Source organism: Ruminococcus sp. 1001136sp1, from assembly GCF_039841815.1.
GTDB classification, from domain to species: domain Bacteria; phylum Bacillota; class Clostridia; order Lachnospirales; family Lachnospiraceae; genus Blautia_A; species Blautia_A faecis.
On record NZ_JBDPGY010000008.1, the window covers coordinates 57,672 to 173,014 of the forward strand.

Sequence of the window (115,343 nt, forward strand, 5' to 3'; positions counted from 1 at the left end):
AAGAGCTTTCAATATACAATCTTATTAACCTGCCAGGTGAAGGATTCCAATGAGGAATACCCAGCCAAGTCCATAATATGTCACAACAGCAACAAGGTCGTTGACGGTGGTGATCAATGGGCCAGAGGCTACGGCGGGGTCTACACCTGCTTTTTTGAAAAACAGTGGGATACAGGTACCTACGGCACTGGAGATCAGCATTGCAAGGAGCAGGGCAACTCCGATGCAGCCGGATACGGCGTATGCAAATACCAAAGTCTTTCCTTTAAATAAGTAAATGTAAAGTCCAATGAGTACAAAGGACAATATACCAAGCAACGCACCATTGCAAAGACCAATCCGCATTTCTTTAAATACAAGTTCCAGCTTCTGCTTGCCGGTGAGGGACTCATCCATCAGGACACGGATGGTAACAGCCAGGGACTGCGTACCGACGTTTCCGGCCATATCCAATATAAGGGACTGGAAGGCCATGATGATGGGAAGCTGGGTAACTACGTTCTCAAAGACACCAACTACAGAGGATACAACCATTCCAAGACCAAGAAGAACGATCAGCCATGGCATACGTTTCTTCATACTCTCTTTCAGCGGTTCCTTCAGATCTTCCTCTGCGGTAAGACCTGCCAGCATGGCGTAATCCTCTCCCATTTCATCATCAACCAGGTCGATGATATTGGAAGATGTGATAACACCTAAAAGGCGGTTGTCATTATCCAGCACGGGGATGGAATCCTCGGAATACGCTTTCAGTTCTTCGATACAGTCGTCAATATCCTCTTCGGCATATACATATGGGTAAGAGGTTGCCACCAGATCTTCCAGGGATTTATCCTGTCTTGCAATGATCAGGTCTTTCAGATCAATGGCTCCGTAAAATTTCTGTGACTCGGTTACCACAAAGATTGTGGAAATATTATCGTTCTTAGCAGCCTGCTCTACAAGGCTGTTCATAGCCTGCTTCACAGTCAGGTTCTCACGAATGATAATGCAGTTAGTCGTCATACGGCTACCGATTTCATCCTCATCAAAGGAAGCGATCATCTCAATATCGTGGCGGACATCATCATCCATTAATTCGAACAGCAATTTCTTTTTGGCTTTATCAATCTTATGAAGAACCTCTACAAGGGCATCAGTCTCCATGCGTGAAAGAATGGCTGCACCTTTTTTTACATCCATTTCTTTCACATATTCTGCTGCATTATCTGAGTCCGTATACTCAAAAATATCGGACAGCATATCCAGTTCCAGAATACGGTACAGTTTGCAGCGTTCCTGAACAGTCAGCCTCGGCATTGCATCTGCAATGTCATTGGCATGAAAATCTCCCAGCTTATCGCTCATAGCTGCCGGAGAGGTATTACTTCTTACTACAGCCAGAATATCCTGGGTGTAGTCCTGCACTCTTTTCTCCATCCTACTTTCTCCAATCTGACAATAAGACAGTTCACCATTTCTAGGTGTTTATCTTATGTATTTTTGACGGACTTATACAAAGTCCATTTTTACGGACAGTAAAATCCGTATTTAAACAGAATATAAGCGTATAGCTTTTCTGTTCTTTGAGCGTGTTTGAAAAAGGTTTTCTGCAAGATGTACGTCACAATTTGTGGGAGATTTTACCAGAATGAGGGCACCATAGTGGGCTACGGCAACCGAATTCGGGTAAAATATACTGCAAAATGGAGCGCAGATTGCGGAAATGCTTTTTCAAACAGGTTCTAGGGAATATTGGATTCTTCTGAAGAACTCATAGGATAGAAAAAAGAAATGAAACAGTGTTCTTAAGCGCAATGCGCCTTTTACATGAAAAGAAGAACAGAATGTGCGCGATGCTCATCTGTCATTTCGTTTTTCCATCCTATGCAACTACTTCGCCCATGAGAATCGCAACTATCCATTCTGTTCACCTGCCTTTGTTCTTAGATTTTGTGGGAATATATTTTATTCCCACAGGTCATTCTAACTGCTTTTATACAAAAAATCAATTCCTATTTTGCTATTTACCTGATTTTTCACCTGATTTTTCAAGTTTCTTTCTATTTCTTTATATAGCTGTCATTTTTCTGTGGGCAAATAGAAAAAGAGAGACGGCAAAAGCCGTCTCAAAAGAATCAACACGCTATAAATTACAGTAACTGGCGCAATGGTCTTATTATAATTCTTAATACTCCATAGAACAGCTTTTTCTGCCAGTTCAGCACTTTCGTTTCGTACTGTGCTCCTTCGGTCTCCTGTCCGTTTGACAGAACTTCTTTACTTTTTTCTATGTAAGTACCTTCCGTGAACTGAATCTGCTGATTCAGTTCTTTGCTGTCGATAACAAGCATTAATTCCGTATCCAGATAAGTACTTCTCATGTCCAGGTTATAGGATCCGACGACAGAAAGTCGGTCATCAAGCAGAACAGCTTTTGTGTGAACTGGAACCTCGTTCATCAGCTCATATACATCGGCACCGATATTCAGAATTTTCTTTTTCTGATTCAGGTAGTCGGTGCAGCCCCAGGGATTGGAGCCTTTCTCTACTGCGTTAAGAATGATCTTTAACTGGGCATGGGACGCGATTTCATTTAAAGTGTCGTACATGTATCCGTTGCAAATTACATATGGGGTCTGGATCGTTACATTGTCTGCATTCTGCGCCAGATAGCAGATTGTCTGAAGTACCAGAGGCGTTTTTGGACCTGCATGGGTTCCGTTGTTGACAAGCGTAATTTTATTCGCCGGAATGGTATCCTCCTGCCAGGAGCTGTAATCTTCAATATCGGTGTATTTTTCTTTCAGGGAAGCGTAACGCATTTCTAAAGACTGGTACTGTTTTTCGTACTTTGAAAGTTTTTCCTGTGTCTCGTCTGTAATTTCATTTTCAACATTCGGTATTCCATTCACAATATTTGAGTTTTTTGAATTGCTTTCTGCACCCTCACTGTCATCCGATGCTTCTTCTGACACAGAAATATCTGAACTATTCTTTTTTCTTCCACCCTTTATTTGCACGCAGTCCTCATTCCATATCTGCCGGAAATACGTTTCCAGTTCCTGCAGAGATTCTCCCTCGCCCTTTGTGATATCCCACACCAGAATATCCCTGTCCACATTGATATCCGTAGTATAATCTCCAAGGAAAATATCATTGCTGTTGCGTCCACCCAGTAGATACATTTTGTCATCCACGATCACATATTTATCGTGCATACGGTAATTCAGCTTAAATAAGCCTGCTGGAGTCACCGGATTGTAAACACCAATAACTACATTCTCCCTCGCTGCCAACGCCTGAAAGTCTTTACTTCCATTCAAGAAAAGCTGCTGGTAAATACCATCGATCAACAGTTTGATTTCCACACCTCTTTTGGCAGCTTGATCCAATGCTGCAAGAAGATCTGTTCCGCTTTCATCTGCCCGCAGATCAAAGGTTGCCAATACAATACTCTTCTTCGCCGCTCCAATCATCCGCAGACGCCACAAAAGTGCCTCTTCATTATCATCAATACAGCGGATCCGTTCGCCCCCTGACGTATCGGAAGTAAATTCTGTCTGTTTCAGCGTTTCCGTAAATTTTTCATCTGGCTTCCTGCAATACAGCGGTGCAAAAACATTTACCAGTACTACAATAAGTAAAAACCATAAAAATATATTCCGTATTCGTTTTAGATTTTTCTTTATCGTTATACACCCTTTCTAAAATCAACATTCCCACAAATATTTTTTTAAATCTACACAACCATTTTCTTTCAGAGTAACTCCTTCCTCTTTCAGCAGCCACTCCTGCTCTGTCCACCCCGGTGCCAGCCTCCCCATATGGTTCACCACCCGATGGCAGGGAAACTTCCCATAGTTCTCTGCATGTGACAACACTCCCGCCACCAATCTGGAATTCTTCTCCCGCCCGATCAGCTTCGCGATCTGTCCATAGGTTGCCACTCTCCCCGCCGGAATTTCCTCCACCACGGAAAGAATCTCATAGGCAAGATCATCGTTTAATTTGGAGATATTTTCTTTGCGCTTGTTTGTTTTCAGTAAATCTGAAAAGGGATCATCAATCATAACTTTTGTCACCTACTTTTATTCACTTCTATTTTGCCATGTAGTATTTCGTTTGGTGGCCCCCTTTTTTTGCTCCAGCACTATGCTGATGAGCTTTGACAATAGAAGCGTCAATTGACAGTTCTGTTAATTCGGCTTCTAAGCTCAAAACACGAAAAATATTATCAAGGGTGCCGTCTTCAATCCATTTACGGAAATGGGAATAAACAGTTTGCCAGGAACCATAACGTTCTGGAAGGTCTCGCCATGGAGCTCCGCTACGAGCAATCCAAACAATTCCATTCAGAATTGTCCGGCTGCACTTTTGGGGGCGTCCCTGTTTTCCGGAATTTTCAGGCGGCAGTAATGGAGCTATACAGTTCCATTCTTCATCAGTTAATTCGTATCGTCTCAACATAATTAACACCCCTTTTTCTTTATTCTAACATGAAAATGGGTATTAGAATATATGTTTTGTGCAACTTTTATTTTTCAAACAGGCTCTAGCGTAGGCGTAATCGACAGGGAAAATTATGTTGTACTCATTTGGACAATTTGAATATAAGACTCCCTCGTAAATCAAAATGCCATCACACCGACTACTCCAAGTGTGATGGCATATGCCTTCTTTCTGTATTTTCCTACTTGATTTACGGATGGGTAATTGAATGTTCCCGCCGGGGTATCACAGATACTGGCTAAACTCTATCTTTTCCTTATTCGGTCCCTTAATTGTGAAAAATCTGACTCCGTTTTCCCAGAATGGTAAAAAATGGATCGTATCCCTGGTGATATTTAAACCAGCATGGTTGATCAGTTCATATACTTTTTCGATGTCTTTTACATCAATTGCAACGTGATCTATAGCGCCTGATTCCATTTTAGCAGCTTTATTCTCATATGTCTCAATTACCAGATTATTCAGCTTGAGGAATGCAACTTTCTCATTTGCTTCCTCGTTGACAGTTTGCAAAGCGACCTCAAATCCAAGCCTTCTATAAAATTCAACGGTTGTTTCTATATCATTTGTAGGAATTCCCACATGCTGAATTCCATTTAACTGCTTCCTTAACATTATTTCTCCTTCTTTTTTTCTCATATAACAGCCCGGCTTCAGCCAGTTTTTCTAAAATCCGCCTCTTTTCCTCTTCCGTCTCAACTGGAATCTGCAATTCTCCATATGCAAAATCCGGCAGGCTTAAGACTCCAAGCATGGATTTCGCGTCCACAATATAGCGTCCATAACAAAGATCCACATCGCAGGAAATTGATTCTGCAATACTGACCAATTTACTTGCATTCTGCATAGTTCCCAATGTTACTTTTATTTTCATCGCTTTCACGCTCCTACGCAAACAGACTAATCACAATAGCACAGACCAGACCTGTAATTCCAATAATGGTTTCCATCATGGTCCAGGATTTCAAAGTCGTTTTCTCATCAATCTCAAGAAGGGAACTGACCAGCCAGAAGCCTGAATCATTTACATGACTGAAAGCAGTTGCTCCTCCGTTGATGGCACAGACCATGGCAGCCAGATAAAGTGGTGACAGTCCTGCTACTCCAGGCATAGCGGCCATGATTCCAGCTGCCATTGTCATGGCTACCACAGCAGCTCCAACAGACGAGCGGATCAGTGCTGCAATGAGAAAAGCAATCAATACTAACGGAAGTCCGCTTTTTTCAAGGGCTGGTCCAATAATATTTCCCATTCCGCAGTCCTGAAGCACCCAGCGGACAATTCCGCCGCCAGTAATTACCAGTAGGATTTGTCCTGTAGGGCGCAGGGAACGATCCAGAATTTTCTTTAACTGCTCTCCATCATATCCCTGTTTTTTTCCAAGGAAGTACATGGCACACAACACAGCAATGATCAGCGCTACAAATGGAGTTCCCAGAAATTCCAGCACTGGTCTCGCCGGAGCAATACCGGGAATATAAGTTGAAAGTGTGTTACACAAAATTAGTACCAATGGTACAAGGATAATACATAACACTGTAGAAAACTTCGGAAGATTTCCTTCTTCGGCTTCCCGAACTTCCTGAATATTTGAAGGAAGTCCTGCATCAATTTTACTTCCGATAAATTTTGACCATAAAATACCGGCAAAAATCAGTGACAAAATTCCAACAGGCACACCTACTGCGATCATAATGCCAAGATCCACGTTCAGCATATTTGCCACCAGGACAGAGCCTGCTGATGGCGGAATAAATGCAAAGCCTGTGGCAAGTCCAGCCAGAAGAGGGATCACATAATATAAAGTAGATTTCTTTGTCTTTTTTGCAAGTCCGAATGCCAGTGGAATGAGAATCACCACGCCAGCCTCAAAGAATACGGTTGTACCAACTACCAGCCCTGTGATTCCCAATGCAATTCCAGATTTTTTCTCACCGAATTTATTGATCAAAGTCTGGGCAACACATTGTGCACCTCCTGATACTTCCAGAATTCCTCCAAACAAAGAGCCAAGTCCAATTAGCAGGACAATTCCCTGCAAGGTATCACCCGCACCTTTTTCCACTGTACTTACCAGGGTTGGAACCGGCATTCCGGCTCCAAGCCCAATAACCAATGCTGAAATCAGCAGTGATAAAATCGGATGAATCTTAAATTTAATGATAAGAAGCAGAAGCAATATAATTCCTGTCCCTGCCGCGATCAGCAGTCTGGCTGACTCTGCCACAAATACCGGTTCTGTCATTTTGTATTTCCTCCCCAAATTTCTCATTCAATAGTCTACAATTAAACAGATAACAACACCCGCATTTTTGCTATCCTATATTCGGGACTTATCAGCATAGTGCATCCCAGATAAATTTGTTACGCTGTAACATATTTATGAATTGTAGCTCTCACAGCTCCCGGCCCTGCGATCATTTCCCTGAACATGTTCTCAATCTTCTCTCCCACACCAGCTTTGTAAAGATCTGTGAAAAACAGGCGCTCGTTAGAAAGGATCGGTTTCAGCTGATTCTTAAAAGTCTCAGGCTTTCCAATAACAATATCCTTTAACTGTTCCTGAAGTTCCTCATTCATCGGATCTGGTGCCAGTTCATATTTATTCCCTGCATCATCCACTGCCAGCATATATCTTAACCAGCCAGCGATTCCAAGAGGAATTGCTGTGAGCTTAGATGCATTCCCGAATCTCTTCACATATGCCTTTACAGTCTCTCCAAAACGGATTCCAACCATCTGGGATACATCCACAGCAAGACGAAGGTTGGTATCGCCAAGGTATTCATTTGGGAAACGATCGTTAAAAAGCTCATCCACAAATGCCTGTGGGGAAAGGATTCCAGGATCAGCAACTACCGGAAGACCCTCACCATAGGCTACCATACGTGCCATTTTCATCATGTCTTCATTTGTATTCAGCATATGGGCAAAAAGGTCATATCCAAGAACCACGCCAAGAGGACCAGTTGCAGAATGAACCGGATTCAGACATACCGTTACTTTCATTCTCTCAGAAAGATTTACTGTATTTCTGTCTGCCATGTATACGCCGAAGCCTTTTTCCAGAGCAGGACGTCCATTGGGGAAGCTGTCCTCGATTACAAGATACTGTGGTTTCTCAGCATTTACAAATGGTGCAATATATGTTTTCTTGCTTGTGATAACAGGCTGCATGCTTTCTACGCCAAGCTTCTCAAGGTCAGCTGCAATCTGCTCACTGGGACGAGGTGTGATCTTATCGATCATGGTCCATGGGAAAGCAACCACTTTCTCATCACTTACATAGCTTATAAATCCATCATCTACAAATCCGGCTTTCTTCCATTCTTCTGTCATAGTCAGCACAGACTCACGAAGCTTCGCACCATTCTGGGAGCAATTGTCCATGGATACAAGAGCGATCGGATATTCGCCTGCTTTATATCTCTCGTAGAGCATTGCCACCAGAACTGCCATGGCACCTGTGGCCTTATCCGGACCATTCTGGATATCAGCCTGTACAAATGGGAACCAGGTTCCGTCAGCTTTATGTAATGCATATCCTTTTTCCGTGATGGTAAAGGATACCATCTGAAGGGATTTACTGGTAAAAATTTCTTTCAGACGGTTCCACTGAGCCAGTTCTGAAGACTGAGCCTTTACAGCTTCTGCCAGAGCGCCCAAAACCTTATATTCACGGGTTCCGTCTCCATGAAGGATTACATTTAATCCAAGATTGTCATATGGTTCATAAATCTTATCCACTACATCATAGTCAAAGGTCTCCACACAGGTAATTCCTCTGTCCAGAATTTCGTCTTCCAGAAGTCCGTCTGCAATACCACCGATAAATACACGGAAAATATTGCCGATTCCAAAATGTACCCATACTGGAGCTTCTTTCGCTTTGGCAGATATTTTCTCCACATCATAACCTGGAAGCTGAATTCCTGCATTTTCCCATGCTTCATGCTCTTTGATTCCGTTTAATGTTAATTTCATGTTCTGTTCCTCCCTGATTTTTCGTCTTATACAGATCTGATTTCCACTCAAAATCTGTTATCTCTTTATCATTCCTTCTTGTTTTGACTTATGTGTATGTCTTAACTGTAAGTTCAGTATATATCTTTCCTGTTAAAAAATCTATTGGCAGAAAGTATAATTTTTAAATTCTGATTTTGTATGATTCTACCAATTTATTAATAACGGATTACTGGTTGCTCTGTTACTGTTGCTTTTTCCCAAGCTCTATACTAGAATACAGTTAAATCTTAATATTATCTGGTACATTAAAGATGAAATAACATAACCAGGAGACTATCATGAGTGAAAAAGGATTAACTACCATTGCTTTAAAAAAGATAAACCGTTCCAAAATTTACCAATACATTTACCGGAACAAACTGACCTCCAAGCTACAGATTGTCCAGGATCTGCAGATGGGTCTGTCTACTGTCAGCCAGAATTTAAATCTTCTGGAAAATGAAGGGCTGATCGAGAAAAATGGTTACTTTGATTCCACCGGAGGACGAAAGGCCAATGCCATTCAGATTGTTTCGGATTTCAGAATTTCCATTGGTGTTGGAATATTAAAAAATATGTTTCATATCACCGCCATTGATCTGTACGGAAACACGGTCTATACGGATACAATTCCGCTTACCTACTCAAACACAGCTGCGTATTACCAGCAGATCACTGACAAAGTCAAGGACTTTATTGAAAAAAACCAGTATCCGGAAGACAAAATTCTTGGTGTTTCCATTGCTACCCAGGGAATCACCTCCCCGGACAATACCACTGTTATTTACGGAAACATTATGAACAACACCGGTATGCGTCTGAAGGATTTTTCCAGGCATCTGCCCTATCCCTGCCATCTGGAGCATGACTCCAAATCAGCTGCTTTTCTGGAATTATGGAATCATCCGGAGCTTGACAGTGCTGTTGTTTTTTTATTGAATCGAAATCTTGGCGGTGCCATTATCACCAATCACCAGATTCACCAGGGATGTTCTATGCACAGCGGAACAATCGAGCATATATGCGTCAACCCTGACGGACCGCTTTGCTACTGCGGAAACCGGGGCTGTCTGGAAACCTATTGCTCTGCCAACTCCTTGGAACAGGCCAGCGGCATGACTATAAAGGAATTTTTTCCTCTTTTAAGAGAAAAAAAATCCCCCCAGCTTATACAAATCTGGGAGGATTATCTGAAACATCTGGCTTTTGCAATGAAAAACCTGAATCTGGTTATTGATGCACCCATCATTATCAGTGGATATCTGGCACCTTATTTTACGGAAGATGACACGGATTATCTGCTGCGGCAGATCAATTCCATGACTCCATTTGAGCTGAAAGAAGAACAGATTCTCGTGGGCACACATGGGCAGTATACACCTGCGATCGGGGCTGCACTTTTTTATGTGAAGGAATTTATCCAGTCAGTTTGACACTAAAAAAGCTACTGTTCACTCTGTGACCAGCAACACGCTTCGGGATGCACAGAAATCATGCATTCGCATGATTTCGCGCCGAGGTTCTCGTTTTTTCTGTGAGCTTTGCTTACAAAAAACACCTCGCAGAATGTTACCAATAAACAGTAACCTAAAAAATCAATGCAAAATATGTAATTACACATTTTTCTTGACAAAAGTTTTCGCTCTTATTATAATTACCGTTGTTAATTAACAGTGGTAATTATTTTTTTGTAAGGAGAAATAACTATGGACATTGAACTTATCAAACGTATGATGGATGCCTGTTATCAGGGCAAGCGAATCCGAGATATGCTGCCGCCTCTGCCAGATGGAGTTGCATCTTCTTTTATTCAATATCTGGATATCATTGAAAAACTGGAAAAACAGGGTATTCGAGTGAAGATATCCGATGTAAGTGACGCTCTTTCCCTCCCACGTCCCGGTGTAACCCGTACAGTGAAGGACATGGAAGCCAAAGGCTATGTGAAAAAGCTTGCATCTGCAGAGGACGGCCGGATTACCTATCTGACTGTTACAGAAGCCGGAAAAGCCCTTTCAGAGAAGTACAACAAACAGTACTTTACTATTCTATCCGGTTATGTAGACAGTATTCCAGAGGAGGACATTCTATGTACCATCCGGACCATGGAGAAATTTTATAAGATTATGTGTGAAAGGAGAATTGACCTTGACAAATGAAAAAAATGATTTTACACAGGGAAGCATTCTGAAAAAGCTTGCCCTTTTTATGCTGCCGATTCTTGGTGCCCTTATACTGCAGGCAGCATATGGTGCAGTAGACCTTCTGGTAGTTGGACGCTTCGGCTCTACATCCGGGCTGTCTGCTGTTTCTACCGGCAGTCAGGTATTGAACCTTGTGACTTTTGTGGTAACACAGTTTGCTATGGGAATCACAGTCCTCATAGCCCGCTATCTTGGCGAAAAAAAGCCGGAACGGATTGGCTCTGTTATTGGCGGTGCTGCAGTTGTTTTTGCTGTCATTTCTGCCATACTTTTTATTGTAATGATTGCTTTCGCCCACCCTATTTCCGTGCTTATGCAGGCTCCTGAGGAGGCTGTTTCACTTACCACAAGCTATGTAAGAATCTGTGGAAGCGGTATTTTCTTCATTGTTGCCTATAACCTGCTTTCTGCTATTTTCCGCGGGCTTGGTGACAGTAAATCGCCGCTTTTATTCGTTCTGGTAGCCTGTATTGTAAATATTTTCGGAGATTTATTTCTGGTTGCAGGGCTTCATCTGGATGCCGCCGGCGCAGCTCTCGCAACCGTTTTCGCACAGGCGGTCAGTGTAGTATGTGCGATCGTCATCCTGCTGAAAAAGAAGCTGCCCTTTTCCATCCAAAAATCCGACTTCCGTTTTAATTCCCAATGTAAACGTTTTCTGGGAATCGGACTGCCTCTGGCTCTCCAGGAATTTCTTACCCAGATGTCCTTCCTGGCACTTTGTGCATTTGTAAACAGATTAGGGCTGGAAGCCTCCTCCGGATATGGGGTTGCCTGCAAAATTGTAAACTTTGCCATGCTGATTCCAAGCGCACTGATGCAGTCCATGGCATCCTTCGTTTCCCAGAATGTAGGAGCGGGAAAGCCGAAGCGTGCAAAGCAGTCCATGTTCACCGGAATCGGAGTCGGACTGCTATTCGGATGTCTGGTTTTTGTTCTGATTCTATTGAAGGGTGATGTACTTGCCAGCCTGTTCTCAACTGATGCCGCAGTTATCCAGAAAGGCTTTGAGTATCTGAAGGGCTTCGCGCCTGAAACAATTTTAACAGCAATTATGTTTAGTATGGTTGGTTATTTTAACGGAAATAACCAGACCTTATGGGTTATGTTTCAGGGATTGTTCCAGACACTTCTGGTGCGTCTTCCAATGTCATATTATATGAGCATTCAGCCTGCTGCCAGCCTGACAAAAATCGGTCTGGCAGCACCTGCCTCCACACTGGTAGGCATTTTGCTTAATGTAATTTTCTTTCTGTACTTCAACAAAAAAATCAATAACAGGCAATAAGTAAAAAAACAGTCCCCTACGCAGTCTGTAAAATGTACTGCGTTGGGGACTTATTTTATGACGGGATTATTCTTATTATGCCCGTTCTGCTTTCTTTTCAGTTTCCGGTTTTTCCAAAAGCTTCTTAATACCCTGGATTGCAACCAGCACACCCAGTATTAACAGTAATACTGCAAATATCAGCTGTAAAGAATTTCCAAAATCCAGACCTGTTGTTACAAATGCTTTGGAAAGCTTTACAATTGTCATTCCAAGTGCGGTAAAGGTAACTGCCATCATAAATACCATTGGTACCCAAAGCATCCAGCCCTGACGCTTGGTTTTCTTTAAGAATACTGCGCAGGCTACCAGTGCCAGTACAGATAACAGCTGGTTTGCAGAACCGAACAACGGCCAGATTTCCGCATATCCAACCTTTGTAAGCAGGTAAGCAAGTACAAGTGTAATGATGGTTGCAAAGTATTTGTTTGTTACTACTTTCTGGAATGGACTCATATTTTTCTCATCTGTGTCAGAATCAAGGAAAAATTCCTGGAAAGACAGACGTCCTACTCTGGCTACAGAGTCAAGTGATGTAAGCGCAAATGCGGATACTGCAAGGTTGATCAGAGTGAACACAAGGGAGTGAGGCAAACCGATCACAGAAAGGAAGTTTGCAATCGCACCTGCGAAAATCTGTGGCTGGGTGGTAAGTCCCTGTGCTGCTGCCTCGCCCTGTCCAAAGGATGCAACTGCAATCAATGCGATGATTGCAAGCATACTTTCCATAAGCATTGCACCAAAGGAAACCGGCAACATGTTCTTTTCATTTTTGATCTGCTTGGAAGCAGTACCGGAAGATACCAGAGAGTGAAAACCGGAAACTGCACCACAGGCAATTGTTACAAATAAGATTGGGAACATGTACTGTCCATCTACGTTAAAGCTTGTAAACGCCTGAAGGTTACATGCCGGGTTTGCTGCAAATACACCGATAACAGCGCCCACGATCATGAAGATCAGAAGATAACTGTTCAGATAATCACGTGGCTGAAGCAGCGCCCATACAGGAGCTACACTGGCAATCAGAATATATACAAAGATAATAATGTGCCATGTTCCAAGGCTTACATACATCGGGAACTGCAGTCCCAGCACAATTGCTGCAACCAACAGCACAATTGCAAAAGCAGTATTTACCCATTTATTGAACTTTGTGTATTTCAGGAAAAATCCAAGTCCAACTGCTTCAAAAATGAATAACATGGAAGTTGTTGCAACAGCTCCGTTTGCCACTACCTTTGTCACTTCTCCTGCATCATTTGTGGCAAATCCGTTAAAGGTTCCGGCTACAACATCTGCGAATGCTGCAACAACCAGAATACAGAACAGCCAGCAGAATAAAAGGAATAATTTTTTTCCAAGTTTTCCAATGTACGCTTCAATAATGTATCCAATTGTACGTCCTTTGTTCTTTACAGAGGCATACATAGATGCAAAGTCCTGAACTGCTCCAAAGAACACACCACCGATCAGGATCCAAAGAAGTACCGGAAGCCATCCAAAAATGGCAGCCTGGATTGGTCCATTGATCGGGCCGGCACCGGCAATAGATGCGAACTGATGTCCAAATACTACATTGGTATCAGCCGGTACATAATCAACTCCATCCTCCATTTCGTAAGCCGGAGTTTTTGCTTTCGGGTCAATTCCCCATTTGTTCTGGAGGTAACGGCCATACAGAAGATAGGCGCCGCCCAGAACTACGATAGCGATTACCATCATCATAATTCCACTCATAATCTTTCTCCTCGTCTTTCATTTGTAGTCAAGTGGTTAATATATATAAAAAACGCCCTTGCTATCCAATGGATAACAAAGGCGGAATTTCCGTGGTACCACTTTGCATTATCGTATCTATTACTAAACACGACCACTCACTGCTGTCTGTATAAACAGCTTCTTCTGTAACGTGAAGACTACGTCCCGGCTTACTGAAATTAGTTATTATTTTTTCAGCGGGATGCTCCCAGGTGATACCACAAAATACCTTCTGCCGCCTCTCACCAGTCTGCGGCTCTCTGTGTTCCGGTTATCTTTTGTAATTTGTCCTGTTCAATGCATTTCTCTTTATCTAACTAAAGTTTTACTACTTTTTTTAGAAAATTACAATACATTTTTTGTATATATTATACGATTTTATCAATCTATTTTTGTACATTTTCACTGACCGGTATCAGTATCTTCAGATCAAACCAATTCTCCTTTGTGTCAATGGAAACAGCGCCATCATATTTATTTACCGTATAGCGGATACTTTTCAGCCCATAACCATGAAATTCTTTGTCCCGCTTCGTTGTAATAAACGCTCCGCCCTGATAATTCAGTTCGGTATCATAATAATTTTCAAACCGGAGAAGCAGAAAGTTTTTCTGTTTTGAGACACTGACGTGTATTAATCTTTTTTCTTTATCCGGAATCTTCAATTCACATTCAATGGCATTATCCAATGCATTTCCAAAAATACTGCAGATATCCATAACCTCCATAAAATCCAGCAGGGTTCCATCTGCAACGCAGGTAAAGGTTATGTTATTCTTTGCGCAATAAAGACTCTTGGTAGTCAGCACAGTATCTAGCACTTTATTTCCTGTTTTGTTCTGACTTTCATATTTCTTTATATCTGCTTCCATTTTATCCAGAAATTCTTCTCTTTTCCCAGGATCAGTTTCACTTCTTAACACAGCGATCTGATGCTTCAGATCATGATACTTATAATTGATCAGCTCAATGCTTTCCCTTGACTGCTTGTATTGGGCATACTGATTCTGAAGCACATTCTGCACTGCCTCCAGCTCTTTTCTTACCCGAAGCTCACAGCACTGTATCAAATGTGCATATAAAATTGCAATTCCTGCAACATCTACCATAGTACGGATATTCCCCATTTCAAAAGAATATCTGCCTGTAAATGGCGTGTTCACATTCACATAACTCATATTGCTGACAGCAAATACAGCAATACTGATCAGGAGTCCGGAAAAATATTCCCTTCTGGTGATTTCCATCTGTCCATCCTTTGGCAGATGAACATGGAGAATTTTGTATAATATCACTACAAGCACACCATAGATCAGAAGAATTGCCATTCCCTGCTGCCACCAGGAAATCCATGCTTCTTTCCCTGTATAACACAGGATCTGCCACCCGGCAGAAGCCATAAATTCAGCTGCTACAAAAGCAATCATTCCAAAATATGCCGCATCTGTCAGCCTGATCTCACAGCAGCAAAAAACAAAAGCAACCATCAGAAAAACCGCAAATATCATACAGGGGATCCAAAAAATCAGTCTTACCCCACCGGTAGAAATCAGAAATACGCTCTGTATTCCAAATGCACCTGCCACAAGACAGCCTGTTACAGCCGGTGAAAATCTTTTTTTGAAAGGCAAAATAAAAATCAGACAAGCCATCCACTCTGCAAGTGCCGTATAAAGTCTTGGAATATCGGGCAGATAATATTCTGTCATTTTATCACCTCTCCCCAATATCTGGTCAGGGCTTCCATGAATACCTTTCTTCGTGCACGGCTCAATGTCAGATTTTCTCCCTTCACCAAAGCACATCCATCCTGGATCCTTTCCACATGCTGGAGGTTGATCAGATATCCCTTATTTCCACGGCAGAAATTCATCTCCGCAAGCTTTTCCTCCATCTCCTTCATTTTCCCTGTTGTTTCATAGTTTCCCAGTATGGTATGGAGTATCAGAGTATGTCCCTGACTTTCAATATAATAAATATTTGCAACATTAATCCTGACCATGCCGCCTTTCATATTCACCATGATGATCTTCGTTTCCCGCTTTTTCATCCGGCTGATGGCACGGTTAAGCCGCTGGGAAAATGCGAAATAGGACACCGGCTTCAGTACATAATCCAGCGCATCCACTGCATATCCTCTGATCGCATATTGTGCCATATTGGTAATGAAAATGATCACAACCTCTGTGTCAATTTTGCGGATTTCTTCAGCTGCAGACATTCCGTCCATGAATTTCATTTCCACATCCATCAGAATAATATCGTACTGGGATTTATATTTATTTACAATCTGATCGCCGTCTGAATAGACTGTAATGTCAAACATCTCTTTGTTCTCTTCTTCATATTGATGCAGAAACTGCTGAAGCTGCTTTGCATACATTTCTTCGTCTTCCACAATTGCAATGCTGATCATGCCAGTCCTCCTTTTTCCTGTTATTACGCCTCCTTTCATAATAAATAATTTTCCCTTACTCTGCAAGACAAAAATCACATAAAAAAATCCCCCTTTTTTCTCTGAAACTTTTACAGATTCCTTGCTCTGCTTTTTCCAGATTTAAAAGGGGGACTTATGTCTCCAGATTACTGTTTAATTATTCGTTTACAGCCTGTTTTTTCTTTTTTCTCCAGCGTACAATTACAATTGTATCAACTACAATAAGAATAACTGCAAGAATCACATCAATCATTACAAACAGTTTTGTCATATTGGTCATTCCGGTTGCCGGATTTCCATCTGCATAATATCCACTGTTTGCTACTGTATAAAGGATATTTTTGCAAGCCTGACGCATTGCAAGAACTGCTGTTGCGCTCTCGTCTGTCAGTTTGTTGGACTCTGCACTGTTAAATCCAAGCATCAGATCATTTCCGTTTCTGATACAATGATCAGTGATCATGTAACCATAGGAACCGTCATAATCGGTTTCTACCATTCCAACGAATCCCCATTCTCCACGAAGCACGTTGTTCAAAAGCTCGTTGTTTGCACAGCTTGGTACTGTACCGATCCAGTTGAAGGAGGACATAACTGCCATTGCTTTTCCTTCAAAGCCCTTTGTTGCAAGCTCGAATGCTTTCAGATATCCTTCACGAATTGTCTGCTCGGAAGCAAATGTGAGAAGGAAAGAGCATCTGTTTGTTTCCTGATCATTTAATGCAAAATGCTTCATGTATGGATAAACACCCTTGGTGGCTGCTCCATTCATTTCATTTGCTGCCATGTATCCGGACAACAGACTGTCTTCTGAATAATATTCGAAGTTACGTCCTGCAAATGCTGTACGGTGGATGTTCATAGCCGGGCCGTACCATCCGTAGTTATCAGCATCTACATATTCCTGTCCCATAGAAACGCCGATTTCATTTGCAAGTTCTTTGTTCCAGGTCTGAGCCATAAGAACTTCAGATGGATAAGCAGTTCCAAATGCCTTTGTGATGAAGTTGTTTAATCCGGCAGGTCCGTCACAGTCAGATGTGGCAATTTTACCTACTGATTTGATTTCTGCGGTCTGCCATCCACCAACATTGATCAGAGTAGCCATATCTTCGAAGCTGAGCTGGTCTAACAGCTTATCCCAGTCTGCATCGTCATAATCTTTTCCGGTAAGGTCAGCAAGCTGAAGTCCGTTGTCTGCTCCCATTGCCGGCATTTCATCAGAATCATTGTTATATTTGGTTCCATCGTAAATGCCAAATACATTCTCTTCTACGGCTGCCCTTGTCTCGTCGCTCATTACATAAGCATCCTCTTCCGGCACACCGCATGCTTTGTCATAATTTGCAAAACCGTCCTCACGAGAAAGCTGCTCAAAGTCGCCTCTCGCATAATCCTCAAACTGGTTTGTTGCAACAGTTTTGTCGGAAGAGCGACCATCTTTGCTGTAATCAATATCTTCATCAACGGTGAACTTCTCTTCACTAAGAACTGTATGAGAGTCTGAACGAAGAGAAATTGTGTATTCGCCAGCCTCTAAGATATAACCGCCTCCGGAGATCTTAATACCTTCAGAATCATAGGAAGCCATATCTTCTTTGTTGATGGTAAAGGATTTTGTCTGGGATTCTCCTGGCTCAATAGAATCTGTTTTCTCGAAAGCGATCAGGTTTGCTGCTGCTTTCTCGATTCCACCGTTTGTGTAAGGTGCTGTGTAATAAATTTCCACAACATCTTTTCCTGCAACAGAGCCAGTGTTCTCTACCGTTACATCAAAGGTGACAGTATCTCCGTTATCCTTGAAATTCTCAATCTGTTTGTCAAAGGTTGTGTAGCTGAGTCCATATCCAAATGGATACTGTACCATATCCTCATACTTGATAAGACCCTCTTCAGCTGCTGTTTCATAGAATTTATATCCTACATAGATTCCCTCTGCATAGTTTACAAATCCCATGCTTCCTTCGTAAGCCGGATCATTTGCTGCGATCTGCTCTTTCAGATCTTCTACGTTTGTATAAGCATTCAGGCCCATATTATTGTAGTATGGAGTCTCTGTCAGATTCTTTACAAAGGTATCTACTGTTTTTCCAGATGGGTTTACAGAACCATTGATGATCTCGCCCAGTGCTTCGAAGCCAGTTGCACCTGCTCCAGGAGCAAAGATAACCGCACCGATCTGCTCATATTTGTCAACCCAGTCCAGTTCCATTGCATTATTTGCGTTTACAACTACAATAACATTGTCAAACTGGGAGCATACTGTATCCAGCATATCTTCCTCTGTATTGGAAAGCTCAAGATAGCTTTCTCCCTCGTCGAAGTCATCATAGTCTCCATTGTTTGTGTAACTTCCTTTTACATATCCGTAATTGTCTGGGGAAACAGATACTTCTTCTGCTTTCTTTGCATAGCTTCCATCAATTACAGATTTCATGTCGGTTGGAAGGTCTGCACCCTCTCCGCCGGAACGTCCAATTACAACTACAGCTGTGTCAGAATACTCTTTTGCTTCGTCCATCAGGCTGTCTGTGTAATACTCCTTAGTCGGCTCAGGCAGTGTCCAGTCCTGCTGCGCCATGGCAATTGTAGGACGGTCAGCTCTGTAGTCAGTATACATCTTGGTAAGAGACTCGTTTGTCTCATATCCGGCATCCTTTAAGGACTGCAGGATACCGATTGCTGTGGAGGAATCAGAAGATCCTGATCCTGTTCCGCCAAACAGCGGGTTTGTAGAATCCCAGCCGAATACATTCAGTTTCTTTGTATCTGAGGAAAGAGGTAAAATACCATCGTTTTTCAGTAACACCATTCCTTCTTCAGCAACCTTCTGAATGGTTGCACGGCTCTGGTCTGTAGTCTCTTGTGCAAGTACTACTTTCTTTGCGTTTAAAACACTTGATACGTTGTTGTACATCGGTCCGTAGCAGATTACATTTACAAGCACTGCAACAATTGCAATAAATGCAATGGCAGCCTGCCAGCGGATCACATGACGGAATCCCTTTTTGGCTTTATGAGCCACAACCATTACTACGATCATCACAACAAGTAAAGCAAGGATTGCGATAACGTAGCCGATCAGCTTCTCAATATAGGATGTAAGGTCAGCCTGACTTACACCGAGACTGCTGAAAACCGGGCTCAGTAAATTTACTAAAAATCCTGTCATAATCATTTCCTCCCTTTGTTATTTTCAGGAGTATTCTATCAGATTTCAGCAGATTCTGTTGTATTTTACATAAACGGTTCTTTTTTTACATAAACGGTTCTTTTTTTTACATAAACGGTAGTTTTTATGGCATTCGTTTTATTAATCCATTCGGAAACACTTGGTGTAAAAGTCAATAATCCGACCTGCTTTTTAAAATGTTCAGATTGGGACACTTTAAATTGCTACATCTTGTACATTAATTATCCTATTCTGGCAGGCTACTTTCCAAACAGAGCCGTCCCGAGGATGTCAAGTCATTGCTACAAAAAATATGCGGCTTTTTTACCACGAAAATGGCTTAAAACCGCATATTTCTGTATAGAGGACGTTATATAATTGTCACAAAGTAAGTGGGGAGGATGTTACGTCATTGCTATAATTTTATCCTTCCATTTTCTTCTTATTATCTTCTGATCTCAACAAATCATATATTGTTTTTTCACTTTTTCGCACTTTAGATAATCTCTTATATTCATGAAGACTTTTTTCCAGCACTGATATATCAGAAAAATACTCCTTGACAAACGAAACACTTTTGACGTTTTTCATTTTTAAAATAGATTTACAATATTCACTTGGCGACATACCCTTTTTCTTCTCAAAATCCTGATATTTTCCTTCATTACAAATTATCAACATTTCAATTTCTGGTGCTGTAATTACATTCACAACCTCTACTTTATGCTGATATGCTTTACTTATTTTGAAATTTTCTCTTCTTGAATCAAGTATTCTATATACTGTTATCTTACCTGAAAAATCCTTTTTCAAATATCGCGTTTCAAAATCCTTTCCTTTTCTTGTCTTAAGGATTTCGCCCTCAAGTAAATCATCTCTTGAAAAAATCAGTTTATTTTGATCCAATAATAAATCCAATATTGCAGTTTCAGCTCCTCCTTCACAAATACAGGCAGTATACTTAGTCATTCTCTTCTTCATCCTCCTCTATTTTTACACTAGAAAGGACTTTCTTCAATGCCATATATGCCTCATATACTGGTACAGTACCTTCTAAATATCCGCTTTCATATGCTTCGCTCTTCTTAATATCGTTGCGTTTCAAAATAAGTGAAAGATTTTCAGCATAAATTCCTCCTCGGTTTCTGACAATGTAAATACAATCATTTCTTTCATACTCATCCAATAGCTCTGAATAATGAGTAGAATAAATTAGAGTAGCACCATTTTTATTTACATTTGGATTCATAAAAAATCGAACTAATGTAGTTACAATTTCTTCATTAAAATGATTTTCAAGTTCATCAACAATTAAGTATCCACCTTCCACAAAACAAAGAAGTGCATTCATAAAAACATTTATTCCCTTAATAGTACCTGATGAAAGATATTTTTCTATCTCACTCGGTCTATTGAGTATGATTTCTTCTGACCCATAAAATTTCAAACGAATATCAGCAGATTTTTTTTCTACATTACATTTAAAATACTCAATACTAGGATCTAAAAAAGTTAACAATTCTTTCGGAAATCTTCCAAGAATATTTAACATATTATGATTTGTCCACATTAACATGTCTCTTACCGGAAAATTGGATTGTTTTTCTTTATTTATCGCAATCATCACACTTACATCATTTAACAAAAATTGTTCTTTTTCATTTCTTTCAATTCTTATATTCGAGTCATTAAAATCAAATATATTTTTTTTTGTTTTTACTTTATTAGCATCTTTTTCCCAAAGTCTTTCTTCCGTAATAATTAATTTTTCTTCATTGTCAACCTGGTTTATTTTTTTTGCTATAATTGTTTCAAGCTTATAGATACTATTATCATTATAAAAAAAGCTAATGATTTTAACCTTTTCGCCTTCTGATAAATCATTTAAAATCTCTTTAGATTTAATATTATTCAAAGCTTCATTATTAAGCAAATTTATAACAAAGGAAATTGCTTTCAATATCGTTGTTTTTCCAGAAGCATTCAAACCTATAAATGAAATTGCCTGATTTGTATAAATGCTAGTTTTACTGTTAGAAAAGACATGGAACAGTTTTTCTTTATCATCCTCTGCCACTCTCTGTTTAGTAATAAAATCAATATCTATATCTCCTTTAAAACGTGGCATATTCTGTATAAATATTTTTAACAGTCTCATTTTTTCACCCTCTTATTCTCGGTATATTTGTTATTACATTTAATATTATGCCATAACGCTCAAAAATATTCAATATTAAAAACGTAATGTTCGTTTTTATTTCCATTTCACCTCCACTCTCCCATCATCATACACGTATATTCCCTGCACATATTCTTCCAGCATCTCTCGTGTCAGCTTTTCATAGCCCAAATACTTCAACATCTGTTCCACCGGAACATTCTTTTTCATCAAGATTTCCTTCTCACCATTTATCAGTTCTTCCAGTTCCTGTACACGTTTCTGCAATCGTTCTCTTTCTTCTTCCAACTGCTTCTTGGCTTCCATGAACTGTTTCTGATTCATCTGTTCCTCGTGATACTTCTCATAATTCTGGCGATTCTGAATCTTTATCTGCTCCTGACGTTTTTCACAATCTGCATTTTCCGTCTTATAGGCTTCTATGCTGTCCTCATGCTGTTTTCTCATAGATTGCTGCATTTGTTCCTGACTGATATTCTGACGTAAATATGTCTTTATTTCTGCCAGTACAATATGCTCCAGCATTTTGTTATCAGCTTTCCCGGCAAAACACCCTGTATCGTATTTTCCTTTACTGTACGCACAGCTATAAAGGATATGACCATGAACCGGACTGCTTGAAGTCAGGCTTCTGCGACAATTCCCGCATTTTACATAACCACCTAATAGTGTTGTTTCCCTGTTAAATTTGCTTTTCTTGGTGTATCTGATCTGCAGGGACTGTGCTTTCTCAAAGACGTCTTTTGATACAATCGGCTCATGGTGATTTTCCATCACTTTCCACTGATTTCTCGGCACTGGTACTTCTTTCCCTGTCCCTGGTTCTGGAATCTTTGTCTTTCCATAGACCATACAGCCTATATAAGTCTTATCATCCACAATCTTCCGTATCATATCACTCGTCCACTGCAATCCTCTTGATGCAGCTTTCTTGCTATCTGATTTCTGTCGTCTGCTCATAGACTGCAAGGGAGTCAGTACACCCTCTTCATTGAATAACTTACAAATCTCCATCTTGGAATATCGCTGATTGGTCAGTTCAAATACTCTGCGGATCACTTCCGCTTCGCCCTCTACAATGACCAGTTCTTTCTTATTTTCAGGATTAATTCGATACCCATACGGTGCAGAACCACAGCAATACTCGCCTTTTCCACGTCTGGTGCTGACTGCCGCTTTTACCTTTACGGACTGGTCTTTCACATAAAAGTCTGCTATCAGTCCTTTAAACTGTACTTCGATGTCTGAACTCTTTCCTTTATAATCTTTAGAATCATATCGGTCTGAGATAGAAATGAATCGTACTCCCAGGAATGGAAAAATCTGTTCCAGATAAGTTCCCATCTCAATATAGTTTCTGACAAAACGTGAAAAATCTTTTACCACAATGCACTGCACCTTATTCTCTCTGGCAAGTTCCAGAACCTGTTTTATTGCCGGACGCTCCATACTCGAGCCAGAATATCCATCGTCGTAGAACTCCTGAAATGGCATAGAAGCCAGTTCCGGGACATTGGAAATATAATCTTTTACCAGTTTTCTCTGATTGATAATGCTGTTACTTTCTCCCTCTGAATCATCTTCCATGGAAAGGCGATAATATCCGATAATCAGTTTCTGATCACTCATGTTCTACCGCCTCCTTAAACCCGAAATTGATTTCCAGTCTGCCATCACCATATAAATACATGCTTTCAATCAAGCCTTCCGCAAGTTCCGCATTGATTCTGGTTGTCCCATCCAGTTCCAACAGACTTCGTAAAAATCTGGCTTCTTCTTTCTGCTGTTTTTCCAGCTTTCGTATGGTCTGCTCCAGAAACTTCTTTCTCTCTTCACAGAACGCTTTCCAGTTATTACGGTCATCTTTCATTTCTATATAGGCTTCTTTGGAAAGTCTGCCCTCTTTATATTGCATAAATGCCTGTGCCAGTTTTTCTGAACGTCTTTCCATATCTATATCCAGTTTTCTGATTTCTGTCTGAATCTCTTTGATTTTGGAAAGAAATACTGCACTGCTTATAGCAGACATATCCTTTTTCCGTAAACCGGATAACTGAAACTGTCTGGTCAGCTCCGAACGGACAATTTTCTGCAACTTATCTTCAGAAATAGATTTCTGCCTACATTTTCTTTCATCTCGATACCAGGCAGCATTGCAAAAGTAATACACATTGCCTCTATATCTACGTGTACACATTTTCCGCTTACAATCACCACAATAGAATACATTGTAAAATGCTCTTTCATCATCTTCCCATCCTACCGTAGTTTTTGTAGTTTTTGTTGCTTTCTGTTGTGCTGCTTTCAACCTGACCTGCGCTTTGTCAAACAGTTCTCTGCTGATAATCGGCTCATGGGCATTTGGTGTAATAATCCACTGGCTCTCGTCCAATATATCACACCATTTTTCGCCTCTTTGAAATCTGGATTCGTATTTTCTCTGAACCAGATCACCATAATAATTATTTCGGTTCAACACCGCACGTATCGAAGAATTTCCCCACTGATGAAGATTTTCTCCGTCCTGACAGTACACATGATGATACTGGTTATAGTCTGAAATACGATGTACTCCATCCTCAAACAGCCTGTCAATAATGCTCTGTATCCCATCTCCTGAAACATATTCTTCAAAAATCCTGCGGACAATCTTTGCAGCTTCCGGTTGCACAATCAACTTATAAATTCCATTTATCTTTTCCACACAATATCCATATGGAGCTATAGATCCCACATACTCACCATTTTTCTGTGCAATACGTTTCGCTGCCCGTTCTTTTGCGGAAATGTCTTTCGCATAAGCATCATTCACCAGATTCTTGATATTCATGGATAATTCCTGATTCTTAGCATTTGGTGCAAAGGAATCATAGCTGTCACATACAGAAATAAACCGCACTTTCATAAATGGAAGTATCTTTTCCTGATAATTTCCAGTTTCAATATAATTTCTTCCAAATCGTGAGAAATCCTTTACCAGAATACAATTTATTTTACCTGCCCTGACATCATTCATCATCCGTTCAAATCCCGGTCTGTCAAAATTTGTTCCAGTTTTTCCCAGATCAGAATAAATATCATATACAACTATCTCATATTCTCTGTCTGAATTTTCATTGTGCTTCTGAATAAATTCTTTTATCAACGTAACCTGTGTTTCAATAGACTCTGACTTTTTTTCGTCACTGTCTACGGATAATCTGGCATAAATTGCAGCCATACATACCGGAATCCCGAGAACTTTCTTCTCTGTGTTTTTCTTATATCTTTTTGCTGTCCTTGCCATTTATCCCACCTCTTTCCTGCACTCTGTCCGGTGTTCCGCATAAAACCGTCTTATGACTTTCATCTTCTCAATCATATCCTGATAGCGGATGTGAATTATAATTTGCTTGTTTTCATAAATATAGATTTTATCTACGGTCAGTGCCAGCAATGTACGATCCAATTCTTTGATTTCCAGTGATTTCTTCCAATCCTCCAACTGAACGGCTGCAGACACTCCACCCTCAAACATTTGCTTTACCAGCTTTTTCTGATTCTCAATCATCTGCTCCAGTTCTTCACATTTTCTTCCATAACTTTCCCGAAAATCATCGAACTCCGCTTTGCTGATCAGTCCCTCTTTCAAGTCATCACCCAAAGATGCTTTCAGACTGTAATAACGGTTATATTCTTCCTGCAACTTACTAATCTGTGTATCATAACCGATTATCTGATCGTAGCTGACTTGCATCTCACAAAGTTCTTCCATAATCATCTGATAGTCTACAAAAAGTGCCGTATATGCCTGAATCTCTTTCAACACAATTCTTTTCAGCACCTCTTCCGGAATACTGTGTCTGGTACAATCTCCACCTTTATTCTTTGTCTGGCAGATATAAAAAGCTTTTTTCTTCCCCTTATACTGATTTACCCTGCGTATCATCGGGGTCTTGCAATCTCCACAAAACACAAATCCTGAAAAAAAGTTTGCACTGTCTGATGTTTTCGATGCTCTGCCATCATATTGGAGTAACTTCTGCACCACATCAAAATCATTTTGCCTGATAATTGCCGGATGCGTATTTTCTACTTTCACCCACTCTGATTCTGGCTTATCCAGGCGTTGCTTTACTTTATAGCTGATTCGTTCCTGCTTGCCCTGTACCATGTTCCCAATGTAAACCTCGTTGGTCAGAATCCTTTTAATCTGCACTGCCGACCATTTCGGTGTGTCTGAGCTGTGAAATCCGGAATTGTAATTCTCGCCATTTGCCTTTTTATATTCTTTTGGAGACTGTACATGACGTACATTCAGTTTTTCTGCGATTGCTCCAAGACTGAATCCATCAATTTTCCATGAAAATATTTTTCTTATAATATCCGCTGCGTAAGAATCAATCACCAGACAATTCTTATTCTCCGGATCTTTACAGTAACCATATGGGGCAAATGCTCCAATAAACTCACCTTTTTCACGTTTGATTTTCTGGTGGCTTCGCACTTTACCGGAAATGTCCCGGCAATAGCTTTCGTTTACAAAATTTTTGATTGGAACTACAAATGACTTCTCTGAAAAATCTGCTGTTTTACTGTCAAACTGGTCTGTAACTGAAATAAAACGCACATTTAAAGCCGGGTAGGTCTTTTCGATCCATCGCCCGGCTTCTATATATTCTCTTCCGAATCTGGATAAGTCTTTTACAATCACGCAGTTTACTTTTCCAGCTTCTATATCAGTTGTCATTCGTTTGAACTCAGGTCTGTCAAAATTTCCTCCTGAGTATCCGTCATCCACATATATATCAAAAATCTGAATATCCGGCTGACTTTTTACAAAGCTCCGAAGTAACTCTCTCTGATTTGCAATGCTGTTGCTCTCTGACTTTGTACCTCCCTCTTCCATATCATCTTTCGATAACCGAAGATACAATGCAGCATCGTATATATCTGGCATATTCATTTGCATCTGTTCCATTTTACATCGCTCCCAACTTACTTATTCCATTGAATTTGAAGTCAGAAACCATGTATCACGTTCATTTTCCCTGACCTCACATTAACATAACATCTGTGGCTTCGCAAGATATTTTTCAAAAACTTGCATCTAATACATCAACTCCGTTCTTTTTCTCAGATAATCACTAATGGCATCTGTGGCATCCATTTCTCCTGTCATTTCCACAATCACCACATACCCTTCATTCATGTGAGCATACGGTTGATCGCCGGATTTATCCAGAAAAGTTTCTACTTTCTCAGAAATAGCTTTATCCATATCAGGAATTAAATCTTCAATGTCTTTTAACTGCTCCAGATCCACACTGGAATCTATTACTGACTGATTCACCATAATGCTCACCTCTTTTCCAACATATTCTTTGTATAAGTCGTCCTATACCTACAATTTTCTCAAATGCATCACCTTACCTTTCCCATTTTGTTCTCAGAGTTTATTTATTGTTATGGCATTGCATATTCTGTTCGGCGTGTTGGCTTCCATTCGTATAATCTGCTGTCAGCGTTACTTCTAACCTCTATCAGAATATTTCTGAATGCTGGCAGCTTCTTTGCAAACTTACCAGCCGTTTCCGGAGTATCTTCGACGCTCGCCTATAAAATATTTACAGGGTTATGGCATCTGTGGAATCAGATTATATAGCTCATGCAATTTTCAAGGTACAACAGAGATTTTTTGAATGTTCCTTCACTATTACAGCTAAGGAGCGCTGAAATGTTGTTTGTTTTCAAAAATCCTTTTACTAATAAAGCCCGGCAGAGGGATTTTACCAACCTCATTTTGCAATTATTTACAAAAAGTTTTTATCTCCGCCAAGACATTCGCTTTCATGCGAACCTTTATTGTACTGTCATTTTAATTCGCTTTCATGCGAATGTCAAGTGTTTTGTTCGCTTCAATGCGAATCTTTCTGTTTACATTCCTTGTTTTTGGTAGTAAAATGGATTTATCAAAAAGAAAGTTGGAAATTCGATATGACAATCGGTGATAAAATAAAAAAAATCCGGACATTCCGGAATATGACACAGGCAGAACTTGGTGCTGCCCTCGGCTGGGGCGATAAAGGTGCAAACCGCCTTGCCCAATATGAAACGAATTACCGGGTTCCCCGCAAAGATCTGGTAACTGAAATGGCTAAGATTCTGGATGTAAATCCACTGGCACTGCACGAACCTACTACTATGGATGCTTCGGAACTTATGGAAATTCTGTTCTGGATTGATGAATTTAACCCGGCAGCGATCAACCTCTTCCAGTTAGAAACCTATCCAATCGAAAAGTGCAATTCTAATGAGGATACCGCTGTCCGTTATCACGATTCTGATAGCTGGCCTGCTCATCCACCTGTTGGTATATGGTTCAACTATGGGGTTCTGAATGATTTTATGAAAGAATGGATTATCAGAAAAGAAGAATTGAAATCTGGTACAATTACCAGAGATGAATATTTTGAATGGAAAATCAACTGGCCACAGACCTGTGATGGTTGTGGAAAATATGAACCTAAGAAAAAATGGCGAATATAGCAAATACAATGCTCCCCAAAACTGGAAAATATTCCAATAATGGGGAGTTACTATTCTTTTTTAATCTAATGCTCTTCTGCTATATGTATTTTTCATCACTCAACAACTTTATAGCCAGCATTTGTAATTACACAAATCGCTTCGCCTTTTCTTTCAATATATTTTTCTTTCAAACAGGCATTAAGCACCTCTTCCCAAACAGCATATTCCCGTCTATCTGGATACTCTTTAACAACTACTTCACTGCCAATCTGAATATATGGTAACCGCTTAATTTTTAGATACGATAGAAAAAATCCCCGACTACTTTTCAGTAGCCGGAGCATCTTGACAATTCACATATGATCAATTTGATTCGTTTGCACGACGTTCGATTTCAGCTTTGACGATTTCGTTCCATGGAGCCAGAAGTTCTAATTCATCATCGCTCATCCTATCATTATCGTGCTGATTTGCACAAAGAAATGACCTTATTATGCCGGTTGACAGGTTGGATTACGCTGATTTTTTGAAAACTTTATATTGTATATTTTAATGAATTGTAGGATTACTTTATTGACATTTCTGACACTATCATATACACTGTACATATCGTACAAGTACGCATATATCAGAAGGTGGTGAGAGGAAGTTAGAATGGAAATTATCATAAGTAATAGTAGTGATAAGCCTATTTATGAACAAATTTCTATGCAGATCAAGAGTTTAATCATGGATGGTACCCTATCTGCCGGAGAAGCCCTGCCTTCCATGCGTGCACTGGCAAAAGACCTGCATATAAGTGTTATTACTGTTCAACGAGCTTACGAAGATTTAACTCGAGATGGGTTTATCGAAACCGTATCGGGAAAAGGTAGTTTTGTTGCATCACCAAATAAAGAATTTATTCAAGAAGAACAACTACGAATAGCGGAAGAACTTTTAGAAAAGGTTGCTATAATCGGTCGTACCCATGGTATCAGCTATGAGCAAATGGCTAATATTCTAAAACTATTTTTTGAAGAATGAGAGGTGGAATTATGGAACAGAACAGTATTGTTGTAAAAAATGTGACTAAAAAATTTGATGATTTTATGTTAGATCATATTTCATTTACAGTTCCTACAGGACGTATTGTGGGTTTCATAGGAGAAAATGGTGCTGGAAAAAGTACAACTATCAATTTAATTTTAGACCAGTTGAAGTTGGATGCGGGTGAAATAAGAATATTGGGTAAACAAAATCATTCTTATTTGCATAAAGAAAACATTGGTGTTGTTTTTGACGAATGTAAATTCCATTCCGTCTTAAATGCAAAAGATATTGCCCAAATCCTTTCGGGATCTTATAAAACATGGGATATGAATTTGTTTGAAGAATATATGAAACGCCTTGATGTTCCATTAAATAAATCAATAGGGCAACTTTCAAAAGGTATGAAGATGAAATTGTCAATTATTTGTGCACTATCGCATAGACCCCAGATTTTGATTTTAGACGAAGCAACAACAGGGTTAGATCCTGTTGTACGAGATGAAATTTTGGACATTTTTTTAGAATTTATTCAAGATGAAGAACACTCTATTTTGTTCTCTACACATATAACCTCTGACATACAAAAGGTTGCTGACTATGTAATTCTGATTCATAATGGAAAAATTATTTTTGAGGAAAAGAAAGATGACCTCATTTATAATTATGGAATTATACGCTGTAAAAAATCAGAATTTAATACTGTTTCACCAGATGACTATGTATGTTGTCGAGAAACAAATCTTAGCGTGGAATGCTTAATACATGACAAAGTAGCTGCAAAAAAAAGATACCAAAATCTAATTATTGATAATGCTTCTATTGAGGACATTATGCTGTTCTATATCAAAGGAGGTGTCAAATGAAAGGATTGGTTTTTAAGGATTTATTGCTTATGAAGAAAATGAATAAAAAAGTCATTTTTGTAATGTATTTTTTTGTAATAGCAATTTCATTCTTCGGAGAGAATGAAGTTTACTCAATTATGTCATCGGCTTTTTTTTCACTTTTTATCGGTATGCACTTAATGATGACCATGACCTATGATGGATTGACTTCATGGAAACAATATGAATTAACCTTGCCGCTGAGTAAGTACCAAATCATTTTCAGTAAGTATTTGACTAGCTTGCTTCTTGTTCCGATTAGTATAATGGGTACAGTTATCATTTATATCATTCGTTATGTGGTTTATCATAATTTTACGCTTAGCCAGTTTGGTTTTTCTATCGCCATTGCAATAGCATTACCTGTTTTATGGTGTTCTATATGTTTAGCAATAGCACAGTGGTTTGGCTATATGAGTGTTCAGTATGTGAGAATGATTTCACACTTCTCGTTATCTTTTTCGTAAGTAAAATATCAAAAGATATGAAATACGTTACTCAAAATTTGGTTAAAAATTCTATGTTGATTGCTATTTTTGTTTTGGGTATAGTAGTTGCATCGTATTTTGTTAGTGTTATAGGATATTCAAGGAAAAAATAAAAAGTAGAGGCTCAAATAAAAGTAAGTGTCGAGTGGGTGCATTTCCCTGTCTACGGAAATAAAACACGCGACAAAATCTGAGAAAATGAGCCGGTGACAAATTTTCCACTCTTTTGTCCGAAGTGCAAAAGCGAATGCCTAATCGACATTGAACAATTCCATATAACTGCTATTAAAACGCCAGACGCACAGCCGCAGAGCCGATAATACACAGTTCTTGAACTGTGGTTATCGGCTTTTGTATTTTCCTAATCATAGTGATTATCAGCATACAGGCTTTTTTCTTCAAACTTCTTCCGAAAATACATTTTAAGCAGCATGATTCCCACATTGATAAATCCAAATGTCAAAATCAAATTCACTGGCAGATATTCTCTGATTACATCTCCAAGTACTGCAATCCCCGAAAGACTTCCCAGCAAAAACATCTGTGAAATTTCATCCCACATTTTTTTGTATCTTTTTATTACTTTCACGATTGTTACCATAACGATTGCCAATATAAAAAGCACAGCTACAATCGCCAGAATCCTATTAATCCATGCTTCTCCGCCTGTATATGCTATTTTCTGGTTGAATCCGTTATCATAGGTTGGATGTACCAACCATTCACAAAATCGAACATACCACATGAATGGAGTCCTGAAAAAATCTATAAAGTCATTCTGAAAAGCACCATTCTGTACGATTGCAAACAGGATTACTGTAACGTATCCCATTCCCCAGAAATATTCTATATCCCTCATTTTTTCAGTTCTTGCCTTTACTTTTTTTTTTGCTTTGCGGATTTCCAACTCTGCACTTTTCTTTTCGTTACGGGCTTTGGCTTCTGCCTGTTCCATCTTTTTCTCTGCTTCTTTCTGTTTCTTCTGTGCTTCATCTACTGCTTCAACAGATGATTTATTCACCTGTATCTGAAGTTTAGAGTTCTGGTCCCGAACGTCTCTTATTTCTTCTTCGAGCTGCTCTTGCTCGCTCCTGCTCTTCAAACCATTCCTGTTCCTCAGATCGTCGTTGCTCTGCTGAAGCGATTGATTCAGCTTCTGCGTTTCGGACAGTTCTGTTGTTAGACGCTGAATTTCTACGGTTGATTTCCGAACTTCTTCTCGCAATCTCTGCCTGTCGGATAAGATCGTCTGTTTCTCTTCTTCCAGTGTCTGTATCTGCTTTTTCTGTGTTCGCATGAACTCTTTCGCTTTCTCGAAACTCTGTACGAGAATATCCCTCTCCACTTTGAGCTTGATTGGTGATTCCTCTGGTGTCTGCAATGGCTGCGTCAAGCTCTCTGTAATAGTTTCTGAGTTCTTCGTCTGATCTGCTGTCTCTGTTGGCTGAATCTCTGGCTTTTTGCCTATTTCTATCAAATTCATTCTCCAATCCCTCCTTGCTGATGTCCAGATGGAATGTTTTTGACAAATTGCTGTCTCGCACTTTCTTCCCATCCTGGTTCTGAAAAGTGATGTGCTTCCGTTTCTCTGTCCAGTTTACGTTCCATCCAAACTGTTTCATTTTTTCTATAAACTTTTCTTTGCTGATACAATTTTCCAGTGCCTTTAATACCGCCATTGCACAGTCTGCTACAAAACTGTCCTTTACCTGCTGGCGGAACAGGTTATATTTATCTTTACTCCATACAATGACTTCCCCTTTTTCAATCTGGCTTCCATCAAAGTGCTTTCCTTTCTCGGCAACTGTCAGTCCACGTTCTCGGCACATCTGATTGGTAAGCTGTTTCATACGTTCCAGATCCTTTTTGGTGTTATGCAGTTTTCTTCCATCTTCATAACTCACTGAATTAGTAACCAGATGGCAGTGGATATGATCTTTATCCTTATGCACAGCCATTAAGGTCTGGAATCCACTGAACCAATTTTCTGCAAACTCTTTTCCAAATTCTAATGCCTGCTCCAGAGTAATCTGCTCGTCCTTATGCCAGGAAATAATGTTGTGAGCGTACATTCTCCCAGAATCTTTATCCCACATCTTCTTTTCTTCTAAAAAGGTTCTATACACCAGATCATAGTTGATCTCATCATGGCAGTACGGACCTGTTACATAAGTAAGCAGTTCACTTGTCTTGTCCTGTCGCAAAACATATTCGATACAATTTCTCATTGCTCCATGTGTATTTGTCCGCTTATTAATCGTCTTATTAATAGCCATATCTTTTCACTCTCCTTCCTGTATTTGAGAATATTTTTGTTGAGATAATACAGAATATCTTCCCTTGGCATAAAACCATCCGTATTCATTTTTCTTGCAATCTGATTCAAATTCGTAGCTGCACCACGAAGCTGACTAAGTATCTCAGAAAGAATCTTATTCAGCGTTTTCAGTTCTTCCACTTCCTCTGCAGAAGCAATTTTTAAACCTGCTATTGCATGAATTACAACCGCCTGCTGAGTCTGTCCAGACTCCTTTACTTTATTTTGGAGCAGATCATACTCTGCTTTATTCATTCGTATCGTTACTGTATAATTTCGTTTTCGCATAAATCTTTGTCTCCTTTCTCCACTCTATCTTTTTTATAAATCATTCATAACCTTTCCGGCTGGTAGATTAGCAGGGGATAACAGGTGCAGGACAGCGTCCTAGTCAATCAGTAAGTGTTCCGTAGGAATGTCCGGTGGACATTTCGCAGGATTACTTACGCCATTGACGTGCCAGGGTTCCAAGGGGCAGAGCCCTCTGGCAAGTTTAGGAACAGCCCAAAGGCTGGCTCCGGTGCAGAGTGGCTTGCCACTTTGCGAAACTTGCCTGTCATCTCCCCACCACTGAACCGACACCCACCGAGCCATATTTTCCACCCTACGTTATCAGCTCAAAATGGAGATGACGGTGGTTTTGTGGTGCAGGGACAGACTTTGGAAGAAATAGAAAAGCTCCCATTTCGATAGATTTTCTCTTTCTGAAACTGGCTGTTCATGCATCACTCCGATGCGAAGTATCGGACAATCATGTGCCGTATCCGGCACTCTATTCTTTTCTTCGCCTTGCTTGTTCAATTCACCCATTTGCCAACGCTTTTCTGTTGTATTTTCCTGTTATTTCTGTCTTTCTTTTTCTGGATCTCTTTCCATTTCTGCTAAAAGACATAAAAATAGCAGTCATAAACATTTCTCCAATTCATAATGTCTGAAATGCCATCACTGCCATTGTCTTTTTCTGCTATTCTGTTTTTGTAAAGCTATTCCTTACTGTCAGTCTGTTTTCCTGTTACTGCTATTTCATAACCATCTAAAAACTGTCTGCAAAATCCAGTGCTGCATCCATATCAGCTTCTTTCTCCCAGTCCAGATTATCTTCTGCGATCTCTTCATCCGTTTTCTCCATTGTTAGTGTTCTGTCCGGCAGATTAATTTCTCCTACCGATTCTTTTACAAACGGTACAAGCATTTCCATCAGATTCTTCGCTATAGCCATCGGGACGGATTCTTTTACTCCATCCCGGATAGCTGTTTCCACTCTTTCCAAAAACGCATCTTCCTTTTCTCTGGTTTCCAGATACGGATCTGCTTCATTCCTGTACTCTCTGGAAAAATAATCGTTTAAAGCAACTACAACTGCTCTGGTGTACGATTTATATTTTTCCCTGTCCATCGTCTGCAAATATTCCCATGCCTGCCTGTCCTGTTCATCACAAAGATTCAGACGGATATTTGTATTGATGATTTTCCGTTCTTTTCTCATACAAGCATCCCTCCGTTTCTCTGAATCTTCCTTACAGTCATTGCTTCATAGCCTTTCGCTGTGGCACAGATGTCCCGTACAATCGTCACCCGGCTCTTGTCATATTCCCCGAAGTTCTGGATCATACAACCGCCACCGCCGACCACATACAGACGCATCAGTTCAGGATTGTATTCCCGTTCTCTCAGCTTATGGAAGATTTCTTTCGTATAATCTCCGGCAGCTTTACGAATGACTGTCAGATATTTCTCACCAATATCTGCTGTCCCGGTACGGATCACCTGCTCAATCACCAGATCGTCTACCACCGTTCCCAGTTCTTTCAGCAAGGATTCTCTTACAGCAAGCACACACTGATGCGTTCCATATTTCTCTGTAAAGCATTTCTTCTCTAATGGACGGGAATTGTTGATATACATGATGTTCATAGTCCCGTTTCCAATATCCACAAGCATGTTGATTCCTTTGAAGTCCTGTAAGCGGTAAAAGGCTGCTGCAAATCCCTGCGGGTAAATATCAGCTCCTGCAAACTCCACATGATAGTCTTTGTTACGGAATGTAAAATCTACACATTCATTCTGGAGAAGATATTTCTGAAAGTCTTCTTTCTGTGTAGCTACCCAGGTAAGGGGAAGTCCGGCTGCGATATGTACCGTTGCCCGATTCATACCTTTTCCATCCAGTTCCCTTGCGATAGCTGCCAGTGTCAGCACATAATAGTCCTCATCCTGCGTTTTCTCTGCACAGAACTCCTTGTGTTCCTCTCCGATCTGGTAATACATGCCATTGTAAACAAGAAGATTATTCTGAAAGATTGGCTCCTTGTCATATCTGGCTACACCGGATGGAAAGCATCTGGTGGCTGTTTTCATGTTTCCATAACCATGATCAATCCCGATTACCATAACTGTTTCATTATTGTTGTTTTTCATCATTCTCATAATCATACCTCATTCTTTCTTAATTTTTATTTTTTTACTTTTTCCCAAATTCGGGAAAAACTTATATTTGTATCAGCTAAAATAATGTTGATACATGAAAAAGGGCACTCAGTGTAAAAAAAGCAAAATTTTATGTACTCTGGCAGCTACCTTTGTTATTTCTCCTGCTCCGGTAACATTTCTTTTTGCTTATTTTGCCCTAAATGCCCTTAATTCCCTGATTCATATTTAATTGTAACTGTTTATAATCTGTATCTGTTTCTTCAAAAGGTATTCTTTCTTCTGGATCTACAGGACAAAAATCTTCTTCCTTAACTGCAATATCCTGATAATAGAACTCACCATTATACTGCTTTAGAAGGAATCCCTTATCTGTCATATTTTTGAAGAAATTGGATTTACCATGCCCCTGTCTGCCATTCTCTTTGCAGAATTCCTCATACATATGGAACACTTCGCTGCGTTTCAGACGTTTTCCTTTGGCACGCACCAATGACTCATCAATAAAAGCACAGATACTGTCAGATGACCGCTGTACCTCCCTTACACATTCTTTGCTGTGTTCGCTCTCCGTAAACTTTCCCTGTTCATACAGTTCTTTCAGTGCAATCATCGCCATATGAATCGCATAATCGGATTCTGCCTGTACCTTTTCCTTTAAGTGCAGATCTTTTTCACCACTTTTTACTACCCTGTTCATATCGAGAATCAGTAGTCTACGATAAAAAGCATCTGACTTGTCCTCAAGATTCTGCGGCATTTCATTGGTAGAAAAAAGCAACTTTGCATAAGAGTGAAAATGAATAGCATCCTGTCCCTTTTTCTCGTAGATCAGCGTATCTTCACCAACAGCTTTCTTTAATACATCTGTGTTTTCCATTGCCTTACATGGAATATCCGCACAGGCATTTAACAGCTTTCCGTACATTCCAGTCGCATAGAATCGTTTATTCAAATCCTGTAAAGAAATGCTGGACATATTGGTGATTCCAACTACATGCTGGATCAGCGATACTGCCACAGACTTTCCGGTTCCACCATTTCCTTTCAGTGTAAGGAATTTCTGAAACTGCGTATCCTGTGTCATGCAGTATCCAAAATACTCCCAGAATGTCTGCTGTTCTTCTTTGTTAGGAAGAGACGATGCAAGATACTTTTTGATATTTTCTCCACCATGCAACACCTGCTCCCTGTCCTCCGGATAATAGGGAAATGGTATCTGATTGATTGTCAGATAATCTGGATTGTGTTCCAGCATTTCACCCGTAACCGGATCATAATATCCATTTTTGAAATTGATCCACCGTACAGACTGTTTATTTAGTTCATATGCCTCTCGGTGAACTTTCGGCTGTGTAATCAACAGATTATAAATCCTTTTAATTACGCCACTCTGTATCTGATCTCGATAGATTAGCTTCTGGATACGGTATTTCATTCTCACCCCATTATGATCTTCCCAATAGGTACCATGTTCATAATAATAAGGTGTGATTCCTACCACAAAAAACTGAACATTCTCCACTAGATAATCTACAATCTCCATATCCCGGACGCCTTTCACATTCCCTTTTGCATCAAATAAATGAAAACGGCTCAGTTCCGGTTGTTCTTTCGGTTCTCGTTCAAACCGAAGAATATACTGTTCCAGTAGTTTCTCAACTTCTTTCTGATTATCCAATTTGCCAAGATACTCTTTCTCTTTGAACAACTGCCAGCCTGCTTTTCCGTCGAGACCAGCGTCTTTGAAAAATGTCTGTAACTTATCATTCATCCACTTCACCGTACAGGCAGTCACATAATGATAGGCACTCTGACAGCTTCCTGTAAACTGAATAGCTCTCATTTCTTCTATAAAGGAATCTGCACTGAAATAATATCCGTCATCTTCCTGCACCAGACAAAGTGCCTGATAACCTGACATCACAATATTCAGTGCGATATCCTGATTGTCCACCAGAAAGATATAGGTCTGTGCTGTCCCTTCTGGATTGGTATCCATATAATGCTTCAAAAACTTCTTGTTCAAACTTATCACTTCCTTTCAGGCAAAGAAAAAGACGCAAGCCATATTTTATGACTCACGCCTTACTTCACTCACAATATTCTATTTTTATCAGTTACCTGCCAGATTGATTACTGGCTATCCTTATACATAAATCAATTCTTTCAGGATAATCTCTTCTGCAATCGCTCTGTGCTGATTGGCAGCTCTTACCCATGCTATCTGATCTTTCTCCTTATCCGGCAGTGGTTCTTTTTCTTCCAACTGTTTCAGAATCACTTCTTCCCGTTCCCTGGCTGCCTTGTCCACTTCCAGAAGATGCTCTCCAATGGTATCCTGTAAAAGCATCACCTGATACGTTGAATTTCGATGGTTCTTCAGATAATCTCTGCGTAAGAATCCATATTTGCCAAGCTGCACCATCTGCTCACCAGATTTATAGGTGAGGTTCGGAATCAGGTATCCATTTACATTTGTATAAGTCAGTTTCATATTCATAAGACCTCTCTTTCGTTTAAACTTTTATCTGTAACAGAACCAGATGTTCATGTTACGTCATTGCTACAAATCTTTCTTTCCATATTATTTTGAATCCAACCCGGGCAGATTTTCTTCAAAATCATGGCGGAAGTGCTTCGTTTCTGTGTTGGGAAAATGAACGGAAACACTTGATTTTACTGACTTTCTTCAATGTAACCTTATTATAACGTCCTCCCCCCACCCGATTAAGTCATTTGGCAACTTTTCCGATCCTTGCAAGGCTTTTGCACCACGACGGAGATAGGCTTTTAGTTTTTCGCCATAGAGGTAGGGATCTTTTCGGCGGGTGATTCCCCATTCCATAAGGAGGGCGGCTGCACCGGTAACGAAAGGCGTGGAAAAGGAAGTGCCAGTGAAGGATGCATAGCCTCCACCAGAGCGGGGAGCATAGATATCAACACCGGGAGCGACAAGGTCGGGTTTTGGATAGGGGAGGGCACGACAGCCGCGGCCAGAGAAATCAGCATAGGTGTTTTGACGGGCGTCGTAGGCGCCGACGCTGATCACGCGTCTGGCAGTGGCAGGGATTGTAAGGGTTCCCTGAGGACGTGGAAGATAGAAGGCTGTGCCTGGGTTTAGCGTTTTGCCACCTGGAAGCCACAGGAAATATTCCCCGTTTTTTATATTTCTTGCTGCTAAGATTATTTTCCACACACCGCTGTCTACATAGGGGGTTTTCTCATCCTGCGGCAGAAAATCCACATAAATCTCCTGCGTCACATGATACGGTGCCGGTTTTCCATAATAAATCAGAAGTTCCGTATTTCCCGCCTGCCAACGCTGGGCGCCTAGTGTTTCAAAAAGGGGGCCAACACGCTCCCCGGCTGGATGTTCCAGATAGATTTCCATCTCATCTTCGTAATTTTTCCAAAGCTGCACATTTAAGGTAGGCTCAAAGGCACCAACACCAAGTTCAATTTCCTGGATTTCACCTGGCGAAAGCTTTCCTCCGGTATGCAGAGCATCATTTCCATTGTTGCCCATTCCTACACAAATCACATTTTTCCCCATGCCTGACACATTGTCCAGATAAGTTTCCAGCAGAGAATCGCCTCTGTGTGAGCCATAATTATTTCCAAAGCTTAAATTGAGCGCGATTGGTCTTCCAAGCCGTATAGCCTGCCGAACCAGATAATCTACACCTTGCATCAGCTCTGTAGTTCTTGGAAAAGAGTCCTGTCTTGGAATACCCATTTTCACAACCAGAAGATCACTTTCATATGCCACTCCCCGGTTCACTGCACCACGGGAAAAATCGCTGCCAGCTGCCACTCCAAGCACAGCGGTTCCATGACCGCTTACATCTTCAGACGGAACAAGGCGCCGCCCCTCCTGCACAGAGAGGGACAACGCCTCATTGATTTCCTCATTGGTATATTCAGTTCCTGTTGCATAGCCCTCCGGGGGATTACCGGAAATGCTCTGATCCCACAAACGCAGAATCCTGGACTTTCCATCTGCTGTAAGAAATGCGGGATGCCTGTAATCCACCCCGGAATCCACAATTCCGATCAACACGCCGCGCCCTGTCAGCCGTAGATTTCCCGGCTCATTGCGCTGTACCTGGGTAATACAGCTTGCCTCTTTCGAAAAAAGATCTTCGAAATACAAACGAGTGGGCTTTTCTATAAATTCTATCTGGGGACGCCGAGAATATTCATCCAGCATACTTTCAGGAAGCGTCACAATGGCATACCTGCCAAGGAGAGGGACCACGGAGATTTCGGGTCCCCCAAGCAACGCCTCAACAGAATCACCCATTTCACTATACTTCACAATAATTTCCCACTTTCGTGTCTGCTTCTCATACCCCACATTCAGATTTCGGGATTTCTCTCTTTCCTCTTCTGTGGCATCCAGCGCAAGGTTCAAAAGATTATCCAGCTTCTGATCTGGCATATTTCCTCCATTTTGCAGCGTATGCATACTCAAAATATACTTATCTTTAATTTACGCCAACCCGTTTTAAATAATACCTCAGCCTTCCTATTATATTTCAGAGCGTGTTTGAAAATCATTCCCACCATCTGTACTCCCTGCTTTATGGAAATTTTTTGCAGAAAGCCTTTTTCAAACACGTTCTAAACCCTCTGTAGATTTTCAAATATCAGTTATTTTTCCTCTACTTTCACCTTTTTCAGCAGAAAAACCATCACCAGCAGCACCACTGGGAAAATCAGGCCTACGCCCATACCCACGCGGATGTTATCTCCTGCATTCTGTGTGACACGGCCCACGATTCCAGGGCCTATACTGCCTCCAAGATCTCCGGCCATGGCAAGAAGGGCGAACATGGCAGTTCCACCTGCCGGAAATTTCTTAGAGGAAATACTGATGGTTCCAGGCCACATGATTCCAACGGAAAATCCGCATACAATACAGCCAATCAGTCCTGCTGCCGGATTAGAAGACAGGGATGCAAGAAGATAGCAGAATACGCATAAAATTCCGGATCCTGCCATAAATTTCATCAAGTCCATTTTATCTCCGTATTTTCCAAAGATCATACGGCTGATTCCCATCGTAATGGCAAACATGCAGGGACCGGCCAGGTCTCCGATGGTCTTTGACAGTCCAAGTGCCGCCTCTGCATAGGCAGATGCCCACTGGGACATGGACAGCTCTGATGCCCCTGAACACACCATCAGACACACGGCAATCCAGAACACAGGCTTACGAAACAGTTCCCTGATTTTCATGCCTTCCCCTTCATCCACCAGATGTTCGATGGGACAGGTGGCAAAGTTGTAAACATTAACGGCCGGAACGATTGCCCACAAAACTGCCAGCCACTTCCAGCTGTCCATTCCAAAAACTGCGAAAAACAGGGTGGAAACTGCAATGGTTCCCACAGAGCCCCAGCAGTAGAAGGAATGAAGAAGACTCATGGTCGCTTCTTTATTTTTGAAAGGACATGCTTCCATAATAGGACTGCACAGCACTTCAATCAGTCCGCTTCCAACAGCATAAACAATAACACTGATGATAATTCCCATAAAAGGATCTGGCAAAAGCTCCGGAAGAAATGCCAGCCCCACCAGTCCTAAAGCGGAACTGATCTCAGAGGTTACAATGCACACGCGATATCCGATTTTGTCCACAAATCGGGCACAAAACAAGTCAACCAGCAACTGGGTAAAGAAAAAGCAGGTGGAGATCAGTGCAATATTTCCAAGGGAAATATGATAATCTGTGTGAAATTTCAGAAACAGCAAAGGTGCAAAATTTGCTGCTATAGCCTGGGTGATAAAGCCCATATAACAGGCTCGTTTGGTTTTCTGGTAATTTGGCATGATTGGTTCTCCTTTTTTTCTTCTTTAAAGAAGATTTTTATCTTATTGGATTATATTATATTTAAATGTGTTTTTCATTGGATTATTTCTGATTTTTATTGTATAATATCGTAAAAACATTAATTTTCTATTTTTTCGGGGCACTTCCCAGAGCGGTTCGAAAAAGGTTTTCTGCAAAATATACCGCAAAGTGGGACGAGCAGATTGCGGGAATGATTTTCAAACAGGCTCCAGGTCTCGATTTGAGGATAAACAAGATATGAAAGAAACCAACGTATATACCAAAATTATTACCGACGAAAATTTAATGGAGACCATTCCCCACGGAAGCCAGGACTATCCCTTTCGCTACTATTATGAGCATTTAGCCCAATTTGATTTTAACTGCATAGACTGGCACTGGCATACGGAGCTGGAATTTGTGTATATTCAATCCGGAACCGTAACTGCATGGATTGGGGAAAAACAGCTGGAGCTGCCAGCTGACAGCGGCATTTTTATTAATTCCAAATTCCTTCACCGTTTTTCCTCTCCTGTGGATGCTGTCATCCCAAACTTTCTCTGCATGCCCTCTTTCCTTGCAGCTACAGACAGCTATATCTACCAGAACTATGTAAAGCCTATCGTTACATCGAATATTCCTTTTTGGATTTTTTGCAGGGAGATTTCCTGGCAGGCCAGAGTTCTCGATCTTATGAAGCAGATTTTTTCTGCGCAGACTTCCGGTTCTTCCTGCCATCTTCTGACCTCTGCCCTTATGCAGCAGCTCTGGCTGGAAATATACGAACATACAGACCTTTCCACTTCACCGGAAATCACTGGACAGTTCTCTGTAAACCGCGCAAGGCTCCAGCTGATGATGCAGTTTATTCACGAAAATTACAGAAAAAATCTTTCCTTGGATGAGATTGCTGCACAGTCTATGATCAGTAAAAGCTCTGCCTTAAACCTTTTTCGGCGCTATCTGCACATCACGCCGGTTAACTATCTAATAAACTATCGGCTGAAACAGGCTGCCCTTCTGCTTTCCCATACAGAGAAAAAAGTCAGCACCATTTCAGCCGAAACCGGTTTTCACAATGTAGATTATTTTTGCAGAGCTTTCAAAAAGCACTACCAGGTGACACCTGGGGAATATCGGAAAGAAAAGTGGGATAAATAGCTGTTATTTGTTATTTTTACATTTCGCATTCAATGCATTTACAACAGCTTCATACATCGGTTTCGCCTGCGGTGCAGCTCCAATCAGCTCTGCCAGTGTCATTCCATACGCAAACTGGATCATCGGACCATCCAGCATTCCCGGTTCCATTTGATTGAACCTTTCTACTGCAAGGGGTTCTGCCACAGTCTCACCAAGGGTGCTGTCCATACTGAAGCGCTCTGGCCTGTCTGCCTTTGCATTTAAAGTACTTTTGGAACTGCCTACGTTGAAAAAGCTGAAGGTTGCCATAGAAATATCATTCCTATAATGATTCATTTCTTTCACATCACCACGTAGCAATGCGCGTACAAATTCATTATATGGTACATTTTCGTCTGAAAACCAGTCTCTTATCATATTTTCAAACATCATTCGGACTTCCCGATTTGTAACACTTAAATATTTCCCTTTTGGATCAGGGAAATTATATCGTCACATAAAGATAATTGAACACCAGCTTTCTCTGATACTCATAATACTTCGCCTTTTTCTTGATCATTTCCATTACAGCACGGTCAACCTCGTCACCGCGAAGGTCGAAAGGATTGTAGGAGTTGACATTATCCCGGATCCGTAGGATGCATTCACCGTTGTTGTCCATTACTTTTACGGATACATAATATTTCTTATCTGTTTCGCCGATACCAAATTTCATAATATTCAGAAGCAGCTCCTCCACGATCAGATGGATAAAGAAGGACTGTTTAAAATCAAGTTCCCATTCATCGCACAACCCTTCCAGATTCTGGGACATTTTTTCCATACTGCCTTCCTCGATGGGATAATATTCCTCAAAAACCCGGTTGGTAAAACTGTATTTTTCTTTTATGTAATCTTTTATTTTTCCAAATATCTGTATTGCAAAAACCAGCAGCAGGCAAACTCCCTCACTTATTACATACACAAGCGCAAGCCCTACGATTCCCTTTTTATCGATCAGAAAAAATCCAGCCGCCAGCATGAGAACAAAGTTGCGTAAAACAGATAACCCGGAAGCATATCTTGTCTTTCCTATTGTTTGCCAGAAGGACGTGGTTACCACATTCACTCCTGCCAGAGCCACGCTTAATGCATAAATACGAAATGCGGTCGCTGCTGTTTCCAGTGCCGGACCATCATTCAGACCGAAGAATATCAGTATGTTTTTTGCCCCGGCTGCAAAAAACAATGCCATAATCATTCCTGCTGCTGCAACAATCCGCAGTCCATCGTGATACACCGCCAGCATTCCTTTCCAGTCCTTCTCTCCGCCTAAAATGGAGATAACCGTAGAAGCAGCAGCTCCGGCACCGTCAAACATAGCCCCCGGAATGGTACTCATGGTATAAATAACACCAAATACAGCCACAGAAAAAGTGCCATTTTCTGAGTTTCCCTTTAACAGCATAGTATTAAACACCAGCATAACCACCGCCTGAAAAATAAATGCAGAGCCTACGCCAAATCCATTTTCCACATATTCTTTGATCTCATTTCCTGTAGGAATGTGAAAATGAAAGCTTAAAAGCGCCTGCTTGTTCCAAAAATGAGTAAGCAGAATCAGAGTTCCTACTGTTTCCGCAATACATAAAGACGCCGAAGCCCCAACAAGTCCCCAGTTCAGCACTTTCATAAATAACAGATCCAGGCTTAAATTGGTGACAATAACGCCAGCAGAAGAAATGGCAGCCAGCTTTGGTGCTCCGTCTGTCCGCACTGCTATGGAAAGAATATTATATACCACATAAATTGGGGCAAAAGCAAACACTACCGTCAGATACTGCAGGGCCTGTGGCAAAAGCTCCGGTGTGGCACCAAGCAGACTGCATAATGCGCTGCGAAATATGAGAGATACTGCTGCAAAAAGCACACCTGTTATCAAGCCTGCACTTAACACGGAGCCAAAAATCCGATTTGCACCTTTTAGATCTGCTTCACCGAGTTTTTTCCCAATTAAGACGCCTGCACCGCCTCCTAAGGTGATCCCCATAAGTAAATAAAGCAGAAATACAGGTGTGGCAATGTTCGCCACAGCCAGTCCGGTACTGCCTATAAAATTTCCTACCAGAGTAGCATCCACAAGGGTGGATACGGTAACCCCAAGAGAAGAGCATACTCCCCAGAATAAAAAGGTTCTGTATGCACTTTTTGCATAGTTTGTTTCCATATGATTTTCCTCCTGCCTTCAGCTGACTTTTTCATCAAAGCCAGGGGCTTTTGACCCCGACATCATTATATCAAAAAGGAGCAACTCCCGGTACTGCAGAGTTGCTCCTTCTTGCTGTCAATCGATCGGATTATGTTAGCTATTGATCCTCTTAATCACTTCTTCCATTACAGGCATCGCAGGTATTGCTCCTTCTCTCTCAACACATAGGGAAGCCATCGCATTTCCAAAGCGGACACATTCTATCATTTCCTGTAAAGAATATTCTTCTATACGCTTACCGGATTCACAAATCTTATATAAAAAGCCTCCCATAAAAGAATCTCCGGCACCGGTGGTATCCACAACTTTGCTGGAATAACCTGAAACATATGCTTCCTGCTGATCCTGCAGATATACAAACGATCCTTTTTCGCCTAAAGTAATGAGTACTATTTTTGCGCCATACTCTGTTATGCTCTCTGCTGCTTTTCGAACATCCGTATAACCTGTTAATAGCTCAATCTCTTCTTCTGATACTTTAACGATATCTGCATATTCTAAAATACTTCTCATCCATTTACAGGCTTCTTCCTGTGAATCCCATAAACTGGCTCTGTAATTCGGATCATAAGAAATAATTGTTCCATTATTTTTCGCAGCTTTTAATGCAATAAACTCTGCATTTCTGGATAGTTCATCTGTTAACGACAAAGAGCCTACATGAAGAATACGGCTTTGGCAGATGATATCTTTCCGTATTTCCTCAGCCTTCAGACCGATATCTGCTCCGGGTTTTCTGGCAAACGCAAAATTTCGTTCTCCGTTATCTGCCAGTTTAACAAAAGCAAGTGTTGTAAAATAGTCTGCATCACTTATTAATCCTTCGGTTGAAACACCGCATTTATCCAAGGTTTCCTTTAAGAAATCACCCAAGAAGTCTTCTCCTATTTTTCCGATAAATGCTGTTTGGGCACCCAGCCGTTGTGCCGCAACCACAACATTAGCAGGTGCACCTCCCGGATTTTGTGTATAAGACAATGTTTGTCTTTCACTCTCTTTTTTCCCGGTAAAATCAATCAATATCTCTCCCAGAGAGGTAATATCATAATGCCGTTTTGTCCTATATTTTATATCTACGCCTATATTTCCTTGTGGGTATAATTTTCCTGTATAGCGATACAAACCATGCTCCCACAATAATGTAAATGTATTTCCGTCTATGAGGATATCAATATCTGTTTCTTTTTCCATCATTTCACAGGGCACAGTCCGTATACCATATCTGGAAGCTCTGTCTGCCCGGTTATAATTCACGGTCATTTCTTTATTTGAAGAATCAAAGCATATTGTCACGATATGTCTATCTGTATCATATAGATCAATACACAATAACTCTCCATCTCCCGGCAGCTTTCCCTTCAGTTCTACCATAACCGGCTCACTTTGCGGTGGTATGTTTTCACCGGTCCAATGTTTTTCCAATGTTCTGCTGAAGACCTTCATCTCAGCTTTCACTTTATCAGCCACTTTCGCGCACAAACGCCTGTTATCATCTAAATACCACACTCGTGATACATCCAGTATTCCACGATACCCTTCCTCCGGACCGAAATCCCGGTTCCAGGGCATCCACAGCCAACCGCCCAGCCAGGCAACAGACCGTATTTCCCCATTCAATACCGGATATGTCTGTGCTGCATAATAATGAGTTCCAAAATCCAAGGTCCCCCTTATCTCTTTATGGAATTCACATTTGTCAAAATCCACCTGTCCGGACAGATATAGCGTCGTTACACTGTCTTTTTCATACATCGGCGAAGTTGTCAAAAACCAGACATCCTCAAGACAGAAGGCATCCGGACATTCAAACATTCTGCCCTCACCAGGCTCTGCCTCGTACAAAATTCCGCTATACGTCCAATGGTACAGATCGGTAGAAGAGAAAAGATAAATTCTTCCGCGGCTGTCCGGATGTTCAATTCTTCCGGTGGATCCTCCACAGATCATTCGCCATTTTCCTTGTGCAAAAAACACCTTGGGATCTCGGAAATCTCTTCCTCCCTTTTCCGGGACTTCTTTTATCAGCGGGTTTTCTTCTGCCTTTACAAAATGTCTCCCATCCTTCGACACCGCAAGATTTTGCGTCTCAAAAATACCGGTTTCACCTTCCGTTCTTCCTGTATAGAATAAAAATAGCTGATCATCATGTACAACAACCGATCCGGAAAAGCATCCGCCGTTTTTATCGTTATCATAGGGCATATCTGGGACCAGTGCCGGTTCTAATTCTTCCCAGTGTATCAGGTCCCGGCTTACCGCATGCCCCCAGTGCATACTGTCCCAGTTGTCATGGTACGGATTATACTGATAAAATAAATGATATTGTCCTTTAAAAAACACCAATCCATTAGGATCATTGATCCATCCTTTCTGGGGTGTAAAATGTAGGGATGGTCTTACGATTTCTCTCATTTTCTTATCCTTTCACTGCTCCGGCAGTCATACCACTTATAATATACTTCTGCAAAATAACATAAAATACTAATTCAGGAAGCATGATCATCAGACTCGCTGCAATGATTCCACTATAATCCATGGTATATTGTCCTTTAAACATAGATGTCATTAACGACACTGTATTTAATGCATTATTCTGAATAAAGGTTGAGGCAAACGGGAACTCATTGTAAATATAAACCGCATTAAAAATAATGATCGTCACGAACGTCGGTTTCATGACCGGAATCACTACTTTGGTACACAGCTTAAAAAGATTGCAGCCGTCGATAATTGCTGCTTCTTCCAATTCTCCGGGGATATCTCTCAAAAATCCGGTAAACAGTAAGGTATTGAACGATATATTCACTGCGACATACGGCAGGATCAGTCCCAACCGTGTTCCAAGGATTCCCATCAGTGAATCAATCCTGTATACCGGAAACAGCAGTACATAAATAGGGATGCCAATCCCGATCAGCAGGAAAAGATACAACGTTTCCGATGTCTTATGGTTTCGAAAAACCATTCTGGCAATTGCGAACGAACTCATAAAAGTAAATAAAATACTGAAAAAAGTAGATACTACTACCAGTAAAATCGTATTAAAGTACATTCTGGCAAAATCAATAGTATCGATCGCACGCTGATAATTCTCAAAGCTTATTGTCTGCGGCAAAGATAGCGGACTGTTGACAATCTCATTATTTGTCTTTAATGAAAGCAACATAGCCCACAGTATGGGCATGATCAAAAGAATAATCAATCCCAGCAGACATATGTAAAAAATGACTTTTTCTATCGATATTCTCTTGTTTCTCATATTTAACTCCTTTGCTTCCTCGTTGTGATCTTAATATAGGAAAACGCGCCCAGAATTGAAAGCAACAGAATTGCAATCGCAATTGCCATTCCATATCCATACCTTCTGGATGTAAATACTGTAAAATACATATATGAAGTAAGCAGCTCCGACTGATGAGCAGGTCCTCCGCCTGTCATCTGATATACCAGTTCATATATTTTAAATACGCCTGTTACTACCAGAACAATATTAATAATAAAGGTCTCTTTCAACATAGGAATTGTCACATATAACAAGCGTTGTAACCAATTGGCTCCATCAATATCACAAGCTTCGTAAATATCTCCCGGTATTGCTTTGATTCCGGATAAAAAGATCGTTGCGTGAAATCCCAGTACCTGCCATGTGAATACCATCGCCAATGACAATGGGGACCATTTCGTTCCACCGATCCATTCAATAGCAAACATATCCAGTCCTATTTTACGCAATACACTATTTAGCAGCCCATAATTAGGATTCAGGATATATCCCCAGATAATTCCTATGATAATAGGCGCTATTACATAGGGCGCAAAAATCACCATTTTAAAGAATGCGTTTCCATGAAAATTCTTGTTCATCAATAATGCTGCCATAAAAGATCCAACGATCAAGAATATCACACTGAATAACAATACTAAAAATGTATTTTTCAATGCGATCAGAAATAACTTATCATGGAACATAGCAACATAGTTTTTTATTCCCACAAAGGATGCTTTTCCAAGACCACTGTAGTCCGTAAAGCTATAATAAAATGCGATAAACACAGGAATACTAATAAATACTGCATAAACCATAAGAGTCGGAAGCAGCATAATGATTTTTGCTTTCTTTGTACTCAACCAATACATAGCTTTCTCCCTTTCCATTCTAAAGAAAAGAGCGGTATTACTTAATTTCATACCGCTCTTTTAATTTTATCTTTCGGCACTTTGTAAATTTTCTACATAATCAGCTGCTTCTTCCGGTGTGTAAACGCCGGTCATAACACCGAAGGTAGCATCAAAATATCCATATGCCACATTGGACGAAAGTGAATTAAACGGCTCAGTTACTGCTTTCCAATCATCATTTAATGCCGTGATCATCGTGGAAAGTACAGGATGTTGGCTCTCATCAATCTGTCCATTATATGTAGAGCACGGTAATGCCGCGGTATCCTCAGCAATGATTTTGGTTCCCTCTTCGCCATAATAGAACTGCCAGAACTGCATAATTGCATCTAACAACGCAGGATCTTCTGCTACCTTTGAAGATACTACATAAACACCGCCGGATGCCTTGATTCCGATCTGCTGCTCATACTGGCTGTCGGAAAAGGTAGGTCCCCAGAAGAATCCGATTTTAGAAGCAATATCACTTCCCTCAAAATCACCGATATCCCATGCTCCGGAATTGAACATTGCTGCATTTCCAGCGAGGAACTGCTCTTTTGCTTCAAAATATCCAATATTGGAAATGTCCTTTGTGAAAGTTCCTTTTTCACGCATTTCTTCTACTTTTTCAAAATAGTGAATAAAGTCTTCGTTATTCCATGAAATGCTTCCATCCTTCAGACCGTCAAGCTTTTCAAAGAATCCATATCTTGCCAGCATTGTCTCAAATGCCCAGATACTGTAATTATCTTGCGCCCCCACGGTCAGCGGTGTGATTCCGGCTGCATTCAGCTTATCTACCGCATTCAGGAACTCTTCATAGGTAACAGGCACTTCTTCAATTCCTGCCTGCTGGAAGAGATCTTTGTTATAATAAAATCCTACCATCATAACTTCACTGGGCATTGCCACATCTTTGCCGTCCACGGTACATGAATGCACCAGTCCGGGAAGAAGGCTGTCATTGATACCATACTGATCCAATGCATCCGTCAGATCATATAAATCCCCATTCTGTGCAAACTCCTTTGCGGTTGCCTGTTCCAGCCAGAAAACATCCGGAAGCTTATCTTCTCCTGCCAGTAAAGTCATCTGTGTATTATGCTCGGACACTTCTTTACCCGTAATATCAATTTTAATCCCCGGATGGCTTTCTTCAAAGGCAGTGATAATCTTCTGCAGATGCGGCTCCTGTGCCTGAATATCAGCAACATGCTCTGCAAACTTGATCGTAATCTGTCCGGCCCCATCTGCGGACGTAGAACTCTGCTCAGTCTCTGCGCCGTCTGTAGTCCCTTCTGCATTTCCGCATCCTGCCATTGTAAACAGCATAGCGGACGCACAAGTCAGTGCCATCATTTTTCTCCAATACTTTTTTATCATAATCTTGTGCCCTCCTTATTCTTGTACATGAATATCATCTAACGTCCCATATAGAATGTCAATATGTTTGCACATTTTCCCATTCTCTTCCTTCTGACTGTAGATACCCCATGCTTTTCCACAAATGAAGAAGCTGGACATTTCACCTTCTATTGCAGGATGGAATGACACGGTTCCGCGATACATATCACTTTGCAGTCCCAATAATGCATTCAGCACTCCCCAGCTTGCCATTGCTCTGCAATAATGATGACCGGACTCAATCTCACTGAACGGATTCCTCTTGTATCCGTCATAACGATCCCGAATTGACTTTACCACAGTCAGACCTTCCTCTACACAACCTGAATAAATCAGATTAACGGCTACTTCATACTCTACTCCTGTCCACACCTCTCCGGCATAGGATAACGGGAATTTAGGCCTGCCGCCTTTCGGCCAGGTAGCTACTACCATTCCATGCTCTTCATTGATCGCATATGCTCTGTGCACACTGTCTGTATGATAAAAATCCGTTTTGTAATTATACTTGAATACGGATTCCATAGCAGATTTTACATGCTCTTTCGGTAAAATTTCCCCGATTCCAGCCATATATGCCAGGAACTGTCCGAGAAGCTGATCTGACAGGCAGCCTTTTCCGAATTGATATTTATATTTATCAATCTCCTTCTGTACCTGAATATAATATTCCCCGTCAAACATCAGTTCATCGGCTCTTGCAGCTCCTTTCGCGTAAGCATCTGCGTATAACTGATGATGTTCTTCATCCCCTACAATCTCAGCCATCTCTTCACAGCATTTCAATGCTGCCAGGAAGATACTGTCCGTCATGGGATTCGGTCCGTAGAATTCAATATCATAGGTTGTATTCTGCTGACCATCCAGTACATCATCTCCATCCAGATCCCATTGTTTCAGGGCATATTCCATTGCCAACACTACTTTGGGCCAAATGGTCTTCAAAAATTCTACATCCCCGAGATTCTTGAAATCCCGGTAGACACGAACAACACTTCCAAGTTCTCCATCACAGGCCGGAACCATTGCATACCGTTCCTGATCAAATACGGAAAACATTCGTGTAGACATACATCCTGTCTCATCTGTTTCTCTCAAAAATTCTACATTACGCATTGTTTTTTCAAGATCCGGGAACAGAAATGCAACCGTCTGTGCATAATTCCATACATGAGGCACACTACCGTAACCGCAGCCTATATAGTCTCGTATCCCTTCAAATCCGGCAAAGGTTCCATCTTCCAGCCGGAAACATAAATTACTTCGAAGATTCGTAATATTTGCAGTCAGAGCATCAATCACATAATAAGGTAATGTAGTCTTATGGAACATAGCATCGGCAAATTTTCTGCTGTCGGATTCCAGTCGTTCCTTATTATGATATACATATTTTGCGACATCCCATGCATCTGTAAATTTTGTTGCATAGTAATTTCTCACTGTTCCGTATTCACCGCGCTGGAATTTCTCGTAGTCCTCATCAAATTCGATCCATGCCTTTACTCTGTTAGGAAAATACCATGTAATGACAAATTCAAAAGTTCTTTCTTCTCCCGGCTGAAGTTCTTCCCAGGCTCCGATGGATCCGATCTTTTCTCTTCTTTTCAGGAAACTGAAATTATGAAATTGTGCAAATTCACATCCCACACTGTCAGATACGGTCTCTTTTTCCAAAAGTCCATCACCGGTAAAATCATCCCAGAAATCCTGTATTCCATCCACCCATTCGCCGTCAAACCACTGTGTTTTATAGGTTACATTAGATCCACTGGTCAGAATCGCCATATTTCCATACCGTAAATGATCCTCTTTCAAGTGTTCGGGTGAATAATACAAGCCCTTCACATCATCAAATTCCCGATATTCATTTTTTACGCTATCAGCCAGCTTTAGGTTCTCAATAACATCATATCCTTCAAAACCAGATGCATTGGGAAGTGTGCCTACCAGGCTTACTTTGGTCGGACAGTCTGCAATATTTTTCACCGTGTATCGGATAATTGCACAGGGAATACTGGAATCATCTGTATTTAAAGGAATAAACGGTGTATAGGCTTCCATTGACACTTTTACGGGCAATTCTGAATCTTTGAAATTCACTCTTGCAAAAGGATATTCACAAATCAGCTCCGAATCTTCCATTCTTGGCAGATTTACTAATTCAGCCTGAAGGTATCCGTGCGAGCTGGTATATGGCGGAACCATTCTCGATTCCAGAATTTTCGATATAGGTCTTTCCAGTTCTTTGTTTTCCGTACGGATTGCAAAAAAGGAAAGAGGAAATTTCGTATTTTTCGAAGGCCAGTTAAAGATTTCCCAGTCAAGGAACTTTCCTCTTGAATTTACAGAGAAATTACCTGTTCCGATTCCGCCCAGCAGAAAACGGACTTCCGTTGCATCCCGCTTAAAGACCCGCGGTGTTCTGTCAAATAATTTTTCTTTTGAAAATGTTTTTTTCATCTTCTCCTCTTTCTTGTTGTTCGGTTGTCCGAATAACTTGTTTTATTTTTTAACTCTCCGCTTTTGCAGAGAGTTTTTTTATTTAATCTTGTTTGTTCGAATAACTTATGCTATGATATTAGCATAACAAAAATATATTGTCAATCACTTTTCAAAATATGGGGGATTTTATGAACACCAGAACACCAAAATACATGCTTATAAAAAATGAATTTGTCCAGAAAATCGAAAGCGGATATTATCGTCCCGGCGATCTCATCCCTTCTGATAATAAATTAATGCGTACTTTAAATGTAAGTAAAAGCACTATTACACAAGCCCTGAAATGTCTGGAAGCTGAAGGATATATTATACGGCAGCAAGGAAAAGGCACTTTTGTAGCAGACCGCTCCAAAGATAAAATAAACCTATCTATTTATTTATGTCCTATGGAAGATAATGAGAAATATTTTTGGATCTCTCTGATCGAACAATTTAATCTAACTTTTTCCGAATTTTCCGTAACACCGACTTTTCTCACCAATGATAAGGCTCCTCTGCGTGACTCGCTGTTGCAAAGCTTTACCAGTGGAAATGCACCGGATATTCTGTCCCTGGACGGTCCTGATGTCCCCTATTGGGCATATATGAATTCTCTGCTGCCGTTTGATGGATATATGGATTCGTCTTTCCTATCCTCTTTTCTGTCTCCCATTGTGACACAGGGAACCTATCAGGGAAAACTATATCATCTAGGTTATACGGAATCCACTTTATGTATTCTGTATAACAAGGAGTTGTTCTATTCTCTTGGTATCCGCATTCCAACTTCTGCGGAAGATGCCTGGAGCTGGGATGAGTTTCTGAATGTCTGCCATACAATACAGACCAAAACTTCTTTTCCCTATCCTTTGCTTATGGACTCCGGACGCGGTCTTTCTCCAAAATCCGGAGAATGGGACAGCTACGCCGGATTGCCATTTATCGTGCAGAACAACGGCAGCCTTTTTAACGATACGCTGACGGCAACCTCTGGATATATTAACTCTCCGGCTTCCGTCGCTGCTATGAATTGGCTGGGCGAATTATTTCATAAATATCATTATACCCACGTGGAGGATCTCAGTGCCGATTTTCCTGAAAACTTTGCCATGAGTCTTTCCCTGCCCAGTGCCTATTTTCAATCGCAGAAAAGGAATAGTAATATCGGCATAATCCCTCTTCCCCATGGTATAAAAGCAGCTTCTCCCCATGGAAGCTGGGGATTATGTATGTCCAGACAGACACAATATCCCAGGGAATGTTGTGAATTTATCCGTTATGTTTTCAGTCTGCAGAATCAGTTGAAGATCAGTCAGTTAACGGGTATTCCTGTTTTAAAAGAGATTTATGACGTAATGGACAGCTTTCAGGCTGATTCCGGCAACAGCAATATTTTATTTTCACAATTACGGAACACCTCTTTTACCAGACCGCAGACCCCCGCATATCCATTCTTCAGTAAGCAGTTTTCCTATGCGTTTTATAATATTGCCATGGGTGCTGATGCACAAGAGGAAATGAATCACCTGGCGCAGCAGGTAGACGATCATCTTTACCGGCATAATTATTATCAACAAAGCTAATAATTTAGGCTAAGGATAAATAAATTCATTTACCCTTAGCCTATTTCTCATCATATTTTACTTTTTTCTTATAATCATAGATCTTAATATCCGCACAGATTTCCAAAGGGATAATCTTTTCCATCCCGGTACCTCCCGTTCACTTCCCAATAATAAAATTATATCGTTTATTTCTGTTTAAAACAATACTATTTTCATAGTAAGCAAAAAACGAGCCATCCTCCACAAACGCAGATTCCTGCATTCATGGTTCAGACGGCCCATGTAATTTTAATTTTAGATTTCAGCTAATTTCAGCAGATCCGGAATCTTGGACTCCCAGCCAAGTGCCATGATATGAACACCCTGGCAGTATGGCTTGCACTCTTTGATAATACGTGCAGCGATCTCAACACCGGTAATTCCGGCTTTTGTCTTTTCTTTGTCTGCCTTCAGCTCCTCGATCATCTCATCCGGAACATGAATGCCGGCAACATTGTTATTCATGAATTTCGCCATTCCAGCGGACTTCGGAATAATAATTCCAACCTGTACAGGTTTTCCGAACTGTTTTGCTTTTTCCATAAATTTGATAAATTTCTCCGGCTCAAATACAGCCTGTGTCTGGAAATAATCAGCACCAGCAGCAACCTTTCTCTCCATCTTTGCAAGCTGTGCATCGACAGAATCACTGCATGGAGAAACAACAGCACCCTTGGAGAATTTCGGAGGCTCTCCAACAAGCTGGTTTCCACCAAGATCTACGCCAGACTCCAGAAGCTTCACTGTGTGAAGAAGAGATACGGAATCAAGGTCGAATACCGGTTTTGCCTGAGGATGATCGCCCATTTTAGTATGATCACCGGTAAGACAGAGAATATTGTCAATACCAAACATAGCTGCGCTGAGAAGATCAGACTCCAGAGCGATACGGTTTCTGTCACGGCATGCAAGCTGGAAAATGGGATTCATGCCTGCATCTTTAAGAACCTTACACATTGCAAGAGATCCAAGACGCATAACAGAAGACTGGTTATCTGTTACGTTAACTGCATGAACACCTGTAAGGTATGTTTTGGCTTCTTCTACCAGCTCATCTACATGGATTCCTTTCGGCGGTCCTACTTCTGCTGAAACTGCAAATTCACCACGATCGAATAATTCTTTCATTTTCATATTATATTTGCTCCAATCATTAAAAATTTAGGATTAACCTTTTATTTCACTTCATCATCTGTAGCAAAATTGTGGATCTGTGTCGGGCATTTCAGCACATCAAGGCGTCCAATCTCTTTCAGGCGTCTGTAAATACGCTCCCATCCACACTCCATCTCACTGTCCACTTCGCATTTTCCATTCTTGGAACCGCCGCACTGGCCATTCACAAGGCTCTTGGAACATGCTGTGATCGGGCAGATTCCACCTGTCAGATTCAGATAACACTCACCGCACTGATCGCATTTATATTCTAATGGTGTCACTCCCTGGAAACCAGGTACCGGATATGTATCACAGGCAGCACAGACCATCTTATCTTCCAGATATTCAGAAATTGTCTGCACACCAACACCACAGGAAAATACAAGAACCATATCTGCTTCCTGAATTTTGCTCATATGTTTCTGAAGACGCAGCTCCATATTTTCCGGATTACAAATATAATCAGTAGTCATAATTCCTGTCACATTTCCTTCAGCGGAAAGCTCCTTCTGAAATTCAACAGCTTCTTTTTCCGGAAAATGAACCTCTTTACATCCATGACAGTTAATAATGAAAACTTTCTTTCCGGCTGTCAGTGATGTGATTGCTTCTTTTGCTTTTAACTGGGTAATCAACATATCACTTCATCCCCCTTACTGCATTTTTTCCGGCTTTGATACTGTCGATGATCGGAATCTTGGAAGAACAGATATACTGACAGCATCTGCACTCAACACAATCCATAACATTCATGTCCTTCATGCCCTGCCAGTTCTCGTCTTTGGCATATTTTACAAAGTACAGCGGAGACAGCTCCATCGGACAGACATCTACACAGCGTCCGCATTTGATACATGGCTGCTCTTTGGTCTCATCTGTATCAATTGCAATGATACCGTTGGATCCCTTCATCATAGGTACATCCAGTGTATTCAGAGGGAATCCCATCATAGGTCCGCCCATCTTAACCAGAACATCCTCATCTGTAAATCCACCACAGTAGTCGATCAGCTCTCTTACGCTTGTACCAATTTTGATGATAAAGTTTCCAGGATTCTTGATCTTCTCACCTGTAACAGTTGCAACACGCTCAATCAGAGGCATTCCTGTCTGGATTGCGTCTGAAATTGCCTTTACTGTACTGATATTATCTACTACAACACCAACATCTGCCGGAAGACCGCCGCTTGGAACAATTCTGCCCATAACACGCTTGATCAGAGTTTTCTCAGCGCCCTGTGGGTATTTGGTTCTGGCAACAAATACTTCCATATCTCCGATATTGGCAACTTTTTCCTGCATTAATTCAATGGCATCCGGCTTGTTATCCTCAATAACAATGATACCCTTCTGGGCACCGGTTGTCTTAAGAACTGCTCGCAGACCAAAAATAATATCATCCGCATACTCAAGAAGTACTCTGTGATCTGCTGTCAAAAGCGGTTCACATTCGCATCCATTGAGAAGGATGGTATCAACTGGTTTCGCCGGTTTCAGCTTGACACAGGTCGGGAAACCTGCACCACCCATACCAACGATTCCTGCTTCACGAATGATCTCAATGATTTCATCCGGAGTAAGCTTGTCAAGGTCTCCATGTGGCTGTACGGATTCGTGCAGAGTATTTTTTCCATCCGATTCAATAACAACAGCCATCACTTCACTACCTCTTGTGCCGTGCATACGAGGTTCAACAGCAACTACTGTTCCGCTTACGCTGGAATGTACAGGAGCGCTGATAAATCCGGCAGCTTCGCCAATCTTCTGACCGACTTTTACTGTATCACCAACCTGAACGATGGGATTCGCCGGAGCACCCAGATGCTGAGACATGGAAATTACAACCGTCTTCGGATCCGGGAACTTCTTAAGAGCAATGTGCTCACTGAATTCCTTGCGCTCTGACGGATGAACACCGCCATAGTAACCATCTAATCGGTTTTCTCTGATTGATTTCACATAATCGTTGATCACCTTGAAATTAACCTTGGAGAAATCACGAACCTGTACGGGCTGATTGAGGAATTCTTCCAGACGTCCCTGTTTCGCCAGTCTCTGGTAAATTTTCTCCCATGCGCAGTCCTTATTGGGATCTACTTCGCATTTTCCATTCTTTGCTCCACCGCACTGACCATTCACAAGACTCTTGGAACAGTCAACGATGGGACAGACACCACCGGTAATATTCAGATAACACTGTGCACATGCATCACAGCTCTTCTTGGTAAGTGCCATGCCATGATGACCTCTGTAGTTAAGGGTATTGCTTGCAGCAACAACCGGCTTACCTACCAGATCTGCAACAGTCTGAATACCAAGACCACAGGAAATTACTACCACATTCTCTGTTCCTTCCGGAAGCAGATCCTGCAATTTTCTTTCTGTATGCATTTTGTTGCATAAGAAATCAACTTTCGCACTACCTGTGACAGTCTTTCCCTGCTCCTTTGCAAACTTCAGGAATTCATCGCAATCCGGTTCCTCAACCGTCTCAAATTCCTTAAAGCACTTATTACAGGCAATCACAAACAGGTTGTCCTTGCCGTTCAGCACTGATGCAAGCTCATCACTGCTTTTCAGCTTGTACTTAGTATAATTTTCCAATTGCTCACCTTCCTTATAATAGAAATTATATTCTTATACTATCTGTTCTTATCCGTTCCCTCCACAAAAAAACTTATAAAAGCAGATAAATAAGTTACTGTTTTTCTTATATAATTTACCACAAACTGACTATTTTATCCAGTCTTTGTGACTATTCTGCCTTCAAATTATCTACAAAAATTCTAAAAAGCAAAAAAAGACGTTCTCTTTCTTCACCGGGAAAGAAAACGTCTCTTTCTTTATAAACTATTTATCTGTTACCGCATTCTACGCATTACCGCCACATTCCCCGCCTTTTCCGAATAGTATAATACATACTGTTCTCCATGGCCATAACCTTCTGAAGAGGCACACTTTTGAATACGGGCATTTTCATCTTGTATTTAATCCAGAAAAAGGAGTAAATACCAAGCACCAAGAAGGTAATGCCGGTTACCAGCCAGATCATGTTCCTCTCTACAGGATCTGTAGAAATATTCAGAATCATATATACTGTTCCACAGATTCCGATAATTGGGAAAAGAGGACCGCAGGGAACCTTAAAGGAACGAGGTGCCTTTGGAAGTCTTTTGCGCAGAATCAGTACATCAATATGAGCCAGTATGTAAGAGATCATCCAGAAAACAGAGCCAACCAGGATCAGGAAGGAAATGGCATCTGAGGAGCCATCACTGAGGGCTGCGAATACGAAAATAAATGCACTTACAAATACAACTCCGAAATACGGAACCCCATGTTTATTCGTTTTTGCAAAAACACGAGGCATCATGTTCATTTTCGCCATTCCCTGACAGATTCCTGCCAGACCGTTTACGGTAGAATTCTGTGTACTTACAACTGCAAGTGCCGAAACAAACGTCATCCACACTTTTCCCGCATTGCCAAGAAGATTTCCACCATAAAGCAGGTGTGGTGCAGCGGAATTTTCCAGTTCCGCCCAGGGTGTATAGTTATGGAAACCAAGAACCATCACAGACTGCACCAGACAGATCAAGGCAAGTCCGATCATCATTCCAAGAGGGACATTTCTTCTGGCATTTTTCACATTCTTAGATACCGGTATTACATATTCCGCTCCGATAAACAGCCAGAATGCCACTGCTATGGTGGACACAACACCTTTAAAATCCGTGGCCATACTGTAAGGCTGATGCACCACTTCCCCTGTACCCAGTCCCAGCATACCGATCACACCAAGGATCAACATAGACCCAACCAGAAGAAATGCTACCAGATCCTGGATCTTGGCAAACATATCCACACCGTAAAGGTTGGCGATCATAACCACTACTGTCATAATGAAGGTGTACATCAGGCTCGGAATCGGCAGATGAATGGTAGATGCCATAGCATAAGCAAAAATAGAAGCCTCAACACCTGATGACATGATATTGCAGATCAAATATCCGCCTACCATAGAAATCAGTGTGGGAAAAGGTCCCATACAGGCCAGAGTATATTGAGCCAGACCTCCTGTGGTATTTGGCATCAGGGCATTCAGCTCAGAGAGCGATGCCACCGTGGTCATATTCAAAAGACAGGCAATCACCATTGCCCCGATAAATACCACACCAATACTTCCGGCTCCCTGTCCCAGAGAAACCAGACAACTGGTCGCAATAACAAGTCCAACCGAGATGGAAACCACACTTCGCAGTCCCAAAGTTCTGTCCTTTTCTTCCATCCTGAATCACTCTCCTTCATTACAGATCAAATATCGCGCTGTACCAGTCTGTGGGAAATAACGCTGGCACGTTGTTTGAATAGCTTACAGAAAGCCTTTTTCAAACACACTCTACAGTGCATCAATTCCCTCATCGCCAGTTCTCACACGGATTACATTTGTAATATCATAAACAAAAATCTTTCCGTCACCAATATGTCCTGTATAAAGCTCCTGTTTAATCAGCTCCACGATCTCCGGTACCTTGGACTTCTCTACAACCACCGCGATCTGCTGCTTTGGAAGCAGCTCCATCTCATAGTTTTCATCCACTTCATATTCCTTAGTGCCTTTCTCAATACCGCATCCCAGCACCTGTGTCACTGTCATTCCGCGAACACCAGCCTTGCTCAAAGCAGATTTCAATCCGTTAAATTTTGACATTCCTGTAATAATCTCAATTCTTGATAATTCCATAACAATCATCCTCCAGCCAGATTAATATCTTTATCCTCTATTCCCGCTATCTTTCATCCAAAAATTGGAATTTTAAACTCTCAATTCTATTTTCCCCGCTGCTAAGTTCTTACTTCTGTCCTTCGCCGCCAGATACTTTTTATATTTCTCTGGTGTGGTCCCTGCAAAAGCCCGGAAATCCTTCAGCATATGAGACTGGTCATAATATCCACAGTTCAAAGCCGTCTCCTCACTTCCCGCCTGCTCTGGCGACTTGGTAATTTCTCCCAGAAAAGCCTGAAAACGGATAAACCGCTCGAACTCTTTTGGCGAAATCCCATGGATTTCCTTAAACACTCTGCGGATGTAACATTCCGAATATCCTGTCTCACGGCTTAGCATCTGAATGGAAATATTTCCATCTGTAGCGTAAATTCTCTGCCGCATATATTCTTCCAGAACATGAGCAGAATCCTTTGAGTGATTTCCCTGATTGCGGGAAAGATACTGCATCAGGATCTGCGCCCTCTGCTTTACATCCGCCGCCTCCGCCAGGCTCTCCGTAAGTCCGCTTCCATACTCATTCCGGTCAATCTCCACATCTGCATTTACCACTTCTTTTATGGAAAGAGATTTTGGCAAAATACATTTTCCTGGCAAAAATCTTGCCCCAAAATAATATCTCCCATCATCAAACTCCCAGTTCTTTGCCTTCAGCACCGTTCCACCAATCAGAACTTTTACATCCTTTTCTCCAATTCCAAAAACAAGATCTGTGCTCCCATCTGGAACTGCCCGAAAATTCCCTGAGTTTCCGTTTTTTACATTAAATTCATAAAAACTGGAAATTCCCATTCTTCTGTTCAATAATTCCTGATAATCTTCCGCATCCAGTGTCAGATAAGGCTGCACCGGAGTTACGATTTTCTTGTCTTCCATAGGCTCAGCTCCTGAAATCCACCGCTATGGAGCCTTTCCTCACGCCATCTCCGGTTTGTCCCAAAGCGGTAATTTTATTCCGATGCCAAGCTTCACTGCATTGCGATAAACGGTTCCACCCCAGGCAATGTCCTCAACTGGCATGCCTCCTACAGAATATACGATAATCTCGTCATCACTTGTTCTTCCCGGATGTCTCTTCTCAATAATGTCTGTGATGTCGATAATGTCCTCTGCCTTAATTTTTCCATCATGCTTCAGGTCTGTGAACTTGGTTCCGATGATCTGAACCTGCGGATAGGTAGGATAAGGATACTCTTCCTCCCAGGCCTCATAAAGCTTGGAGTTATCTACCACCAGCTTACAGCCTGCAAGAAAATCATCGTCAAATCTTGCAGCTGACGGCATGCTGATCAGCGCGCCCTTTTTGATCCAGTCTCCGTTAATATAAGGGAAGGAAGAAACATCATCACGGACAGTTGTGGTAAAGCTGATGATATCGCTGTCCTTTACTGCTTCCTCCACAGAATCACAGATCTCAATATTTTTGATCTGAGGCAGTTCCTCCCTGATAAACCGGGTAAAAGCATCCAGAGACCGCTGGCTTCTTCCCTTTATTTTCACCGTATCCAGGTTCGGGCAGACACTGACGAAAGCTGCCAGAGATGTTTTTCCCATAACACCAGGTCCGATAATGGAAACTACCCTGGAGTCTTTTCGCGCCAGATATTTCGCGCCAACTCCAGGAATTCCACCGGTACGGTAAGCGCTTACCAGATTTGCTGACATCAGCGCCAGTGGAGCACCAGTATCCTTATCGTTCAGCATCATCATAAGAATAGATCTGGGCAATCCCACTTTCTTGTTCTCTACATTGGAACCATACCATTTCATTCCAGCCATCTGATAGCTGCCGCCCAGATACGCCGGCATTGCCATAAATCTTCTGTCATCTGCATTCTTCGGCATTCCAGGAAACTGGGGATCATCCGGGAACATGATCATGCAGCCATGGGAATTATGATTAGCACCTCCCATTACATAGTCACCTTTATATAATGTAATCAAAAGATCCTCCATCACATCCACGCAGGATTTCATGTCCTTTACGCCTGCTTTGATCATATCCGGTTCACTTAAATACAAAAAATCAATCTTGGAATCCATATCGCCATTCTCCTTTCTGAGTCTGTAGCTGTCAAATATACTCATCCAGGAGCCGCTTTAATTCGCTTGGCTTCGCTAGGATGGAGTATAGCACATCTTTTTATTTTTGTACACTAGCATTTTAACGTGTGAAATTTTTAGCTTATTTTAAATCGCGGCATGAAACCTATCATACCTGAACGCTGACAGATCTAACGTTGTCTCCTCTTCCAGTGCCGTTTCCGCCAGCAATTTTCCCACAATCGGTGAAATTCCAAATCCATGCCCGGTAAACGCACATGCCACGATCAGCCCCGGCACCTCGTCCACATTTCCCAGAACCGGTACACCGTCAATGCAAACATCCTCATAACCAGCCCAGGTCCTTACAATCTTTGCATTTGCCAGCTTCGGGATATACTTCATAATTCCACGGCAGATACAAGGAGCTGTAATTCCCGAAGTCATATTATGTCCATTATCTTTATTCACTGTTTCAAATCCGGAAGCTCCGCCGAATACAAAAGAGCCATGGTCTGTCTGGTGTCCGTAGAAATCTGCATCCGCAGTACCAAGCATCTGACCAAACATTTTCGGCTCTGCCTCTGTAACCAGCGCCTCGATCAGATCATTTGACATTGGAACATCAATTCCCACAGTGCCAAGAAGCTTCCTGCTGGCATAACCAGCCGCCACAATTACCTTATCGCCCTCGTAAACGTTTTTCTGCGTAACAACCTTCCTCAGCTTTCCCTTCACCTTCTGAAGCTCCACAACTTCTTCCCCGGTGAAAAACTGAACGCCCAGTCTCCTTGCTGCCCGGTAATACCCCAGAGTGGTCAAAAGAGGATTTGCATGTCCGTCTGTGGCGCACCAGCTGGCTCCAATTACCTCATCACTTAAGAACGGATTGATTTCCCGAACCTCTTTCCCATCGATCATTTTTACATCCAGCCCACAGGCAGTTGCCCGGTCTGTAAGCCCCTGGAGGATTTCCATATGACGAGCTGTTTTTCCAAGCCGCAGGTTGCCCTCTTTGTGATATTCCACATTGATTCCAAGCTCCTCTGAAAGAACCGGCCACATATTTTTCACTGCATACATGGCAAGTGGCAACTCCCTTGGATCTCGGCCTGACTGGCGGACACCGCCTCCATTTCTGGCAGAACCGCCATTTCCAATACTCTCATCACGGTCAAGGACGATTACGGAAGTCCCCTTTTGGGCCAGATAATAGGCTGTAGCACATCCAATTACGCCGCTTCCCACAATGATCACATCTGCTGTCTTACTCATCGTCCTCACCTTCCTTTGCGTAAATTTTCATCTCTAAGGGTCTCATGGGAGCTCTTGAGGTTGCCGGTTCCAGAAGTGCCGGGGAAACTCCAAGCTCTGCCGCCACGATCCTCTTTACCAGCTTGGCGCAGGTCTGTCCCTGGCAAAGCCCCATTCCACAGCGGAGATATCTTCTGATCTCTGTGATGGTAAACATTCCATCGTGAACTGCTCTTCTGATTTCTCCTTTTGTTACTTCCTCACATCTGCATATAATTCTGTCATCGTCAGGCTCCGGGACGTATTCTCCCAGCTGAACGGTTCTGTCATAAATACTTTCCATCATACAATCCCTCCGCCTTATTTTGCTCTGTAAAATCTGGCCTTCATTGCCATATCTGCCGGAACCTTTATGGTAAGAAGATTGGTATGGTCAAAGGCTTTCGCACTCTTTACCGATATCACCTCTGCCTCACAAACCGACTGACCGTTTCTTCCAAGTCCCAGTCCTTTTTCCCCTTTTTCCGGCAAAGGAAGAAATTCATAAGGAATGGTGACTGTGGCAAAACCAGGTTCAAAGGTTTCGTCTACCAGGAAGATGGCCTGTCCTGAACAGGAGGCTACACACATTCCGCATCCAACACATGTGGCGTTTTCCTCCACAGCCGGAAGGGAGGTAATATGTGCCCCAATCTTAATGCAGTGCTTTGGACATGCATCCTGACAGGGGTTGCAGGGAATGTTCTGTGTGCATTCCATCACCGGATGAACGCCTGCTCTGTGGGTAACTCCCGGAAAGCGTTCAATTTCCTCATCTGCCACATAGCCTTTTGTGAGAAGATTCATGGAAACATCGATTCCCTCTTCTGTCTTTTCGATCAGCCTGCCTCTGTTCTTAGGGGCAAACATGCCTTGGCGAAGTCCGTCAAGGGCTGCCTCGTTTACCTTTGCCCCTTCTTCCAGTTCTGCCTCCTCTATGTAGCCAAGATATCTGGAAGCTGCAATTCCAGCAATTCTTCCCTCGATCATAGCGGAGCTTGCTTCCTCGATTCCGGATACATCGCCCGCTACGAAAATTCCTTTAATGGAGGTCTCCCCATACTCATCTACGATTGGCACCTGGCCACCGCGCTTCGGATTATCTTCCATCTCACAGCCGGCCATTTTTAACAGCTGTGACATTGGGGAAAGACCAACTGCCAGGCAAATGGTATCCACGTCGAAATGCTTTTCTGTTCCTGGAATAAACTGAAAATGATTGTCAACTTCCGCAATCGTTACACCTGTCACATGATCTTTTCCTTCTGCTTTCACAATGGTATGGGAAAGGTAAAATGGAACTCCCGTTCTGGCAACCTTTGCAGCATGTACGCCATAACCTCCGATTCTCGGTGCCGCGTCAACCAATGCAACCACATCACAGCCACACTGTTTCAGCTGGAAGCTAACAACCAGACCAACATTTCCGCTTCCCAGCATCAGGATCCGGTTTCCAGGCTTTACACCGTGAAGGTTCATCATGGTCTGTGCGGCTCCTGCTCCAATCACACCCGGAAGCGTCCAGCCCTCGAAGGTAACCATATTTTCTGCTGCTCCTGTGGCAATAATAATGGCATCTCCTTTATAATGGAAAATTTCTTCTCCCTTTTTTACCACGATTTCTTTGTCCTGATACATTCCAATGACTGTGGAATTCAGTTCTACATCAACACCTGCCTTAGCCGCCTCTGCAAGAAGCTCTTCACCGATTACAAAGCCTCTGATCTTCGCCTTATGCTCTTTGGAGCCAAAAAATTTATGGATCTGCTTAAACAGCTGTCCTCCAGGCTTTTCATTCTCATCAAATACAACTACCTTCAATCCTCTTTTTGCTGCCTCAATTGCCGCTGACAGACCAGACGGGCCTGCGCCAACTACGATCAAATCATATCTTTTCATCTTGTCTGTCCTCCTGTTTTCTGTTCCTCAAATGGCTCTGCCGATACGCCGTATTGTGTCTGAACCTTCATTCCTGCCTTCAGCGGGGTTACACAGGTTCTCACGTTTGGAACTCCGTCCACAACCATAACACAGTCTGTGCAGCGGCCAATTGCACAAAAGATTCCTCGAGGCGTATGCTCCTTCTTCGTGTAACGGTGAATCAAAATTCCCGCCGCTTTTAATGCCGCTGCGATTGGTTCCCCTTCATACCCCTGAATCTTCTGACCATCATATGTGAAATTTACTAATCTTCCCTTCTGCGGTACTCCTAAAATCGGATGCTCTGTAATACGTGTACCCATGGTATTTCCCCCTTTTTTGATAGACGGACAAATCTGCTGTCCGGGACTTTCTTCGCCAAAAAGGCGCCTGCAAAATAAATTGCAGACGCCTTTGTCTTTTACGTTGTTGGTTCTTTTTCTTAAGTTGTTCGTATTATAGTTTATGGGAATGGATATGTATTGTAAAAAACGATACTATTTTTACAAAATCATCTGAAGATATGTTATAATGGGAATATCTGTTGAATATCGTTAAAAGAAATATTATGATTCCGTTCAGCATAGAACATTGAATCATTAATGAAAGATACTTACGAGGTGTAAAGCTTATGAAATACAGAGATGAGTTCCACATTGCATCCACTGCGATTCTGCTCAGTGTGGCTATGGTGGGAATTTCCGTAGTCGTTCCCAAAGAAAGCAGAGTGCCAACTGCCAAGACCACATTAACAGAGGCTCCTGAAACAGCTGCAGAAGCGGAAGCTGCACAGCAGGAAGAATTTCCAATTTACAGCCAGGAAGATAGCTCCTACGACAACAGCTATGATTCTTCGGACGGCGATTCTTCAGGAAGCGACCAGATCACTTATCCTACTGAGGATTCTGGAGATAGCTCAGGAAGTGACACTTCCGATATTCCGGATTATACAGAAGATACCTCCGATGATTCCGGACAAGATAACAATGAGAACTGGGATTATATTGATAATGGAGATGGTTCTGGTTCCGATAGCGAAGGAGACTATACGGAGGATACCTCCGATCAGGATATTGAATACTATGAATAAAAAAGAATCCTGCCCGGCAGGGCTTGTAAATTCCAACGGAATTTCCTGTTACATAATAAAATCCCCGGACTTCCGGGGATTTTATTATTATCTGATTTTATTCAAAAATCCAAATGGTTCCTTATCTTCCAGAAAATGCATCAGCATATATGCCGTCATGATCGCTACATTCTCTTCCTTCAGAATCCGCTTCACTTCCTCGCGGTCCGCCAGAATCACTTCAATCTCTTCCGTATCTTCCTGTGCCTTGGAACTGATTTCGCCGCTGGCATATCCATATACAGTCGCACAAGACTCGTCTGTCATTCCTACAGTAGTGAAATAGGGCTTCTGGTAAGCTTCTGCTACCGGAATAGGATCAAGCTTCAGTCCGGTTTCCTCGTACATTTCACGAATTGCGCCTTCATGGTAATTCTCATCTGGCTCTACCAGACCAGCTGGAAATTCATAAATATAATCACCTAATGTATAACGATACTGGCGAATCAACACCACTTTGTCATGTTTTTCGCCATAAATGCTATAAATGATCACACCGTCCGGATTGTTCTTATGTGTCACCATTTTCAGGCTGTCTACATCTTTTGCACGGGAAGACACAAAATAGTTTACCGGGGTATTGTGCACACTGGTGGCTTTTACATTATAAAGGTTTACATAACGATTATCTGTCTGTTTGGTAATGCTGTTGATTTTTCCCATAGGAACCTCTTTTCGTCAGTTCTTGCTGTTCTGGTCAGAGGTCTCGCTGGATCTCACCAAGGAACAGAGAATCAGTCACCGCGAAGAATCACACGGATTCTTTTATAAATAAAGAACACGATCACTGAGGTTAATGTGTATTTGAATAAATTGAATGGTACAAGGATCATAATTGCAAAAGTAAGAAGGTTGGTTACACCGCTGTGTACTGCTGCACCCATTTCAATAAATGCCTGTACCGGCATTCCAAATGCCTTGCCGTATGCCGGAAGAAGTACAAATGCGTTTACAAAGCATGCAAGCACTGTGGTAAGAATTACACCTGCTGCCATACCTGCCACTGCGTGTGTTCTTGTCTTCTTATGCTGATAACGATAAATCAGTCCGGCTGGAACTACATAAGAACAGCCAAAGAGGAAGTTTGCCACATCACCAACGCCTGCTGTCATAGTTCCCTTGGTTACCAGATGTACCAGAATTTTCACCAGTTCAATCAGTATACCTGCTACAGGTCCCATTGCAAAAGAACCGATCAGTGCTGGAATCTCAGAGAAATCCAACTGATAAAAGGACGGTGCCAGAAATGGCAGCGGTACCTCAAAATTCATCAACACACCTGCCACAGCACCTAACATCGCTACCTGGGCAATGGTTCTGGTACGGCTTCGCTCCATTACGTTTCCATTTTTGATTACTTGTTCGCTCATACTCATTGCTCCTTAAATTATAATATTTAAAGAAAATTTCTGCAAGTATGGGATTAAAATGTTACCAGTAAACAGTAACGTTAAAATCACCACATAAAAAGCCCCGGAATCTCTTCCGGGGCAATGAGCACGTACAAAAAAATCAACCGATCTACATATTCTGCGCGTTCTTCTCTCATCCAGACTTTACTGTCGGTTTTGGAATTTCACCAAATCAGCCGCCAAAGCGGGTCGCGGACTATACCGCCGGTAGGGAATTTCGATTTCCAAGGATTTCGATCACCCTGCCCCGAAGAAATTTTCTTTTCATGGTGGATTATACAATAGAAATAAGATAATTTCAATAGGAAATCTATTTGTACATCTATTTCATATTTTCTATTATATATCTATTATCATTTGTCTTTATTTGTCTCCACAACATGTACATCCATCTGTGGATACGGAATGGAAATTCCGTTGGCATCAAAAGATTCTTTGATTTTCTCATTGAGGCGCCATTTGATCTTCCAGTATTTATCGGTAGGCACCCAGACGCGAAGGCCCATGACTACGGCGCTGTCAGCAAGTTCGTCTACAAAGACCAGCATGTCTTTGTCCGATTTGGTTCCGGGATCTTCCTGTAAAATGTGCTGCAAAAGCTTTTTTGCTTTCTTAATATCGGAATCATAGGAAATTTCCACTTTGATTTCCAGGTTACGCAAATTCTGCGCAGTTACATTGATAATGGTGCTGTTGGATAATTTTCCATTTGGAATGATTACGTGCTTATTGTCAATGGTGATCAGGGTCGTATAGAACATCTCAACCTTATATACGGTTCCCTCCGTTCCACCAGCCTGATCCTGTATAATATAATCTCCTACCTGAAAGGGCTTAAACAAAAGCAGCATAACACCGCCAGACAGATTCTCCAGACCGCCCTGCAAAGCAAGACCAATGGTAACGCCGGCAGTTCCCAGAAGAGCTGCTACGGAAGATTCCTTCACACCGAAATTAGTAGCTATATTAAAAATCAGAATCAGATACAGCAAAAATTTCCCAAAAGAACAGATGAACTGGGCAACCCCCATGTCTATGCCGGCCTTTTCCATGGAACGCTTCGCAACCTTCAGCAGCCACTTGATCAGCTTTGTTCCCACATAAAACGCTACAATAGAAAGAACCACTTTCATTCCGAAGCTGATCAAATCCGGAATATGACCGTTAAAGTAAGCCTTGATCTGATCCCAGTTGGAGTTTACTTTATCCACTGTTTCCTGGACAGTCTCCTGAACTGCATTTTCTATAACCTGTCCTTCCAAATTCCCATCTCCTTTTTTCAGTCCTTTCCCACAAACAACTCTGTCCCTTATTATCCAAAAACTATTTCGTCCACTCCGCCCAAAATCGCAAAAGCGGCAGGAACTAATACCCATTTAAAACAGGGCAATCTGCCCTGTTTTCCACCGGAAATTCATTTTGGGAACAAATTATCCACCGCCTACTGCAAAACTCTCCACAGTATCAACTGCGCTACCAGAATTAACGGCACACCCAGACGGAATTTCCACTTTCTGGTTTTATGATGAAAAAACTGCATTCCAAGAAGAGCCCCAGCGGAACCGCCAATGGCAGCCACCGCAAGAAGCTGAGCCTCCGGGATGCGCCACTGTTTCCGGATGGCTTTCTGTTTATCGATGCCATACATCCCGAATGCTGCAATATTAACGAAAACCAGATATACAACAAGAATATTTTCTAACATTTTAATCCAACTCTCTAATTTCCCTGCCAAACACGCTATAAAGCGTGTTTGAAAAAGGCTTTCTACAAGGCAATGGCAAGAGAAGAGAAATAATGTTTTCCCTCTTCTCTTTATTTATTTAATCCCTTCATAGAAAGGCTGATCCGGTTCTTCTTCTCATCCACACCGAGAACACGAACCTCCACAACATCTCCGACGCTTACAGCTTCCAACGGATGTTTGATAAATTTTTCACTCATCTGGGAAATATGAACAAGTCCGTCCTGATGAACTCCGATATCAACGAAAGCTCCGAAATCGATTACGTTGCGGACAGTTCCTTTCAGGATCATACCCTCTTTCAGATCCTTAATATCCAGTACGTCTGTGCGGAGAATCGGCTTCGGCATCTCATCACGCGGATCTCGTGCCGGTTTCTCCAGCTCTTTTACAATATCCCGAAGAGTAATCTCTCCAATTTCCAGTTCATCTGCAGTCTTCTTGTAATCCCTGATCTGTCTGGAAAGTCCGGCAAGCTTGCCTCCTGCAATATCCTCAGCGGAATATCCCAGTTTCTCAAGAAGCCTGGAAGCCGCCTCATAGCTCTCCGGGTGAACGCTTGTCGCGTCGAGAGGATTGGAGCCGCCTGTAATACGCATGAAACCAGCACATTGCTCGAATGCTTTCGGACCAAGCTTCGCAACCTTCAGAAGATCTTTTCGGCTTGTGAAACGGCCATTCTCCTCACGGTAAACTACAATGTTCTTCGCAATAGCCTTGGAAACACCGGAAATATACTCAAGAAGGGAAGCCGAAGCAGTATTTAAATCCACACCTACTTTATTTACAGAATCCTCAACCACACCTGTCAGAGCCTCGCCAAGCTTCTTCTGGTTCATATCATGCTGATACTGCCCTACACCAATGGATTTCGGATCGATCTTAACCAGCTCAGCCAACGGATCCTGCACACGTCTTGCAATGGATGTGGCACTTCTCTGTCCTACATCAAAATTAGGGAATTCATCTGTAGCAAGCTTGCTTGCAGAGTAAACAGAAGCACCCGCCTCATTTGTAATTACATACTGAACCTTCGCTTCCGGAATCTCCTTCAGCATATCAACAATCACCTGCTCAGACTCTCTGGAAGCAGTACCATTTCCAACAGAAATCAGGGAAATGCCATACTTCTTGATCATAGCTTCTACCGTATCCTTCGCAGCGCGAATCTTCTTCTCGTTAGTAGGGGCAGTTGGATAAACAACTGTGGTATCCAGAACTTTTCCAGTAGGATCTACAACAGCCAGCTTACAGCCTGTACGGAAAGCCGGATCCCATCCAAGGACAGTCTGTCCGGCGATTGGAGGCTGCATGAGAAGCTGCTCCAGATTTTTTCCAAATACTTTGATAGCTCCGTCCTCTGCCTTCTCAGTCAGGTCACTTCTGATCTCGCGCTCGATTGCAGGAGCGATCAGACGCTTGTAACTGTCCTCTGTCACTTCTTTCAGAATCGGTGTAGTAAATGGATTGTCGCGGGTGATCACCTGCTTCTCAAGGTAACGGAGAATATCTTCTTCTGGTGCAGCTACCTTGATAGTGAGGAATTTCTCTTTCTCACCACGGTTCAGCGCCAGCACACGATGTCCAGCCAGCTTCTTCACCGGCTCTTCAAACTCATAATACATCTCATATACAGACTGTGCCTCCGGATCTTTTGCCGTAGAACTGATAGTTCCTTTTTTTGCAGTAAGATCACGGATGTGGATTCGATAATCTGCCTCATCGGAAATGTGCTCTGCAATAATGTCCTTTGCACCAGCAATGGCATCTGCCACAGAAGCAACCTCTTTTTCCTCGGAAACAAAGGCTTCTGCTTCTTCCTCGATGGACTTGCTAGTCATCTGAAGCATAATAATATTTGCCAGCGGCTCCAGACCTTTTTCCTTGGCAATTGTTGCCCTGGTACGTCTCTTCGGACGGTATGGGCGGTAAAGATCCTCTACTACTACCAGTGTCTGTGCTGCCAGGATCTGTGCTTTCAGCTCTTCTGTCAGTTTTCCCTGATCCTCAATGCTGGAAAGAACCTGATTCTTCTTGTCTTCCAGATTTCGAAGATAAGTCAGTCTTTCGTTCAGGTTACGAAGCTGCTCATCATTTAAGGTTCCGGTAGCTTCTTTTCTATATCGTGAAATAAAAGGGATGGTGTTTCCCTCATCGATCAATTTAACAGCAGCTTCTACCTGCCATTTCTGCACCCCAAGTTCCTGGGTGATTGCCTGTAAAATATCCATTTTTTCAATCTCCTCTTGTTGCTTGTATTTCTAAACGGATCAGTCGTCTCCGGCGACATCACCATATGGAAAAGTCAGCTGCCTCGCAACTGCCATTTTCCATATCTGGTACACTTACAACGGTCAGTGCTTTCATGCTTCTGAATTATAATCATCCTCACTGTCATTTCTGTAACCGTCGTTATTTTCTGTATCATATCCATCTCCAGAATCATTAGTCCAGTTATGAAAGCTTCCAAACCCTTCATTTCCCGGCAGTCTGTAGTCCAGTTCTCCATCCAGATCCCTGTAAAATGCCACCATAGACATTTCCATATAAGGCATGATCCAGAAAAGTGCAATATAGAATGTGAACACAGATAATAACAAAAGCGGGACAAAGCTCAGATTCAGCTTCACATATCTCCAGAGGTTCCCCTTCATCAATCTGGCACTCTCTTTCAATGCCTGGAGTCCTCCAAGCTCTGTGTCGTCAGCCATGAGAAAATAGGTCATGGCAAATGGAAGAGAAATAAGAAAATTCAGCAATGTGCTTACTGCCAGAAGCCCCAGTGTCATAGAAAGCCACTTAATCTGGGAATCCACAGTCAGTCCAGGGTCTGTAGTAAAGCTCACATAATAGTAAGGGATTGCTGTGATCAGCTGGATCATCGCAAGCACAAAGCCTGCAACGATCACCCTGTCTGGCTGGTTTTTGAAAAAGTAGCCAAGATCTCCCAGAGAAAACTCCTTTTCCCGGGAAATATTCAAAAGCATATACCCCAGACCAGCAGAAATGATTCCCACGATCAGTGACACCACCAGCATAAATATTTCGCTGAGAACCAGATCCAGCGCGGATGTGCCAGAAAACAAATTGGTAGAAAGGATTGTTCCTAAGGTATTCAGACCATACACTGCCAGAAGCCCAAGGATCACAGTTCCAACATGTCCCTGCAATGACTTTTTGGCCTGCAGTTTGATTTCCTTCGTACTTCTTTTTTTCATAATCATCATTCTCCTTTGCAGTGAAACAGCAGGCCGGGATTCTGATACATCCCGGCCAGATATATTGCAGCACCATTTCGCTGTTTTCACTTTTGCTCCATTAAACCATGCCAGCTGTTCCTAATATAGCATTTTCCCATCTGACATCTGTAATTTTTTTATAACTACGCCGTCCTCTTACTTCCCCAGAAAAACACCGCTACCGTACCAGGACCTGTATGACTCCCGATGGTGGTTCCGATGTTGTTGATCTCAACCTTCCCATTTAATTTCGGGAAACGCTCTTCCACCAGCCTTGCCACTTCCCTGGCATCCTCTATACATGCGGACTGGGAAATATAACATTTCCCACTATAGTCAAGTCCGCCCTCGGCGTACTCTTCCATTTTGTCTACAATAGCCCGGATCACCTTTTTCTTGGTACGGATCTTAAATCTTGGGATCAGTTTTCCCTGATCATCCATATTCAGAAGCGGACAAATATTCAGCATAGTGCCGAAAAAGCCGCTGGCCTTGGAAATACGGCCTCCTCTGATATAGAACGTAAGGTCTGTGGAAAAGAACCAGTGATGCAGGTTCAGCTTGTGTTCTTCTGCCCAGGCATGAACTTCCCCGATGGATTTACCCTCATCCCGGAGGTCAGCAAGTTTATCCATAAAAAGACCATATCCTGAAGACGCGCCCAGAGAATCCACAACCAGAATCTTACGATCCGGGTATTTTTCCTCCAGCTCCGCTTTTGCAACGTTGGCTGAATTTATAACACCGGAAATCCCGGAAGAAAGGCAGACGTGAAGCACATCCTTGCCCTGTTTCAGAAATCCTTCAAAATACTCTTCAAACTCATCTGCGTTTACCTGGGAAGTCTTGGTAGATGCCCCATCCTGCATGGCTTTATAAAACACATCAAAAGGCATGGACTGTCCCAGATCATCTGCATATTCTTTTCCATTTAATTCATAATGAAAGCAGATATAGGAAATATTTCTTTTCTCAAAATGTTCTTTCGTAAGGTCCGCTGTGGAACAACAGCTGATCACATAGTTGCTCATATTTCCCTCCTGTTACTAATTTTGTAAAACCTCCAGATCGGGTTCTCCCTTATTCTGGAAGAATTTCATTTCTGTACGCAACACTTGCCACTGTATCCGGATCCTCATCCTTGTTAAACCAGAACTGTGCCCGGTTGTCAATCTTGGTATCTGCAGTCTTATAAATATTCAGGTAATCTCCGTCCTCATCACACGAATAGCCTTTTTCCTCTGCAGCTGCGATCAGGTCCGCCTTCTTCGCACCCAGGGTAAATCCACCGGAAAGAGTAAGGGTAAGAGCATCACTGTCGTAATTGCCTACCTCAAGCTCCCGTACAAAACAGTTCTCGATGGCAGTTGCATCCTGGGTAAAATTGTAAACACTGAAATGCACACTCTGGTTATTCTTCATCATGTCTACAAATTCCAGATCCCGGCCAGCCACATAAGCGCCATCTTCCACATTCTGAAGCTCCCAGCCATTCTCAAGGAATGCAGACACCGGAGCCGGAAGGGAATAAAGATCTCCGCAGAATTCCAACTGTGGAGCCAGCAGATCATCTCCCAGCTCAGTAGGAGCGGTATAGGAAGATACGATTTCCGGAACTTCCTCGCTTACACTTCCCTTGTCATATCCTTCTGGCTCTACGAAGTTACGCATATCTACCTGCTTCAGAGTATTGTCATCCTTATATACATAGAAATGAACTTCCTCGTAATAATCTTTCGAGTAGGAATACTTGGTATACAGGTCTCCCTCGTAAGTATCGCTTGGATCACCATAAGCAGCTTTGATATCATCAAAATTGGATTTTCCCATTACGATTCCGCCAGGCAGTTCTACAGGAGTAGCCGCCACATCAAAATCATAGCTTGCATCAATATCAATTCCCGCCACCAAACACTGGTTTAATGGCAACTGGTTGATTCCAAGATTGATCACATCTACGGAAACGCGGTCGTCCCCTTTGTAAAAACTGATGGAACCATAGGAATTGGTTCCAACGCCCATCTCCGGGTCCTCGTTCTTGCCAAGTGTCCAGTCTGCTGCAAAATCCTGGTAATACATAGGGAACTGGTAAACCTTATCCCCGATCTTCACCTGAAAATCGTACAGGCTGTCGGACAGCTCTGTAACCGTTTCTGCACCAGCCTCAGGCTCATCAGCAGCCTCTCCTGCTGCCTCTGTAGTTTCGGCTTCCTGTGCCTCTGCATAAGCCGCGGACGGAACCGCACACAGGCACATTGCTGTAAAAAGCACTCCCAATACTTTTCTTTTCATACAGAAATTCCTCCTTAGAATTTATATTCGATCAGTCGGCAAGGCCGAAAGCATCGTGTACTGCATTCATAGCCCGGATTCCGTCTTTTTCATTGATGAGGACGGTAATACGGATTTCAGATGTGGAGATCATATTAATGTTTACCCCTTCATTGTAAAGGCTCTCAAACATCTTGGCAGCCACGCCAGGATTGCTGAGCATACCGGAACCAACAATGGAAAGCTTGGCGATATTGCGTTCGGAATGAAGCTCCTTAAATCCAAGCCGTTCCTGGTGCTCCTCCAGAGTAGCAACTGCTTCATCCAGATCATCCTTATTTACTGTAAAAGAGATGTCCTTTGTTCCTGCACGTCCGATAGACTGCAGAATAACATCTACATTAATATTCTTCTTTGCAAGGGTATCAAACACCTTAAATGCAACACCTGGCACATCACGAAGTCCCAGCACTGCAATTCTTACAGCATCTGTATCCAGCGCAACACCGCTGATCAGCATTCTTTCCACGCTAACTACCTCCTTCACTACCGTTCCTTCACTGTTATTCAGGCTGGAGCGGACCACAAGGGGCACTCCGTATTTCTTCGCCATTTCCACAGAACGGTTGTGAAGTACACCCGCTCCTGACGTTGCCAGATCCAGCATCTCATCGTATGTGATTTCTTTCAGCTTTCTGGCATTTGGAACCTTACGCGGGTCGGCTGTGTAAACGCCGTCCACATCTGTATAGATCTCACAGGCATCTGCATGAAGTGCTGCTGCCAGTGCCACTGCAGTGGTATCAGAGCCGCCTCGTCCCAGAGTGGTGTAATCATCGTATTTATCTACGCCCTGGAATCCGGTAACAATTACGATCCTGTGGGCATCCAGCTCCCGGCGAATACGCTCTGTATCGATTCTTTTTAATCTTGCATTCTGATGGCTGCTTGTGGTATGCATGGTCACCTGAAAGGCATTCAGGGAAACCGCCGGAACGCCCAGCTTGTGCATTACCATTGCCATCAGGGATACGGACATCTGCTCACCGATGGTAAGGAGCATATCCATCTCACGCTTCGGAGGCTTGTCGTCCATATCATGAGCCATACGGATCAGCTCATCTGTATATTTTCCCATGGCGGACAAAACCACCACCACGTCATTTCCTTTTTTATATTCTTCGATACAACGGTTGGCAACATTATACATTCTCTGTTTGTCCCCAACGGAAGTACCGCCGAATTTCTTAACTATCAGCATAGTTTTTCCTTTCACGCTGTCAGTTTTATTTTTATCTGCGCATACAGACAGTTTCGAGCAACTGCCCATTACCTGAATAACTGCGGATTCATGTTATCAGTCTTTCACGCGGATCATGCCCAGAACATTCTCTCCAAGCGCTTTCACACGCTCTTTGTACTCGCCCTGTGTCATAAGTCTGGTAATAAAACCAAATTCTTCCGGAAGGGAATCCGGCTCGATCACAGCCTCAACCTTACCAAAAGCCTTATCCACTTCATCCAGGGAAGTATCCTTCACACGTACAAAGAAACGGCCTTCTACAGAATCCGGCTCCATCAGGGTCATCTCTTCATTGCTCCAGTTATTCGGAATCGTATCATGAAGATGCTTTGCAGCCTCCACAACGTCTGCTACAACTGCACTTGCAGTAGGAAGCTTGCCGGCTCCGCTTCCATAGAACATGGCATCGCCAAGCATGTTTCCATGTACAAAAATACTGTTGAACACTCCCTTTACGCCATAAAGAGGATTCTCCTGTCCTACAAGGAAAGGTGCTACAAGTGCGTAGAAGGAATCGTCTCCCAATTTCTTGCTTGTGCCAAGAAGCTTGATGCTTCTGCCCATTTCTCTTGCGTATTCCATATCCTCTGGTGTGATCTTTGTAATTCCTTCTGTATAAACATTTTCAAAATTCAGGAATTTTCCATATGCCAGAGAGGAAAGAATGGCAATCTTACGGCATGCGTCCTGTCCTTCCACGTCAGCGGTAGGATCAGCCTCTGCGTAGCCTTTTTCCTGAGCCTCTTTCAGAACAGTATTGAAATCAGCGCCTTCTGTGATCATCTTATCCAGCATATAGTTGGTAGTTCCGTTCAGAATTCCGCTGACCTCATCGATCTCATCTGCGGTAAGAGAACCGTTGATGGCACGAATGATCGGGATTCCACCGCCGCAGCTTGCCTCGAAAAGGAAGTTGATCTTTTTCTCTTTTGCAATTTTCATAAGCTCAGGACCGTATTTGGCAACCAGAGCTTTATTTGAGGTACACACACTCTTGCCGGCTTCAAGTGCTCTTTTTGTAAAAGTATAGGCAGCACCGGTTCCTCCCATTACTTCTACTACAATTTTAGCTTCCGGATCGTTTACGATCTGCTCAAAGTCATGAACAAGAATCTCTTCTACCGGATCTCCAGGGAACTCACGAAGATCCAGTACATATTTGATCTTAATCTCTTCCCCGGCTCTTTTGTTAATCAATTCATGATTGGTGCGGATGACTTCTACTACACCGCTTCCAACTGTGCCATATCCTAACACTGCAATATTTATCATCTGTCCGTTACTCCCTGCCTAAAATTTTTAAATAATGGATTCCTTCCATCTGTTCAATGTCATCCACCATTGCCTCAGCATCCCCTTCTCCCTGAAGGATCTGCACACTTAAGGTAAGAGTGGCAATACCACTGATGGGAATACTCTGATGTATGGTCAGAATATTGCCATGGTTTTCTGCAATAGCCCGAAGAACATTGGATAAAATTCCCGGCTCATCATCCATCTGTATAATAAATGTGATGGTCTTTCCCTTGGCTTCCTCGTGGAAGGGAAAAATATCATCTTTATATTTATAGAAAGAGCTTCGGCTGATTCCCACAGCGTCTGCAGCTTCCTGAACCGTAGCTGCCCGCTTTGATTCCAGAAGCTTCTTCGCTGCAACTACATTCAGAAGCACCTCTGGCACAGCCCGCTCTTTTACTACAAAATATTTATTCTTATCTGTTGTCTTTGGCATCCTGCATTTCCTTCCACTTTCACTGCGCCCTGCAAATCTCTGCCATTACAGCCGCTGTATCCAGACATAATCCGGAAACTGGTACCGTTCCCTTCGTGAACAGCAGCATGCTTTTATTGCTGTTCTGCAGGTCTCTTCGCAAGTGCGATCCATTTCAAATATGCATTAATAAAGATATCAATGGCACCATCCATAACTGCATCTACATTTCCGGTTTCTTCATTGGTACGGTGATCTTTGACCATGGTATATGGCTGCATAACGTAGGAACGGATCTGGTTGCCCCAGCCGATATCCGTTACTTCACCTCGGATTCCGGAAAGCTTGGCTTCTGCCTCCTGCTGTTTCAGAAGATATAACTTCGCCTTCAGCATCTGCATAGCCTTATCTTTATTCATATGCTGGGAACGCTCATTCTGACACTGTACCACGATTCCTGTTGGAAAATGAGTGATACGGATAGCGGATGAGGTCTTGTTGATATGCTGTCCGCCGGCACCACTGCTTCGGTAGGTATCAATACGGATGTCCTCATCATTGACTTCTACGTCCAGATCTTTCTCAATATCCGGCATTACATCGCAGGATACGAAAGAGGTCTGGCGCTTTCCAGCCGCATTGAACGGGGAAATACGTACCAGACGGTGAACACCTTTCTCAGACTTCAGAAGTCCGTATGCGTTCTCTCCGTTTACCTGGAAGGTAACAGATTTGATACCAGCTTCATCGCCGTCCAGATAGTCCAGAACTTCAATTGAAAAGCCCTTGCGCTCAGCCCAGCGTGTATACATACGATACAGCATACTGCACCAGTCGCAGGCTTCTGTTCCACCAGCTCCTGCATTCAGTTTGATAATGGCATTCTCGCCGTCATACTCTCCTGAAAGAAGTGTCTTCACACGGATACTGTCAAACTGTGCCTGGAACTCATCCAGCATTTCCTGGATTTCTTCGATCATGGACGGATCATTTTCCTCATAGCTCATCTCGATCAGGGTCTCCATATCTTCTTTCTGGGTTACCAGATTCTGATAGGTTTCCATGTCGTCCTTCATGCTCTTTAATTCTTTCATTTTCTTCTGGGATATTTCTGCATTGTCCCAGAAATCAGGCGCTTCCATTTCACGCTCTAATTCTTCAACCCGCTTTTCTTTGTTAGCCAGGTCAAAGTGAATCCCTCACTTCCACTAATGGTTCTGTGTATGTTGCAAGAATGCTCTTGAACTGGTCTAATTCAACCATAGCTTCACCTTCTTTCTAATATTTCTGTGTAACTGTCCAGTGTTTTCTGAATCGTTACATTTCTTCAACAATGCCGCCGGCCTGGAACGTGTTTGAAAAATCATTCCCGCGATCCGCACGGCACACAGACTTTCAAACTATACAATAGCATATTCCGTGGGAAATTACAATAAAAAGCGGTGTGGAAAGGAACAGCCACCCGTTACCGTTTCCTCTGTGAATAACAGTCATTCTCTCTGTTGCGATTTTTTCTCAAAAATGGATTTTAGAATAGGTTGAAAAATCTCTGTATTTCTTATATCATAAACTAATGGTTCGTTTGTGGAACATGGTTCTATGATATGATGATTTTGGTTAAAGCTATTAATGAAGAGGTATCATTTTTGAAGAAGAAAGAAGCGGTATTTATTGGTGCACTATTGGTTATTTCAGTGGTGCTTTGTATTTTTGTTTATGCGGTTCCACATGGAACTCATGGGTCGATCCAGATTACGGTGGATGGGGAACTTTATGGGACTTATTCACTGGCGGAGGATCAGGTGATCCAGATTGGGGATACCAATGTGTGTGAAATTAAGGACGGCGAGGTAAAGATGACAGAGGCGGACTGCCCGGATCATCTTTGCATGAAGCAGCCGGCAGTGGGCAGTGCAGGCGGATATATTGTGTGCCTGCCAAACAGAGTAGTCATTCAGGGAGAGGGCGATTCAGATTCACAGGATTCCGAAAGTGGATTTGACGCAGTGGTGTAAGTGATGAATCAGAAAAAGACAGCGTATCTTGGGCTGTTTGCAGCCATTGCCATTATTTTCGGGTATGTGGAATCGTTGATTCCGTTTTTTGCGGGAATTCCGGGAATGAAACTAGGGCTTGCAAATCTGGCGGTGCTTTTTGTGCTGGAGAGGTATACGTGGAAAGAAGCGGCGCTGGTTTCCATTGTGAGAATTTTTATTATCGGTTTTATGTTTGGAAGCGGCTCCAGTATTATGTATAGCCTGGCGGGGGCGACCCTTAGTTTGATTGTGATGGTTTTTGTGAAAAATAAGATTGGATTCGGGCAGCTGGGTGTAAGTGTGGCTGGTGGCGTTTCCCATAACATCGGTCAGCTGCTGGTGGCGATTCCGGCAACGCATACGGTGGGACTGTTGTATTATTATGCTCCGGCGCTGATGGTGTCAGGAGTGATTACAGGACTGCTGATTGGAGTGCTGACGAAGGAAATTCTTAAGAGAATTCCGTGAGATGTTACCACCGTACGCATCTGGGCTGAAAAAGAGCTCCTGGCGATAGTTTTTGACTATTCTCTGGAGCTCTTTTCGTTATTCCGTAAGCTATCATTTTCTACGAATCTATCATGGACAACTTATGCTTCGTTTACTGTGTATCCGTCTTTCATTAATTCGAATTTATCCATCAATCCACTTGTTACATACACATTTTTGTCTTCATCTACGAATACGGCTTCTGCATCATATTTCTCTAAAAGAGGTTTGGCCGCGTTCATACCCAGGACGAAGCAGGCGGTGGAGAGGCCGTCGGCCAGGTAACCCTGGTCGCAGACGATGGTGACGGAGGTGAGACCATTCTGTACAGGATAGCCGGTCTTTGGATCCAGGATGTGGTGGTAGCGGATTCCATCTTCTATGAAGTATTTTTCGTAGTCGCCGGAGGTGGAAAGGAACTGGTTGGCGTCCAGGGTAATGGCTCCAAGATAGCCGCCTTCCGTGTCACGGGGATCGGTGAGGGCTACTTTCCAGGAGGAGCCGTCGGGCTTTTCGCCGTAGGTCATGACACTGCTGCCACCAAGGTTCAGAATCATACCGAAAACGTCTGGCTGGGTTTGCAGGTAATCCATGATCAAATCACAGCCCATGCCTTTTCCAACGGCACCAAGATCCAGGGTACAGCCATCAAGAAGGGTTACATTGTTTCCGTCCACCTGAATTTTCTCGTAGCCCACTTCGGGAAGAAGAGTGTCAATTTCGGACTGGTCCGGGACATGAGGATTCTCGCCGTCAATGTTCCACAGGCGAATGATCTTTCCAAGGGTGGGGTCAAAAGCACCGTCGGAATCCTGGGACAGTTGGCGGATTTTCTCAAGGTCGGCGGCAAGATCATCAGAGACTTCCATGGTCTTGCCCTCAGCATTGTTCAGCTGGGAAATCTGGGAGTTTTCCTCTGTCCAGGAAAGGAGGGTGGTTTCCATTTCGCGGAGCTTTTCGCCAATCTGAGTGTTGATGTCCTCGCCTGAGGTATAAAGGGTTTCGGAAACTACCGTGTCCATTGCGAAATCTGCGTTGGTGTATTTTTCTATGTCAGATGCATAAACAACTGTAGTTGTTTTTCCCAGTACTGTAGCGGAAATGACAGTGAGAAGCAGGCTGCCGCAGAGGATTCCTGCCGCACTTCTCTTTCTCAAATGCCTTCTCCCATTAAACATATCCAAGCAGGTAAGTGATTGACCTCTGGACTGCTTTTTATAATGTACCTTAATTAAATCGACTTCATTCTGAAATCTTACTTTACTTCTTTTTTTACTCATATCCTGTTCTTTCTGATTTTATTTTCTCTTATTTTCCAATAGCGTTCGCCCATCTTTTCCCAGCTCGTGTTTAAAAAAGGCTCTCATCTTTCGCCTTCGGAATCCCGATCCGGATGTTCCTCTTCGGGCAGATTCCCTGGCAGGCGTGGCAGCAGATACATTCTCCTGAGAGAGGGGTATCACCGTCAATGTCCAGATGAGCAGGACAGCGCTTTTTGCAGGCTCCGCATTTCGCCGGACAGGTGCCTTTGTCACGGTTGAACAGCGCAGAGGGCGCTATAGGCATTATAGCAAAAATTGCGCCCATTGGGCAGAGGAACTGGCAGAAAAATCTTTCCTGAGTGCACATTCCGATCATGAGCAGAATCAGCAGCACAATCCCCACCTTGTAGGCAGCACCGGGAAGTCTGCCAGCGGTGAGCATGGAAAACACATCCCAGGGGCTCATGCCCTGAAGCTTGCTGTACCAGCCGGTAAGGATAGATACAAGAAGCACCAGAAGCCAGATATATTTCACCTTCTGCAAAATGCGGATGGCTTTTTCTGAGTATCCGTGACGGCCTTTTTTATGAAAAACCTTCTGGCGGATAAACACAGTCAGCTCGTACAATGCATCCCCAAGGGAACCAAATGCGCAGGCATATCCGCAGAAATGCCGTCCGAACAGGCAGGTTACCACCAGCAGCACGGCAGTCACATCCAGAAAGGAATTCCAGCTGATTGCCTGATGTGCTGCGATTGCCTGAAAAACGGACTTCACGCCTGCGAATGCTGTGGAAAAAAGTGCCGGAGCAAAAATGAAAAACAGAAGCTGGATGCCGGCACGGATCAGCCGGATTTTTCTCTGTCTCTTTTTCATTGATTTTCCGCCTTTCCAAGTGCATCATTTACAGCGTTGATAATTCCAGTGGAACTGAAGGTTGCTCCGGAAATGGTGTCAACATCTGTACTCTGGGCAGCCAGAATGGTACTGATCACGCCCTGTCCCTGGGAAAGGTATGCAGAGTCTTCGCCTGGTGCACTTACCACCTGAATGTCTGTAATCGTGTCATTTTCAAGTGTAACCTGAACCTGGATATTGCCGCCAAAGCCCTGGCCGTCTCCTGTGTAGGTTCCGTTTTTGTAGACAAGATCTTCATTTTCTTCCTCAGAAGAAGCGTCCTCAGCCTCTGTCTCATCTGTATTCTTGTCATCTTTTTTCGCGTCCTCGGAAGCATCCCCGGAAGCCGCTTCTTCCGTCTGGGCTTTCTGATTCTTCGCTTCCTCTTCTGCCTTTTTCTTCGCCTCTTCCTGCGCTTTTGCAGCCTCTTCAAGGGCACTTAATATCTCATCCTGCTGTTTTTCCAAGGCCTCCACTCTGATTGTCAGACTGGCGATCTGCTGGTCTTTTTCGGTATCACTGTCTTTTTTCTGCATGGAGTTGTAACCAAGGACGGCACCAACGATCAGAAGCAGACATAAAACTCTCATAATAAAACTCTGGTATTTCATGGGTTATGCTCCTTTTGCCTGATTTAATGCATTTCTAAATGCCTGAATAAATCCCTGGGAGGAATATGTGCATCCAGATACTGTATCTACACTGTCTGCGGACTGCTTTCCCATAACCTGTCCAAGAATTCCCTCCCAGGCTGTATCTGCATATTCTTCATCATCATAGGAAAAATAAGTTGCTCCCACAATCTGTCCTCCGGATATTGTTACGGTAACCTGTACACTGTCTGGTCCGTCATTGCCTTCTCCAATGCCAGTGTAGGTTCCATCTGTATATACACCAGCAGGCACAGGCGTGGGTTCTGGCGCAGCTGTCGGTTCCGGCGTCACAGAATTCTCCGGTGTATCCGTCGGTTCCGGTGCAGAAGTTGGCGCTGGCGTTTCAGTAGGCTCTGGTACAGCTGTAGGCTCCGGTGCAGTCGTTGGTTCCGGAACAGAAGTCGGCTTTGGCGTATTTGTGGGTTCTGGCTTCTCGGTGGAATCCGGCGCCTCAGTGGGCTCTGGCGTTACTGAAGGCTGTACCTCTGTATTTTTTGCCTGCTCCAATGCTATTTTGGACGCATCCAGAATTCCCATAGAAGAAAATGTTGCACCACTTACAGTGTCAATTCCTTCTGTACTCTGCTTTTCCAGTATTTTAGGCTGTATGGATCTCCATGCCTTATTGAAAAAGCTTCGGGTATCTGAGTTTGTATTGGTTACTTCCGTAATTTTTCCATCTTTAATTGTCAGTGTTATGTTGACCTGTCCGGAATATCCCATTGCAGCCCCTGTATAGGTGCCATCTTTCAAAAGATTTACAACCGGCTGCTCATCTGACGGATTATCCGGAGTCTTGGTAGGCTGTGGAAGCTCCGTTGGAATTGGTGTTACAGTTTCATCAGGTACAGCAGTCGGTGTTGGAGTTATATCTTCTTCCTTTGAGTCTGTAGTTCCTGATTGATCAGCCTTTGAAAGAGCCTGGGATAAAGCTCCGAGAATTCCATTGGAAGAAAATGTTGCACCACTTACAGTATCAATTTCAGAAGTACTCTGTCTGGAAATCACATTGGACTTGATTGTTTTCCATGCTTTATTAAAAAATTCAGGTGTATCTGTATTTGTGTTGCTTATTTTTTTGATTTTTCCATTTTTTATTGTAACCTTTACCGTTACGGTTCCATCAAAGCCTTCTGCCTGTCCCTCATATACGCCATCTTTATAGCTGACAGAAGTATCCTTCTTCGGTTTCTTTGCAGGTTTTGGCGTTGGAGTTGGTGTGGCAGCCGGTGTGGCAGAATCACTGTTTCCCGCCTGTGAAAGGGCGTTCTGTACTGCCTGGATAATTCCGTTTGAGGAATAAGTTGCACCACTGACTGCATCCACATTCGGGGACTGGCTTGATAAAACCTTACTTACAACGCCCTGTGCGGAGGCAAAATAAGAGCCTGTTTCTCCAGAGGCACTCAATATATCAACAGCTGTGATTTTCCCACCTGATACAGTTACCTGTACGGTAATCGTTCCTCCAAAGCCAGTACCGCTGCCCTGATAAGTTCCATCTTTATAGCCGCCTTCCGGAACTTCTGTAGTTGGTGTAGTGGTGGAGCCCTGACCTACCCCTGAAGATGCAGCCGTTTTTACTGGAAGGGTCTTTGAGCTTCCTTTTTTTATACCACTTTTTTTCTTTGAAATTTTGGAATTTTTTTTCTTTGAAGATGATGATGTATTTTTGCCTGCTTTCAGCAGACTCTCCTCTTTTGCCTCGTCATCTGCTGCCTCATAGGAATAGGCTGTTTTCAGAAGCGATTCCAGATCCTGGGATTTTACAACCTCTCTGGTTTCAGCAGTCACTTCTTTTCCACTGCTGCCAGCCTGAGCACCTGCTGCAGCCACAGCCGCAATAACCACTGCTGCTGGAGCAAGTTTCACCAGATTCTTTTTTTCAAAAGGATTCTTATCACTGTCTCGTTTTTTCATGCTGTCTCCTGTTAAAATATGTAGCAAAATAAGTTTCTTTTTACAAGCAAAAGCAGGGGCTGTTAAAAACGGCCCCCGTTCCTTTGCCTTGTTTCACACAAGTCTTATTTGTTACCAGTAAAAACTTTGTAACAATTATTGTAACTGTTCAGTACCTTCTGAATGGTTACCAATTATTTTACTTTTACTTTGAATTTCTTAGATACCCCATTACTTGTAACAGTGATGGTTGCAGTACCTTTCTTCTTACCTTTTACAACACCTTTTGCAGTAACAGTCGCTACTTTCTTGTTGCTGGACTTGTATGTTACTTTTCTGGATGGTGTTGCGGTTGCTTTGATTTTTACTGTTTTGCCTTTCTTGATTGTTGCAGAAGATTTTGCAAGCTTCAGAGAAGGTTTCTTAACCTGGATTACTACTTTCTTAGTGTAATTTCCAACCTTTACAGTAATGGTTGTCTTTCCCGCTTTTTTCGCTTTTACAACGCCTTTGGAGGTAACAGTCGCTACTTTCTTGTTGCTGGATGTAAATTTAACTTTTCCAGTTACATCATTTTTTACAACCGTAATGGTTGTAGAGGTTTTTCCTTTGGTGTAAATTGTGGAAGCTTTTGCAGTTGCTGTAATTCCTTTGGCCGGTGCTGCAGTCGGTGCCGGAGTTGCAGTTGGCTGTGTAGGTGCTACAGTTGGCTGTGCCGGGGTCGGTGTTGCGGTCGGCTTTGCCGGGACTGGTGTTGCAGTCGGCTGTGCCGGCGTTGCAGTTGGAGACGGAGCTTTTACAAGCATGTTAAGAGCTTCTCTTAAATGTCCGATCTGCTCTTCTACGCCATAAGTTGTCTGATTCTTAATATTTGCAAGCATTTCCTCACACTCTTCAAGCTCATTTGCAATGCTGTCTTTTGCAGCAGCCCAGCTCTCCGGAGTATAATCAGCCTCGTTCAGGGCTTTTGCTTCTGCGATAATGTTTTTCAGTGGTGTGGAATCTGCATCACCTGCAGGTTTCGCAATATTCTCAGCTGTTGCCTGGAATTTTACAACGTAATCCTGGTATCCAAGGGCATGAACAGTAAGGATCCAGTAACCAGTTCCGTCTGTTCCTTCCGGAAGCTTGCATCTTCCTGATTCTGTAAGGCCAAGCTGGATACCCATCATTTTATGCATCCAGTTATCAGCTGCAAATTTTGTTCCATAGTTTGCAAGTCTGTTTGTATAAGTGGAATCATTTCCATAATATGCCCACTCAACAGACTGCATATGTGCACCAAGATCGCCATAGTTTCCAGTCAGGTCAACTCTCAGGAACTCACCATAGGAACCATTTCCAGGCTTTACAGTTGCTGTAATTCCGTCTGCCACTTTCAGCTCTGCATCTTTGATACCAGACTCAGTTCCGTTCTGTCTTGCTCCGATTACAAAGCTTCCATCTTCAGCTTTTGTAGCTTTTTTCAAACCATTTGTATTTGCAGTTACATTTGCAACGGCTTCATAGGATTTCAGTTCTTTCTCGCCATAACCGCCGATCAGCTGTCCGCCATTTTTTACAATTGCATGGCTTTCTGCAAAAGCAGCAAGGTCAGCTCTCTTAATCTCAACCGGTACATATTTCAGGCCAGTTACGGTATATCCGGTTACATTGTTCCGGTTAAATACTTCTGATGTTCCATCGGCATAATAAACTGTTTTTCCGTCTGCGCTCCAGTGGGAAACTGTTTTTCCATTAAGAACCGCGATTGCCTGGAAGCTTCCTCTGTGAAGGCCATGGTTTGCAGTTGCTCTTGTTACAGCATCAAATGCTCCAAGGTCTGACTCACCTCTTCTGTCTTTTTCTTCAGAAGAAGCTGTGGAGCCTGCATTGTATACATCCTCGGAAGCCCAGTACTCAGCCCATGTAAGACCTGCGTATACATATACGTTTTCGTTGTAAACAAATGTTACATCTGGGTATCCGGCAGCACTTACAACTACTGTATCTCCATCGTTTACAGCTGTTTTAGAATAATCAAGAGTTCCATCCTCCTGAACAATCTTCACAGCACCTTTTCCGCTTGCAGCATACTCTTGGTCACCAATTTTTACTTTTGAAACTGTTTTGGTAAATGCAACAAACTGCTCAGCGGTAATATCTGCCGCAGCAACCAGTTTTCCTTCATACTCATCATAGGAAGCCATTACAGTATCTGTTGTTGCTGTAAAAGTAGCGCTGACAGGAGCATATTTTCCATTTGCATCGGAAATTGTCAGAGTATGTGTTCCAGGTGTAAGATTTGTAACCTTTACTCCTGTCTCTGTTGTCGCTGCTTCCACATCATCAACTGCATATTTCTTTGAATAATCAGATGGAAGTGCTTCAGATAATTCAACTTTAACCTCTGCATCTGTTACCTTGATGTTGTCAACGGTTGCACTGACACCTGTTTTTACCGGAACATAAGTATCTGGAATATCAAAATTAATTTCCCCCTTATCCGTATAGTACGTTACGCTGGAAATAGTTTTTCCCATCATGGATTTGTAGTGGTCAGAGCTTATTGGGCAACCGTGAGATTCTGTTGTAAAGCCGGTGCTCCATGCAAGTTCTTTTCCTTTCCAGATATTCTCAAGATGACGGAGTGCATAAGTGGTTCCGTCTGTTGTATTGATGATTACACCATAAATCTTATCACCATTAGATGCATTTACTACTGCCTTTACTGCTGTCTCATCCAGCTCAAGCTGATAATCTCCATATTTGGAATTAAGCTTTAATTCAGCATTCACACTAACATTCTGTTCGGACATTCCCTGAACAGCGCCAAAAGAAATATTTTCGTTCTCATCTACGCTCATTTCCTTGTAATATGCAGGAGTTTCTGCCGGAACATAATAAGTATAGCTTGGCTGTTCAATAAGAGCCGCTGCACCAGTATATGTATTAGTACTTACCTGGCCTTTCATGTTCGTAGTAATCTCTATAGTAGTGCTGTCTGTAATCTGTTTAAAATTTTCCAAATCAGAAGCTTTATTCACTTTTACCGGAAAAGTAACACCTGCAAGTTCATTTCCTTCCGCGCTTGTATGATAAGCAGCATTTCCATTCATCACGCCGCTCATCTTTGTTTTTGCTTTCGTCGCGGATGTAAATGCATCTACTTTTACATCATTGTTTTTCAACTCAGATCTGTAAAAAGCTTCATAGGGAATGTTCATCAGTACGATCTGACCATCCTCCACTGTTTTCACAGCTCCCGCTTCATTGTTGGTTTCGCCCTCAGTGTTTGCTAAAAAAGCATCTTCTGTGTCTCCGGTTTCGCCGTCCTCAAATCCAGACTCCTCTTCTGCGGCTTCTCCAGATTCAAAACCATCCTCTGTGTCTGTACCAAAATCTGCTGAATCGTCAGCCTCTGATGATTCGTCATAGTCGTCTGAAATCTCATCAGAACCATATGCAGTCTCCTCAGATACCTCAACAGCTGCTTCTCCAGAAGTAAAGTCCTCTGCCATAACTCCAACCGGTGAACTGGTCATCGCTACAGCTGCACTCATAATGATCGGAGCAATTTTTCTTAATAACTTTTTGTCAGCCATCCTCTTCCTCCTTGTTTAACTTTTATTAGTATTTTCTAACCTTTGTTTATTCTACAGAATTGTGTTAGAAATGTCTATCTATTTTTAGTTTAGACATTGCACTTTTTTTATCAACAAGAGGGGCTGTTTCGTATATCAACATGCTGATTCCGTCTCCATATTTTATATAAAAAATACTTTCCTCTCTTTAGGCATAATGATATCGCTTACAGACATCACCCCCCCCCATTTGCAGCAAAAAAGAATCCAGGCACGGAAGTCTTCTTACTTCTATACCTGGATTCTCCTACATTGAAAATTAAGCAACTGCCATATTGACTTGTCTGATTTTTCATCTGCTGCTCCTACGTCAGTCGCCGTAGCTACCGCTACACAGCCCCGGCCGTTGGGATGCGCCATATGCACCATATTTTCTTTCTATGAGAAAAAGCTCTCAGCCACGCTCATCTCCGCAATATATCCAACAGTTCCTGTCATAAAAATAGTTCCGTCTTCTTTAATGTCGATCTGGATCATACCACCCGGCTGGTTTACATTGATTCTGTTTTCCATCAGACCTTTTCGGTAGGCTGCAATGGCTGCTGCACAGCTTCCTGTACCGGAAGCTTTTGTGTAACCGGAGCCACGCTCCCAGATCTCGATATCCAGATTTCCTTTGTCAATCTGGCGGCAGATCTGCAGGTTCACTCTTTCCGGGAACTCATCTGCATTTTCCACATATGGCCCCAGCTCCCTTACTTTTTCCGGGGATACCTGATTCATGAAAATAATGCAGTGTGGATTTCCTACTGTGAGACAAGTTGCCTTGTATTCTTTCTTGTTAAATGTAAATGGCTCATCGATCACCTCACGCACCTCGCCAGTTACCGGAATCTCTCTGGAAAGAAAAGAGGCTTTGCCCATGTTTACGCGGAACTCTGTCGCTCTGGCATTCAGACACTCTACTTCGATTGTTCCTGATAAAGTCTCAATGGCAAATTTTTTCTCTGTAACATACTCATTATCCATAAGATATTTTGCAAAAATACAGACACCGTTTCCACTGATTGCAGCTTCACTTCCATCAGAATTAAAAATATGCATTCCCATTTTTCCATTAATGTCAACTGGTCCGTAAAGCACACCATCCGCTCCAAGTCCGAATCCCCGCTGGCAAAGAAGCGCAACTTTTTTGCCCTGCAGCTGAAGCTGGTTTTTCTTCGCATCCAGTACCAGATAATCATTTCCAAAGCCCTGATATTTTGTCATGATAATGCTGTCTCTCATTGTTTTCAATTCCTTTCTGACGAAACGCCCGTGATCTTTTTTCTCAAATCACATCTTATATCCAGTATAGCGTTTATTTTTCCCATGTACATAGAATAACTTGCGAAATATATTGCAAAAAATGCGGTATTTCATTTATAATAAAGTCATATTTCAAGCGCAGAATTGAATTATGACGCTACGAAAACGTAGCTGCAAACAAAGTTTGCGGTTCCATACACACTATAGTTAAAACAGGAGCCATAACATATGAATTCTTTCAATGAGCCAACTGAAAAAACCGGCTATCTGGAGCAGGATTTCCGGCTTTTTCACATCAAGGACCAGACCAAGCGGGAATTTTCCTACCATTATCATGATTTTCACAAGGTGATCATCTTTCTTTCCGGAAAGGCTGCCTACCACATTGAGGGAAAGTCCTACTACCTGAAGCCCTGGGACATTCTCCTCGTGAACCGTCACGCCATCCACAAACCGGAAATTGATTTTTCGGTTCCATACGAACGTTTTGTACTATGGATCCGCGACGACATCAAATCCACAGAACTGCTCCGCTGTTTTCAGAAGGCGATTGACCGGAGTTACAATCTGATCCGTCTGGACTCTGACACTCAGGAAAAATTAAAGCAGCTTCTCTATGAACTGGAAGCTGCCCTAAAAGACGAAAAATTTGGCAGCGATCTGCTTGGCTCAGCTCTTTTTACCCAGTTCATGGTTTATGTAAACCGCATTTTTCTGGAAAAGCAGTACATTTACGACACTCGCTCCTACAGCAGTGATTCCCAGATAGAAGAGCTTCTCCGTTATATTAACCACAACCTTACTGAAGATCTTTCCATTGAGACCCTTGCACGGAAATACTACCTGAGCAAGTATCACATGATGCGGAAATTCAAGGAGGAAACCGGTTACACCATCCACAACTACATCATTAGCAAGCGCCTTCTTCTCGCCCGCACAAAAATTTCCGAAGGCACCCCCATCCTGAAGGCCGCCCAGTTAAGCGGCTTCTCCGACTATACCACCTTCTCCCGGGCCTATAAAAAACAATTTGGTATTGCGCCGAGCCAGACAATATAATTGCTATTTAATGGATTAAAAGGTCTTCAATGCGGACGCATTTGGGCAATGTGTATTACTCACTCGCCGGCGCAACGCTCCGATGAACTAATCGCTAACTGCGACTAATGCGTTCGGGAGAGCCCTCACGCATAAGTCTTCGTAAGCGCTGGATTTCGCTTACGCTAAGAGCGCGCCTAAAATGGCTCGCTGGAGTAATACACATTGCCCAAATGCTGTGTACTGGCTGGTTAGTAAGAACTTTTAACGAAGGGGGGGAGGGGGAGTGATTGGTTTCCCTATACTTTCTTGACAACGATAGATTAGAAAAAACAATATAGTTGCGGGATACCAACTACTTCACCCCACCCCCGCTGTTGTTGTTACTGTTTCTTTCTTCCCTTTCCAGTAACCAGCGATTTTGCAATGTATATTCGCAAGCCGCGCATTTCAGGAGCGGTTTTAGTGGAGGCGAGATCCATGACTTACGGAGACTTAGGCGCGAAGGCTTTCCTGAGCGTCTTAGTCGTAGTTAGTCATTAGCTTGCCGGAACGCCTGGACGCGCGGCGGTGAATATACATTGTGAAATCGCGTCCGGGATAACGACCAACACATTAAATAGCAAAAGAGCGAATTTCCAAGACCTCGCGCCTCTGGAAATTCGCTCTCTATAATCACTCTGATTTAAACATTAGCAGTCTTTCTGCCGCAGCACTGTTTGTACTTCTTACCGCTTCCGCAAGGACACGGATCATTCGGATAAACCTTAATTTCTTTTCTCTGAACCGGCTTACGAACACTGGAATCATCCTTGTTGGTACCAGTAACCTTAGCCACCTGCTCACGTTCGATTTTCTGCTCCACATGAACATGATACAGCATTCTGACGGTGTCCTCCTGAATGGAAGTGATCATGCTGTTAAACATATCAAATGCGGCCATCTTGTACTCAACAACCGGATCTCTCTGTCCATAAGCAGTCAGACCGATACCCTGGCGGAGAATCTCCATGTCATCAATGTGATCCATCCACTTGCTGTCAATGCTCTTCAGAAGGATAACGCGCTCAAGCTCACGCAGCTGCTCTGGCTCCGGGAATTCGGACTCCTTCGCCTCGTAAAGCTTCACAGCCTCCTCCTTGATCAGATGCTTCATCTCATTCTTTTTCTTACCCTTAACCTTCTCAGATGTAAGCGGCTCGATTGGGATGATCTGACGGAGAACACTGTTGAACTCATTCAGATCCCACTCTTCAGAATCTACATCCTCAGAGAAACACATATCTACTGCATTATCTACAATATCTGTAATCATCTTGTAGATGGCATCGCGCATGTTCTCACCATCCAGTACCTGGCGACGCTCTTTGTAGATGATCTCACGCTGCTCATTGTTAACCTGGTCGTAATCAAGAAGATTCTTACGGATACCGAAGTTGTTAAACTCGATCTTCTCCTGTGCCTTCTCGATTGCATTGGAAAGCATCTTGTGCTCGATCTGCTCATTCTCAGCTACGCCAAGGGAAGTAAACACCTTCATCAGACGCTCAGATCCGAACAGACGCATCAGGTCATCCTCCAGGGAAATGTAGAAGCGGGATTCTCCCGGATCTCCCTGACGTCCGGAACGTCCACGCAGCTGGTTATCAATACGTCTGGACTCATGACGCTCTGTACCGATGATCTTCAGACCGCCAGCTGCTCTTGATACATCGTCAAGCTTAATATCCGTACCACGACCTGCCATATTGGTTGCAATGGTAACTGCACCGGCCTGACCCGCCTGTGCTACGATCTCAGCCTCAAGCTCATGGAACTTGGCATTCAATACATTGTGCGGGATTCCCTCTCTCTTCAGCATACGGCTGATGAGCTCAGAAGTCTCAATGGTAATAGTACCAACCAGTACTGGCTGCTGCTTCTCATGAGCTTCCTTTACAGACTGGACAACTGCATTGAATTTCTCTTTCTTTGTCATATATACGGCATCATCTAAATCCTTACGCTGAACCGGCTTATTGGTCGGGATCTCAACAACGTCCATAGCATAGATATCACGGAACTCTTTCTCCTCAGTAAGGGCAGTACCGGTCATACCGCCTTTCTTATCGTATTTGTTAAAGAAGTTCTGGAAGGTGATGGTTGCAAGGGTTTTGCTCTCGCGTTTTACCTTAACATGCTCTTTTGCCTCGATTGCCTGGTGGAGACCATCCGAATAACGACGGCCCGGCATGATACGTCCGGTAAATTCATCAACAATCATAACCTCGTCATCTTTTACAACGTAATCCTGGTCACGGTGCATCAGATTATGAGCACGAAGTGCAAGGATGATATTGTGCTGGATCTCAAGGTTCTCCGGATCTGCAAGATTCTCAATACTGAAGAATTTCTCAACCTTCTTCACACCCTGCTCGGTAAGGTTGACAATCTTATCCTTCTCATTTACAACAAAGTCACCGGTCTCGATAACTTCCTCACCCATGATAGCTGCCATCTTGGTCATCTCATGGCTGGCTTCTCCACGCTCCAGCTGCTGTGCAAGGATATCGCAAACCTCATACAGCTTGGTGGACTTGCCGCTCTGACCGGAAATGATCAGAGGAGTACGAGCCTCATCGATTAAAATGGAGTCGACCTCGTCGATGATACAGTAGTGAAGGTCACGCTGTACCAGCTGCTCCTTGTAGATAACCATGTTATCACGAAGATAGTCAAATCCAAGTTCGTTATTAGTAACATAAGTAATATCACAGTTATATGCCTCGCGGCGTTCTTCCGGCTTCATGTCGTTCAGAACTACGCCTACAGTCAGCCCAAGGAATCTGTGAACCTGTCCCATCTCGTCGGCATCACGTTTCGCCAGGTAATCATTGACTGTGACAACGTGAACACCTTTGCCTTCCAGGGCATTCAGATAGGATGGCAATGTAGCTACAAGGGTCTTACCTTCACCAGTTTTCATCTCGGCAATACGACCCTGGTGAAGTACGATTCCACCGATGAGCTGTACTTCGAAATGCTCCATTCCCAGTACTCGCTTGGCAGCCTCACGGACGGTAGCAAATGCCTCTGGTAAAAGATCATCCAGGGTAGCTCCCTCTTCCAGGCGTTTCTTAAACTCTCTTGTCTTACCACGAAGTTCTTCGTCGGTTAATTTCTGCATTTCGGGACGCAGATCCTCGATTTTCTTAACGAGAGGCATGATACGCTTAACCTCTCGCTGGCTGCGGGTTCCGAAAACTTTTGAAAACATGTTCATTTAGCTCTTATACTCCTGTCTATCTTTTTAGATGCTATATTGTGTAATATAACTGATTTCATTTCATTTAAAATTATTTATTTTGTTTAACATACCAGTCTATTTTAACACTTTTTGTCATGGAAAACAATAAATATTTGATGAACAAAATATGTCTCCCATATGATATATTAAAGTAAAATGAATTTATACCCCAAATCAGCCTCAAATTATTTTATGTTTTAGGAGAATTTTTATATGATTTATCTTTTTCAGGAACTGGACTTAATTTCAAACGAATTGCTTCACCAGATGATTTTCTCATTGCCTGTTGCACGCAGGGAATATGTTCAGCATTTTAAATTGCCGGAAGACCAGAAGCGTTCTGCCCTGGCCTGGCTGCTTTTGCGTTATGGACTTAAACAGGAATATGGTTTCCGGGAAATCCCGGATTTCCAGAAAACCTCTTCTGGGAAACCATTTTTCCGTGGGGAAAATATGCCGTTTTTTAATCTCAGCCACAGCGGAAATTTCGTAGGCTGTGCCTTGCATGACAGGGAAATTGGTCTGGATATCCAGAAGCTCACCGAGCCCCGGGAATCTCTTATCCGAAGAGTCTGCACTCAGGAGGAGCTTATTTTCCTAAAGTCCCCCCAGGATTTCTGCCGGATCTGGGCTATGAAGGAAAGCGCCGTCAAACTTACCGGAGAAGGGATCACCGGAAATTTCCGGGAGATTCTCACTCTGCATCCGGATATGCACACCCACACCATCCCATTAGAAAATGGAACCGGATTTCTGGCCTACAGTATTTATGACGAAAGCAAGCTCCCTGTCCGCGTACTATCCGCCAGGGAGCTTGCTGAAGAATTACTTTAAAATTCAAACTTTTATAATTTTTTCATCAGGGAACGGATCATCCAGAAATCTGGTCACATGATACTGATCCGTTTCTGCCAGATGAAGCTGCAGCAGTGCCAGACCAATTCCAGCTGCTCCGTCAAAGCAAAAAAACAAGGGCATGTGAAAAAACTTTCGTTTTTTCACACGCCCTTCCTATTCACCTGTTTTATTTTTCAAACAGATATATCTCTATTAATCCTCCGGCTCAATCAGTCCGTAGGTATTCCCCTTACGCTTGTAAACTACATTCACCTGATCAGTCTCTGCATTGCAGAATACGAAGAAATTATGTCCAAGAAGTTCCATCTGGACACATGCATCTTCTGGATACATAGGCTTGATATCGAATTTCTTGGTACGAATGATCTTAACCTCTTCGTCCTCTTCATAATCCTTGTCCAGATATGCTTTCTGGAAGTTGGCTGCTGACTGCTGCTTATCTACGATCTTGTTCTTGTATTTCCTGAGCTGACGTTCAATTACTTCCTCTACAAGGTCGATTGATACATACATATCGTTGCTGACCTGCTCGGAACGGATGATGTTGCCCTTAACCGGGATCGTCACCTCGATTTTCTGTCTTTCTTTTTCTACACTAAGAGTTACGACAACTTCAGTGTCAGGAGTGAAATACCTTTCCAGTTTACCGAGCTTATCCTCTACTGCTGTACGAAGCCCGTCTGTCACTGTGATGTTCTTTCCGCTGATAATGAATTTCATGCTTCCATCCCCTTTGCTGTTTGATGGGTATATTATAACACATTACTCTAAAAATTAACATCATTTTCTGAAAAAATTACGAATTTTTTCACATTTATAAATTACCTATCAATTTTTCAAATGGTATGGTGCCACCGAACAGATCCAGGGCACTTCCTACCGTCACATCCAGTTTTCCGCCTGCTGCCATTTTGAGGGTCTGGATATCCTCCATGCTGCCAACGCCGCCAGCGTAAGTGACTGGGTGCCCATTGTATTCACCAAGCAACTTCGCCAGGGAAACTTCTATACCTTTTGCCTTGCCCTCCACATCCACTGCATGGATGAGAAATTCATCGCAATAGGCACCCAGCTTTTCCATCAGTTCCAGAGTTACCTCCTCCTCTGTAAATTTCTGCCAGCGGTCTGTGACTACATAGTATGCATCCTCTTTTTTACGACAGCTGAGATCAAGGACAAGGTGTTCTTTTCCGGCTGCATCTACCATCTTCTCCAGATTTTTCCAGGAAATATGGCCATCACGGAACACATAGGAGGTGACGATCACATGACTGGCTCCAGCAGCAAGATAATCTGCCGCATTGTCCGGGTTTACACCGCCTCCGATCTGAAGACCGCCTGGATAAGCGTCAAGGGCCAGCATGGCCTGGGCTTTTGTAGCCTGGAAGTATTCAGAATCCGCACTGTTCAGAAGGATAATATGTCCTCCCTTCAGACCTTTTTCTTTATATAAGGAAGCATAAAAAGCTGCATCCTGCTCTGACACAAAATTCTCCTGTGCCTGGTTTCCCGCATCCTTCAGACTTCCTCCTACGATCTGCTTTACCTTTCCATTATGTATATCTATGCATGGACGAAATTTCATGATGATCCTCCTTTTCTTGCATTTGTAATTAAGTTGTAGCTATCCTGTATTTTGCTCACAAATTTATTGAAATCATATCACAAAAAGGCGTTGAATGAAACACCTCTCTTCATTCAACACCTTTTCATTTTACCTCTATTTTTTTATTATCTTCCATTCGCTGCATTATCCACAGCATCTCCAACATCTTCTACAGCGTTGCCCACACCTTCACCAACATCACGGACACCATCAGCTACTCCATCACCTAATTCTTCCACACCTTCTCCGAGAGCACCGGAAACGGAATTGTTATTGTCTGTCACATTATCACCGGGAACATCTGCATCTCCGGCAGTGCCTGCATCATCTGGTACTGCGGTATCAGCAGTTCCAGCTCCGTCTGCACCATTATTTACGCTGTCGCCCGCGTCATCCACCATGTTTTCATCCTCTGCAGTTCCATTCTCCACGTTATCCTTATCAATGGCGCCCTCATTTGCATTATTTTGAACCTCATCCGCTGCATTGTTATTGTCATTTCCACAGGCTGTAAGCATACATAATGTAAATACCAGCAAAGTACCTATGAGCATTCGTTTCATTTTTTTCATCTCATCTGTCTCCTTTTCTTATTTTCAGCTGAAAACACGTTACTGTCCACTTTCGCGAAAATGACCGTTCCGCCTGGCGGAACTCAGCCTGCGAACAGTAAACATTGCTGTATGCTCCTAATATGTACAGATGAGAAAGAAACTATTCTGGAAGAAATTTACATTTTAAAAATCCATCAATCCGGACATTTCCATTCTTCACTTATCACTGTTGTTTCCGCACGATCCTGCCGCTTTTGGAATTTCTCCACACGTCATGGGCTACCGCAATCTCTCCGCCCACCAGCACATAATCAAATCCTGTACAATACTGGTTTGGATTCTGGAAATCTGCATGAACGCTTAACTGGTCCAGATGAAATACATTGATATCTGCGGGCATTCCTTTTTCCAGGGTACCCAGAGGGAGACCCAGCACCTGCGCCGGTTTTGCTGTCATCTTATATACAGCATCTTCTATGGAAAAAATCTTTTTATCACGCACGTAAGCAGTAAGAAGCTTCGGAAAAGCCCCGTAAACTCTGGGATGATATTTGCCCCCTGCGGGATAGATCGCATCTGAGATCAGATTTGCCCGGCTGTCTTTCAAAAAATACAGCATGTCCTCCTCTGAGGCAATGGTATCCAGCATGGTAACCTGGCAGCGCTCTTCCAGGAGAATGTCATACAGGGTATCATAAGGATCCTGTCCAAACTGCTCTGCGATCTTCGCAATAGACTGTCCTGCAAAGCTGCCGAATTTCTCCGTATGTAAAGTGCTGGCATAGATCATATCAAAGCCAGCCAGCTCCACAATGTTCTCAAAAATATCGGAAGGCTGCTTCAGCACCTTCGTAATCTCCTTCCTGCAAAACGGATCTGCCAGCCTTGCGCAGATTGCATCGGTACCGCCCTCCTGAAACTGTGGGGGAAGAAGATGTACCAGCTGGGTGGAACCAGTCAGATAGGGATACAGGTCAAAATCCACCTTCACGCCCCGCTCTGCCGCCTGATCAAACAGCTTCAGGATTTTCACCGGAGTCCCGCCCCAGTTTTTCCGCCCGATACACTTCATATGGCTTACATGCAAGGGAATCTGCAGCTCTTCCGCCACGGAAATCACTTCCTGCAGAGCCAGCAGGATTCCATCTCCTTCATTTCGGATATGGGTGGTAATGGGAATGTCCGTCCCCTTCAAGGGCTGCAGTGCTTCCACAAGCCCATCTCTGTCATATTCAAATTCCGGGGCATAGGCAATTCCAAGGCTGATTCCAAGCGCTCCTGCTGACAGAGCTTCCTCCACAGCCTTCCACACCTGATGTAATTCTTCCTTGGAAAGCTTCCCGGAAGCATAGCCTTTTACACTGGCGCGGATGGTTCCATTTCCTGCAAGCATTCCAGTGTTGACGCTGCGCTTTTCTTTTCCAAGAGCTGACATGTAGGCGGACATGGTTGACATAATTCTAAGAGCAGCTATCCCGATTTCTTTCTCTGAAATTCCGCAAGACTCCTCTTTCTTTTTTGAGAAAAGTACACCTTCGGTATCATCTGTATTTTCATCTTTTCCCCAACGAAAATCCCCAGTCACACTGCTGAGAAATCCGGCAATCTCTTTCCCAAATTTCTCCCCGGCCGGAGCCACCGAAAGCCCACAGTTTCCATTCACCACAGTCGTCAGTCCCTGCCGGTTCAAAAGCTCATCATCCCCGTTTCCAAAGGCCTGCCAGTCTCCGTGTCTGTGAATGTCAAGGAAGCCGGGGGTTATATAACCACCGGCCGCATTCAGAACACGCTCTTTTGGAAAATCGGCTGGAATCTCCACATGAGTTCCCACTTCCGCAATTTTCCCATTTTCTATTACAAGATCTCCATGAAATGGCTTTTCCTTTTTCCCATTTACGATCCAGCCATCTTTGATTATGTAGTCCATCCCGAATTACCTTTCCTCAACTTTCCTGATAAACTGACGAATACGATCATTCTTCGGATGCTCAAAAAACTCTTCCGGAGGCGCATCCTCCACGATCACGCCATCTTCCATAAACAAAATCCGATCCGCTACTTCTCTGGCAAAATTCATCTCATGGGTGACAATGACCATGGATACTCCTTCCGCTGCTACTTTACGGATAACACTTAAGACCTCTCCAACCAGTTCCGGATCCAGTGCGCTGGTAGGCTCATCAAAAAGGATCACTTCCGGATTCATAGCCATTGCTCTTGCGATCGCAACCCTCTGCTGCTGGCCGCCGGAAAGATTCTTTGCCATTGCCTCTTCCCTGCCTTCCAGCCCAACCATTTTCAGCAAATCTTTTGCCTTTACAATTGCCTCCTGTTTGGGGACTTTTTTCACATGAACCGGTGCCTCGATCACATTCTGCAGCACACTCATATGGGTAAAAACGTTAAATCTCTGGAAAACCATTCCAATATGCTGCCGCAGCTCATGCAGTGCCTGACCGGAATTCACAGGTTTTCCCATATAATCGATTTCGCCGCTGTCGTAGGTTTCCAGCTGGTTGATACACCGGAGGATTGTGGATTTACCAGAACCGCTGGGACCAAGGATTGCAATCTTTTCCCCTTTATGTATGTCAAAACCGATTTCCTTCAGCACCTGAAGATCCCCAAAGCTTTTGCTGATATTTTTTACACTTAAAATAACATCTTCTGCCATTTATGCCATCCTCCTTTCCAAAACTCCTGCAATCTGGGTAAATATAGTTGTCAGGATCAGATATAATACCGCAACAGCTATGTACGGCTCAAAATAATGGAAAGAATTATAAGCGATCAGGGTTCCCTCTCTTGTCAGCTCTGTCAAAGTGATGGCGGACAAAATAGAGGTATTTTTGATGGTGGCAATAAACTGGTTTACAAGAGGAAGAATGCAGATCTTGGTTGCCTGTGGTGCCACAATTCGAAGCATTTCCAGATGCCAGGGCATTCCAAGTGCTTTGGCTGCTTCTCTCTGCCCCGGGTCGATAGCATGGATACCGGAACGGACAATTTCTGCAATGTATGCGCCTGTATTTAAAGACATGGAAAGCACACCTGCTGTCATAGCGCTGAAAGTAATGCCCAGGTTTGGCAAACCGAAATAGATCAGAAATGCCTGCACCATCAGCGGGGTTCCTCTCCAGATCCAGATGTACATCTGTGCCAGTCTGGATACCACTTTTATGTGGCTGTCCCTCATCAACGCAAGCACAACACCCAGAATCGTACCAAAAATAAGTGTGAGAACCGATATTTCCATCGTCACTGCGCATCCCTGGAGCAGTGATGTCATTTTATCAAATACAAGTGACCATTTCAATGTTACCATACTATTTCCCCTGTGGCCAGTAATTATAGCCGGTTTATCCTTTCTTCCTTACTCTTCCGGTATTACTGGTCACGGAGTGACCAGTAACGCGTTTTCTGCATAGAAACATATCTGTGTTTTATTGTAACTGTTCAGTCCTTTCACTATTATGCTTTATTCAGCGGTTTTCGCATCTTCTGCTGCAGCTGCTTCTTCTCCCTCGCCGGAAGCATCGATCCATTTTGTCCAGAGTGTATCATAAGTGCCGTCTGCATAATACTCGTCAATACATTCATTGATAAATGCAAGCAGATCGTCTTTTCCCTTCTGTACGGCGATGGCATTCTCTGCATGGGTAAATGGATCACACACGATCTTGGCACCTTCATATTCCTGGGAAAGAATCTTCTGGTTCAGAAGATCGTTTACCACAACATCCACACGGCCTGCCAAAAGGTCAGATACGCATCCTACTGTATCCTTGTACTGAACAATCTCATAGGAAACATCCGGATTCTCATCCAGGAAGCTCTGTGCTACGTTATAAGAAGTTGCCCCCTCTTTTACGGCAACCTTCAGACCATCGCAGTCAGCCAGACTCTTAACGGTATCTGCATACTCTGAATCTTCTTTCACGGCAAGGATCATACCACTGTCGCAGTAGGATTTGGACATATCCACAACCTCGCATCTTTCGTCTGTCTTATACATTGCTGCAATGGAAAAATCATACTCCCCATTCTGGATAGAAGGAACAATGGACTGGAATTCCATATCTGTCACTTCCATGTCAACTCCAAGCTTGTCTGCAATATACTGCGCCAGGTCAATATCAAAACCTACAATATTGTCGTCATCATCTCTGTATTCAAATGGTACATAAGTTCCGGTTGCGACGGTGATCACACCTTTCTCCTTAATTGCTTTAATATTTTCACCGTTTTCCCAGTCAACTGCTGCCGTGTCCTCTGTGTCTGTACTCTCTGCGTAAACCGGAGTAAAAGCTGTCATAATCATAGAAGCTGCTGTAAGAAGTGCCATTGCTTTTGCTGTTTTTCTCATAATAATTTCTCCTCTCTGACTCTCGCCGGTACAGATAGTCTTCTGTTATCGTTTCCAAAGTGGACAATAACAGCCTGCGCAGTTATGCTATCCCGATTTCCAGCTTTACTAACGCAAAAAGGACCGCCCTGTGGCAGCCCTTTCTGCATGGCAGAAATGCAATATCGCATTTCTCTCTTATGAAGTTTCGGTACGTTATGGAAGCAAGTGCAAAAATGCTTTATCAGCGAATACTCTGGCCTGCCATTCCATAAACGCAAAAAACGGAGCAAACTCTCTAAGTAGTTTGCTCCGTTGCAACTTATGATGGAATTATAGCAAACACATTGCTATCTGTAAATCCATAAATTCAACAATTTTTTTGTATGCATTTTACAATTTTTGTATATTTCTGTTAACCTTCGATCACGTTGCTCATATCATATCTTCCAGCTGGTTTTCCGGCAAGATATTTCGCAGCTTCTACAGCACCCTTGCCAAATACAGCCTTAGAATATGCTGTGTGCTTAAATTCGATCACTTCATCCGGTCCGGCAAAAATCACTTCATGCTCGCCAACAATAGAGCCTCCGCGAACTGCGGAAATACCGATCTCCTTAGCGTCACGTTTCTCTCTTCTCTGGCTGCGGTCATATACGTAATGATACTGGTTGTCCATTGCCTCGTTCAGACTATCTGCAAGGGCAAGAGCTGTTCCGCTTGGTGCATCCACTTTCAGGTTATGGTGCTTCTCTACAATCTCCATGTCAAAACCAGCTGCTGCCAAAACCTTAGCTGCATCCTGAACCAGTTTCAAAAGAGTATTGATTCCAAGGGACATGTTGGCAGATTTCAGAACGGCGATCTTTTTTGCACTCTCTTCTACTCTTGCAAGCTGCTCTTCACTTAAACCTGTGGTGCAAAGAACTACCGGCATATTTTTCTTCTCGCAGTAGTCCATCAGCTTATCAAAAGCCTTCGGGGAGGAAAAATCGATAACAGCATCTGCTTCCACCTGGCAATCGTCGATGTTTGTAAATACCGGATAGCTGTTTTTCCCCTGGTCTGCAATGTCGATTCCTGCTACGATCTGGGCATTTGCATCCTTCTCAACAATATTGGAAATAACCTGTCCCATATGACCGTTACATCCGTGCATGATAATTTTAACCATTTTATTTTTTCCTTTCTTACTGTAAATTAACGAGCTTGTAAAAATTATTTCAACAATCTACGCGCTCTGTTTTTCTCTGCTTACATATTACAAAGAAATCCCGTCAGCCGCTGTCAGACAATATGCTGCCGCACACCAGAGCTGACAGGCTCTGTCCGGGATTTCAACATTATTTATGCAAGCTTAATTCCGTAATCAGCAAGAGCTTTTTTCAGTCTCTCCTCATTCTCCGGCTCCATCTCACAAAGAGGCATACGGGTCGGTCCCACTTTCCAGCCCATCAGGTTCAGGGCAGTCTTAACCGGAATCGGGTTTACCTCGCAGAACAGTGCATTGATAAGCGGAACAGCCTCAAGCTGAAGTCTGGCAGCACCAGCAAGGTCTCCCTCCATAAATTTCATAACCATGTCATGTGTATTCTTCGGAGCAACATTGGATAAAACAGAGATTACTCCAAGTCCGCCAAGGGAAAGGATCGGAAGTACCTGGTCATCATTTCCGGAATAGAGCTCAAGAGCTCCGTCAGCCATGGACATCATCTTGGCAATCTGGGAAAGATCTCCGCTTGCAGCCTTGATTCCCACAATGTTCTTCACATTCTTCGCAAGAGCAACTGCTGTAGCAGGCTGGATATTGCAGCCTGTACGACTTGGCACATTATACATGATGATCGGAGTTTCCGGTACAGAATTGGCAATCTCTGTATAATGACGGATAAGACCCTTCTGGCTTGCCTTGTTGTAATATGGAGTCACGATCAGAAGTGCATCAGCGCCATAAGAAGCAGCTTCCTGCGACATCATGACTGCAGTCTCTGTGCAATTAGAACCGGTACCTGCAATAACAGGAACTCTTCCAGCTACCTTGTCAATTGCAAATTTGATGGTCTGGAGATGTTCTCCGTGTGTCAATGTAGAAGACTCGCCTGTAGTGCCGCAGATAACGATTGCATCTGTGCTGTTCGCAATCTGATATTCCAGAAGTTCTTCCAGTTTCTCATAATTTACCTTTCCATCTTCATGCATCGGGGTTACAATTGCAACGGCTGCACCTTTGAAAATTGCCATATTATTTCCTCCTATTCATCTTTATCATGAGTTCTGCTCTCTTCCAAGAGTGGTAATGGTAGTCACACTGTCCACATAATCCAAAATGCCAGGGTCTACCCGATTTCCCGTAAGTATCAAATGCATAGATTCGTCCTTCTGTTTCAAAAGCCCGACAACCATATCAACAGTAGCAATATGCTTATCCAGAAGTCCCAGAATTTCATCCAGTACCAGGAAATCACATTCCTGTGTAGCAATCACTTTACGGGCAAAATTTAAACCATTGAGAATATTGCGCTCCTCTTCAACCTGCTCTTCCTCATTCAACTGGTCGTAACAGGTCTCCATCTTTTCGAAGCGGAAGATCTTGATATCCAGCTGATCCAGTTCTTCCAGAAAGTCCAGCTCGCGCCGTTCATTTCCTTTCAGGAACTGAATGATGATCACACTTTTGCCCTGAGAAGATGCCCGCAGTGCCTGACCAATTGCCAGTGTGGTCTTACCTCTGCCATTTCCGCAATATACTTCTGTTATTTCTTTTTCCATACTGATTCCTCTTATTGTTAAAAATAATGTTACCGTCTGCCATAGATCAATAACATTCCTCGCAATGCCGTCTCCGCAAATGATACCATTCATTCAGATATCGCGCTTTGCAAATAGAAACCGCAAACTGCGCCATTTTTAATATGCTTATATTACCGCAAAACCAGCAGAAATGCAAGCAGAAGAAACTTGGAGAAAAATTGGGCTGGCTGCCTTCCATAAAGTAACTGGCAGACCATGGCGTATTTCCCGCCACTGCAGTTGGTTTACACATACTCCAGCTTGCTCACCGATACCTCATAAGCGATTCTCTTCTGTGTCTCATTTTCCCCGATTCGCTTCATGTATTCCCTGCTTTGGATCCTGCCCCAGATCAGTACATGACCGCCCACTTCAAAGGCTGAAGCATAGCGGGCATTTCGTCCCCAGCAAATACACGGTATGTAATCTGATTTTCCATAAGGTCGGTTCACTGCAAGAAGCAGATCGGCAATCTCTCTTCCCAGCGGTGTTTTCCGGTAAACAGGCGGCTTACAGATATATCCGTCCAGGAAAATCTGGTTTACCGGTGCCAGAGAATCCTCTTCTTCCAGAAATTTCAATTCCCGTGCAAATGCGGAAAGCACCAGCCGGTTGTGTTTTTCTTCATGACGGTTATAGGAACGGAACTGTCCGTGAATTTCCACATACTGTCCCACGTAATCCTGGGTAACGTCCACCAGCCTTTCAGATACCATCACCGGAATCCTGTCTTCAGAATCGCTAAGCCTCTTTACCAGAAGATCCATGGTATAAAATCCTTCTCCGTAAACCTGGTGGCTGAATGTGAAACCTGTAACGATTTTTCCCGTGATGGAAACCTGATTGTTTTCAATAATTTTATCTGCCATGTTGTAGTTCTCCTTCCTTATTTTCACTTTTTCTGCAGACATATGATACTTGTCTTACTTGTTGGTCTATAATATCTATGAGAAAATCACCCTGTTTAGAACCATAAATTTAAAATATTTTTTTCATAGAAATTCAAAAAATTTTTTTCAACACCTTGTAATTCGCGAAAAATGTGGTAAACTGAGGTTTTGGACAATATAAAGAAGAAACTACATTAATATGGAAAGAAAGAGGCAGAATCCCTCTGCCCGATAAAGAAAGGATTTCGATTTTTATGAAGACGAAACGCGAAGATGTACGTAACGTAGCCATCATTGCCCACGTTGACCATGGTAAAACCACTCTGGTAGACCAGCTTCTGAAACAGAGCGGTGTTTTCCGTGCCAATCAGGAGGTTCAGGAACGTGTCATGGACTCCAACGATATTGAGAGAGAGCGTGGTATCACAATTCTCTCCAAGAACACAGCAGTTCATTACAAAGACACAAAGATCAACATTATCGATACCCCAGGACATGCTGACTTCGGCGGCGAGGTTGAGCGTGTACTGAAAATGGTAGACGGCGTTATCCTTCTGGTTGACGCTTTCGAAGGCGCTATGCCTCAGACCAAATTCGTTCTGAAAAAAGCTCTTGAGCTGGATCTGCACGTAATCGTCTGCATTAATAAGATAGACCGTCCAGAAGCAAGGCCAGACGAGGTTGTTGACGAGGTTCTGGAACTTCTTATGGATCTTGGTGCTTCCGATGAGCAGCTCGACTGCCCATTCCTCTATGCATCTGCAAAAACAGGACACGCTGTTCTGGATCTGAAGGATACACCAGAGAACATGGAGCCGCTGTTTGAGGCGATTCTGAAATACATTCCGGCTCCGGAAGGAGACCCGGATGCAGACACACAGGTACTGATCAGTACCATTGATTATAACGAATATGTTGGACGTATCGGCGTTGGTAAGGTTGAGAGCGGCACTATTGCCGTAAACCAGGAGCTTACTCTTCTGAACCACCACGATCCGGACAAAAAACAGAAGGTTAAGATCAGCAAGCTTTATGAGTTTGACGGTCTGAATAAAGTTGAGGTAAAAGAGGCAACTATCGGATCAATTGTTGCAATTTCCGGTATTGCTGAAATTCATATCGGAGATACCCTTTGCGGCGGAGATAACCCGGAGGCAATTCCATTCCAGAAGATTTCTGAGCCGACTATCGCCATGAACTTCCTGGTAAATGACAGCCCGCTTGCAGGACAGGAGGGTAAATACATCACCTCCCGTCATCTCCGTGACAGACTTTACAGAGAGTTGAACACAGATGTCAGCCTTCGCGTAGAAGACACTGAGACAACTGAGTGCTTTAAGGTTTCCGGACGTGGTGAGCTTCATCTTTCCGTTCTTATTGAGAATATGAGACGTGAGGGATATGAATTTGCAGTCAGCAAGCCAGAGGTACTTTACAAAATTGATGAACGTGGCAAGAAATTAGAGCCAATGGAAATTGCCTACATTGATGTTCCGGAGGAATTTTCCGGTACCGTTATCCAGATGCTCAGCGAGCGTAAGGGTGAACTGCAGGGAATGAGCACTGCAAGCGACGGTTCCGTTCGTCTTGAGTTCCACATTCCTTCCCGTGGACTGATTGGTTTCCGAGGAAATTTCCTTACTTCCACAAAGGGAACTGGTATTATCAATACTATTTTTGATGGCTATTCTCCATATAAGGGAGATTTCCAGTATCGTAAACAGGGTTCCCTGATTGCTTTCGAGGGCGGCGAGGCTGTTACTTATGGTCTGTTTGCAGCTCAGGAGCGTGGAACTTTATTTATCGGACCTGGCGCAAAGGTTTACAGTGGTATGGTTATCGGACAGAATGGCAAGGCAGAGGATATCGAGCTGAATGTCTGCAAGACCAAGCATCTGACCAATACTCGTTCCTCTTCTGCTGATGAGGCACTGAAACTGACTCCGCCAAGAGTTCTCAGTTTGGAGCAGGCTATTGAGTTTATCGATACAGATGAGCTTCTGGAGGTTACTCCAAGCAGCCTTCGTATCCGTAAGAAGATTCTGGATTCCCGTGATCGTAAGAGAGCTTCTATTAAGAAAAATGCGTAAGGGATTATAAGAAAATAGAGCAGATAGATCTTAGGTTGAGTAAGATTTATCTGCTCTTTTTGTATATAGCAAGCTCTAAAGCTCTTTCTTTAGTTTATAGAAGTCCTTCACAGCCTTCCAGCCAATTTTCACAATTTTCTTCACATTGATGGAATTAGTTCCGCCCTGTCTGGGTTTGAAGGTGATGTCTATGAATTGTACTTTTTCTTTGTAGTGGACAAAGTATGTAGTAAACATAATGTTTGGAATATTGAAATCTTCTGGGAGTTTGTCGATATATTTGGCTACCAGGCTGGATTTCATCAGGCGGTACGGCGCATTGGCGTCGGAAACTTTTACACCGAAGATCATTCTCAGCAGAAAGCATACAACATTCTCTACGAATTTTCTGGATTTTCCGTCGCCACGTACAGCGCGGCTGCCGATTATTGCATCATACCGGCCCCTCTGGTTCCAAAATGGCTCGAATTCGTCTGGATTGGTCTGACCGTCGGAATCAGTCTGGAAAATATAATCGGCTTTCTGCCGGATGGCGTAGCGATATCCATAAAGTACTGTAGGACCGTGACCGCCGTTTGGTTTATCCAGTGGGACAAGAAGGGGTCTTGTAGCGGCACATTTCTGCAGAAGTTCGTAGGTGTTGTCTTTACTTCCATCGTTAATAATCACCAGTCTGGAATTTCCCTCGTCGTTATGACGTTCCACTACTGGGTACCACTGGTCAATGGTTTTCTCAATATTCTCCGATTCATTATATGCCGGAATTACGATATATAAACTGGACATAACTTCCTCCCATTTACTGATTTTTCAAACAGGCTTTAAGCTTTAACAGCATATCTTTAACCGTACTTTATATATCATATTGTAACTGTTCAGTACCTTCACTGCCACACGCTTCGCGGTACACAGAAATCATGCTTTCAGCCCAAATTCTTCTGCTAATTTTCCAAACTGGGGCAAAGAGTTCATAATCGTGTCATACGATACACAATAAGCCAGTCTTACATATCCAGGGCAGGCAAAGGAGCTTCCCGGCACCATAAGGATATTGTATTTTTTGCCAGCTTCGCAGAAGGCTTTTTCATCTGCAACTGGAGATTTTACAAATAAATAGAACGCTCCCTGTGGCTTGATACATTCAAATCCCAGTTCTTTCAGTCCATTGTAAAGAGCAAGGCGGTTCTTGTCGTAAGCTGCCACATCTACCTCTGCATCTACGCATTTCGCGATTACTTTCTGGATCAGGGATGGAGCATTTACGCAGCCGATAGTACGATTAGCAATGGCTGCTGCTGCGATCAGTTCCTCGCTTCCGTCTGCCTCGTCTGGAATAACCAGATAACCGATACGCTCACCTGGAAGAGAAAGGGATTTGCTGTAGGAATAGCCTACGATTGTATTTGCATAATATTTTGTCAGATAGGGTACCTGTACGCCGTCATAGGCCAGTTCTCTATATGGCTCATCAGAAATCAGGTAAATCACTGTGCCAAATTCTTTCTGCTTCGCTTCCAGAATTGACGCAAGTTTCCTGATTGTTTCTTCTGAATAAACAACTCCAGTCGGATTGTGAGGAGTATTCACAATGACAGCACGGGTCTTCGGTGTGATTTTCTCCTCAAATTCCTTCAGATTCGGCTGGAATGTGGTAGTATCCGGTGAGATTTCCACAAGATTGCCGTCATAATTGCGTACATATGCACCATACTCCAGAAAATAAGGTGCAAAAACGATCACCTCTTCTTCAGGATTCAGGATTGTCTTAAATGCTACGTTCAATCCGCTGGCTGCACCAACTGTCATGATCAGATTTTTTGCTGCAAAAGAAGTGCCAAATCGACGGTTCAGGGACTCTGCAATTGTCTGGCGAACATCCTCGAATCCTGCATTGCTCATATAGCCATGGAGAACTGTCGGCTCTTCCTCATTTACCAGATCAATAATGGCCTGACGAACACAATCCGGTGCGGGAACACTTGGATTTCCAAGGCTGAAATCAAATACATTTTCCGGTCCGTAAATCGCGCGAAGGCGATTGCCTTCCTCGAACATCATACGGATTGCAGAATTGTTTTTTACATATGGTTTCATTTTTTCTGCTATCATTTTATGTCACTCCTCTTTTGCTTATTTCTTATTAAGATTTCTCTATTATTTCGTCTTATTTTTCCCAAATATAATCCATCCTACAAGTCCCAGCACCAGCAGACTCACAATCATCCACACGGTCAGCACAACCGGTCCCTTCGGGCTGAACATATCATAATATCCTTTCAGATAAATCACAACTACAATCGCCGGAATCACATACAGCATGTATTTCTCTACGTTTGCAGGGAATTTCAGCCCTTCTCCGGTATCCGCCTCTTTAATAAAGCGCTTCCAGCCCCAGCCATATTTGGACACGCAGAACATTACAAATACTACAGAACCCAGTGGAAGAATATTATTGGATACAATGAAATCTTCCAGATCCATGATGTTCGTTCCTGCTCCAAGCGGCTGTATTCCTGACAAAATGTTGAAGCCAAATACTGCCGGCAGAGAAAGAAGGATCATTGCCACCATGTTGACTATAACAGCTTTTCCACGGCTCCAGCCTTTTCTGTCCATTGAATAGGATATAATATTTTCAAAGACCGCAATTACAGTAGACAGGGAGGCAAAGGACATAAGTAATATGCAGAGATTCTCCCAGAAGGGATCTATCCTTTCCAAGATAGCTTCCGAAAATCGTCATAGAGCCTGCACCAATACTTAATGTAAAAAATGCCTGCGACAGTGCCTCAAAAGTCACATTTCCGATTCCGATCTCGGCCATAGCGGCAAAATCCGGCACCAGGTAAAATTTCACTCCCTCCATCGCTCCGTCAAGCGTAAGAGAATGAACTGCAAGCACTACGATCAGTGCAAGAAGACATATCATCATTACTTTTGTGATTTTCTCCAGGCCACGCTGCACTCCCAAAGAGCACACTCCGAAGGATAAAACAACTACAATGATCATCCATAAAGTCATTGTACCAGCTGAATCCTGAAGTCCTGTAAAATAGTCTGCCACCTGTGCAGAATCTTTCCCGTCCAGTTTGCCGGCTGCCATTGCATAACAGTAGTAAAGCATCCATCCTGCAACCATGGTGTAGAACATCATCAGCACATAGTTGGAAACCATGCTCATGTAGCTGAAATTATGGAAGTTGGCGCCCTCCGGTTCCAGGTCGTGAAATGCCCTTGCCGTGCTTTTACGGCTTGCACGTCCTACTGCGAATTCACATACCAGTACTGGCAATCCCAACAAAACCAGAAATATCAGGTAAATCAGAATAAATGCCGCTCCACCATATTTTCCCGCCATATACGGAAACTTCCACACGTTTCCAAGTCCAATGGCGCATCCTGCAGAGACCAGGATAAATCCCAGCCGTGATCCAAAGGTTTCTCGTTCTTTCAAATCGTCCCCCTTGTTTTCTTTTTCATTTTATAGTGCCTGGCAGCTGCACCTTCCAGGCTTTGTTTTTGTTGGAAAGTAATAAAAAGGACCGGTTATATCCAGCCCTTTTTCATATTTTTCCTGATATCTTATTGTAACGCGCCCACACTTTTATGTCAACGCTTTTATGTGATGGAAATTTGACGTTTTAAAGTCGAAAATAAATCATTGGTGATAATTTACGATTTTTTTCGCAGTAACAGAGACCAATGTATTGGTGTCCGCAAACTTTTATACATAAAAAGAACAGTCTCACCTTAAACACCATTTTCCAGGCAAAACTGTCCTCTTTCATTATTCCTTAACTTTTCACACTAAGTCTCACCAGCGCCCTCTGCAGCTTGGCTTCTACGATCTTGTATTCCTTATCGGAAAGTCCACCCTGGGCCAGCTTTTCCTGGGCACGCTCTTTGGCTTTTCCAGCGCGGTCGGCGTCGATGTCCTCCTGCCATTCCCAGGTGGTTGCAAGAAGACTGCAATTGCCATCCATTACGGTGAGCATGCCGCCGATGCAGGCTGCACTGCGGCTGGTGCCATTCTCCAGTATCACATGGGCCTCGCCCATTCCAAGAGCGGTACAGAAGTTGCAGTGTCCTGCCAGGATTGCCAGGTCACCGGTAATGCTGCGGCACACAATGCGCTGCACCTCTCCCTCAAAAAGCAGGCCGTCGGGGGTACCGATTCTAAGGGGAAATGTCCTCATAGGCAGCCTCCTTTACTGATTCTGGTTATTTTTTGCTTTCTCAAATACATCGTCAATAGTTCCGGCAAACAGGAAGCAGCTCTCTGGAATACTGTCGCACTCGCCATCCAGGATCATCTTAAATCCACGGAGAGTCTCTTTCAGCGGAACGTACTGTCCCGGCATACCTGTAAACTGCTCTGCTACAGAGAAGCTCTGTGACAGGAATCGCTGCACCTTACGCGCGCGGCTTACTGTCAGCTTATCCTCTTCTGAAAGCTCATCCATACCCATAATTGCAATAATATCCTGCAGTTCTTTATAACGCTGCAGAACTCTCTGTACTGCACGTGCAATCTCATAATGCTCCTGTCCAACTACCTCCGGGGAAAGGATACGGCTGGTGGAATCAAGCGGATCCACTGCCGGATAAATACCCTGGCTGGCGATCTCACGGGAAAGTACGGTGGTCGCATCCAGATGGGTAAATGTAGTAGCCGGAGCCGGGTCTGTAAGGTCATCGGCAGGTACATAAACAGCCTGTACAGATGTGATGGAACCCTTTCTGGTAGAAGTGATACGCTCCTGAAGGGCACCCATCTCAGTAGCCAGAGTTGGCTGATAACCTACAGCGGAAGGCATACGTCCAAGAAGTGCGGAAACCTCTGAGCCAGCCTGTGTAAAACGGAAAATATTATCAATGAAAAGAAGCACGTCCTGATTCTTCACATCACGGAAATACTCTGCCATAGTCAGTCCGGAAAGACCAACTCGCATACGTGCTCCCGGCGGCTCGTTCATCTGACCATAAACTAGTGCAGTCTTGTCGATAACGCCGCTTTCCTTCATTTCATTGTAAAGGTCATTACCCTCACGGGTACGCTCTCCAACACCTGTAAATACGGAAAGTCCGCCGTGTGCTGTGGCAACATTGTGGATCAGCTCCATAATAAGAACTGTTTTGCCAACACCAGCACCTCCGAACAGACCGATCTTACCACCTTTTGCATAAGGGCAAATCAGGTCAACAACCTTGATACCGGTCTCCAGGATCTCAGTTGCCGGCATCTGCTCCTCATAGGATGGTGCCGGACGGTGGATTGCCCAGTGCTCTTTCGTCTCTGGTGCCGGAAGATTATCTACCGGATCACCAAGAAGATTAAATACTCTTCCCAGGCACTCCTCTCCAACCGGAACCTTGATGGGTTCACCAGTATCTACAGCCTTGGTTCCTCTTACCAGACCATCGGTGGAATTCATGGCGATACAGCGTACCGTATTATCCCCGATCTGCTGAGCAACCTCTGCTGTGAGCTTTGTGCCTTCATGATCAATTTCGATGGCATTGAGAAGTGCCGGCAGCTCGTCATGCCCGAACCGGATATCCAGTACCGGGCCGATTACCTGCACCACCTCGCCAATGTGTTTTTCGCTCATTTAGCAATCTCCTTATAGATTGAAGGGTAAAATCCTTCATAATCATCATTATTTCTGTGACTGACCATCCGAAAAATCCATATAGTGATATTTCGTTATATTTTTCACTATATCTTATTTTTTGTCCAGCCAGCACGCGGATGAATATTCTATAAACGCAAAATATCAACTAATATTGTAAGTACTGTCTCTTTCATGGCAGCAATATATTTTGCACCTATCCTATACTCCCTCCGCACCTCCAACAATCTCTGTGATCTCCTGCGTGATGCTTGCCTGACGTGCCCGGTTGTAATGCAGATTCAGCTTCTCGATCATTTCCTCGGCATTGTTGGTCGCAGCCTCCATGGCGGTACGTCTTGCAGCCAGCTCACTGGCAACACTCTCACAAACCGCGCCATAGATCAAACCGGCCAGATACTCCGGAACAATGGCATCAAATACTTCCGACGCATCCGGCTCATACAGAATCAGATTCCGGATGCTCTTTGTATCCTGTTTATCTGTCAGGTCCTTCAGAGGCAGCACCGGAATCGCTGATGGCTGCTGGGAAAGCATGGAAACAAACTTTGTATAACAAAGATCAATGTGTCCAAATTCTCCCTTCTTAAATTCCCCGCAGAGCAGATTCGCCATCTCAAAGCAGTCTGCAACAGAAACATCGGCAATTTCGCCAAAGCTTTCTGTAACACAGGCAAATCCATTTCGCTTCGAATACTCCACAGCCTTTTTCCCAATGGGAAGAACCAGGAAATCCTGATTCACAGAGGCTGCTTCCAGACATTTAAACAAGTTGGTGTTATATCCGCCAGCCAGACCACGGTCTCCGGCGATCAGTACATAGCAGCACTTCTCATTCCCGGATTCTCTGGCATATACAGAAGAAAAATCTGTATTCCCCTGTGCAATATCCACCAGAGTCTGATGCATAGTCTCAAAATAAGGCCGGCAGACTTCCGCCCTTTCTTTTGCTTTACGCAGTTTGGAGGATGCTACAAGTTCCATTGCCTTGGTAATCTGCATGGTGCTCTGCACACTTTTTATCCGCAGCTTTACCGCTTTCATGTTTGCAGCCATAAAAAGTCCTCCTTGTCACAATTTATTTCTCAGGTCTTGTATTTACAAAATTCTCAGTATACTGTTCCAATGCGCCCTTCAGCTTCTCTTCTGTCTCCGCAGATAATGCACCTGTGGAACGGATTTCCTGCATTGCAGCAGCACCCTGTGCATCACTGTCAATCCAGGTATAAAGACCAGCTTCATAGGTTCTTACATCCTCTGTAGCAACCCTGGAAAGGATTCCCTTGGTTACTGCATAAAGGATAGCTACCTGCTTCTCAACTGGAACCGGCGCATTCTGGTTCTGCTTCAGAACCTCCACAATACGGGCTCCCTGCTCCAGTCTGGCTTTTGTATCAGCATCCAGATCTGAACCGAACTGTGCAAAGCTCTGCAGCTCTCGATACTGGGAATAAATCAGCTTCAAAGTACCGGCAACCTTCTTCATTGCCTTGATCTGTGCATTTCCACCAACTCGTGATACGGAAATACCAGGGTTTACAGCCGGCATAACACCGGAATGGAACAGCTCTGTCTCCAGGAAGATCTGTCCGTCTGTGATGGAAATAACATTCGTCGGAATATACGCGGAAACGTCTCCTGCCTGTGTCTCGATAATAGGAAGAGCAGTCAGGGAACCACCGCCGTGTGCCTCGTCCAGTCTTGCGGCACGCTCCAGAAGTCTGGAATGGAGATAAAAAACATCTCCAGGATATGCCTCACGTCCCGGTGGACGACGGATCAGCAGGGAAAGTGCACGGTAGGCAACTGCATGCTTACTTAAATCATCGTAAATGATAAGCACATCTTTTCCCTTATACATAAAATATTCACCCATTGCACATCCGGAATACGGTGCAATGTACTGCAGCGGGCTGGCTTCTGAAGCAGTAGCCGCTACAACGATGGTATAATCCATAGCGCCATTTCTTGTAAGAGTCTCAACCAGGGAAGATACGGTGGAACGCTTCTGACCAATTGCA

At 43.0% G+C, this 115,343-nt stretch carries 100 protein-coding genes, 1 pseudogene, 1 riboswitch and 1 other annotated feature (1 of these 103 only partly in view); of the genes and pseudogenes, 16 read left to right on the forward strand and 85 right to left on the reverse strand.

The window, feature by feature from the left end; genetic code table 11:
• Nucleotides 1–24: 24 nt before the first annotated feature.
• The 9 genes from mgtE to ABHC48_RS08645 all read right to left on the reverse strand — a co-directional run bounded on the left by mgtE (nt 25) and on the right by ABHC48_RS08645 (nt 8,476).
• The gene (mgtE, locus tag ABHC48_RS08605; RefSeq protein ID WP_195699536.1) at nt 25–1,419 is read right to left on the reverse strand and encodes a magnesium transporter; all 1,395 of its coding nucleotides are present in this window, start codon (nt 1,417–1,419) and stop codon (nt 25–27) included.
• A 111-nt stretch (nt 1,420–1,530) separates the two neighbouring features.
• Nucleotides 1,531–1,707, reverse strand: coding sequence for a DUF6783 domain-containing protein (locus tag ABHC48_RS08610; protein WP_334285795.1), 177 nt, complete (start codon nt 1,705–1,707; stop codon nt 1,531–1,533).
• A 425-nt stretch (nt 1,708–2,132) separates the two neighbouring features.
• Nucleotides 2,133–3,473 carry a phospholipase D family protein gene (locus tag ABHC48_RS08615; RefSeq protein WP_243284509.1) on the reverse strand — a complete coding sequence of 447 codons (1,341 nt, stop codon included), beginning with the start codon at nt 3,471–3,473 and terminating at the stop codon, nt 2,133–2,135.
• Nucleotides 3,474–3,692: 219 nt separating this feature from the next.
• Nucleotides 3,693–3,998 carry an MGMT family protein gene (locus ABHC48_RS08620; protein WP_195477860.1) on the reverse strand — a complete coding sequence of 102 codons (306 nt, stop codon included), beginning with the start codon at nt 3,996–3,998 and terminating at the stop codon, nt 3,693–3,695.
• A gap of 82 nt (nt 3,999–4,080) precedes the next feature.
• Entirely contained in the window at nt 4,081–4,449 is a 369-nt protein-coding gene (locus tag ABHC48_RS08625; RefSeq protein ID WP_243284510.1) for an IS5 family transposase, read from the reverse strand.
• Between the two features lie 267 nt (nt 4,450–4,716).
• Nucleotides 4,717–5,106 carry a VOC family protein gene (locus tag ABHC48_RS08630; protein WP_272067049.1) on the reverse strand — a complete coding sequence of 130 codons (390 nt, stop codon included), beginning with the start codon at nt 5,104–5,106 and terminating at the stop codon, nt 4,717–4,719.
• On the reverse strand, nt 5,054–5,365 hold the full coding sequence (locus ABHC48_RS08635; RefSeq protein WP_173716517.1) for an HPr family phosphocarrier protein: 312 nt from the start codon (nt 5,363–5,365) through the stop codon (nt 5,054–5,056). The genes ABHC48_RS08630 and ABHC48_RS08635 overlap by 53 nt, the downstream gene beginning before the upstream one ends.
• A 13-nt stretch (nt 5,366–5,378) precedes the next feature.
• Nucleotides 5,379–6,737 (reverse strand): gluconate:H+ symporter, encoded by a 1,359-nt coding sequence (locus ABHC48_RS08640; protein WP_173773984.1) that lies wholly within the window; start codon nt 6,735–6,737, stop codon nt 5,379–5,381.
• 119 nt (nt 6,738–6,856) lie between these two features.
• On the reverse strand, nt 6,857–8,476 hold the full coding sequence (locus ABHC48_RS08645; RefSeq protein WP_195699537.1) for a mannitol dehydrogenase family protein: 1,620 nt from the start codon (nt 8,474–8,476) through the stop codon (nt 6,857–6,859).
• Nucleotides 8,477–8,796: 320 nt separating this feature from the next.
• On the opposite strand from ABHC48_RS08645, the gene ABHC48_RS08650 reads away from it, so the two are divergent.
• The 3 genes from ABHC48_RS08650 (at nt 8,797) to ABHC48_RS08660 (ending at nt 11,989) form a co-directional block, all read left to right on the forward strand.
• Nucleotides 8,797–9,930, forward strand: a complete 1,134-nt coding sequence (locus tag ABHC48_RS08650) for an ROK family transcriptional regulator (RefSeq protein ID WP_195699538.1) — start codon at nt 8,797–8,799, stop codon at nt 9,928–9,930.
• 273 nt (nt 9,931–10,203) lie between these two features.
• Nucleotides 10,204–10,656 carry a MarR family transcriptional regulator gene (locus ABHC48_RS08655; RefSeq protein WP_173773987.1) on the forward strand — a complete coding sequence of 151 codons (453 nt, stop codon included), beginning with the start codon at nt 10,204–10,206 and terminating at the stop codon, nt 10,654–10,656.
• Nucleotides 10,646–11,989: an MATE family efflux transporter gene (locus tag ABHC48_RS08660; protein WP_195699539.1), complete on the forward strand. Its 1,344-nt coding sequence runs from the start codon at nt 10,646–10,648 to the stop codon at nt 11,987–11,989. The genes ABHC48_RS08655 and ABHC48_RS08660 overlap by 11 nt, the downstream gene beginning before the upstream one ends.
• Nucleotides 11,990–12,064: 75 nt before the next feature.
• Here the strand turns inward: ABHC48_RS08660 and ABHC48_RS08665 are convergent, their stop codons facing one another.
• From ABHC48_RS08665 to ABHC48_RS08710, 10 genes are all read right to left on the reverse strand, one after another.
• Nucleotides 12,065–13,768, reverse strand: coding sequence for a carbon starvation protein A (locus ABHC48_RS08665; protein WP_195699540.1), 1,704 nt, complete (start codon nt 13,766–13,768; stop codon nt 12,065–12,067).
• Nucleotides 13,769–13,842: 74 nt separating this feature from the next.
• Nucleotides 13,843–14,096, reverse strand: a binding site (T-box leader).
• 79 nt (nt 14,097–14,175) lie between these two features.
• Nucleotides 14,176–15,498, reverse strand: a complete 1,323-nt coding sequence (locus ABHC48_RS08670; protein ID WP_195699541.1) for a sensor histidine kinase — start codon at nt 15,496–15,498, stop codon at nt 14,176–14,178.
• The gene (locus ABHC48_RS08675; RefSeq protein WP_148461047.1) at nt 15,495–16,205 is read right to left on the reverse strand and encodes a LytTR family DNA-binding domain-containing protein; all 711 of its coding nucleotides are present in this window, start codon (nt 16,203–16,205) and stop codon (nt 15,495–15,497) included. The genes ABHC48_RS08670 and ABHC48_RS08675 overlap by 4 nt, the downstream gene beginning before the upstream one ends.
• A 178-nt stretch (nt 16,206–16,383) precedes the next feature.
• Nucleotides 16,384–19,398 carry a glycoside hydrolase family 3 C-terminal domain-containing protein gene (locus tag ABHC48_RS08680; RefSeq protein ID WP_195699542.1) on the reverse strand — a complete coding sequence of 1,005 codons (3,015 nt, stop codon included), beginning with the start codon at nt 19,396–19,398 and terminating at the stop codon, nt 16,384–16,386.
• A gap of 423 nt (nt 19,399–19,821) precedes the next feature.
• Nucleotides 19,822–20,379: a hypothetical protein gene (locus ABHC48_RS08685; RefSeq protein WP_243284512.1), complete on the reverse strand. Its 558-nt coding sequence runs from the start codon at nt 20,377–20,379 to the stop codon at nt 19,822–19,824.
• Nucleotides 20,360–21,556 carry an AAA family ATPase gene (locus ABHC48_RS08690; protein ID WP_173793433.1) on the reverse strand — a complete coding sequence of 399 codons (1,197 nt, stop codon included), beginning with the start codon at nt 21,554–21,556 and terminating at the stop codon, nt 20,360–20,362. Before ABHC48_RS08690 ends, ABHC48_RS08685 begins: the two co-directional genes overlap by 20 nt.
• Before the next feature lie 96 nt (nt 21,557–21,652).
• Nucleotides 21,653–23,206 carry a recombinase family protein gene (locus tag ABHC48_RS08695; RefSeq protein ID WP_195699544.1) on the reverse strand — a complete coding sequence of 518 codons (1,554 nt, stop codon included), beginning with the start codon at nt 23,204–23,206 and terminating at the stop codon, nt 21,653–21,655.
• Nucleotides 23,199–24,863, reverse strand: coding sequence for a recombinase family protein (locus ABHC48_RS08700; RefSeq protein ID WP_195699545.1), 1,665 nt, complete (start codon nt 24,861–24,863; stop codon nt 23,199–23,201). The genes ABHC48_RS08695 and ABHC48_RS08700 overlap by 8 nt, the downstream gene beginning before the upstream one ends.
• Nucleotides 24,864–26,537 (reverse strand): recombinase family protein, encoded by a 1,674-nt coding sequence (locus ABHC48_RS08705; protein WP_195699546.1) that lies wholly within the window; start codon nt 26,535–26,537, stop codon nt 24,864–24,866. It lies immediately after the preceding gene.
• Between the two features lie 129 nt (nt 26,538–26,666).
• Nucleotides 26,667–26,912, reverse strand: coding sequence for a DUF6870 family protein (locus ABHC48_RS08710; RefSeq protein ID WP_195699547.1), 246 nt, complete (start codon nt 26,910–26,912; stop codon nt 26,667–26,669).
• Nucleotides 26,913–27,553: 641 nt separating this feature from the next.
• On the opposite strand from ABHC48_RS08710, the gene ABHC48_RS08715 reads away from it, so the two are divergent.
• The 5 genes and pseudogenes from ABHC48_RS08715 to ABHC48_RS08735 all read left to right on the forward strand — a co-directional run bounded on the left by ABHC48_RS08715 (nt 27,554) and on the right by ABHC48_RS08735 (nt 30,811).
• Entirely contained in the window at nt 27,554–28,105 is a 552-nt protein-coding gene (locus ABHC48_RS08715) for a helix-turn-helix transcriptional regulator (protein WP_195699548.1), read from the forward strand.
• Between the two features lie 636 nt (nt 28,106–28,741).
• The gene (locus tag ABHC48_RS08720) at nt 28,742–29,113 is read left to right on the forward strand and encodes a GntR family transcriptional regulator (RefSeq protein ID WP_118411082.1); all 372 of its coding nucleotides are present in this window, start codon (nt 28,742–28,744) and stop codon (nt 29,111–29,113) included.
• 11 nt (nt 29,114–29,124) lie between these two features.
• On the forward strand, nt 29,125–29,982 hold the full coding sequence (locus tag ABHC48_RS08725) for an ABC transporter ATP-binding protein (RefSeq protein WP_016286642.1): 858 nt from the start codon (nt 29,125–29,127) through the stop codon (nt 29,980–29,982).
• Entirely contained in the window at nt 29,979–30,470 is a 492-nt protein-coding gene (locus ABHC48_RS08730) for an ABC-2 transporter permease (protein WP_243284513.1), read from the forward strand. The genes ABHC48_RS08725 and ABHC48_RS08730 overlap by 4 nt, the downstream gene beginning before the upstream one ends.
• A gap of 149 nt (nt 30,471–30,619) precedes the next feature.
• A pseudogene (locus ABHC48_RS08735) lies at nt 30,620–30,811 on the forward strand (cysteine-rich KTR domain-containing protein).
• A gap of 41 nt (nt 30,812–30,852) precedes the next feature.
• On the opposite strand, the gene ABHC48_RS08740 reads toward ABHC48_RS08735, so the two are convergent.
• From ABHC48_RS08740 to ABHC48_RS08780, 9 genes are all read right to left on the reverse strand, one after another.
• A complete protein-coding gene (locus ABHC48_RS08740; RefSeq protein WP_243284514.1) occupies nt 30,853–31,593 on the reverse strand; it encodes a DUF6040 family protein in 741 nt (246 codons plus the stop codon).
• The gene (locus tag ABHC48_RS08745) at nt 31,526–32,767 is read right to left on the reverse strand and encodes a relaxase/mobilization nuclease domain-containing protein (protein WP_182437125.1); all 1,242 of its coding nucleotides are present in this window, start codon (nt 32,765–32,767) and stop codon (nt 31,526–31,528) included. Before ABHC48_RS08745 ends, ABHC48_RS08740 begins: the two co-directional genes overlap by 68 nt.
• The gene (gene mobC / locus ABHC48_RS08750) at nt 32,716–33,096 is read right to left on the reverse strand and encodes a plasmid mobilization relaxosome protein MobC (RefSeq protein WP_118775054.1); all 381 of its coding nucleotides are present in this window, start codon (nt 33,094–33,096) and stop codon (nt 32,716–32,718) included. The genes ABHC48_RS08745 and mobC overlap by 52 nt, the downstream gene beginning before the upstream one ends.
• A gap of 745 nt (nt 33,097–33,841) precedes the next feature.
• Complete coding sequence (locus ABHC48_RS08755; protein WP_173865961.1) at nt 33,842–34,294, reverse strand: hypothetical protein; 453 nt, start codon at nt 34,292–34,294, stop codon at nt 33,842–33,844.
• Complete coding sequence (locus ABHC48_RS08760) at nt 34,291–35,235, reverse strand: ParM/StbA family protein (protein WP_195699550.1); 945 nt, start codon at nt 35,233–35,235, stop codon at nt 34,291–34,293. The genes ABHC48_RS08755 and ABHC48_RS08760 overlap by 4 nt, the downstream gene beginning before the upstream one ends.
• A gap of 199 nt (nt 35,236–35,434) precedes the next feature.
• On the reverse strand, nt 35,435–37,264 hold the full coding sequence (locus ABHC48_RS08765) for a DNA primase family protein (RefSeq protein WP_243284515.1): 1,830 nt from the start codon (nt 37,262–37,264) through the stop codon (nt 35,435–35,437).
• A gap of 120 nt (nt 37,265–37,384) precedes the next feature.
• Nucleotides 37,385–37,738, reverse strand: a complete 354-nt coding sequence (locus tag ABHC48_RS08770) for a TnpV protein (protein WP_243118051.1) — start codon at nt 37,736–37,738, stop codon at nt 37,385–37,387.
• Between the two features lie 189 nt (nt 37,739–37,927).
• A complete protein-coding gene (locus ABHC48_RS08775; protein WP_195699551.1) occupies nt 37,928–39,679 on the reverse strand; it encodes a S8 family peptidase in 1,752 nt (583 codons plus the stop codon).
• Nucleotides 39,680–39,891: 212 nt separating this feature from the next.
• Nucleotides 39,892–41,073: an MFS transporter gene (locus tag ABHC48_RS08780; RefSeq protein WP_173735260.1), complete on the reverse strand. Its 1,182-nt coding sequence runs from the start codon at nt 41,071–41,073 to the stop codon at nt 39,892–39,894.
• Nucleotides 41,074–41,332: 259 nt separating this feature from the next.
• Here ABHC48_RS08780 and ABHC48_RS08785 point away from each other — a divergent pair, with 259 nt between their 5' ends.
• On the forward strand, nt 41,333–42,235 hold the full coding sequence (locus tag ABHC48_RS08785; protein ID WP_195699552.1) for an AraC family transcriptional regulator: 903 nt from the start codon (nt 41,333–41,335) through the stop codon (nt 42,233–42,235).
• 3 nt (nt 42,236–42,238) lie between these two features.
• On the opposite strand, the gene ABHC48_RS08790 is transcribed toward ABHC48_RS08785, so the two are convergent.
• The 7 genes from ABHC48_RS08790 to ABHC48_RS08820 form a co-directional block, all read right to left on the reverse strand.
• Nucleotides 42,239–42,649 carry a hypothetical protein gene (locus tag ABHC48_RS08790; RefSeq protein WP_195699553.1) on the reverse strand — a complete coding sequence of 137 codons (411 nt, stop codon included), beginning with the start codon at nt 42,647–42,649 and terminating at the stop codon, nt 42,239–42,241.
• Nucleotides 42,650–42,701: 52 nt separating this feature from the next.
• Nucleotides 42,702–44,423 carry an MATE family efflux transporter gene (locus ABHC48_RS08795; protein ID WP_195699554.1) on the reverse strand — a complete coding sequence of 574 codons (1,722 nt, stop codon included), beginning with the start codon at nt 44,421–44,423 and terminating at the stop codon, nt 42,702–42,704.
• Between the two features lie 135 nt (nt 44,424–44,558).
• The gene (locus tag ABHC48_RS08800; RefSeq protein WP_195699555.1) at nt 44,559–46,877 is read right to left on the reverse strand and encodes a PfkB family carbohydrate kinase; all 2,319 of its coding nucleotides are present in this window, start codon (nt 46,875–46,877) and stop codon (nt 44,559–44,561) included.
• Between the two features lie 4 nt (nt 46,878–46,881).
• On the reverse strand, nt 46,882–47,724 hold the full coding sequence (locus tag ABHC48_RS08805; protein ID WP_195699556.1) for a carbohydrate ABC transporter permease: 843 nt from the start codon (nt 47,722–47,724) through the stop codon (nt 46,882–46,884).
• A gap of 2 nt (nt 47,725–47,726) precedes the next feature.
• Entirely contained in the window at nt 47,727–48,602 is an 876-nt protein-coding gene (locus ABHC48_RS08810) for a sugar ABC transporter permease (RefSeq protein WP_195699557.1), read from the reverse strand.
• Nucleotides 48,603–48,668: 66 nt separating this feature from the next.
• A complete protein-coding gene (locus ABHC48_RS08815) occupies nt 48,669–50,009 on the reverse strand; it encodes an extracellular solute-binding protein (RefSeq protein WP_347505403.1) in 1,341 nt (446 codons plus the stop codon).
• 15 nt (nt 50,010–50,024) lie between these two features.
• Nucleotides 50,025–52,490: a GH116 family glycosyl-hydrolase gene (locus ABHC48_RS08820; protein ID WP_195699559.1), complete on the reverse strand. Its 2,466-nt coding sequence runs from the start codon at nt 52,488–52,490 to the stop codon at nt 50,025–50,027.
• 170 nt (nt 52,491–52,660) lie between these two features.
• Between ABHC48_RS08820 and ABHC48_RS08825 the strand changes: the two genes are divergently transcribed.
• The gene (locus tag ABHC48_RS08825; protein ID WP_195699560.1) at nt 52,661–54,094 is read left to right on the forward strand and encodes an extracellular solute-binding protein; all 1,434 of its coding nucleotides are present in this window, start codon (nt 52,661–52,663) and stop codon (nt 54,092–54,094) included.
• Nucleotides 54,095–54,370: 276 nt separating this feature from the next.
• Here the strand turns inward: ABHC48_RS08825 and ABHC48_RS08830 are convergent, their stop codons facing one another.
• From ABHC48_RS08830 to ABHC48_RS08880, 11 genes are all read right to left on the reverse strand, one after another.
• Nucleotides 54,371–55,249, reverse strand: coding sequence for a methylenetetrahydrofolate reductase (locus ABHC48_RS08830; protein WP_118071790.1), 879 nt, complete (start codon nt 55,247–55,249; stop codon nt 54,371–54,373).
• 41 nt (nt 55,250–55,290) lie between these two features.
• Entirely contained in the window at nt 55,291–55,911 is a 621-nt protein-coding gene (locus ABHC48_RS08835) for a methylenetetrahydrofolate reductase C-terminal domain-containing protein (RefSeq protein WP_195699561.1), read from the reverse strand.
• Between the two features lies 1 nt (nt 55,912).
• Nucleotides 55,913–57,877: an electron transport complex subunit RsxC gene (gene rsxC / locus ABHC48_RS08840; RefSeq protein ID WP_195699562.1), complete on the reverse strand. Its 1,965-nt coding sequence runs from the start codon at nt 57,875–57,877 to the stop codon at nt 55,913–55,915.
• A gap of 274 nt (nt 57,878–58,151) precedes the next feature.
• Nucleotides 58,152–59,561, reverse strand: coding sequence for an APC family permease (locus ABHC48_RS08845; RefSeq protein ID WP_195699563.1), 1,410 nt, complete (start codon nt 59,559–59,561; stop codon nt 58,152–58,154).
• Nucleotides 59,562–59,672: 111 nt separating this feature from the next.
• Entirely contained in the window at nt 59,673–60,017 is a 345-nt protein-coding gene (locus ABHC48_RS08850) for a P-II family nitrogen regulator (protein ID WP_195409055.1), read from the reverse strand.
• A gap of 72 nt (nt 60,018–60,089) precedes the next feature.
• The gene (locus ABHC48_RS08855; protein ID WP_195699564.1) at nt 60,090–60,935 is read right to left on the reverse strand and encodes a helix-turn-helix domain-containing protein; all 846 of its coding nucleotides are present in this window, start codon (nt 60,933–60,935) and stop codon (nt 60,090–60,092) included.
• A gap of 39 nt (nt 60,936–60,974) precedes the next feature.
• On the reverse strand, nt 60,975–62,102 hold the full coding sequence (locus tag ABHC48_RS08860) for a tyramine oxidase subunit B (RefSeq protein ID WP_195699565.1): 1,128 nt from the start codon (nt 62,100–62,102) through the stop codon (nt 60,975–60,977).
• A gap of 147 nt (nt 62,103–62,249) precedes the next feature.
• The gene (locus tag ABHC48_RS08865; protein WP_195699566.1) at nt 62,250–63,377 is read right to left on the reverse strand and encodes an FAD-binding oxidoreductase; all 1,128 of its coding nucleotides are present in this window, start codon (nt 63,375–63,377) and stop codon (nt 62,250–62,252) included.
• Complete coding sequence (locus tag ABHC48_RS08870) at nt 63,370–63,699, reverse strand: (2Fe-2S)-binding protein (RefSeq protein ID WP_118580504.1); 330 nt, start codon at nt 63,697–63,699, stop codon at nt 63,370–63,372. Before ABHC48_RS08870 ends, ABHC48_RS08865 begins: the two co-directional genes overlap by 8 nt.
• A gap of 17 nt (nt 63,700–63,716) precedes the next feature.
• On the reverse strand, nt 63,717–65,294 hold the full coding sequence (locus tag ABHC48_RS08875) for an FAD-dependent oxidoreductase (protein WP_195699567.1): 1,578 nt from the start codon (nt 65,292–65,294) through the stop codon (nt 63,717–63,719).
• Nucleotides 65,291–65,638 (reverse strand): (2Fe-2S)-binding protein, encoded by a 348-nt coding sequence (locus ABHC48_RS08880; RefSeq protein WP_118580398.1) that lies wholly within the window; start codon nt 65,636–65,638, stop codon nt 65,291–65,293. Before ABHC48_RS08880 ends, ABHC48_RS08875 begins: the two co-directional genes overlap by 4 nt.
• A gap of 308 nt (nt 65,639–65,946) precedes the next feature.
• Between ABHC48_RS08880 and ABHC48_RS08885 the strand changes: the two genes are divergently transcribed.
• A complete protein-coding gene (locus tag ABHC48_RS08885; protein ID WP_195409050.1) occupies nt 65,947–66,405 on the forward strand; it encodes a hypothetical protein in 459 nt (152 codons plus the stop codon).
• Between the two features lie 87 nt (nt 66,406–66,492).
• Here ABHC48_RS08885 and ABHC48_RS08890 read toward each other — a convergent pair whose 3' ends face one another.
• From ABHC48_RS08890 to prfB, 12 genes are all read right to left on the reverse strand, one after another.
• A complete protein-coding gene (locus ABHC48_RS08890) occupies nt 66,493–67,107 on the reverse strand; it encodes an NUDIX hydrolase (RefSeq protein ID WP_118580392.1) in 615 nt (204 codons plus the stop codon).
• Nucleotides 67,108–67,178: 71 nt separating this feature from the next.
• Complete coding sequence (locus ABHC48_RS08895; protein ID WP_118580386.1) at nt 67,179–67,814, reverse strand: ECF transporter S component; 636 nt, start codon at nt 67,812–67,814, stop codon at nt 67,179–67,181.
• A gap of 163 nt (nt 67,815–67,977) precedes the next feature.
• Nucleotides 67,978–68,115, reverse strand: a riboswitch (FMN riboswitch).
• A gap of 94 nt (nt 68,116–68,209) precedes the next feature.
• The gene (locus ABHC48_RS08900) at nt 68,210–69,118 is read right to left on the reverse strand and encodes a mechanosensitive ion channel domain-containing protein (RefSeq protein WP_226815076.1); all 909 of its coding nucleotides are present in this window, start codon (nt 69,116–69,118) and stop codon (nt 68,210–68,212) included.
• 179 nt (nt 69,119–69,297) lie between these two features.
• Nucleotides 69,298–69,561, reverse strand: a complete 264-nt coding sequence (locus ABHC48_RS08905; RefSeq protein WP_195699569.1) for a DUF1294 domain-containing protein — start codon at nt 69,559–69,561, stop codon at nt 69,298–69,300.
• 110 nt (nt 69,562–69,671) lie between these two features.
• The gene (locus tag ABHC48_RS08910; RefSeq protein ID WP_195699570.1) at nt 69,672–71,831 is read right to left on the reverse strand and encodes a Tex family protein; all 2,160 of its coding nucleotides are present in this window, start codon (nt 71,829–71,831) and stop codon (nt 69,672–69,674) included.
• Between the two features lie 132 nt (nt 71,832–71,963).
• Entirely contained in the window at nt 71,964–72,818 is an 855-nt protein-coding gene (locus ABHC48_RS08915) for a DUF975 family protein (RefSeq protein ID WP_195699571.1), read from the reverse strand.
• A 164-nt stretch (nt 72,819–72,982) separates the two neighbouring features.
• The gene (locus tag ABHC48_RS08920) at nt 72,983–73,870 is read right to left on the reverse strand and encodes a DegV family protein (protein ID WP_118580373.1); all 888 of its coding nucleotides are present in this window, start codon (nt 73,868–73,870) and stop codon (nt 72,983–72,985) included.
• A gap of 49 nt (nt 73,871–73,919) precedes the next feature.
• Nucleotides 73,920–75,131, reverse strand: coding sequence for a hypothetical protein (locus ABHC48_RS08925; RefSeq protein WP_118580370.1), 1,212 nt, complete (start codon nt 75,129–75,131; stop codon nt 73,920–73,922).
• A 31-nt stretch (nt 75,132–75,162) separates the two neighbouring features.
• A complete protein-coding gene (locus ABHC48_RS08930) occupies nt 75,163–76,371 on the reverse strand; it encodes an aspartate kinase (protein WP_195699572.1) in 1,209 nt (402 codons plus the stop codon).
• Nucleotides 76,372–76,467: 96 nt separating this feature from the next.
• On the reverse strand, nt 76,468–77,685 hold the full coding sequence (locus ABHC48_RS08935) for a homoserine dehydrogenase (protein ID WP_195699573.1): 1,218 nt from the start codon (nt 77,683–77,685) through the stop codon (nt 76,468–76,470).
• Nucleotides 77,686–77,692: 7 nt separating this feature from the next.
• A complete protein-coding gene (locus ABHC48_RS08940; RefSeq protein WP_118580364.1) occupies nt 77,693–78,145 on the reverse strand; it encodes an ACT domain-containing protein in 453 nt (150 codons plus the stop codon).
• Nucleotides 78,146–78,258: 113 nt separating this feature from the next.
• Nucleotides 78,259–79,387 (reverse strand): peptide chain release factor 2 gene (gene prfB / locus ABHC48_RS08945; RefSeq protein ID WP_173773538.1). Its coding sequence is split into 2 segments (ribosomal slippage): nt 78,259–79,311 and nt 79,313–79,387, totalling 1,128 coding nucleotides; the frame shifts between segments, so codons are not numbered across the junction.
• Nucleotides 79,388–79,770: 383 nt separating this feature from the next.
• Here prfB and ABHC48_RS08950 point away from each other — a divergent pair.
• Complete coding sequence (locus ABHC48_RS08950) at nt 79,771–80,139, forward strand: NusG domain II-containing protein (RefSeq protein ID WP_226815079.1); 369 nt, start codon at nt 79,771–79,773, stop codon at nt 80,137–80,139.
• 3 nt (nt 80,140–80,142) lie between these two features.
• Nucleotides 80,143–80,628, forward strand: a complete 486-nt coding sequence (locus tag ABHC48_RS08955) for a Gx transporter family protein (RefSeq protein WP_173771552.1) — start codon at nt 80,143–80,145, stop codon at nt 80,626–80,628.
• Nucleotides 80,629–80,750: 122 nt separating this feature from the next.
• On the opposite strand, the gene ABHC48_RS08960 is transcribed toward ABHC48_RS08955, so the two are convergent.
• The 6 genes from ABHC48_RS08960 to dapF form a co-directional block, all read right to left on the reverse strand.
• Nucleotides 80,751–81,806, reverse strand: a complete 1,056-nt coding sequence (locus ABHC48_RS08960) for an FAD:protein FMN transferase (RefSeq protein WP_272067044.1) — start codon at nt 81,804–81,806, stop codon at nt 80,751–80,753.
• A gap of 193 nt (nt 81,807–81,999) precedes the next feature.
• Nucleotides 82,000–82,788, reverse strand: a complete 789-nt coding sequence (locus ABHC48_RS08965) for a 4Fe-4S binding protein (protein WP_195699574.1) — start codon at nt 82,786–82,788, stop codon at nt 82,000–82,002.
• Complete coding sequence (locus ABHC48_RS08970; RefSeq protein ID WP_195699575.1) at nt 82,785–83,420, reverse strand: FMN-binding protein; 636 nt, start codon at nt 83,418–83,420, stop codon at nt 82,785–82,787. The genes ABHC48_RS08965 and ABHC48_RS08970 overlap by 4 nt, the downstream gene beginning before the upstream one ends.
• 3 nt (nt 83,421–83,423) lie before the next feature.
• Nucleotides 83,424–85,382 (reverse strand): FMN-binding protein, encoded by a 1,959-nt coding sequence (locus tag ABHC48_RS08975; RefSeq protein ID WP_195699576.1) that lies wholly within the window; start codon nt 85,380–85,382, stop codon nt 83,424–83,426.
• Between the two features lie 173 nt (nt 85,383–85,555).
• Nucleotides 85,556–88,945: a penicillin-binding Tp47 domain C-containing protein gene (locus tag ABHC48_RS08980; RefSeq protein WP_243284517.1), complete on the reverse strand. Its 3,390-nt coding sequence runs from the start codon at nt 88,943–88,945 to the stop codon at nt 85,556–85,558.
• Between the two features lie 417 nt (nt 88,946–89,362).
• Nucleotides 89,363–90,211 (reverse strand): diaminopimelate epimerase, encoded by an 849-nt coding sequence (gene dapF, locus ABHC48_RS08985; RefSeq protein WP_195699578.1) that lies wholly within the window; start codon nt 90,209–90,211, stop codon nt 89,363–89,365.
• A 249-nt stretch (nt 90,212–90,460) separates the two neighbouring features.
• Between dapF and ABHC48_RS08990 the strand changes: the two genes are divergently transcribed.
• Entirely contained in the window at nt 90,461–91,291 is an 831-nt protein-coding gene (locus ABHC48_RS08990; RefSeq protein WP_195699579.1) for an AraC family transcriptional regulator, read from the forward strand.
• Nucleotides 91,292–91,955: 664 nt separating this feature from the next.
• On the opposite strand, the gene secA is transcribed toward ABHC48_RS08990, so the two are convergent.
• Complete coding sequence (secA, locus tag ABHC48_RS08995; protein WP_195699580.1) at nt 91,956–94,532, reverse strand: preprotein translocase subunit SecA; 2,577 nt, start codon at nt 94,530–94,532, stop codon at nt 91,956–91,958.
• A 237-nt stretch (nt 94,533–94,769) separates the two neighbouring features.
• Between secA and ABHC48_RS09000 the strand changes: the two genes are divergently transcribed.
• Nucleotides 94,770–95,390, forward strand: coding sequence for a 4'-phosphopantetheinyl transferase superfamily protein (locus ABHC48_RS09000; protein ID WP_187565128.1), 621 nt, complete (start codon nt 94,770–94,772; stop codon nt 95,388–95,390).
• A 3-nt stretch (nt 95,391–95,393) separates the two neighbouring features.
• Here ABHC48_RS09000 and ABHC48_RS09005 read toward each other — a convergent pair whose 3' ends face one another.
• The 12 genes from ABHC48_RS09005 to ABHC48_RS09060 form a co-directional block, all read right to left on the reverse strand.
• Complete coding sequence (locus ABHC48_RS09005) at nt 95,394–95,558, reverse strand: hypothetical protein (protein ID WP_173770386.1); 165 nt, start codon at nt 95,556–95,558, stop codon at nt 95,394–95,396.
• Between the two features lie 48 nt (nt 95,559–95,606).
• On the reverse strand, nt 95,607–96,134 hold the full coding sequence (gene raiA / locus ABHC48_RS09010; RefSeq protein WP_118582188.1) for a ribosome-associated translation inhibitor RaiA: 528 nt from the start codon (nt 96,132–96,134) through the stop codon (nt 95,607–95,609).
• Nucleotides 96,135–96,228: 94 nt separating this feature from the next.
• The gene (gene hisA / locus ABHC48_RS09015; protein WP_195699581.1) at nt 96,229–96,999 is read right to left on the reverse strand and encodes a phosphoribosylformimino-5-aminoimidazole carboxamide ribotide isomerase; all 771 of its coding nucleotides are present in this window, start codon (nt 96,997–96,999) and stop codon (nt 96,229–96,231) included.
• Between the two features lie 146 nt (nt 97,000–97,145).
• Nucleotides 97,146–97,592: a hypothetical protein gene (locus ABHC48_RS09020; RefSeq protein ID WP_195699582.1), complete on the reverse strand. Its 447-nt coding sequence runs from the start codon at nt 97,590–97,592 to the stop codon at nt 97,146–97,148.
• 205 nt (nt 97,593–97,797) lie between these two features.
• Nucleotides 97,798–99,501: an amidohydrolase family protein gene (locus tag ABHC48_RS09025; protein ID WP_195699583.1), complete on the reverse strand. Its 1,704-nt coding sequence runs from the start codon at nt 99,499–99,501 to the stop codon at nt 97,798–97,800.
• A gap of 6 nt (nt 99,502–99,507) precedes the next feature.
• Entirely contained in the window at nt 99,508–100,248 is a 741-nt protein-coding gene (locus tag ABHC48_RS09030; RefSeq protein WP_179962565.1) for an amino acid ABC transporter ATP-binding protein, read from the reverse strand.
• Nucleotides 100,249–100,899, reverse strand: a complete 651-nt coding sequence (locus tag ABHC48_RS09035; RefSeq protein WP_173735278.1) for an amino acid ABC transporter permease — start codon at nt 100,897–100,899, stop codon at nt 100,249–100,251. It lies immediately after the preceding gene.
• A 153-nt stretch (nt 100,900–101,052) separates the two neighbouring features.
• The gene (locus tag ABHC48_RS09040; RefSeq protein WP_173735279.1) at nt 101,053–101,940 is read right to left on the reverse strand and encodes a transporter substrate-binding domain-containing protein; all 888 of its coding nucleotides are present in this window, start codon (nt 101,938–101,940) and stop codon (nt 101,053–101,055) included.
• A gap of 394 nt (nt 101,941–102,334) precedes the next feature.
• Nucleotides 102,335–103,093 carry a 4-hydroxy-tetrahydrodipicolinate reductase gene (gene dapB / locus ABHC48_RS09045; RefSeq protein ID WP_148461017.1) on the reverse strand — a complete coding sequence of 253 codons (759 nt, stop codon included), beginning with the start codon at nt 103,091–103,093 and terminating at the stop codon, nt 102,335–102,337.
• A gap of 173 nt (nt 103,094–103,266) precedes the next feature.
• Nucleotides 103,267–104,160 (reverse strand): 4-hydroxy-tetrahydrodipicolinate synthase, encoded by an 894-nt coding sequence (gene dapA, locus ABHC48_RS09050; protein WP_118582161.1) that lies wholly within the window; start codon nt 104,158–104,160, stop codon nt 103,267–103,269.
• 24 nt (nt 104,161–104,184) lie between these two features.
• Nucleotides 104,185–104,688 (reverse strand): cob(I)yrinic acid a,c-diamide adenosyltransferase, encoded by a 504-nt coding sequence (locus ABHC48_RS09055; RefSeq protein ID WP_118582158.1) that lies wholly within the window; start codon nt 104,686–104,688, stop codon nt 104,185–104,187.
• Nucleotides 104,689–104,954: 266 nt separating this feature from the next.
• The gene (locus tag ABHC48_RS09060) at nt 104,955–105,578 is read right to left on the reverse strand and encodes a single-stranded DNA-binding protein (RefSeq protein WP_118582155.1); all 624 of its coding nucleotides are present in this window, start codon (nt 105,576–105,578) and stop codon (nt 104,955–104,957) included.
• Between the two features lie 275 nt (nt 105,579–105,853).
• Between ABHC48_RS09060 and typA the strand changes: the two genes are divergently transcribed.
• Entirely contained in the window at nt 105,854–107,689 is a 1,836-nt protein-coding gene (gene typA / locus ABHC48_RS09065; protein WP_118582152.1) for a translational GTPase TypA, read from the forward strand.
• Between the two features lie 75 nt (nt 107,690–107,764).
• Here typA and ABHC48_RS09070 read toward each other — a convergent pair whose 3' ends face one another.
• From ABHC48_RS09070 to atpA, 8 genes are all read right to left on the reverse strand, one after another.
• The gene (locus ABHC48_RS09070; RefSeq protein WP_195590910.1) at nt 107,765–108,475 is read right to left on the reverse strand and encodes a glycosyltransferase family 2 protein; all 711 of its coding nucleotides are present in this window, start codon (nt 108,473–108,475) and stop codon (nt 107,765–107,767) included.
• Between the two features lie 129 nt (nt 108,476–108,604).
• Nucleotides 108,605–109,798, reverse strand: coding sequence for a pyridoxal phosphate-dependent aminotransferase (locus ABHC48_RS09075; RefSeq protein ID WP_195699584.1), 1,194 nt, complete (start codon nt 109,796–109,798; stop codon nt 108,605–108,607).
• A gap of 45 nt (nt 109,799–109,843) precedes the next feature.
• Entirely contained in the window at nt 109,844–110,410 is a 567-nt protein-coding gene (locus tag ABHC48_RS09080) for a hypothetical protein (protein ID WP_347505427.1), read from the reverse strand.
• Nucleotides 110,325–111,143 carry a sodium-dependent transporter gene (locus tag ABHC48_RS09085; RefSeq protein ID WP_334285709.1) on the reverse strand — a complete coding sequence of 273 codons (819 nt, stop codon included), beginning with the start codon at nt 111,141–111,143 and terminating at the stop codon, nt 110,325–110,327. The genes ABHC48_RS09080 and ABHC48_RS09085 overlap by 86 nt, the downstream gene beginning before the upstream one ends.
• A gap of 340 nt (nt 111,144–111,483) precedes the next feature.
• Nucleotides 111,484–111,885, reverse strand: a complete 402-nt coding sequence (gene atpC, locus ABHC48_RS09090; RefSeq protein WP_148461014.1) for an ATP synthase F1 subunit epsilon — start codon at nt 111,883–111,885, stop codon at nt 111,484–111,486.
• Between the two features lie 12 nt (nt 111,886–111,897).
• Nucleotides 111,898–113,301 (reverse strand): F0F1 ATP synthase subunit beta, encoded by a 1,404-nt coding sequence (atpD, locus tag ABHC48_RS09095; protein WP_148461013.1) that lies wholly within the window; start codon nt 113,299–113,301, stop codon nt 111,898–111,900.
• Between the two features lie 222 nt (nt 113,302–113,523).
• A complete protein-coding gene (gene atpG, locus ABHC48_RS09100; RefSeq protein ID WP_118582134.1) occupies nt 113,524–114,378 on the reverse strand; it encodes an ATP synthase F1 subunit gamma in 855 nt (284 codons plus the stop codon).
• Between the two features lie 22 nt (nt 114,379–114,400).
• Nucleotides 114,401–115,343, reverse strand: partial view of a F0F1 ATP synthase subunit alpha gene (atpA, locus tag ABHC48_RS09105; protein WP_118582131.1) — the 3' portion only. It continues 587 nt past the right edge of the window; 943 of the gene's 1,530 nt are visible here — the last part of the coding sequence; its start codon lies off the right edge, out of view; it ends in the stop codon at nt 114,401–114,403.

What these genes read in the sequence shown, in the direction of transcription:
- dapB (WP_148461017.1), bottom strand. Translation starts at nt 103,093, where the DNA reads ATGGTTAAAATTATCATGCACGGATGTAACGGTCATATGGGACAGGTT.
- ABHC48_RS08815 (WP_347505403.1), bottom strand. Translation starts at nt 50,009, where the DNA reads ATGATAAAAAAGTATTGGAGAAAAATGATGGCACTGACTTGTGCGTCC.
- atpG (WP_118582134.1), bottom strand. Translation starts at nt 114,378, where the DNA reads ATGGCTGCAAACATGAAAGCGGTAAAGCTGCGGATAAAAAGTGTGCAG.
- ABHC48_RS08855 (WP_195699564.1), bottom strand. Translation starts at nt 60,935, where the DNA reads ATGGAAGACAAGAAAATCGTAACTCCGGTGCAGCCTTATCTGACACTG.
- ABHC48_RS08705 (WP_195699546.1), bottom strand. Translation starts at nt 26,537, where the DNA reads ATGGAACAGATGCAAATGAATATGCCAGATATATACGATGCTGCATTG.
- ABHC48_RS08880 (WP_118580398.1), bottom strand. Translation starts at nt 65,638, where the DNA reads ATGGGTACACGTATTACAGAGCATCCGATTTTAGGAGTACCGCAGAAG.
- ABHC48_RS08645 (WP_195699537.1), bottom strand. Translation starts at nt 8,476, where the DNA reads ATGAAATTAACATTAAACGGAATCAAAGAGCATGAAGCATGGGAAAAT.
- mgtE (WP_195699536.1), bottom strand. Translation starts at nt 1,419, where the DNA reads ATGGAGAAAAGAGTGCAGGACTACACCCAGGATATTCTGGCTGTAGTA.
- ABHC48_RS08630 (WP_272067049.1), bottom strand. Translation starts at nt 5,106, where the DNA reads ATGTTAAGGAAGCAGTTAAATGGAATTCAGCATGTGGGAATTCCTACA.
- hisA (WP_195699581.1), bottom strand. Translation starts at nt 96,999, where the DNA reads ATGAAATTTCGTCCATGCATAGATATACATAATGGAAAGGTAAAGCAG.
- ABHC48_RS09040 (WP_173735279.1), bottom strand. Translation starts at nt 101,940, where the DNA reads ATGAGAAAAACAGCAAAAGCAATGGCACTTCTTACAGCAGCTTCTATG.
- ABHC48_RS08810 (WP_195699557.1), bottom strand. Translation starts at nt 48,602, where the DNA reads ATGTATTGGTTGAGTACAAAGAAAGCAAAAATCATTATGCTGCTTCCG.
- ABHC48_RS08845 (WP_195699563.1), bottom strand. Translation starts at nt 59,561, where the DNA reads ATGGAAGAAAAGGACAGAACTTTGGGACTGCGAAGTGTGGTTTCCATC.
- ABHC48_RS08970 (WP_195699575.1), bottom strand. Translation starts at nt 83,420, where the DNA reads ATGAAATACCAGAGTTTTATTATGAGAGTTTTATGTCTGCTTCTGATC.
- ABHC48_RS09025 (WP_195699583.1), bottom strand. Translation starts at nt 99,501, where the DNA reads ATGGACTACATAATCAAAGATGGCTGGATCGTAAATGGGAAAAAGGAA.
- ABHC48_RS09075 (WP_195699584.1), bottom strand. Translation starts at nt 109,798, where the DNA reads ATGATAGCAGAAAAAATGAAACCATATGTAAAAAACAATTCTGCAATC.
- ABHC48_RS09000 (WP_187565128.1), top strand. Translation starts at nt 94,770, where the DNA reads ATGATTTATCTTTTTCAGGAACTGGACTTAATTTCAAACGAATTGCTT.
- ABHC48_RS08695 (WP_195699544.1), bottom strand. Translation starts at nt 23,206, where the DNA reads ATGAGTGATCAGAAACTGATTATCGGATATTATCGCCTTTCCATGGAA.
- ABHC48_RS08635 (WP_173716517.1), bottom strand. Translation starts at nt 5,365, where the DNA reads ATGAAAATAAAAGTAACATTGGGAACTATGCAGAATGCAAGTAAATTG.
- ABHC48_RS08650 (WP_195699538.1), top strand. Translation starts at nt 8,797, where the DNA reads ATGAGTGAAAAAGGATTAACTACCATTGCTTTAAAAAAGATAAACCGT.
- ABHC48_RS08865 (WP_195699566.1), bottom strand. Translation starts at nt 63,377, where the DNA reads ATGAGTAAGACAGCAGATGTGATCATTGTGGGAAGCGGCGTAATTGGA.
- ABHC48_RS08640 (WP_173773984.1), bottom strand. Translation starts at nt 6,737, where the DNA reads ATGACAGAACCGGTATTTGTGGCAGAGTCAGCCAGACTGCTGATCGCG.
- ABHC48_RS08665 (WP_195699540.1), bottom strand. Translation starts at nt 13,768, where the DNA reads ATGAGTGGAATTATGATGATGGTAATCGCTATCGTAGTTCTGGGCGGC.
- dapA (WP_118582161.1), bottom strand. Translation starts at nt 104,160, where the DNA reads ATGGCAATTTTCAAAGGTGCAGCCGTTGCAATTGTAACCCCGATGCAT.
- ABHC48_RS08755 (WP_173865961.1), bottom strand. Translation starts at nt 34,294, where the DNA reads ATGAGAAAAGAACGGAAAATCATCAATACAAATATCCGTCTGAATCTT.
- mobC (WP_118775054.1), bottom strand. Translation starts at nt 33,096, where the DNA reads ATGCGAAAACGAAATTATACAGTAACGATACGAATGAATAAAGCAGAG.
- ABHC48_RS08825 (WP_195699560.1), top strand. Translation starts at nt 52,661, where the DNA reads ATGAACACCAGAACACCAAAATACATGCTTATAAAAAATGAATTTGTC.
- ABHC48_RS08725 (WP_016286642.1), top strand. Translation starts at nt 29,125, where the DNA reads ATGGAACAGAACAGTATTGTTGTAAAAAATGTGACTAAAAAATTTGAT.
- ABHC48_RS08625 (WP_243284510.1), bottom strand. Translation starts at nt 4,449, where the DNA reads ATGTTGAGACGATACGAATTAACTGATGAAGAATGGAACTGTATAGCT.
- ABHC48_RS08890 (WP_118580392.1), bottom strand. Translation starts at nt 67,107, where the DNA reads ATGGGAAAAATCAACAGCATTACCAAACAGACAGATAATCGTTATGTA.
- ABHC48_RS08760 (WP_195699550.1), bottom strand. Translation starts at nt 35,235, where the DNA reads ATGAGAATGATGAAAAACAACAATAATGAAACAGTTATGGTAATCGGG.
- ABHC48_RS08770 (WP_243118051.1), bottom strand. Translation starts at nt 37,738, where the DNA reads ATGAATATGAAACTGACTTATACAAATGTAAATGGATACCTGATTCCG.
- ABHC48_RS08780 (WP_173735260.1), bottom strand. Translation starts at nt 41,073, where the DNA reads ATGCCAAATTACCAGAAAACCAAACGAGCCTGTTATATGGGCTTTATC.
- ABHC48_RS08965 (WP_195699574.1), bottom strand. Translation starts at nt 82,788, where the DNA reads ATGAAAAAGAGACAGAGAAAAATCCGGCTGATCCGTGCCGGCATCCAG.
- ABHC48_RS08670 (WP_195699541.1), bottom strand. Translation starts at nt 15,498, where the DNA reads ATGACAGAATATTATCTGCCCGATATTCCAAGACTTTATACGGCACTT.
- typA (WP_118582152.1), top strand. Translation starts at nt 105,854, where the DNA reads ATGAAGACGAAACGCGAAGATGTACGTAACGTAGCCATCATTGCCCAC.
- ABHC48_RS08830 (WP_118071790.1), bottom strand. Translation starts at nt 55,249, where the DNA reads ATGAAAATGAAAGAATTATTCGATCGTGGTGAATTTGCAGTTTCAGCA.
- ABHC48_RS08715 (WP_195699548.1), top strand. Translation starts at nt 27,554, where the DNA reads ATGACAATCGGTGATAAAATAAAAAAAATCCGGACATTCCGGAATATG.
- ABHC48_RS09055 (WP_118582158.1), bottom strand. Translation starts at nt 104,688, where the DNA reads ATGGAAAAAGAAATAACAGAAGTATATTGCGGAAATGGCAGAGGTAAG.
- atpC (WP_148461014.1), bottom strand. Translation starts at nt 111,885, where the DNA reads ATGAGGACATTTCCCCTTAGAATCGGTACCCCCGACGGCCTGCTTTTT.
- ABHC48_RS08915 (WP_195699571.1), bottom strand. Translation starts at nt 72,818, where the DNA reads ATGAAAAAAAGAAGTACGAAGGAAATCAAACTGCAGGCCAAAAAGTCA.
- ABHC48_RS08710 (WP_195699547.1), bottom strand. Translation starts at nt 26,912, where the DNA reads ATGGTGAATCAGTCAGTAATAGATTCCAGTGTGGATCTGGAGCAGTTA.
- ABHC48_RS08930 (WP_195699572.1), bottom strand. Translation starts at nt 76,371, where the DNA reads ATGCTGATAGTTAAGAAATTCGGCGGTACTTCCGTTGGGGACAAACAG.
- ABHC48_RS08870 (WP_118580504.1), bottom strand. Translation starts at nt 63,699, where the DNA reads ATGGAAAGTATTTATGACAGAACCGTTCAGCTGGGAGAATACGTCCCG.
- ABHC48_RS08955 (WP_173771552.1), top strand. Translation starts at nt 80,143, where the DNA reads ATGAATCAGAAAAAGACAGCGTATCTTGGGCTGTTTGCAGCCATTGCC.
- ABHC48_RS08700 (WP_195699545.1), bottom strand. Translation starts at nt 24,863, where the DNA reads ATGGCAAGGACAGCAAAAAGATATAAGAAAAACACAGAGAAGAAAGTT.
- ABHC48_RS08980 (WP_243284517.1), bottom strand. Translation starts at nt 88,945, where the DNA reads ATGGCTGACAAAAAGTTATTAAGAAAAATTGCTCCGATCATTATGAGT.
- ABHC48_RS09070 (WP_195590910.1), bottom strand. Translation starts at nt 108,475, where the DNA reads ATGTCCAGTTTATATATCGTAATTCCGGCATATAATGAATCGGAGAAT.
- ABHC48_RS09020 (WP_195699582.1), bottom strand. Translation starts at nt 97,592, where the DNA reads ATGAAAAAAATGAAACGAATGCTCATAGGTACTTTGCTGGTATTTACA.
- ABHC48_RS08775 (WP_195699551.1), bottom strand. Translation starts at nt 39,679, where the DNA reads ATGCCAGATCAGAAGCTGGATAATCTTTTGAACCTTGCGCTGGATGCC.
- ABHC48_RS08885 (WP_195409050.1), top strand. Translation starts at nt 65,947, where the DNA reads ATGAAATACAGAGATGAGTTCCACATTGCATCCACTGCGATTCTGCTC.
- ABHC48_RS08675 (WP_148461047.1), bottom strand. Translation starts at nt 16,205, where the DNA reads ATGATCAGCATTGCAATTGTGGAAGACGAAGAAATGTATGCAAAGCAG.
- ABHC48_RS08730 (WP_243284513.1), top strand. Translation starts at nt 29,979, where the DNA reads ATGAAAGGATTGGTTTTTAAGGATTTATTGCTTATGAAGAAAATGAAT.
- ABHC48_RS08895 (WP_118580386.1), bottom strand. Translation starts at nt 67,814, where the DNA reads ATGAGCGAACAAGTAATCAAAAATGGAAACGTAATGGAGCGAAGCCGT.
- ABHC48_RS08920 (WP_118580373.1), bottom strand. Translation starts at nt 73,870, where the DNA reads ATGAGCAACTATGTGATCAGCTGTTGTTCCACAGCGGACCTTACGAAA.
- ABHC48_RS08690 (WP_173793433.1), bottom strand. Translation starts at nt 21,556, where the DNA reads ATGAGACTGTTAAAAATATTTATACAGAATATGCCACGTTTTAAAGGA.
- ABHC48_RS08835 (WP_195699561.1), bottom strand. Translation starts at nt 55,911, where the DNA reads ATGTTGATTACCCAGTTAAAAGCAAAAGAAGCAATCACATCACTGACA.
- ABHC48_RS08785 (WP_195699552.1), top strand. Translation starts at nt 41,333, where the DNA reads ATGAAAGAAACCAACGTATATACCAAAATTATTACCGACGAAAATTTA.
- ABHC48_RS08685 (WP_243284512.1), bottom strand. Translation starts at nt 20,379, where the DNA reads ATGAAGAAGAGAATGACTAAGTATACTGCCTGTATTTGTGAAGGAGGA.
- ABHC48_RS08820 (WP_195699559.1), bottom strand. Translation starts at nt 52,490, where the DNA reads ATGAAAAAAACATTTTCAAAAGAAAAATTATTTGACAGAACACCGCGG.
- ABHC48_RS08860 (WP_195699565.1), bottom strand. Translation starts at nt 62,102, where the DNA reads ATGGATTCCAAGATTGATTTTTTGTATTTAAGTGAACCGGATATGATC.
- ABHC48_RS08925 (WP_118580370.1), bottom strand. Translation starts at nt 75,131, where the DNA reads ATGAAAAGAAAAGTATTGGGAGTGCTTTTTACAGCAATGTGCCTGTGT.
- ABHC48_RS08790 (WP_195699553.1), bottom strand. Translation starts at nt 42,649, where the DNA reads ATGATGTTTGAAAATATGATAAGAGACTGGTTTTCAGACGAAAATGTA.
- ABHC48_RS08875 (WP_195699567.1), bottom strand. Translation starts at nt 65,294, where the DNA reads ATGAAAAGATATGATTTGATCGTAGTTGGCGCAGGCCCGTCTGGTCTG.
- ABHC48_RS09030 (WP_179962565.1), bottom strand. Translation starts at nt 100,248, where the DNA reads ATGGCAGAAGATGTTATTTTAAGTGTAAAAAATATCAGCAAAAGCTTT.
- ABHC48_RS08745 (WP_182437125.1), bottom strand. Translation starts at nt 32,767, where the DNA reads ATGGCTATTAATAAGACGATTAATAAGCGGACAAATACACATGGAGCA.
- ABHC48_RS09060 (WP_118582155.1), bottom strand. Translation starts at nt 105,578, where the DNA reads ATGGCAGATAAAATTATTGAAAACAATCAGGTTTCCATCACGGGAAAA.
- ABHC48_RS08720 (WP_118411082.1), top strand. Translation starts at nt 28,742, where the DNA reads ATGGAAATTATCATAAGTAATAGTAGTGATAAGCCTATTTATGAACAA.
- ABHC48_RS08935 (WP_195699573.1), bottom strand. Translation starts at nt 77,685, where the DNA reads ATGATAAATATTGCAGTGTTAGGATATGGCACAGTTGGAAGCGGTGTA.
- ABHC48_RS08800 (WP_195699555.1), bottom strand. Translation starts at nt 46,877, where the DNA reads ATGAGAGAAATCGTAAGACCATCCCTACATTTTACACCCCAGAAAGGA.
- atpD (WP_148461013.1), bottom strand. Translation starts at nt 113,301, where the DNA reads ATGAGCGAAAAACACATTGGCGAGGTGGTGCAGGTAATCGGCCCGGTA.
- ABHC48_RS09035 (WP_173735278.1), bottom strand. Translation starts at nt 100,899, where the DNA reads ATGGTAACATTGAAATGGTCACTTGTATTTGATAAAATGACATCACTG.
- raiA (WP_118582188.1), bottom strand. Translation starts at nt 96,134, where the DNA reads ATGAAATTCATTATCAGCGGAAAGAACATCACAGTGACAGACGGGCTT.
- secA (WP_195699580.1), bottom strand. Translation starts at nt 94,532, where the DNA reads ATGAACATGTTTTCAAAAGTTTTCGGAACCCGCAGCCAGCGAGAGGTT.
- ABHC48_RS08975 (WP_195699576.1), bottom strand. Translation starts at nt 85,382, where the DNA reads ATGAAAAAACGAGACAGTGATAAGAATCCTTTTGAAAAAAAGAATCTG.
- ABHC48_RS08795 (WP_195699554.1), bottom strand. Translation starts at nt 44,423, where the DNA reads ATGGAAACAAACTATGCAAAAAGTGCATACAGAACCTTTTTATTCTGG.
- dapF (WP_195699578.1), bottom strand. Translation starts at nt 90,211, where the DNA reads ATGAGAGACAGCATTATCATGACAAAATATCAGGGCTTTGGAAATGAT.
- ABHC48_RS08680 (WP_195699542.1), bottom strand. Translation starts at nt 19,398, where the DNA reads ATGACAGGATTTTTAGTAAATTTACTGAGCCCGGTTTTCAGCAGTCTC.
- ABHC48_RS08655 (WP_173773987.1), top strand. Translation starts at nt 10,204, where the DNA reads ATGGACATTGAACTTATCAAACGTATGATGGATGCCTGTTATCAGGGC.
- ABHC48_RS08805 (WP_195699556.1), bottom strand. Translation starts at nt 47,724, where the DNA reads ATGAGAAACAAGAGAATATCGATAGAAAAAGTCATTTTTTACATATGT.
- ABHC48_RS08905 (WP_195699569.1), bottom strand. Translation starts at nt 69,561, where the DNA reads ATGTTAGAAAATATTCTTGTTGTATATCTGGTTTTCGTTAATATTGCA.
- ABHC48_RS08910 (WP_195699570.1), bottom strand. Translation starts at nt 71,831, where the DNA reads ATGGATATTTTACAGGCAATCACCCAGGAACTTGGGGTGCAGAAATGG.
- ABHC48_RS08940 (WP_118580364.1), bottom strand. Translation starts at nt 78,145, where the DNA reads ATGCCAAAGACAACAGATAAGAATAAATATTTTGTAGTAAAAGAGCGG.
- ABHC48_RS08990 (WP_195699579.1), top strand. Translation starts at nt 90,461, where the DNA reads ATGAATTCTTTCAATGAGCCAACTGAAAAAACCGGCTATCTGGAGCAG.
- ABHC48_RS08850 (WP_195409055.1), bottom strand. Translation starts at nt 60,017, where the DNA reads ATGGAATTATCAAGAATTGAGATTATTACAGGAATGTCAAAATTTAAC.